Here is a 114175-nt window from a genome sequence, read left to right as displayed (position 1 = left end):
GAGCGAGTTGACCGCGACGCCGTCCTTCTTGAGTTCGGCGGCGAGGCCGACGGTCACGAGGCTCATCGAGTACTTCGCGATGCTGTACGCGAGGTGCCCGGCGGTGAACCACTTCTCGTCGAGGCTGATCGGCGGCGACAGCGTCAGGATGTGCGCGTTGGCCGACTTCTTCAGATGCGGAATGGCCAGTTTGGACAGCAGGAACGTGCCGCGCGCGTTGATGTCCTGCATCAGGTCGTAGCGCTTCATGCTGACCTGCTCGGTCGGCGTCAGGTCGATCGCGCTGGCGTTGTTCACGACGATGTCGATGCCGCCGAACTGTTCGACGGTCTTCGCCACGGCCGCCGCGACCCCGTCGTCGTCGCGGACGTCGCCGAGGATCGGTAGCGCGTGCCCGCCCGCCTTCTCGATGGCCTCAGCGGCGGTGTAGATCGTGCCGGGCAGCTTCGGGTGCGGCTCGGCGGTCTTGGCCAGCAGCGCGACGTTCGCGCCGTCTTTCGCGGCCCGGAGTGCGATCGCTTCGCCGATGCCGCGGCTGCCGCCGGACATGATGATCGTCTTGCCGTCCAATGTAGACATAGCGACCCTCCTAGTAGGACTTCGGGAGGCCGAGGCTGTGCTGGCCGACGAAGTTGAGCACCATCTCGCGGCTGACCGGGGCGATCCGGCCGAGCCGCACCGCCGTGACCAGCGTCCCGAGGCCGTACTCGGTGGCGAGACCGTTGCCGCCGTGGGTCTGCACGGCCTGGTCGGTCGCGCGGATGGCCACCTCGGCGGCGGCGTACTTGGCCATGTTGGCCGACTCCCCCGCCCCGAAGTCGTCGCCGGAGTCGTAGAGCGACGCCGCCTTCTGGGTCATCAGCTTCGCCAGCTCGAGCTCGATCTTGATCTCCGACAGCGGGTGCGCGAGGCCCTGGTGGGCGCCGATCGGGGTGCCCCAGACCTGCCGCTGGTTGGCGTAGGAGACGGCCTTGGCCAGCGCGTACCGGGCGATGCCGAGGGAGAACGACGCGCCCATGATGCGTTCCGGGTTGAGGCCGGCGAACAGCTGCGCGATCGCCGCGTCCTCCTCGCCGACCAGCGCCTCGGCCGGCAGCTTGACGTCGTCGAGGAACAGCGAGTACTGGTTCTCCGGCGCGACGATGTCCATCGGGATCTTCGTGTACTCGAAGCCCTCCGTGCCGGTCGGCAGGATGAACAGCGCCGGCTTGAGGCGGCCGGTCTTCGAGTCCTCCATGCGCCCGACGACGAGCACCGCGTCGGCCTCGTCGACGCCGGAGATGTAGACCTTGCGTCCACTGAGGACCCAGCCGTCGCCGTCGCGCTTGGCGGTGGTGGTGATCTTGTGCGAGTTCGACCCGGCGTCCGGCTCGGTGATGGCGAAGACCATCCGCTTGGTGCCGTCGGCGATGCCGGGCAGCCACTGCTTCTTCTGCTCTTCGGTGCCGAAGCGGGAGATCACCGTGCCGCAGATCGCCGGTGAGACGACCATCAGCAGCAGCGGCGAGCCCGCGGCGGCGAGCTCTTCGAGCACCGCGGCGAGGTCGGCGATGCCCGCGCCCCCGCCGCCGTACTCCTCGGGGATGTTGACGCCGAGGTAGCCCAGCCGGCCGGCCTCGTCCCACAGCTCGTGGGTCTTCTCGTCGGCGCGGGCCTTCTTGGCGTAGTACTCGTGCCCGTACTTGGCGCCGAGCTCGGCGACGGCCTTGCGGAGCGCGATCCGCTCCTCCGGCTCGATGAAGTTCATGGCGTTCATTCTTCTTCTCCCACCACAGCCAGAATTGTGCCGACTTCGACCTGCTGCCCGACGGTCACCGGCAGCTCGGTCACCACGCCGTCCGCGGGTGCCGCGATCCGGTGTTCCATCTTCATCGCCTCGAGCCACAGCAACGGATCACCCGCCTTGACCGGGTCCCCGGCCTGCACGGCCAGCCGGACGACGGTGCCCGGCATCGGCGCGACCAGCGACCCGGCGGCCAGCGCCGCGTCCGGGTCGGCGAACCGCGGCTCGGCCTTGAGCGCCACCGAGCCGAGCGCGGAGTCCACGTAGGACACCCCGTCGTGGCGGGCGACGTCGAAGGTGCGCCGCACGCCGGCGACGTCGAGGACGACCCGGCCGGGTTCGGCGGTGACCAGTTCGGCCTCGTACCCGTCGGCCTTCAGCCCGTCACGCGTCAGCGAATAGCCGACCTCGTACTCGCGGTCGGCGACGGTGAAGACCTTGCGCTGCCCGGCCGAGCGGACGTTGCGCCAGCCACTGGGCAGCCGGCGTTGCGTGGTCGCCGACGCGCGGTTGCCCGCCGCGTCCGCGAGTGCGGCGGCCAGCGCCGAGAGCCGCTCGGTGTCCACAGTGGCCAGCGGCGCGGCCAGGGTGTCGAGGCCGTGCCGGTCGAAGAACGCCGTGTCGGTCTCCCCCGCGAGGAAAGCGTCGTGGCGGAGGATGTTCACCAGGAGGTCGCGGTTGGTGACGACGCCGTGGATCTTCGACGCCGCCAGTGCCTTCGCGAGCCGGCGGGCGGCCTCGGCGCGGGTCGGGGCCCAGGTGATCACCTTGGCGAGCATCGGGTCGTAGTGGACGCCTACCACGGATCCGCTCTCGAACCCGGAGTCGAGCCGCAGCCCGGCGCCGTGGGTGAACGCACGGTCCACATCGGGCACGTCGAAGGTGTGCAGGGTGCCGCTCTGCGGCTGCCAGTTCTCCGCCGGGTCTTCGGCGTAGAGCCGGACCTCGATGGAGTGCCCGACCGTCGGCGGCGGGTCGGCGGGCAGCCGTTCGCCGTCGGCGACGCGCAGCTGCAGCGCGACCAGGTCGAGCCCCGTGACGTTCTCGGTCACCGGGTGCTCGACCTGCAGCCGGGTGTTCATCTCGAGGAAGTAGAACCGGCCGTCGGGCCCGGCGAGGAACTCGACCGTGCCCGCGCCGACGTAGTCGATCGCCTGGGCGGCCTTGCGCGCGGCGTCGAACAGCTCCTCGCGCATCGCTTCGTCGACAAACGGCGACGGCGCCTCCTCGACGACCTTCTGGTGCCGGCGCTGGATCGAGCACTCCCGCTCCCCCACCGCCCACACCGTGCCGTGCCGGTCGGCGAGCACCTGGACCTCGATGTGCCGCCCGGTCTCCAGGTACCGCTCGCAGAACACGGTCGGGTCGCCGAACGCCGACCCGGCCTCCGCACTGGCACCTTCCACGGCCTCGGCCAGCTCGTCGAGGGCGCGGACGACGCGCATCCCGCGCCCACCACCACCCGCGGAGGCCTTGACCAGCAACGGAAGATCGTCTTCGGTCACCGACGCGGGGTCCAGTTCGGACAGCACCGGGACTCCGGCGGCGGCCATCAGCCGTTTGGACTCCACTTTGGAGCCCATGGTCTCGATGGCCTCCGGCGGCGGCCCGACCCACGTCAGCCCGGCGTCGAGGACGGCGCGCGCGAACGCGGCGTTCTCGGACAGGAAGCCGTAGCCGGGGTGGACGGCGTCGGCGCCGGTGTCGGCCGCGGCCTTCACCAGCAGTTCGGCGCGCAGGTACGTCTCCGACGGCGCGTTGCCGGGCAACCGGACGGCCGCGTCGGCTTCGAGCGTGTGGGGCGCGGCGGCATCGGCGTCGGAGAACACGGCGACCGTGCCGATCCCGGCGTCGCGGCAGCTGCGGAAGACGCGGCGGGCGATCTCGCCGCGGTTGGCGACCAGCAGGTTCTGGATCATCGCTCACTCACATCCGGAAGACGCCGAAGCCCTCGGCGCCCTTCACTGGTCCATTGTGGATCGCCGACAGGCTCAGCCCGAGCGCGGTGCGGGTATCGCGCGGGTCGATGATGCCGTCGTCGTAGAGCATGCCGGAGAGGAACATCGGCATCGACTCGGCCTCGATCTGGCCTTCCACCATGGCGCGCATGGCCTTGTCGTGGTCTTCGTTGTAGTCCTGGCCGCGGCTTTCGGCCGCCGCGCGGGCCACGATGGACAGCACGCCGGCCAGCTGCGCCGGGCCCATCACCGCGGACTTCGCGCTCGGCCACGCGAACAGGAAGCGCGGATCGTAGGCGCGGCCGCACATCCCGTAGTGCCCGGCGCCGTAGGACGCTCCCATGAGGACGGACAGGTGCGGCACCTTCGAGTTCGACACGGCGTTGATCATCATCGCGCCGTGCTTGATGATGCCGCTCTGCTCGTACTCCTTGCCGACCATGTAGCCGGTCGTGTTGTGCAGGAAGACGAGCGGCGTGTGGATCTGGTTGGCCAGCTGGATGAACTGCGCGGCCTTCTGCGACTCCTCGCCGAACAGCACGCCCTGGGCGTTGGCAAGCACGCCGACCGGGTAGCCGTGGATGCTCGCCCACCCCGTCACGAGCGAAGACCCGTAGAGCGGCTTGAACTCGTCGAAGTCGGAGCCGTCGACGACGCGGGCGATCACCTCGCGCGGGTCGAACGGCACCTTGAGGTCGGGGGGCACGATGCCGAGCAGGTCCTCGGTGTCGTACAGCGGCTCGTCGTACTCCGGCTTCGGGGAAGGCCCCTGCTTCGTCCAGTTGAGCCGCTTGATGATGTTGCGGCCCAGGCGGATCGCGTCCTGCTCGTCGACGGCCAGGTAGTCGGCCAGGCCGGACGTGCGCGCGTGCATCTCGGCGCCGCCGAGCGACTCGTCGTCGGACTCCTCCCCGGTCGCCATCTTGACCAGCGGCGGCCCGCCGAGGAACACCTTGGCGCGTTCCTTGACCATCACGACGTAGTCCGACATGCCCGGCAGGTAGGCCCCACCGGCGGTCGAGTTGCCGAAGACCAGTGCGACCGTCGGGCAGCCCGCGGCCGAGGCGCGCGTGATGTCCCGGAAAATCCGGCCACCCGGGATGAAGATCTCCTTCTGCGTCGGCAGGTCCGCGCCGCCCGACTCGACGAGGTTGATCGACGGCAGCCGGTTCTGCGCGGCGATGTCCGCCGCCCGGAAGCTCTTCTTCGTCGTCCACGGGTTGCTCGCGCCGCCCTTGACCGTCGGGTCGCTGGCCGAGATCAGGCACTCGACGCCTTCGACGACCCCGATGCCGGTCACGAGGCTCGCGCCGACGCGGTAGTCGGTGCCCCACGCGGCCAGCGGCGAGAGCTCCAGGAACGGCGAGTCCTCGTCGAGCAGCAGCTCGACCCGTTCGCGGGCCAGGAGCTTGCCGCGCTTGCGGTGGCGTTCGACGTACTTCTCGCCACCGCCGGCCACGGCCTTGGCCTGCTCGGTGTCGATCTCGGCGAGCTTCTCCAGCATCGCCTCGCGGTTGGCGCCGAACTCGGCGGTTCGTGTGTCCACTGTGGACCTCAGAGTAGTCACGAGGTGTATCCCAATCGCTTCGCGGCCAGGCCGGTGAGGATCTCGGTGGTGCCGCCGCCGATGCCGAGGATCCGGACGTCGCGGTAGTGGCGCTCCACTTCGGACTCGCGCATGTAGCCGAGCCCGCCGTGCAGCTGGACGGCCTCGTTGACCACCCACTCGGCGGCCTCGACGGCGGTGTTCTTGGCGAAACAGGCCTCGGCGATGACCTCCTCGCCCGAGACGTGCCGGACCGCGGCCTGCCGGGCGTAGGTGCGGGCGACGTCGACCTTGCGGGCCATCTCGGTGAGCTTGTGCTGCACGACCTGCCGCGAGATGAGCGGCCGGCCGAAAGTCTCGCGCAGCCGGCACCAGTCCAGCGTCAGGTCGAGCGCGCGCTGGGCGTGGGAATACGCCTGCACGGCCAGCGAAAGCCGTTCGGTGACGAACTGGGTGGCCACCTGCGCGAACCCGCTGTTCTCCGCGCCGACGAGGTTCTCCGCCGGCACCCGGACGTCCACGTAGGACAGTTCGGCGGTGTCGGAGCAGAGCCAGCCCATCTTCTCGAGCTTGCGGGAGACGGTGAAGCCGGGCGTCCCGCGTTCGACGACGATCAGCGAGAGCCCGTGCGCGCCGTCGCCGCCGGTGCGCACGACCGTCGTGACGAAGTCCGCGCGGCAGCCCGAGGTGATGAACGTCTTGGCGCCGTTGATGACGTACTCGTCGCCTTCGCGCACGGCGGTGGTGCGGATCCCGGCGACGTCCGAACCGCCGTCCGGCTCGGTGACGGCCAGCGAGCCGATCTTGTCCCCGGCGAGGGTCGGGCGGACCCAGCGCTCGATCTGCACCGGGTCGTTCGCCTCGGCGATGTGCGGGACGGCGATGCCGCAGGTGAACAGCGACGCGAACAGCCCGCCGGACCCGCCGGCGTAGTGCATCTCCTCGGCGATCACCAGTGCGTCGAGGTAGTTGCCGTCTCCGCCGCCGACCTCTTCGGGGAAGCCGACGCCGAGCAGGCCGAGGTCGCCGGCCTTGCGGTGCAGGTCGCGCGGCAGTTCGCCGGCACGCTCCCAGTCGTCGAGGTGCGGCAGGACCTCCTGCTCGACGAACTTCCGCACGGTCTCGCGCAGCTCGGCCCGTTCGGGCGTCCGGAACGGATCGGTCACAGGAGCACCTCGGGGATGTCGATCTCACGGGACCGCAGCCATTCGCCGAGGGCCTTGGCCTGCGGGTCGAACCGCGCCTGCGACGCGACGCCCTCGCCGAGGATCCCTTCGACGACGAAGTTCATCGCCCGCAGGTTCGGCAGCAGGTAGCGCGTCACCGGCAGGCCGGCGGTTTCGGGCAGCAGCAGCTTGAACTCGGCGACGGTCAGCCGGTGCACCAGCCACCGCCAGGCCTCTTCGGACCGGACCCAGACGCCGAGGTTGGCGTTGCCGCCCTTGTCACCACTGCGGGCGCCCGCGATCGTGCCCAGCGGCACCCGGCGCACCGGGCCGTGGTCGAGGGGCTCGGGCAGCGCGGGCTCGTCCACATCGGACAGGTCCAGAGTGGACGTCGAAGGCGCTATGTCGACCCGCATGCCGTCCGGCAGCACGGCCACGTGCGGGACCTGCCCGGCGTCCACATAGGCCGCGGTGTAGACGCCGTAAGGCGAGGCGTCGGACGGCGGCGCGGTGACGTGGAACCCGGGGTAGCTGGCCAGCGCCAGCTCGACGGCCGCACCGGTGAACGCGCGCCCGGCGACCTTCGGGTCGGCGTCCTTGACGGCGACGTGCAGCAGGGCGCTCGCGGTCTGCTCGGTGTCGGCGTCCGCGTGGTCGGTGCGGGCCAGTGTCCACTTGACATCGGCGGGCGGGCGCTCCTTGAGCGCGCCTTCGAGCTGTTCCTTCACCAGCGCGGCTTTCGCCTCGATGTCGAGTCCGGTGAGGACGAACGTCGTCTCGTTGCGGAACCCGCCGAGCGTGTTCAGCGCGACCTTCAGCGTCGGCGGCGGGGCTTCCCCTCGGACACCCGAGATGCGGACGCGGTCGGGCCCGTCCTCGGCCAGCGACAGCGTGTCGAACCGGGTCGTGACGTCCGGCCCGGCGTAGCGCGCGCCGGTGATCTCGTACAGCAGCTGCGCGGTGACCGTGCCGGCGTTGACCACTCCCCCGGTGCCCGGGTGCTTGGTGATGACGCTGGAGCCGTCGGCCTCGATCTCGGCGATCGGGAAGCCCGGCACACCCAGCGAGTGCTCGGTGAAGAAGGCGTAGTTGCCGCCGGTGGCCTGGGCACCGCACTCGATGACGTGCCCGGCCGCGACCGCGCCGGCCAGGGCGTCGAAGTCGTCGCGGGCCCAGCCGTAGTGGGCGGCGGCCGGGCCGACGATCACCGAGGCGTCGGTGACGCGGCCGGTGACGACGACGTCCGCACCGGCGTTGAGGCACTCGACGATGCCCCAGGCGCCGAGGTAGGCGTTGGCGGTCAACGGTTTCCCGAGGCTCAGCTCGTCGGCGCGGGCGACCAGGTCGTCGCCTTCGACGTGCGCGATCTTGACGTCGAGGCCGAGCTTGGCCGCCAGTTCGCGCAGGGCGTCGGCGAGCCCGGCGGGGTTGAGCCCACCCGCGTTGGCGACGATCTTGACGCCCTTTTCCCTTGCCAGTCCGAGGTTTTCCTCCATCTGGCGCAGGAACGTCTTGGCGTAGCCGCGGTTCGCGTCCTTCATCCGGTCGCGGCCGAGGATGAGCATGGTCAGCTCGGCCAGGTAGTCGCCGGTCAGGACGTCGAGGGGGCCGCCGGTGAGCATCTCGCGGACGACGGAGAAGCGGTCACCATAGAAGCCCGATGCGTTGCCGATGCGGTACGTCATGAGAACTGCCCCGGCTTGCGGCCTTCTCCCGGCGGACCGGCGAAGGCCTGCGCGATGGTCAGCCATTCTTCGACTTCTGCGCCGTGCGCGACCAGGTCCGTGTCGGCCGGGTGCCGCCGCTGGGTGACGACGAGACAGAAGTCGACGGCGCTGCCGGTGAGCTTCTGCTCGGCGTCCTCGGGGCCGAACGCCCAGGTGGAGCCGTCGGGCGCGGTCAGCTCGACGCGGAACTCCGCGGCCGGCGGCGCGAGGGAGTTGAGCAGGTAGGCGAAGTCGCGGGTGCGGGTGCCGAAGCGGGCGATGTGCCACAGCCGCGCGGTCGGCTCGCGCGTCAGGCCGAGGGCGTCGAAGATGTCCTGGCCGTGGGCCCAGGTCTCCATCAGCCGCGCGGTGACCATGGAGGCCGCGCTCATCGGCGGGCCGTACCAGGGCAGCTTCTGCCCGTCCGGCACGGCGGCGAGCGCCGCGGCGAGCTGAGCGCGGCCGTCTCGCCAGTCTTCGAGGATCTCCCGCGGCGGGCGCTCGGCCCCGGCCGCGGCACCGTCGTCGACGTAGGTCTCCCCCACCTTGAGGAGCTCTTCGACCTCGGCCTGCCAGTCCTCCGGGTGGGCCGCGGCGATGAAGGCCTTGCGGTCGGTCCAGGCCAGGTGGGCGATCTGGTGCGCGATAGTCCACCCCTCGGCGGGCGTGGCCCGCGCCCAGTCCGACGCGGGCAGGTCCGCCACCACGTCGTCGATCGCCCGAGATTCCGCGTCGAGATCCCCGAGGATCACGCCGAGATCCGCCATCCGCCGCCTCCTTGCGTCCTGGGGGCCCAGGGTGGCACCGGCCGCCGGAAAAATCAAGCACGCCTGATTGTTTCGCCCCGGACGCTGCGGACCCACTATTGACATCTTGCCAGTAGTGGCGGACTGCAATACGTTCCTCACCATGGCCGAGACCACCTACGCCGTCGCGGAGCGGATCGCCACGGTGACGTTGAACCGCCCCGAGGCGCGCAACGGCTACACGATCCGGATGGCCGACGAGCTCGGCGAGGCGATGGACCGGGCGGACCGCGACGAGGACGTCCGTGTGGTTGTGCTGACCGGCGCGGGCAAGGACTTCTGCGTCGGCGCCGACCTGTCGCAGGGTGGCTTCGACTTCGACCCCGCGACGGGCCCGGACGCGGCGTGGCAGGAGCCCGCCGGGCGGTGCTCGAAGCGGATCTTCACGATGAACAAGCCGGTGATCGCGGCCCTGCAGGGCGCGGCCGTCGGCGCGGGCAGCACCATCACGCTCCCCTGCGACTACCGCCTCGCCTCCGAGGACTCCCGGTTCGGCTTCGTCTTCACCCGGCGCGGGATCTACCCCGAAGGCGCGTCGGCGTGGTTCCTCCCCCGGCTCGTCGGGATGGGCACCGCACTGGACTGGATGATCAGCGGCCGGGTCTTCCCCGCCGCCGAGGCCCTCGCAAAAGGCCTGGTGCACAAGGTGGTCCCGACCGGGACCGTGCTCGACGAGGCGTACGCGCTGGCCCGCGAGATCATCGCGAACACCGCGCCGGTGTCGGTCGCGGTCACCCGCCAGCTGCTCTACCGGATGGCGAGCGCCGATTCGCCGTTCCCGGTGCACGAGCTCGACTCCCGCCTGATCGGCGGCCTCGGCGCGAACCCGGACGCCGTCGAAGGAGTCATGTCCTTCCTGCAGAAGCGGCCGCCGTCGTGGAGCCAGCGCGTCGACAAGGACCTGCCTTCCTATCTCCCCTGGTTGGACGCATGAGCCTCTACCCGCCGCAGCCCTGGAACCTGACCGCCGACGCGCGGGTGTCGATCTGGCGCGTGCCGGTGGCGGATCTGCCGCCGGTCCCCGCGGAGCCCCTGGTGGTGGCCGGCCACGCCTCGGTGTTCACGGCGTGGATCGACTACACCCCGCCCGGACAGCTGGCGTACCACGAGCTACTGGCCGCCGTGTCGATCAAGGCCCGGCGCGTGTCCTGCTCGATCACGGAGATCTGGGTCGACAGCGAAGCGTCCCTGGCGGGCGGCCGCGAGCTGTGGGCGATCCCGAAGGACCTGGCCACGCTGAACTTCACCGGCGGCCGCACCTTCACGGCGACGGCGGCGACCTCCGACGACTGGATCGCCACGGCGGCCTTCAAGCGCCGCCCGGCCCTCCCCCTGCGGCTGCCGACGTCGTTCGAGGTGGTCCAGGAGCGCGACGGCCTGCTGCGCACCCCGGTCGGCGCGAAGATCCGCCCGCGCCCGGCGTCGGCCGACTGGAGCTTCAACCCCCGCGGGCCCTTGGCCTACCTGGACGGCCGACGGCCCGTGACGAGCCTCGAACTGCCCGCGTCGGAGCTTCGCTTCGGCGCCTGAAGACACCGCGAAACGGCCCGTTTCGCGGCCTGAGCAGCACCTCTCGGTGATCGCGTAACCCGCGAGGGTGAGACCGCGACACGCCACCCATTGGGGCACGTGCAGCCTCCAACCCCTACATGTAGTCTCTGGTGACCGGCAGGGCCCAGCGACGGGGAGACCGCTGCAGAGTACTGCCGGGCAGCTTTCACGAAACCGCAGCGCACGGCCTCATGACGCCGTGTGGCGATCGAACGCGCCCGAAAACTTGGAGACACGCATGTCAGTCGAAACCGGTCAGCGGCCGTCCGCTGCCGATACCCCCACCGCGATCCGGGTCATCCGGCGGGACGGCAGCGTGTCGCCGTTCGACGCCGGGAAGATCTCGGTCGCGCTCACCAAGGCGTTCCTCGCGGTCGAGGGCGGCGACGCCGCTGCGTCCTCCCGCGTGCACCACGTCGTCGCGGAGCTGACCCAGCAGGTCGAGACCACCCTGCTGCGCCACGCCGGCCCCGAGACCGCCCTGCACATCGAGCAGATCCAGGACATCGTCGAGCTCGCGCTGATGCGCGGCGAGCACCACAAGGTCGCCCGCGCGTACGTCCTCTACCGCGACGAGCGCACCAAGGCCCGCGAGGCCGTCAAGCCGGCCACCACCGAGGTCGCGCTGAACGTCAAGGGCACCGACGGCGTCCTGCGCCCGCTCGACTGGGCCCGCGTTTCCCACGTCGTGGGCGAGGCCGTCGCCGGCCTCGAGGACGTCACGGCCGAGCCGGTGCTCGCCGAGGCCAAGCGCAACCTCTACGACGGCATCAGCGCCGACGAGCTGGCGCTGGCCCAGGTCCTGGCCGCCCGCGTGCTGGTCGAGCAGGAGCCCAACTACTCCTACGTCTCCGCCCGGCTGCTGCTGGACAAGCTGCGCGGCGAGGCGCTGAGCTACCTCGCGAAGAAGCCGCGGCTGGCCAGCCAGGACGAGATGGCGGCCGAGTACCCCGCCTACTTCCGCGCCTACCTGCGCCGCGCGGTCGAGCTGGAGCTGGTCGACGGCGAGCTGCTGTCCTTCGACCTGGACAAGATCACCGCCGCGATCCACGCCGAGCGCGACCTCGACTTCGGCTTCCTCGGCCTGCAGACCCTGTACGACCGGTACTTCCAGCACCACGACGGCACCCGCTTCGAGCTGCCGCAGGCGTTCTTCATGCGCGTCGCCATGGGTCTCGCGATCCGCGAGGACGACCGCGAAGCCCGCGCCATCGAGTTCTACGAGCTGCTCTCGACGTTCCACTTCATGGCCTCGACGCCGACGCTGTTCAACTCGGGCACCACCCGCGCGCAGCTGTCGTCCTGCTTCCTGACCACGGTGGACGACGACCTGGACTCGATCTTCCAGGCCTACAAGAACAACGCCCTGCTGGCCAAGTACTCCGGCGGCCTCGGCAACGACTGGACCCCGGTCCGCGGCCTCGGCGCGCACATCAAGGGCACCAACGGCCAGTCGCAGGGCGTCGTGCCGTTCCTCAAGATCGCCAACGACACCGCCGTCGCGGTCAACCAGGGCGGCAAGCGCAAGGGCGCGGCCTGCGCGTATCTCGAGACGTGGCACGTGGACATCGAGGAGTTCCTCGACCTGCGCAAGAACACCGGTGACGACCGCCGCCGCACCCACGACATGAACACCGCGAACTGGGTGCCGGACGAGTTCCTCCGCCGCGTCGAGGCCAACGCCGAGTGGACGCTGTTCTCGCCGAACGAGACGCCGGACCTGCACGACCTCTACGGCAACGAGTTCGCCGCCCGCTACCGCGAGTACGAGGCGATGGCCGACCGCGGCGAGATCAAGGTGTTCCGCCGGCTCCGCGCCGTCGACCTGTGGCGCCGCATGCTGACCATGCTGTTCGAGACCGGCCACCCGTGGATCACGTTCAAGGACCCGTGCAACCTGCGCTCGCCGCAGCAGCACGTCGGCGTCGTGCACTCGTCCAACCTGTGCACCGAGATCACGCTGAACACCACCACCGACGAGGTCGCGGTCTGCAACCTCGGCTCGGTGAACCTGCTCAAGCACGTCACCCCCGAGGGCCTGGACACGAAGCGCCTCGAGAAGACCGTGCGCACGGCCGTCCGCATGCTGGACAACGTGATCGACATCAACTTCTACACGATCCCGGAGGCGCGCCGCTCCAACCTGCGCCACCGCCCGATCGGCCTGGGCATCATGGGCTTCCAGGACGCGCTGTTCGAGATCGGCGTCCCGTTCGCCTCCGACGACGCCGTGAAGTTCGCCGACGTCTCCATGGAGCACGTCTCCTACTACGCGATCTCGGCGTCGACCGACCTCGCCGAGGAGCGCGGCCAGTACCAGACGTTCGAGGGATCGCTCTGGAGCAAGGGCATCCTGCCGATCGACTCGATGCAGCTGCTCATCGACGCCCGCCGCGGTGACGGCCTCGACGTCGACACCTCGTCCACTTTGGACTGGGCGCCGCTGCGCGAGCGCGTCAAGACCGTCGGCATGCGCAACTCCAACGTGATGGCGATCGCGCCGACCGCGACGATCTCCAACATCTCCGGCGTCGGGCAGTCGATCGAGCCGCTGTTCCAGAACCTGTTCGTCAAGTCGAACATGTCCGGCGACTTCACCGTCGTCAACCCGCACCTGGTCAAGAGCCTCAAGGCCCGCGGCCTGTGGGACGAGGTCATGGTCAGCGACCTCAAGTACTTCGACGGCAGCCTCGGCCAGATCGACCGCGTCCCGGACGACCTGAAGGCGCTGTACGCGACCGCGTTCGAGATCGAGTCGAAGTGGATCGTCGACGCCGGTTCGGTGCGCCAGAAGTGGATCGACCAGGCGCAGTCGCTGAACCTGTACATCGCGGCGCCGAGCGGGCGCAAGCTCGACGAGCTGTACCGCTACGCGTGGCACAAGGGCCTCAAGACCACGTACTACCTGCGGGCGCAGTCCGCGACGCACGTGGAGAAGAGCACCCTGCGCGGCACCGACGGCAAGCTGAACGCCGTCTCGGCCACCCCGGCCCCGGCCGCTCCGGCCGCGGCTCCGGCCCCGGCTCCCGTGCCGACGCCCGCCCCGGCGCCGTCGCCGGCCCCCGCGCCCGACGTCGACTTCGTCGCCACCGACGGCGCCGCCTGCCGCATCGACGACCCCGACTGCGAAGCCTGCCAGTAAGGAACCCTGGAACATGACCAACGTGGAGACGACCGGCGCCACCGGCCTCGGTGAGATCGAGGTCGGGGCCGCCCGGATCAACGTCGACGACAAGCGCATGATCAACGCGCGCGCCGACGTCAACCAGCTGCTGCCGATGAAGTACACCTGGGCCTGGGAGAAGTACCTGGCTGGGTGCAACAACCACTGGATGCCGACCGAGGTCGCCATGCAGGCCGACATCGCGCTGTGGAAGTCGAAGGACGGCCTCACCGAGGACGAGCGCCAGATGTTGAAGCGCAACCTGGGCTTCTTCGCGACCGCGGAGTCCTTGGTGGCCAACAACATCGTGCTCGCGGTGTACCGGCAGATCACCAACCCCGAGTGCCGCCAGTACCTGCTGCGCCAGGCGTTCGAGGAGGCCGTGCACACGCACACCTTCCAGTACATCTGCGAGAGCCTCGGCCTGGTCGAGGGCGAGCTGTTCAACATGTACCGCGAAGTTCCGTCCATTTCGGACAAGGACGCGTGGGCGCTGAAGTACACGCAGCACCTGGAGGACCCGGACTTCGAGACCGGGACGCCGGAGGCCGACACGGCGTTCCTGCGTGACCTCGTCGCGTTCTACGTGATCTTCGAAGGCATGTGGTTCTACACCGGTTTCGCGCAGATCCTGTCGCTGGGCCGCCGGAACAAGATGGTCGGCATCGCCGAGCAGTACCAGTACATCCTGCGCGACGAGTCGATCCACCTGAACTTCGGCATCGACTGCATCAACCAGATCAAGATCGAGAACCCGCACCTGTGGACCCCCGAGTTCCAGGAAGAGGTCCGCGGGATGCTGAAGGAGGCGTGCGAGCTCGAGGTCAAGTACGCGCGCGACACCATGCCGCGCGGCATGCTCGGCCTGTCGGCGCAGCTGTGCGAGCAGTACATGCACTTCATCACCGACCGGCGCGCGCAGCAGATCGGCCTCCAGCCGATCTTCGGCGAGACCGAGAACCCGTTCCCGTGGATGTCCGAGGCGATGGACCTGAAGAAGGAGAAGAACTTCTTCGAGACCCGCGTCATCGAATACCAGTCGGGCGGCGCGCTCGACTGGGACTGATCTCCCGAACGCGGGTTCCTGCCTGGGAAGGATCCTTCCCAGGCAGGAACCCGCGGCTTTTCCCTGCTTCCTCCCGGGGCGAGGGTGGAGGCATGACCACCACCACCGTCACCTTCCCCAGCGCCGGCCTCGACATCGCCGCGCACCTCTACGTTCCCGACGGCGCCGACGCGCTGCTTCCGGCGCTCGTCGTCGGTCACCCCGGCACCGGCGTCAAGGAACAGACCTCCGGCACCTACACGCGGCTGATGGCCGAGCGGGGCTTCGTCACCCTCGCTTTCGACGCCGCCCACCAGGGCGAGTCCGGCGGCCTGCCACGGGGGCTGGAGGACCCCGCCCAGCGGATCGAAGACTTCAAGGCCGCCGTCTCGTATCTGACCACCCGGCCCGAGGTCGACGCCGGCCGCATCGGCCTGCTGGGCATCTGCGCCTCCGGCGGCTACTCGCTGGCCGCCGCCGCGGGCGATCATCGCGTCAAGGCCGTGGCGACCGTGAGCACCGCCGAACCGGCCCGCCAGTTCCGCTACGGCGCCGACGGCACCCAGGACCCGGCCGTCTTCCAGGGCCTGCTGGACGCCGCCGCCCAAGCCCGCACGGCCGCCGCCCGCGGTGACGACCCCGGCGTGCTCACCATGTTCCCTGAGACCGCCGAAGAAGCCGGTGCGCTCGGCGGTCAGCACGGCCGTGAGGGCTGGGAGTACTACTGCGGCGCCCGCGGCCGCCACGAGCGGTCGGCGAAGTTCCTCACCTGGGACAGCGTCGACAAGATGGCCGCGAGCGACGTCTTCCACGCCGTCCCGCTGATCGGTCCGCGCCCGATGCTGCAGGTCCTCGGCGAGCACGCCGTCACCGCGTGGATGGGCCTGGAAGCCCACCGGCGCGCCACCGGCCCCGCGGAGGTCCACTGGATCCCGGGCGCCAGCCACGTCGACCTCTACGACAAGCGGGAGTACATCGATCCCGCTGTCGGGAAGCTCACCGACTTCTTCGCCGTCACCCTCGACAAGTGACCTAGACTCGGGCTCGCCACTGGTTCCCCGGGACTCCGGTCCCGGGGAGGCAACAGGGAACCCGGTGCGAATCCGGGACTGCCCCGCAGCGGTGAGTGGGAACGAAAGCCGTCAAGAAGCACTGAGCGCGAGCTTGGGAAGCGACGGCCGGTAGGTCTGCGCAGTGCGCCCACGAGTCCGAAGACCTGCCCGTGGTGCGCGCGCCGACGGCGTGCGCGAGTCCGGGCCTCGCGGGATGGGCACGACCGAAACGCTCGCCTTCGCGCGCGTCCGGACTCTTCGGACCAGCTCGCGAGGAGAGAGCTTGTGACCATCGGCACCACTGTGCTGGGCTACCCCCGGATCGGCCCGGACCGCGAACTGAAGCGCGCGCTCGAGCGCTACTGGGCGGGCAAGATCGACGAAGCGGCGTTGCTGGCCGTCGGCCGTGAACTGCGCCGGCGGACCTGGCTCGAACTGCGGGACGCGGGGCTGGATTCGATCCCGTCGAACACGTTCTCGCACTACGACCAGGTGCTCGACACCGCCGAGCTGTTCGGCGCGCTGCCGTCCCGGCCGGGTCTTTCGCCGCTCGACACGTACTTCGCCGCCGCGCGGGGCGTGCAGGACGCGCCGGCGCTGGAGATGACGAAGTGGTTCGACACGAACTACCACTACATCGTCCCCGAACTGGGGCCGGACACCGAGTTCACGCTCGCCGGGACCAAACCCCTCGACGAGTACCGGGAAGCCCGCGCGCTGGGCATCGAGACGCGGCCGGTACTCGTCGGACCGGTGACGTTCCTGCTGCTGAGCAAGGCCGCCGGCGGCTTCGACCCGCTGGACCTGCTCGACACGCTCCTCCCCCGCTACGCCGACCTGCTGGCGCGGCTGCACGACGAGGGTGTCGAGTGGGTGCAGCTCGACGAACCCGCGTTCGCCGCCGACCGCACCGAGGCCGAGCTGAACGCGCTGATCCGCGCGTACCACCGGCTCGGCAAGGCGACCGCGCGACCGAAGCTGCTGGTCGCCGGGTACTTCGGCGGGCTGGGGCGCGGCCTCGGCGTGCTGGCGCGGTCGCCGATCGACGCGCTGGCCGTCGACCTGGTCACCGATGAGTCCTTTGTGGACGCGGTGGCGGCCGAGCCGGCGTTGCGGGACAAGGAGGTGCTGGCCGGGGTCGTCGACGGGCGCAACGTCTGGCGGACCGACCCGCGGCGCGCGCTGAGCAAGGCCGCGACCCTGCTCGGCGTCGCGAAGTCCGTCAGCGTGTCGACGTCGTGCTCGCTGCTGCACGTTCCTTACGACGTCACACGCGAAGACCTGCCGCTCACCGGCCGGCTCGCCTTCGCGCGGCAGAAGGTCGACGAGGTCGTCGCGCTCGGCCGTGCGCTGCGAGGCGAGGACGTCACCTGGCCCGCGATCCCGGACCCGGCGCCGGCGGACGAGGTCCTCCGCGCCCGGCTCGCGGCGCTCCCGGACGTCGCGCGGGCGCCTTACGAACAGCGGGCGGCGGCCCAGGCCGCGCTCGGGCTGCCGCCGCTGCCGACCACGACGATCGGGTCGTTCCCGCAGACCCTGGAGGTGCGTCGCGCCCGGGCCGCGCACCGCGCCGGCACGCTCGACGACGCCGGTTACGACGCCGCGATGCGCGCGGAGGTCGAGCGGGTCATCCGGCTGCAGGAGGACCTCGGGCTCGACGTCCTCGTGCACGGCGAGCCGGAGCGCAACGACATGGTGCAGTACTTCGCCGAGCAGCTGACCGGCTTCGCGGCGACGGCGCACGGCTGGGTGCAGTCGTACGGCTCCCGCTGCGTCCGCCCGCCGATCCTCTACGGCGACGTCTCGCGGCCGGCGCCGATGACCGTGTCGTGGGCGCGGTACGCCCAGAGCCTGACCGCGAAACCGGTGAAGGGGATGCTGACCGGCCCGGTGACGATCCTGGCGTGGTCGTTCGTCCGCGACGACCAGCCCCTCGGCGAGACGGCGCGGCAGGTGGCGCTGGCGATCCGCGACGAGGTGCACGACCTGGAGGCGGCGGGCATCCGCGTCGTCCAGGTCGACGAGCCGGCGCTGCGGGAACTGCTGCCGCTGCGGCGTTCCCGGCACCAGGAGTACTTCGGCTGGGCGGTGTCGGCGTTCCGGCTGGCGACGTCCGGGATCGCCGACGCGACGCAGATCCACACGCACATGTGCTACTCGGAGTTCGGCGAGGTGCTGCCGGCGATCGACGCGCTGGACGCGGACGTCACGTCGATCGAGGCGGCGCGCTCGAAGATGGAGGTGCTGACGGACCTCGACGCGGGCGGTTTCGGCCGCGGCGTCGGGCCGGGCGTGTACGACATCCACTCGCCTCGGGTGCCGTCGCCGGCCGAGGTGGCTTCGCTGCTGCGGACGGCGGTGGGGGCGGTGCCGGCGTCGCGGGTGTGGGTGAACCCGGACTGCGGGTTGAAGACGCGCGGGTACGCGGAGGTGGAGCCGGCGCTGCGCAACCTGGTGGCGGCGGCCCGGGAGGTGCGCGCGGAGCTGGCCTGACGGACGCTGCCGTGGAGGGCTCCGGGAGCCCTCCACGGCAGTTCAGTAGGCGTAGCGGTGCACGGTTTCCGGGTGGAGGACCAGGCGGACCTGGTCCGTGGCCAGGATGGCCGCGAGGTCGGCGGCGCGGACCGGGTCGTCGAGGTCCCAGTAGCGCGCGGCCAAGCGGGACGCGAGGTCGTGTGCGCCATCGGGTTCCACCGTGACGCGGCCCGCGACCGCAACCCACCGTTCGCGCTCCCCCACCGGCGCGGCGACCACGAGGGACGCGCGGGGGTCGCGGCGCAGGCGTCGCACCTTGGGCGCGTCCGGTTCCGTGAAGAGCTCGATGCCGTCGGCCGTGGCCTCGAACCACACCGGGCGCGGCTGGCCGCCGGCCACGGTCAGGAACCCGTGCAGCGGGCGTCCGAGGAACTCGGCGTCGTCGGGGGTGAGTGCGTTCATGGCGTCCAGTGAACTCGGTCCGCTCGGACGATCCCATGGGTGAGAAGCCGGAATGCCTGCGTGATCGTCTAATCTCGGGGACGTGGACGCCTTCGGTGACCTGCGGGCGCACGGCTCGCTCTTCGGCAGCTCGGCGCTGTCCGCGCCGTGGTCCCTGCGCTTCGTGGACGGCGCGCCGCTGACCCTGTGCACGGTCCTCGCCGGGGGCGGCTGGATCGTGCCCGAAACCGGGGAACCCGAGCCGCTGAACGCCTACGACACGGTCGTCGTGCGCGGGCCCGCGACCTTCAGCTTCGTCGACGAAGTCGGCACGCCGGCCGAACCGGTCGCGTGCGGCGAGGACTGCGCGGCGCCCGAGCAGGGCGGAACGCGCCACCGGCGCGGCTGGCACGACCCCGGCGACGGCGCGACGACGCTGATCGTCGGCGCCTACCCGGTGCGCGGCGAGATCGGGGCCCGCCTGCTGGACGCGCTGCCCGCCGTCCTGCGCGTCGCCGGCGGAGGTACCGGTGACGCGGTGCTGGACCACCTCGCCGCCGAGGTCGCCGTGGACGCGCCAGGTCAGCAGGTGGTGCTCGACCGGCTGCTGGACTGGATGCTGGTGTGCACGCTGCGCGAGTGGTTCGAGCGACCCGGCGGCGAGCCCCCGGCGTGGTGGACCGCCCAGCGCGACCCGGTGGTCGGCCAGGCGCTGCGCCTCCTGCACGCCGAACCGGCGGCGCCGTGGACGGTCGGGACGCTGGCCGGTCGCACGGGCGTGTCGCGCTCGACGCTGGCCAAGCGGTTCGCCGAGCTGGTCGGCGAACCGCCGTTGACGTACCTGACCCACCGCCGGATGGCGCTGGCCGCCGACCTGCTGGCCGAGCGGGCGGACAAGACGGTCGCGGAGGTGGCCCGCGCGGTGGGGTACTCGGACGCTTTCGGCTTCAGCGCGGCGTTCAAGCGGGTCCGGGGCACGAACCCGACCGAGTTCCGCCGCACTGCGGCCCGCTGAGGGAAGCCGCTCGGTCGGCCGCCGCCGGCCCAGTGCACGGCCGCCAGGTCGGGCACGCCGGCCGAGCGCACGGCCGCCCGTTCGCGCACGCCGACCCGTTCGGCACCCGCGCGGCGTTCGGCACCCGCGCGGCGTTCGCCGCAACCACTCCCGCCGGTCCGCCGCGCATCGGATACGCCGACCCGCACCCCCACCTTCCGCCGAGCGCCGGCGTCGGGTACGCCGACCGTTCGGCTCCAACGCGGCATGCACCCGCCTCCGCGCCCCCACGTTCGGCCGCACTGCAGTGCGCCGAGAAGCACCCGAAAGGACGGCCGCCCAGGTGTTGTCACATCGTCAACAAGGGTGCATCGTGGGGGGACAGCCGATCTCAGTGGGGAGATGGTCACTTTGCCGGGCACCGTGAGCCGAGCCGCCGAGGCACTGCGTGAACGCGTGCCGCCCCTGACCGCGCTTCCCCTCCCCCACCGGGTCGATGAACGGTGGCTGCAGTCGCGGTGGCCCGTCAAGGAGCTCGCCACTCCTCCCGCCGGCAGCGGGCTCAAGCCCGTGCTCGGCGATGAAGGCCCGCCCGTCGTCGGGCACATGCTCGAGATGATGCGCTTCGGCCCCGCCTTCGGGCTGCGCCGCTTCGAGCTCTACGGCCCCGTGTCGTGGACCGGTGGCTTCGGCCGGCGGATCGTCGCGCTGTCCGGGCCGGAGGCGACGCAGATCGCGCTCGTCAACAAGGACAAGGCCTTCTCGCAGGAAGGCTGGAAGTTCTTCATCGAGAAGTTCTTCGAGCGCGGCCTGATGCTGATGGACTTCGGCGAGCACCACCTGCACCGCCGGATCATGCAGGAGGCCTTCACCCGCCCGCGGCTCACCGGCTACGTCGGCGAAATGGGCCCGGCGCTGCGCGAAGGCGTCGCGAGCTGGGGTTCGGCCGAACGCCCGCGGCTGTACTGGGCGCTCAAGCAGCTGACCCTCGACGTCGCGACGCGCGTGTTCATGGGCATGCGCAGCGGCGCCGACTCCCACCGGATCAACCGCGCGTTCGTCAGCTCCGTGCGCGCCGGCACCGCGCTGGTGCGCTTCCCGGTGCCCGGCGGGCGCTGGTCGGCCGGGTTGCACGGGCGGAAGGTCCTCGAGCGCTACTTCAGCGAAAACCTGCCCGCGAAACGGAAGTCCGACGGTGACGACCTCTTCACCGCGCTCTGCCACGCCACCACCGAGGACGGCGACCGCTTCACCGACACCGACATCGTCAACCACATGATCTTCCTGATGATGGCCGCGCACGACACGACCACCATCACCAGCAGCGCGATGGCGTACTACCTCGCCAAGCACCCGGAATGGCAGGAACGCGCCCGCGAGGAGTCCCTCGCCCTCGGCGACGACATCCTCGACATCGACGCCATCGACGAGCTGAAGACCCTCGACCTCGTCATGAAGGAGGCGCTGCGGCTGGTCGCGCCGGTGCCGTCGCTGACCCGGCAGACCGTCAAGGACACCGAGGTGCTCGGCCACTACATCCCCGCGGGCACCCTGTGCGGCGTTTCGCCGACGGTGAACCACTTCTCGCCGGAGCACTGGACGAACCCCTTCGAGTTCGACCCCGAGCGGTTCGCCGAGCCGCGCCGCGAGGACAAGTCCCACCGGATGGCGTGGATGCCGTTCGGCGGCGGCGCGCACAAGTGCATCGGGCTCCACTTCGGCGGTCTCGAGGTGAAGTTGCTGATGCACGAAATGCTGCGGGCCCACCGCTGGTCGGTTCCGGAGAGTTACACGGCGAAGTGGGATTACGTGTCCCTGCCGGTGCCCGCGGACGGTCTTCCGGTGCGTCTGAGCCGTCGCTGACCCTCTCGCAGCCCAGGTCTGTCCACCACTGCATACGCCGTGTGACAAAAAGTTACCGCATGTGGAGATTCGTTCACTCGTTCAGCCGGTAGACACCCCGTTACGCGCATGATGGCGTGGCATCGGTCGCGGGCGAGGGGTACCTAGTGTGGCTTCATGATCCCCGGCACCGTGCCTGAACTGGCCTGACCTGTGCGTGAAGAGGTGGAGTGTGCCTGAGTCCGGTGCCGCGCCAGGACTGCTGGACGTGGCGCGCCGGTGGGCGGCGACGTTGGCCGACACCAAAGGAGTAACACTCCCGCTGGAGGAGCTGGAACCACTGCTGCTGGAGATCGCGCACGACGCGGTCGACCACGCCGGCTCGAGTCACGGCGGCGCCCTGCACCGGTTCACGGCGCTCTACGCCGCGTCGCCGATGGGGATCGCGCTGGCCGACCCGGACGGCGAGATCGTGGAGGCCAACCTCGCGCTCGGCCAGCTGCTCGGCTGCTCGCCGAACCGGTTGCGGGGCCGCCACATCACCGACCTCGGCTCGACCGACCACGACGTCTCGCGGCTCAAGGCCGGGCTCGAGCAGGTGCGCAACGGACGTGAGCGCTACCAGGAGCGGATGCTGCTCGACCACACCGAGGACGGGCAGCTCTGGACCGACGTCGCCCTCGCCCGGCTGCCCGGCGACCGGCCGGGCTCGGTCTACCCGGTGCTGATGGTCTCCGACGCGAACGAGCTGCACCTGCTGCAGGAACGGCTGCTGCACCAGAACGTGCACGACCCCCTGACCGGGCTGCCGAACGCGTCGTCGTTCGCCACCAAGCTCGAAGCGACCCTGGGGGCCGGCGCGCGCGACGACATCGCGCTGATCTACCTCGACGTCGACGGCTTCAAGGTCGTCAACGACGGTCTCGGCGCCGGCGTCGGCGACCAGGTGCTGCGCGGGGTCGCCAGCAAGCTGTCGGCGGTGTTCACCGGCCACCACGACGGGTTCGTCGCCCGGCTGTCCGGCGACGGCTTCGCGGTGCTGCTGCGGGGCCGGCTGACGGCCACCGAGGTCGTCGGGCTCGTCGAACGGGCGCTGGAGGACCTCAACGAGCCGATCTACCTCGGCGGGCACGGCATCGGCGTGAGCGCGAGCGCCGGCATCGTCGTGCGCGCGGCGGTCGAAGACGGCGGCGCGGAGCTGCTGCGGGCGGCGGAGATCGCGCTGCACCGGGCCAAGGAGGCCGGCAAGGCGCAGTGGATGCTGTTCGACCCCGAGCTGGACGCCCGCGACCGCGGCCGCTACCAGCTGGGCGCGGTGATCGCCGGGGCGCTGGAGAACGGCGAGTTCTCGCTCGTCTACCAGCCGACGGTGAAGCTCACCGACCCCGACCGCCTCGCCGCGGTCAACGCCGGCCTGCGCTGGAACCACCCGGAGAAGGGCGAGCTCGGCTCGGACGAGTTCTACCCGCTGGCCCAGACGACCGGCATGACGGTGCCGCTGGGCCGCTGGCTCCTGGCGGAGTCCCTGGCGGCGACGGCCCGCTGGCGGTCGCGCTTCGGCGCGGCGGCCCCGGACGTGTGCGTCCAGCTGCCGACGCGCCTGGCGATCGACCCGGACCTGGTGATGCTGGTGAAGGAGCAGCTCGACAAGCACGAGCTGCCGCCGAACGCGCTCCGGCTGTGCACGGACCGCGAATCGGTCCTCGACCCGCGCGGTGAGGTGCTGGACTCGTTCGCGGTGCTGTCCGACCTGGGCACCCAGCTGGTCCTGACGATCACGGGCTCGGCCGACCTGGAGCTGATCCCCCAGCGCCGGCTGCCGGTGCACCACGTGATTCTGTCGGGCGCGGTGGTCGACGCACTGGACTCGGACTCGCCGCCGGAGCCGGCCCTGCGGCACCTGACGCAGCTGGTGACGCGCGCCCGCGAGCTGAAGCTGCGGGTGGGCGCGGAGGGCGTCCGGACGCACGAGCAGGCGGCCCGGCTGCGCCAGCTGGGCGTCCTGGCGGCCCGTGGCCCGTTCGTGAGCGACTCGGCCACGGGAGACGAGGTCGACGAGCTGATCGCCCGGCACCCCACCCGCTGATCCGGAGGGTGACCAAGCCGGGTGCGCGGCGGCTCCGAAGACCCGGCAGGATGGGTTCTGCCGCCGACGAGAAGGGACCTCCATGGAAGCCGGAGACCTCGCCCCCGATTTCACGCTGCCCGATGACCAGGGCGCCGACCGCACGCTGTCGGACTTCCTGGCCACCGGCCCGGTGGTGCTGTTCTTCTACCCGGCCGCGATGACCGGCGGCTGCACCGCGGAGAGCTGCCACTTCCGCGACCTCGCCGCCGAGTTCGCCGAGGTCGGCGCGCACCGGATCGGCATCAGCCCGGACGGCGTCACCAAGCAGCGGCAGTTCTCGGAAGCCAACGGCTTCGACTACCCGCTGCTGTCCGATGTGGAGGGTGAGGTCGCCAAGCAGTTCGGCGTCTGGCGGAAGCTGCTGCCGCTGCACGCCAAGCGCGCCACGTTCGTGATCGGCGAGGACCGGAAGGTGCTCGAGAAGATCAAGAGCGAGCTGAACTTCACGGTCCACGCCGACCAGGCGCTCAAGGTCCTGCGGGAGCGGAACAAGGTTTCCTGAGCGGTCAGCGGCGGGGCGGCCAAGGCCGGGGCCGGCGCAGCTGCGCGCCGGCCACCCGCCAGCCTCTCGGCCGGTCGTGCCGGCGTCGCGGCCGGACCCCGTACTCGTGCGCTTCGGCGCGGTGCCCGCGCCGCTCGGCCCGATTGGTGCTCGATTTTCCCAAAGCGGACCGCGTGCACGGCCACGGATGACTTCCGACGTACCCCAGTATCACGGCTTCTCCTTACGCCACACGTGGTTCATCCCAGCGCACGCTGGGGCTAGCGGCTTCTCCGCCGGCTCCTCGCGCACCTTCGTGAAGCCGAGGCGCGCGGGCACCGCTCCACTTCGGACGTTTCGTTCGTCGTGCTTGATCTCGACGTACCCCGCGCCGAGCCGGAATGCTTCCGCGGTCAGCAGCTCGACGGCCCGGGTGATCAGGCCGCGGCCGGTGAAGTCCCGCGCGAGCCAGTAGCCGATCTCGACACCGCCCTCGCGCGCCATCGTGCCGACGCCGCCCGCGATCGCCCCGCCGGCCCGGATGGCGAAGTCGTGCGTCTCGCCGGTCTCCCAGTTCTTCCGGGTCCGTTCCAGGAACTCGGCGCTGTCTTCGGCGGTGTAGCCATCGGCGGCCCAGATCAGCCAGGCCCCGATGTGGTCGAGAGTCCCGGCGATCGTCGCGGTGAGGTCCACGGCGTCGGTGAGCTGCCAGCGAGTCAGCGTGAAGCCGTCCCCGGTGTACGTCTCTTTCACGGCTTCTCCTTCCGCCACACCTGCTTGACGCCGACGCACGCCGGTGGCCCGTCGTCGCCGGGTTCCTTGCGCACCACCGAAAACCCGAGCCGGGCCGGAACCGCTCCGCTGCGGACGTTCGCCTCGTCGTGCCGGATCTCGACGTACCCCGCGCCGCGGTGGAAGGCGTCCGAAACCAGCAGCGCGACCGCGCGGGTTACCACGCCGCGGCCGGTGAAGTCCCGCGCTAGCCAATAGCCGATCTCGACGCCGCCCTCGCGGGTCATCACGCCGACGGCGCCCGCGAGCACGCCGTCCACGCGGATCGCCCACTCGAACGCCCGGCCGGTTTCCCAGTTTTCGTGCGTCAGGAGCAAGAACGCCGCCGCGTCCTCGTCCGTGTAGCCGCCGGTCGCCCAGGGCACCCAGTCGGCCAGGTGCGCGCCGGATTCCGTGACCACCGTCGGCAGCCAGGCGCGATCGGAGAAGGACCAGCGACTCAGCGAAAACTCGTCGCGGGAAAAAGTCTCGGCCGGGGTCTCCATGGCTTCCATGGTGCCCCGGCCGAGTGCTGAAGCGCTCCCGATTTAATTCGTGATGGCGCTGTCGGGGATCTCCGTGTCGTTCTTCAGCGCGTCGAACAGCTGCTTCGACTTGGTCTTGTCCCAGTTCTCCGCGGACCCGCTGGTGACCGGGACCGTCGTCGTCACGACGCCGCCCGAGGAGATCCCGCGCATCGCGATCGCCAGGCCGGCCAGGTTGTGCACGTGGTCGCCGGAGTCCATCGTCAGCGCGTCCGGCCCGGAGCCCAGCAGCGGGAAGAAGTGGAACGGGTTGAGCAGCGTGCCGGGGCTGGCGATCTGGCTGACCAGCGCGCCGATGAACTTGCGCTGGTTGGCGACGCGGTCGAGGTCCGAGCGCGGCGTCGCGTCACTGTGGCGCATCCGGACGAAGCCGAGCGCGCCGCGGCCGTCGAGCGACTGGCAGCCCGCCTTGATGCTGATGCCGGTGACCGTGTCGTTCATGTCCTTGTCGATGCACATGTCGACGCCGCCGATCGCGTCGACGATCTTCGCGAACCCGCCGAAGCCGATCTCGGCGTAGTGGTCGATGTGCAGCCCGGTGGCGCCTTCGACGGTCTGCGCGAGCAGCTTCGGCCCGCCCAGCGAGAACGCCGCGTTGATCTTGTTCTTGCCGTGGCCGGGGATCGCCACCTGCGAGTCGCGCGGCAGCGACAGCAGCGTCGGCTTGGTGGAGTTGTCGGGGATGTGCGCGACCATGATCGTGTCGGTGCGCTGCCCGCCGCCCGCCGCCGCGACGTCGCCGGTGGCCAGGCGTTCCTCGTCCTCCGCGGTGAGGCCTTCGCGGCTGTCCGAGCCGACGATCAGCCAGTTGGTGCCGGACGCGGCGACCGGGCGGCCCGAGTAGTCGGCGAGCGCGTCGACGCGCTTGATGGAGAACTCCAGGTAGACCCAGATGCCGGCGACGAAGACGACGAACACCAGCAGCAGCGTCAGCAGGACCTTGCCGAAGCTCCAGCGGCGCCGGCGCGGCGGCCGGGACGGCGGGTAGTCGTCGTCCACCGGACGCCGGGGCGGGTCCTGCCGCGGGGCCGGCGCGTACTGCCGCTCGTCCTCGCGGGTGCCCATCGGGCGGGTGCGCTCGTCGTACGGGCTCTGGCCGCGCCCGGGCAGCGGCATCATCTGCGCGCGCTGGTGGTCCCGGGATCGGCCGTCGGGCCGGGGCGGCGGCATCCGGCGCCCGCCGTCGTCGCCACGGTACGTCATCACCATCACCCAATCCCGATCCGGACAAACGTGTCGCCGTCAGTACACCGCACGTCCTCGTAAGAGGGACGTCCGGCACCGGGGTCGGGTTGTCCGGCGGGGTTACTTGCCGGTCGCCTCGTAGCCGAACTGGTGGACCTTGAGGTATCCGGAGCGGAACCCGGCCTCGGAATAGGCCAGGTAGAACTCCCACATCCGGCGGAAGACGTCGTCGAACCCGAACCCGGCGATGTCGGCCCAGCGGTGCAGGAACCGTTCGCGCCACAACCGTAGCGTGTGCGCGTAGTCCTGGCCGAACTCGCGCATCCCGGCCAGCTTGAGGCGGGTGTTCGCCGCGAGGCCGTCCTCCACGGAACGCACCGACGGGATGATGCCGCCGGGGAAGATGTACTTGTGGATCCAGGTGTAGGCCCGCGAGGCCGCCATCATCCGGTCGTGGTCCATGGTGATGGCCTGCAGCCCGAACCGCCCGCCCGGGCGCAGCCGCTCGCCGATCGTCGCGTAGAACGTCGGCCAGTAGGACGCGCCGACGGCCTCGATCATCTCGACGCTGACCACGGCGTCGAACTGCCCGCTCGACTCGCGGTAGTCGCACAGCTTCACCTCGACGCGGTCGCTGAACCCGGCCGCGGCGATCCGCTCGGTGGCCAGCGCGCGCTGTTCCTCCGAAATGGTCAGTGACGTCACGTGGGCGCCGCGGGCCGCGGCGCGGATGGCGAGTTCACCCCATCCGGTGCCGATTTCGAGGACTTCGCTGCCTTCGCGGACGCCGGCGTAGTCGAGCACGCTGTCGATCTTGCGGTGCTGGGCGGCGGTGAGGTCCTCGCCGGGGCCGAACAGCGCCGAGGAGTACATCATCGACTCGTCGAGGAACGCCCCGAACAGGTCGTTGGACAGATCGTAGTGCCGGTGGATGTTGGCCCGCGCGCCCTCGAGGGTGTTCTCCTCGGCCGGCGGCTGCGTGCGCTCGGCGATCTTCCGGAACTTCTGCAGCACCGGCGGCACGAGGGTGGCCATCCGCGCGGCGAACGGCGTCAGCACCTCGGCCAGGTCGGACGCGGTCCAGTCGCCGGCCATGTAGGACTCGCCGAAGCCGATCTTGGCGTCCGCACCGAGGCGGTGGAAGAAGGACTCGGGGCGCAAAATACGCATTTCGGGTGATTCCGGACCACCGGCGCCGAGCACGGTGCCGTCGGGGAACGTCACCCGCAGGTCGAGCGGGCGGACCGCGCGGCGGAACAGCGCGGCGGCGATCCGGGCGCGCAGCGGAGAACGCGGCGGGCTGGCCAAGCCCGGCCAGCGGGACTCGTCGGGGATGTTCTGAGCGCGGTCAACACTCGAGGTGGTCACGGTTCTCCCTCCGCCCGGCCTGGTGCGCCGGTGATCGATCGTAGTCGCCGCACCCCCGCGGCGCGCTTCGCAAGATGCCCTGTCCGGGGCGGTCCTACACGGGTATTCGGAGCCGTTCGGGCCCCGGCGCGGCCCACGCGCCGCGCAGTTCGTCGGCAGTGTCCCCAGCGAGCACTTCCAGTGTGAAAGCAATCGTCAGCCGGGTCCAGACGGACGACCGGCGGAGCATCGCGTGACCCTCGTTGGCGATCTCGAAGCGGGCGACACGGGCGGCGACGCCCTCGGCGCGTTCGGCGAACGCGTGCGACTCCGCGGGGCTGGTCATCCGGTCGCGGGTGCCGTGCACGATGAGCACCGAGCGTCCGGCGACGGCGTCGACCGGCTCACCCCGCGGCGTCCACGGCGCGAGCGCGCAGACCCCGCGCACGGCCGCGTCGTCGGCCACGCGCAGCGCCACCCGGCCGCCCATCGAGTGCCCGACCAGTACGACCGGGAGACCCGGGTGGTCGGCGTGGATGCGGTCGAGGGCCCAGCGGGCGTCGTCGAGGGGGTCCATGGCGGGGGCGTTCCAGCCGTACCGGCGGTTGCGCAGCAGCCGCACCTCGACGCCGTCCTTGCGGCAGGCCCGGTGCAGGGCGCGCGCGATCGGGACCATCCGGAGGTAGGCCAGCTTCCAGGGCGGCACACTGCCCGTGCCGTGCTCGGCGCCGCCGTGGAGCACGAGCACGACCGCCTCGGTCCGCCCGCGTGCCGGCCACACCGACATCGCCGGTTCCGCCTCGCTCACCCGTGTCCTCCTGTCGCCCTGCATTCGGGTCAACCGCACCCGTCCACCAGGCTATTCCACCGTGCAGCACCATCTTCGCGGTAGATTCGGCGCCCGGTCCCCTACGGAAGGGTGGGTGTGGTGAGCGCCACGGACATCTCGGGCAGCGTCGCGAAGCAACTGGCGGACGTCGAACAGGCCAACGCCGAGGCGGTGCGCGAAGCGGCGGATCTGGTGCTGGGGGTGATCCGGGCCGACGCACTGGTCTATACCGCCGGCGCCGGGCACTCGCTGGCGGCCGTCGCCGAGACGTTCTACCGGGCGGGCGGCCTGGCGTGCGTCTACCCGCTGTACCACCCGGACCTGCTCCCGCTGCACGGCGCGGTGAGCAGCACGAAGACCGAGCGGCGCACCGGCCTGGCCGCCGAGGTGCTGGCCGAGCGCGCGCCGGGGGCGGACGACGTGCTGGTCGTGTTCTCCACGTCCGGGTCGAACCCGTACCCGGTCGAGCTGTGCATCGAGGCCCGCGAGCGCGGGGCGGCGGTCATCGCGATCACGTCGCGGGCGTGCGTGGCGGCGGCGCCGAAGCGGTCGTCGAGCACGCTGGTCGAGCAGGGCACCGTCGTGCTCGACTCGCTGGTCATCCCCGGCGACGCGAGCTACCCGCCGGACGCGCCGCACACCGCGCCGCTGTCCACTGTGGTCAACGCGTTCCTGTGGAACCTGGTCCTCGCGCAGGTGTACGACCGCGGGACGGCCGAGGGTCTCGACGTCCCGCTGTGGCGCAGCTCCAATGTGGAGGGCGGCGACCAGGCGAACGAGGCGCTGCTGGCTAAGTACGGCGCGATCGTGCCGCGGCTGAAGTAGCCGCCTTTTCCGTGAATAAGCACCGGCCGGGCATGCCTTGACGGGCGTGCCCGGCCCGCTTTAGCGTCTCCATACCGACTGGTCGGTGTGCTCAACGACGAGCTGAGGAGATCCCATGGACGGTGCCACGGCGACGGTGCACGGCGAGTGCGCTCCCGGGTTCGAGCCGGTGCGCGAGGCCTTCGAAGAGAACTTCCGCGAGCGCGGCGAGCTGGGTGCCGCGTTCACGGCCATCCGGCACGGCGAGGTCGTCGTGGACCTGTGGGGCGGCTGGTCCGGGCCGGACCGCGTGCGGGAGTGGCGGCCGGACACCCTCGCCAACGTCTGGTCGACGACCAAGGGCATGACCGCGATCTGCGCGCACAGGCTCGCCGACGCCGGCGAGCTGGACGTCGACGCGCCGGTCGCGAAGTACTGGCCCGAGTTCGCCGCCGCGGGCAAGGGCGAGATCCCGGTGCGGTGGCTGCTCACGCACCGCTCCGGCGTCCCCGGCATCGGCCTCGAGCGGCCGGTGGCCGTCGAGGAGCTGTACGACTGGGACCTGATGACGTCGCTGTTCGCGGCGCAGGAACCGTTGTACGAGCCCGGTTCCGCGGGCGGGTACCACGCGCTGGCGTACGGCTGGCTCGTCGGCGAGGTCGTCCGGCGGATCGCCGGGCAGGGCATCCGCGAGTTCTTCGCCGAGCAGGTCGCCGGGCCGCTCGGCGCGGACTTCTCGATCGGGCTGGGTCCCGACGCCGACCTGGACCGCTGCGCGACCCTCGTCGACCCGGTGATGACCGAGGAGATGGCGAACGCGCTGGCCACGGCGTTCGCGAGCGCCGGCCCGGTCGCGCAGGCGGCGTTGACCAACCCGCAGCTCGCCGGCCACCACGCGAACGAACCGGCCTTCCGCCACGCCGTCATGCCGGCGTTGAACGGCCACGGCACGGCCCGCGCGATCGCCACGATCTACAACGGGCTCGTCGACGGCACCCTGCTGTCGTCCTCGGCTTTGGCCCGGGCGCGCGAGAGCCAGGGCAAGGAGATCGACGCGGTGCTCGGCCTCCCGAACGAGTGGGGCCTGGGCTTCTACCTCGGCAGCGACGCCCGCGGCTTCGGCCCCAACCCCCAGGCCTTCGGCCACGACGGCCTGGGCGGCTCCACCGGCGCCGCCGACCCGGAGAACGGCCTCGCCTTCGGCTACACCCTCAACCAGCTGGGCCCCCTGATCCGCGACGACCCCCGCAAGATGGCCCTCGTCCAAGCCCTCTACAAGTCCCTCCCGAACACATAACCCCCGTACCTGGCCGGACGACACGCGTACCCAGCTGGACGACACGCGTACCCAGGCGGACGACACGGCGCAGGCCGGGCGGCTGAGCCGTGTCGTCCATCCAGGTACGCGTGTCGTCCGTGCAGGTACGCGTGTCGTCCGCCTGGGTCACGCGACGGCGGGTTCTTGTTCTGCGAACTGGGTTGCGTGGAGGGTTGCGTAGCGGCCGTTGGCGGCCAGGAGCTCTTCGTGCGTTCCGCGCTCGACGATTTCGCCGTGTTCCAGGACCAGGATCTGGTCGGCGGCGCGGACCGTCGAGAGGCGGTGGGCGATGACCAGGGCCGTGCGGCCGGCCAGTGCGTGGGTCAGTGCCTCGCCGACCGCCGCCTCGGACTCGGAGTCCAGGTGCGCGGTCGCCTCGTCCAGGATGACGACCTTGGGCTGCGCCAGCAGCAACCGCGCGATCGTCAGCCGCTGACGCTCGCCGCCGGAGAGGCGGTAGCCGCGCTCCCCCACCGTCGTGTCGAGGCCATCCGGCAGGGAGTGCACCAGCTCGCCGAGCCGGGCCCGCTCCAGGGCCGCCCAGATCTCGTCGTCGGTGACGCCCGGACGCGCGTACGCCAGGTTCGCGCGGATCGTCTCGTGGAACAGGTGCCCGTCCTGCGTCACGACGCCGACGGTCTCCCGCAGCGAAGCGAAAGTCAGGTCCCGGACGTCCACATCGGACAGTCGCACCGAGCCGGAGTCGACGTCGTAGAGCCGCGGCAGCAGCGACGCGATCGTCGACTTCCCCGCCCCCGACGACCCGACCAGCGCGACCATCTGCCCCGGCTCGGCGCGGAACGAGATCCCGTGCAGGACTTCGTCGCCGCCACGGTGGTCGAGCGTCGCGACGTCCTCCAGCGACGCCAGCGAGTACCGATCCGCCGCGGGGTAACCGAAGCGGACGTCGGAGAACTCGACGGCGACCCCGGAAGAAGCGGGCAGCGCACGCGCGGCCGGCTTCTCCTCGATCATCGGCTTCAGGTCGAGGACCTCGAAGACCCGCTCGAACGACACCAGCGCCGTCATGACGTCGACGCGGACGTTGGCCAGCGCGGTCAGCGGCGCGTAGAGCCGGGTCAGCAGCAGCGCCAGCGCGACGACGGTACCCGGCGCGAGCTTGCCGGTCAGCGCGAGGTACCCGCCGAGGCCGTAGACGAGTGCCTGCGCCAGCGCCGAAACCAGGGTCAGGCTCGTCATGAACCAGCGGGTCAGCATCGCGGTCCGCACGCCGATGTCGCGCACGCGCCCCGCGCGCACGCCGAAGTCGTCCGCCTCCTGGACCGGCCGGCCGAAGAGCTTCACCAGAGTGGCGCCCGGCGCGGAGAACCGCTCGGTCATCTGCGTGGTCATGCCGGCGTTGAGGTTCGCGGCTTCCCGCTGCAGCCCGGCCATCCGGCGGCCGAGCCGGCGCGCGGGCAGCACGAAGATCGGCAGCAGCACCAGCGCGAGCAGCGTGACCTGCCACGACAGCGTCAGCATCACCGCCAGCGAGAGCGCCAGCTGGATCGTGTTGGTCACCAGGCCGGACAGCGTCGCGGTGAACGTCCGCTGCGCGCCGATGACGTCGTTGTTCAGCCGCGAGACCAGCGCACCGGTGCGGGTGCGCGTGAAGAACGCGATCGGCATCCGCTGCACGTGCTCGAACACCGCGCGGCGCAGGTCGTAGATGATGCCTTCGCCGATGCGCGCGGACTGCCAGCGCTCGATGAGGCCGAACCCGGCGTCGGCGACCGCGAGCAGCGCGATGACGACCGCGAGCCAGACGACCAGCGGCAGGTCACGGCCGCCGACGATCGCGTCGACCACCTTGCCCGCCAGGACCGGCGTCGACACCGCGAGGACCGCCGAGATCACGGTCAGCACGAGGAAGGCCAGCAGCCGCCGCCAGTGCGGCCGGGCGAACCGCGCGACGCGTTTCAGCGTGCCGCGGGTCAGCCCCTTCGGTACGTCGTTGGCGCGCATCGCCGAGCTCAGCAGCGCCCAGGTGTTGTCCATGAGGAACCCCCAGTGCGTCAAAACCTCTACTATAGCTGAGGTTTTCTCCGGATATGACCTGGACAACGCCACCGTCGTCCATTTGCTTCCCGCCGCCGTTCACTCCGCGCGAACAACGCGGTGCAGCGCGGCGCGCAGCCGTTCCGCATCTCCTTCGCCGAGCGGCGCCAGCAGCGCGGCCTCCGCCTGCCGGGTGACTTCCTCGCCCGCCACCCGAACGCGCTCGCCCTCGGCGGTCAGCGTAACCAGGCGCTTGCGGCGGTCGCCCGGCGCGACCTCGCGCCGGACCAGTCCCTTGTCCTCCAGCTCGTCGACCAGGGCGACCATCGTCGTCCGGTCGATGCCGAGGCGCGCCGCACCCTCCTGCTGCGACAGCGCCTGCCCGTCGCCGAACAGCGTGAGCAAGGCGAGCTGACGGCCGGTGATCCCGAGCGGGGCGTACCGCGGCTCGGCCAGCTCGGCGAGCCGCAGCTGGGCGTGCTTGAGCAGATAGCCGAGCCGGCGGTGGACGGCGAGATCGCTGGACATGCGAGAACTCTACCCTTACGCTGATCGTCAGTTTTACTGATGATTTGTCACACTGATAATCAGGAGTGCATCATGGTCACCGTCGGACTCAAGCCACCCCAGCAGCACATCGGCATCGCCGCACTCCGCGAGATCTGGGCCATCGCCGACGACGCCGGCTTCGACGGCTGCTGGGTCTTCGACCACCTCGCCCCGATGGGCCCGGACCGCACCGGCGACGTCTTCGACGGCTGGTCACTCCTCGCAGCGATGGCCGAGGCGACGCAGCGGGTGCGCATCGGATGTCTGGTGTCCGGAAACACGAACCGCCACCCGGGCACGTTCGCGAAGATCGCCGCGACGGTCGACCACCTCTCCGGCGGCCGGCTCGACGTCGGCCTCGGCGCGGGCGGCGACGCCTTCACCGACGCGATGATGGGTACGCCGACGCCGCCACCGGTCGAACGCGTCGAAAGACTCGCCGAGACCTGCGAAATCCTCAGTCTGCTGTGGACTCGGGAAGAAACCGATTACCGCGGCCGCCACCACACCTTGACCGCCGCGCGCAGCGACCCGAAGCCCCGGCAGCCGAAACCGCCGCTGTGGCTGGGCAGCAGCGGCGAGAAGCGCGGCCTGCGGGTCGTCGCCGAGCACGCCGACGTCTGGCTGAACGCGGCGCTGCCGGGCACGGAAATCACCGAGCTGCAACGGCTTTCGCGCGTGCTGGACGAGCACTGCGAGGCGGTCGGCCGCGACCCGGCGACGGTCCGCCGCGCCGCGCAGTTCCGGCTGCCGTCCGATGCGGACAGTGCCATTCGGCTCGCGCGGAGCCACATCGAGGCCGGCTTCACCGAGCTGGTCCTGATGCCGACCGGTCACGACGACGTTGTCAAAGCCACCGAAGCCGCCGCCGACCTGCTCCCCCACCTGCGAGAGCTCGACTGAACCCTCGGTAGCCTGGCCGGGTGGGAACGGAGGTGGGCCGGGCGCCCGCATGGCGGCGCGCGGCACGGCTCTTCACGGCCCCCGCGGCCACGCTCGAGCGCGCCCCGCTGCGCTGGGACCTCGGCTTTTACCTCGCCTGCCTGGCCTTCGCCCTGCCCACCGCGCTCAAGTCCGAGTTCTACGGCTACCGCGTCTGGGGCAACTTCGCGACGGTCGCCTACGCCCTCGGCGCGCTGCACAGCGGCTGGCTGCTGCTGTCCGCGCGCACCGGGCGGACGCCACGCGGCGTGCTCGGCTCGCGCTGGTGCGGGATCGCCGCGGTCGCCCTGTTGGCAATGATCCTTCCGTTGCTGCTTCTGGTGATCCGGCGACTGACCGGTGTGGACTGGCTGATCACGCCGTTCTCGTGGGCCGCGCAGCCCGAGGTCTGGGTGATCGAGCGGTCCGCGGATCTGCTGCTGCACCACGGAACCCCGTACGTCGACGTCACCGCGCTCGGCCGGGCGCCGGTGGTCAACGACTACACGCCGTACGGCCCGGTGATGGCGATCTTCGGCTTGCCGCGCGCGGTGTTCGGCGGCACCCCGCTGGGCGACGCGCTCACCGACGCCCGCTGGATGTTCGCGCTGGCCGCCTGCGCGTGCGTGCTGGGCACGCTGAAACTGCTGAAGTGGCCGAAGGTCCCGGTCGGCGCCGCCCAGCTCGCGCTGGCCTGCCCGCTCACCGCGCTCACCTGGGCCGTCGCCGGGCCGGACCTGGCGATCGTCGGGCTGCTGGTGCTCGCGTGCGCACTCGCCGCCACCGGGCGGGCCGCCTGGTCGGGCCTGGTGCTGGCACTGGTCGTCAGCGCGAAGCTCATCGTCGCGCCCGCGGCCGCGGTCCTGGTGGTGTTCGTGCTGGTACGCCGGGGGAAGGGGCTCGACTGGCCCGCCGTGGGGCGGTTCGCGTCAGCGCTGGTGGCCGCCACGGCCGCGCTGCACCTGCCCGTGTACCTCGTGGACCCGGCGGCGTTCGTGGAGCACGTCTTCCGCTTTCCCCTCGGGATGGGCGCTGTGCGGTCGCCCGCGGCGAGCCCGTTGCCGGGTCACCTCATCGCCGAAACCGGTCCGGTGGGCCAGGTGGCGGCGTTCGCGCTCGTCGGCGCCGCGGCCGTGGCCATGGTGCTCTGGCTGGTGCGCCGGCCCCCCGCGAACGGCTCCGGCGCAGTCCTGCGCATCGCCGTCGGACTCGGCGCGTTGATCCTGCTCACCCCGGCCACTCGATACGGTTATCTGGTGTACCCGCTGGTCCTGCTCGGGGCGTACCTGACGTTCCGTGCGGCCGAAGCTTCCACTGCGCGCCCCCCGCGCAGCAGTTCCTGACTACTTCTTCTTGACCCGCGTGGCCCCGCCGCGCCCCCGCAGCTGGACCCCGGACTCCGACAGCACCCGGTGGACGAACCCGTAGGAACGCCCCGTCGACTCCGCGAGCGCCCGGATGCTCGAGCCCTTCTCGTATTTCTTCTTGAGGTCAGCGGCCAGCTTGTCGCGCGTGTTGCCGGTGATCCGCGCGCCTTTCTTGAGATCAGCCACGTCGATCGCCTTCCCGCCGAGAGTGTTCTGGGCCACATATCGACCCCTGCCGGGGCAATGATCGAACACTGAGCGCCGGAATGCCAGACGACAGACGTAAAACAGCCGAAACTGCGATCACATTGGGCCATTCCAGTGCCCGGCCGTAGCGATCTTGCACCCGAATGGACGCATAGAGTCACGCAAGCTGGACAAGTTCCAGATAGTCGGCCGACCAGTGATCCTCGGTGCCGTCGGGCAGCAGGATGACTCGCTCGGGCTCCAGCGCCTCGACCGCGCCGGGGTCGTGCGTGACCAGGACGACGGCACCGGCGAAGCTGCGCAATGCGTCCAGGACCTGGGCACGGCTGGCCGGGTCCAGGTTGTTCGTCGGCTCGTCGAGGAGCAAGACGTTGGCAGCACTGGAGACCAGGCTCGCGAGGGCGAGCCGGGTCTTCTCGCCACCGGAAAGCGTGCCGGCGGGCTGGTCGAGTTGTTCGCCGGTGAAGAGGAACGAGCCGAGCAGGTTCCGCAACTCCTGAGCACCGGTGTCCGGTGAGAGATGTCGGATGTTTTCCCACACCGACGCATCATGATCAAGAGTTTCGTGTTCCTGTGCGTAATAGCCCAAACGCATTCCGTGACCCGGCACGATCTCACCGGTGTCCGGAGTTTCCATTCCGCCGAGGAGCCGGAGCAAAGTAGTCTTTCCCGCACCGTTCAGCCCGAGTACGACCACCTTCGAACCGCGGTCGATCGCGAGATCGACGCCGGTGAAGATTTCCAGTGAGCCGTACGACTTCGAGAGGCCTTCGGCGGTGAGCGGGGTCCGGCCGCACGGGGCGGGCTCGGGGAACTTGATCCGGGCGACCTTGTCGGCCACCCGGGTCTCGTCGAGCGCGGACAGCATCTGCTCGGCGCGGCGCGCCATGTTCTTGGCCGCCACGGCCTTCGTCGCCTTCGCGCCGAGCTTCGCGGCCTGCTGCTGCAGTGCCGACGCCTTCTTCTCGGCGTTGGCGCGCTCACGGCGGCGGCGCTTCTCGTCGGTCGCGCGCGCGTCGAGGTAGCGCTGCCAGCCCATGTTGTACAGGTCGAGCTCGCCGCGGGTGGCGTCGAGGAACCACACCTTGTTGACGACGTCGGCCAGCAGCTCGACGTCGTGGCTGATCACGACCAGGCCACCGTCGTGCTGCTTGAGGAACCCGCGCAGCCAGTTGATGGAGTCGGCGTCGAGGTGGTTGGTCGGCTCGTCGAGCAGCAGGATCGTCTCGGACTTGCCGCCCGCGCCCGCTTCGGCCGCGGCGAACAGGATCCGCGCCAGCTCGACGCGGCGGCGCTGCCCACCGGACAGCGTCTGCAGCGTCTGCGCCAGGACCCGGTCGGCCAGGCCGAGGTTCGAGCAGATGCGCGCGGCTTCGCTCTCCGCGGCGTACCCGCCGAGCGAGGAGAACCGCTCTTCGAGCCGGGCGTAGCGGTTGATGGCCTTGTCGCGCGCGGCGTCGTCGACGAGCTCGGCCATCGAGGCCTGCGCCTTCTCCATGTCGCGCATCAGCTTGTCGAGGCCGCGCGCGGAGAGCACGCGGTCCTTCGCGGTGACCGAAAGATCACCTTCGCGCGGGTCCTGCGGCAGGTAGCCGAGCTCGCCGGTGCGGCGGACCTCGCCCGCGTGCGGCTCACCTTCGCCGGCGAGGACCTTCAGCGAGGTGGTCTTGCCCGCGCCGTTGCGGCCGACGAGGCCGATGCGGTCGCCGGACTGGATGCGGACGGTGACGCCGTTGAGCAGGATGCGCGAACCCGCGCGCAGCTCAAGGCCGGTGGCCGTGATCAAGGGAAACTCCCGTGGAAGGGGGGTGAACGGAGGACAGCGTCGAGCGGCCCGGGGGCCGCGGCGTCACTCCAGCTGGATATCCACGGAACCCAGTGTACGGGCCGCGGTCCACCGGATTTTCCGGACGTGTGCGGTCTCACCCGTCGCGCAGCGTGACCTGCACGGACAGCGCGCGCACGGCGGCTTCCTCGAGGACGGCCCGGCTCGGCTCGCCGACCTCCAGCACGCGCGGCTCCGCACGGGCGAACAGCCGGGCCAGCCGGCGGTCCTCGCGCAACGCGTCGAGTGCCCGGCGGTCGCCGCCGAGCACCACGGCGTCCACTTCGGACAGCCGCGGGACGAGCACCTCGAAGACGTCCTTGGCCGCGTCCTGGAGCGCGTGGCGCGCCTGCCCCGCGCGACGCCGGGCGAAGCGCTGCTGCGACCAGCCGCCCGCGGCCGAGCGGCCCTGCACGAGGTTCCGGCCGGTGCGCGAGACCTCGACCCGGCCCGCGCGCGCGATGCCGACGCTGTGCCCGCCCAGCCGCACCAGCACCAGCGCGATCCGGCGCGGCACCAGCGCGTGCGCCAGGAGCGCGTCGACGACCAGGCCGTCGAACGTCCCGGACGGCGCCGGCAGCGGTCCGAAAGGGACGGTCGCGGTCGCCGTCGCGCCGTCGGCGGCCAGCACCCGCACCGCGCGCGCCGCGACCTCCGTCGTCACGGTCCCTTCGTGGCGGGCGGAGAAGCGGTCGAACCAGCCGGCGAGACGATCGGGCGGCACCTCGACCGCGCGGCCGCCCCCGGCGACCTGCCGTGGCTTGGCCATGGGGGAAACGGTACGGGGCCGCCGCGTCGCCGCGACGGCCCCGTTCGGGTTGTTCAGTTCACGCGCTTCGTCACAGCGGGTGCACCGGCCCGTTGTTCGTGTATCCCCGCACGTTCGACGGCGCGCCGGCCGCCGGGGGCTGCACGAACCCGTTGATGTGCAGGGCGACCGAGCGGATCGAGCCGACGTCGCCGCCCGCCGCGTCGACCACGGCGAACGTCCACGTGCCGTCGACCGCCGCGGCGGTCAGGCCGCCGGTCAGCGACTGCGTCGGCCGCCACGTGCCGGTGAACGGCGCGTTGGCCGAAGTCACCGTGCTGAACGCGGTCGCGGCGGTGTCGGCGAAGACGACCTTGCACAGGTTCTTGCCGGAGCCGCCGTTGCGCTGGAACACCGTCGCCTTCGCCCCGGAGGGCGCGGTCAGCGTGCCGACCAGGTCACCGACGTAGGTGTGGTCCAGTCCGACGGTGGTCGAGGCGGTGTCGGTGTTGCAGGTGCTGCCGTCGATCGAGAAGCCCACCTTGGACGCGCGGCCGACCCCGGTGACCGGGATGGTCACCGACGCGCCGACCGGGCTGTTGTCCGGGATCGCCACCGGCGCGCCGGTGTAGGCGAAGTCCTGCGCGACCGGCGACGGGGTGCCGACCGGGAGCGAGAACGTCTGCGTCGTCGGCGAGTGCGCACCGGCGAAGCTGACGCGGGCGTTCAGGACGACCGGCGCGCCGAGCTGCTGCGTCGCCGGGACGGTGATGGTGAAGTCGTTGACGCCGGTCTGTCCCGGGCTGATGGTGCCGTAGGACTTGGACCGCGGCGCCACCGTGACACCCGGGGTCGGGCTGGTGAGCACGACGCTGGTGGACACGGCGGTGCCGTCACCGTCGTTGGTCACCGGCAGCGTCACCTTGGCCGTGTCGCCCGGGTCGAGCGCGGAGCCGCCGTCGGCCGGGGTGACCGTCGGCTGCTTCGCGACCGCGAGCGGCTGCGGGCTGGCACCGGTGTAGGCGAGCACCTTGTCCGCGAGGATGACGCCGGCACCGGTGAAGTTGTCGTTGCCCGGCTTTTCGATGTCGATCGCGGTGTTGATCAGTGCCTCGCGGACGTCCGACGGCGGCAGGCCGGGGTTGCCCGAAAGGACCAGCGCCGCGATGGCTCCGGCGTGCGGGGCGGCGGCCGAGGTGCCGAAGAACGGGCTGAAGCCGGTGACGCTGGTCTTCACGCCGTCGGCCGCGGTGATCTCCGGCTTGTTCCGGACCTCACCACCGGTCGAAGACACGTTGCCCGGGGTGATCGGGGTGCCGTCGGCTTCGTAGAACATGCGCCGCGGGCCGTCCGAGGTGAACCGCTCCGCCTTGGACGCGCCGCTGAACGCACCCGGGAACGGGCCGGTCGGGTTGGCCGGGTCGCCCGGCTCGAGGGGACGGCCGAACGCGGCGGCCGCCGGGGTCGCCGCGACGCTGAAGGCGTCCCGCGCGGCCGAGTGGCCGACCGTCACACCCGGGGTGTTGTAGGCCTTCAGGCCGTCCGCCGAGTCCTTGAACCGGCCGCGCAGCGCGGACAGCGACAGGTAGCGGGCCTGCCCGGAGAACTTCACGACGGCCAGGCGCAGCCCGGTGCCGCCGAAGATCGGCGTCTGCAGGATCTCGAACGGGTCCTGCGTGCCGTCCTGGACGTTCTGGCTGAAGCTGACCACGGCCCCCGCGGAGTTGAGCAGGTAGAGGTCGTAGTCGTTCGCCGACGCGCCGAGCGGGTCGGACCAGTGCAGCGTCACCGGGACCTGAGCCGACGAGGCGTCCGAAATGGGCTCGTAGATCTGGTTGCCCGCGGCGCCGGCGAAGTTGTGCGCGACGCCGGCGAACTTGCCGACCGACTTGCCGGAGTCGACGAAGTCGCCTTCCCAGTGCCCGGCGGTGCCGTCGGCGACGTTGCCCTCGTTGCCCGCCGACGAGAAGTACAGCGCGCCGTCCGCGGTCACGTCGTTCACGGCCTGGGCGATGATCCAGTCCTGGAACGGGGATTCCTTGAAGTAGATGACGTCGTCGACGATGACGTCGCAGTGCGACTCGAAGCGCAGCTTGCGGATGTTGTCCGCGAAGCTGGCGTCGGAGTTGAACGCCGAGGCGAAGCCGAGCGCGGCGTTGGGCGCGAGGTCGTGGATGATCTCGAGCATCGCGGTGCCCTCGTCGCCGTCGCCCTCCTGCCCGGCGATGACGTCGACGTTCGGCGGGAGCTCGCCCTTGGCCTGCGAGGCGGCCAGGGAGTCGACGCCGTCCGACAGCGCGCACGCCTTGACGCCGACGCCGGTGACGCCGAACTGCTGGCGGGCGATGTCGGCGTTGTGGGCGCGGTCGCCTTCACTGGTCAGCGTGGCGGCCGCGGCGGCGCTGCGCTGGGACTTGGCGGAGACGGCCTTCTGCAGCTCGCCGGCGATCCGGTCGGCCTTCTGCTGCTTGGTCTCGGTCTTGACCGGCGTCGTCGCCGGGGTGGCCAGTTCGCGGGCGGTCATGGCCTGGTCGGCCTGCTCGACGCGCTTGACGTCGCCGCGGGCGGCGATCTCGCCGACCTTGGCCAGCGGGACCTCGGCGCGGACGCTGCCGTACCGGTCGGACACCGCGCGGATGCCCGCGCCGGCCTTGGTCAGCGAGGAGATGAGGTCCGGGGAGACCTTGCTCGCGCGGATGTCGACCAGGACGGTCCCGGTCGAAGAAACCTGAGCCCCCGACTGCAGTGCATTGAGCTGCTTGGTGACGCCCTTCTCGGCGGCGAGCAGATTGCTGTCCACTTTGGACTCGGTGGCGGTGCGGCCCGCCTTGACCGCCTGCAGGGCGGCGATCTGCTGCTGTGCGACTTCGCTGAAGGTGTCCGGTGTGGATGCGGTGGCGGCGCCCGCGGCGGGCGGCGACACGAGGCCGAGGGCGGCGAGCAGCGCCGCGGCCCCGGCTGTGAGCACAGTGGATCTCGATCTCGTGGAACGGGTACGACGCACGTGCGCCCTCCGATTATCTCCAGGCGCGTGCCCCGACTCACGCTGACCGATCGCCGGTGATCACCGGCAGGATCAAGCTAAGTACTGTGAGTTCCCTGTGAGCAGCGGCCGTTCGAGTGACATCGGATGGAGAATTTCCTGAATGGACCGTAAGTCGTAGGCCGTTCAGCGGAACCGCACAACCGTTACAGGACGAACGAAACGGACCAGCGCGTCAAGCGGTACCACTGCACGGGATCGCCGGATCGGACAAGAACCGGACAACTCCTCGATCAGAGGACGAAGGAGTCCGACCACGGCTGGGCGGCCCGCCCGGACAGGGCGTCCAAGAGGGTCACCGCCTGCTTGTCCGTCAGCGAAGCCACGAAGTCCACCACCGCCCGGCCGCGCGCCAGCCCGCGCACGGCGTCCGGCCCGGATACCGGCTCCCCCGTCGCGCCGACGAGCAGCTCCGGTGCCGAGCGCGCCAGGCCCGTGTACTCCGCGTGCGCCAGCTCCACCAGGTCGTGCAACCGCCGCGGCAGCCGGGAAACCTCGTCGCGGTCGAGCAGCCACGCGTCGAGCGCGTCGACCAGGCTCGACACCACCCCGGCCTGCCCGCGCTGGTGCAGCGCCAAGTCGGGGCGCAGCAGCACGAACCGGCGGTGCACGAACTTCAGCACCTGGACCTCGTGCCACTGGGCGGGGCGCAGCGAGACGTGGCCGGTGCGGGTGGACGGGGACGCCAGCACGAAGACGCCGTCGACCAGGCGTGCCGTCCAGTTCGCCGAGAACGCCGCCGTCGCCTGCTCGGCCTCGATCGAGCCGTCGAACTCCGCGGCCAGCAGGCCGTCGACCAGCTCGGCGCGGACCCGGGCGACCGCCGCGGCGAACGCGTCGTCGTCGACGATCCACGCGTCCTTGACGTGCATCCGGCGGCGGACGCGCTCGAGCGACCGGCCCGGCCGGCGCAGCTCCGCGTGCAGCGTCTCGTCGTCCAGCGCGGCCAGTTCCGCCGCGTGCTCGAGCCACTCCCCCAGCTCCGCGGCGACCGGCGCGTGCTGCAGGACGCCGATGCGGTGGAAGTCCTGCAGGTCGTGGATGGCGTAGGCGATGTCGTCGGCGGTGTCCATCACGGACGCTTCGACGGTCTGCTGCCAGCCTTCGACGCGCCCCGCGAACGCCGCGCGCGCCTGCTCGAAGTCGTCGAGTTCGGTGGCGTAGGCGGAGAACTTGGCCGCGCCGGTGCCGGGCGACTGGTCGGGCTCGCCGGCCCCGCGCGGCGGCACGGCCATCGCGGACGGGTGCGGCGCCGGGTGGTGCAGCCGCAGCCACGGGTACTTCAGGACGGCCGCGCGCACCGCCGTGGTCAGGTCGAGCCCGATCGCCGACGGCCCGCGCACGTCGGTCGTGGTGATGATGCGGAAGGTCTGCGCGTTGCCCTCGAAGCCGTCGGCCAGGCCGAAGCGGTGGCGGGCGATGCGGTCGAGGGTCTGCTCGCCGAGGTGCCCGAACGGCGGGTGCCCGAGATCGTGGGCGAGCGCGGCGGCCTCGGCGACGTCGAGGTCACAGCCGCCCAGCTTGTCGACGAGGCCGGCGTCGTCCCCGGCGGTGATCCGCTCGGCGATGGCCCGCGCGACCTGCGCGACCTTCAGGCTGTGGGTGAGCCGGTTGTGCAGCAGCCCGGCGCCGCCGGCGCTGACCACCTGCGTGACCCCGCCGAGGCGGGCGAAGAACGGCGAGGCGGCGATGCGGTCGCGGTCGATCCGGAACGGGCTGGTCGCCAGGTCGGTGAACCCGCCGGCGCTCGCGGCGGGATCCCGCCGCACCGCCCGCGGGTCGGTCTGCTCGCTGCCCTGATCCATGCGCCCGACCCTATCCGGCGGGTTCCGGTTCACCCGATCGATGGGCAACATCGCGAGTTCACGGATCGATTGAGGGGGTATCCATCAACGGAGGAGCCGCCATGAACCGCCCGATTCGCCTCGCCGCCGCCCTGGTGCTCGGTGCCGGGCTCACCGCCTGTGGCGCCGGGCCGGCCGGCAGCCCCGCGTCGACCGGCACCTCGGCCACGACCGCCGCCGGAACGACTGCCGCGCCGTCCGCCACGACCGCCGCCGCGCTGATCAAGGTCCCGGACGTCTCGGGCATGAACCACCAGGACGCCCAGGACGCGATGCAGAAAGCCGGCCTCTACAACCTGCGCGAGGTCGACGGCACGGGCCAGGGCCGGATGCTGGTCCTCGACCGCAACTGGGTCCAGACGGGCCAGGACCCGGCCCCCGGCACCGAAGTCCCGGCCGACGCGGTGATCACCCTGACGGCGGTCAAGAAAACCGATCGCTGACCCGTGTCGTCCATTCCGGTACGCGTGTCGTCCATCGGCGTACGCGTGTCGGCTATCCCGGTACGCCCCGGGAACGGGACCCGGACGGACGACACGCGTACCCAGGCGGACGACACGCGTACCTGGACGGACGACACGGCGGGTCAGGCCTCCGGCGGGGTCGTGTACGCCTTCAGCGTGCGGTCCGCCGCCGCCCGTGCCTTCGCCGGGTCCGCGCCCGCGGCGACGTCGGCCTCGTACCAGGCCTCGTTCGACGCCGTCATGAACCGGATGCCCTCGGGCGACATCATCCAGGCCATCGCCGCCTCCGGGTCGACCGCCTCGCCCGAGGCCAGGTGCAGGACCAGGCCAACCAGGGCGCCGTCCCAGCCGATGCCGACCGCGCCCGGGCCGAACTCGTCCCAGCGCTCGTCGACGTGCGCGACGTGCTCCAGCTCGAAGCGGGTGCCGTCACCCTCGGGCGTGAGGCGGACCTCGACCCAGCTGACGTTGCCGCCGTACTCCCACGTCGCCGCGAAGCTCTTCGGCGGGTCGCAGCGCTCGACCGTGCCGCCCGCGTTGCCCTCGAACTGGTACTTCCCGCCGAGCTTCAGCTCGCCGCTGATCGGCAGGAACCAGCGCGGGATGCGCTCCGGGTTCGTGCAGGCGTCCCACAGGTCGTCGACGTCGGTGTCGTAGACCTGGCCGATGGTCAGGACGCGGGCCTCCTTGCCTTCGAGCACCCGGTCGCCGAGCGTCCTGCGGACGGCGCTGATCTGGTGGCTGACGTCGATCACGAACCTTCTCCTTCGGTGAGGCGCCGCGCGCGCTTGCCGCGGGCGATTTCGGTGGCCAGTGCGTCCAGCGGCGGGGTCCAGTACCGGCGGAACCGGTCGAGCCAGTCATCGATGTCCCGCAGCGGTGCGTGACCGACCGCGTACAGCCGCCGCGTCCCGTCCTGGCGGACGACGGCGAAACCGTTCTCGCGCAGCACTTTCAGGTGCTGGGACACCGCGGGCTGCGAGATGCCGAACTCGGTCCGGATCACCTCGGTCACCGCGCCGGCCGCCCGCTCGCCGTCGGCCAGCAGCTCGAGGATCCGGCGGCGGACCGGATCACCCAGGACGTCGAACGCGTGCACCCTGCCAAACTACAAGTAGCGACTTATATAAGTCAACTCTGAACTAGTGGCAGATGTCACCCTGCGTTACTCCGATTCGGGCATCGGTGGTGAACATCAGTCGACATCGGTTTCGTTTCGCGGCCCGACCGGCGACGATCGGGGCGTGAAGTCGCCACGCGCGGTCCGCTTCGCTTTCCAGCCGCTGTACAGCCTCCACACCGGAGGCGTCGTGGCTCACGAAGCGCTGGCCAGGCCGGGCCAGGGCACCGTCCCCGAACTGCTCACCCAGGCGCGCCGCGACGGCCGCCTCGCCGAGGTCGACCTCGGGCTCGCGATCGCCGCCGTCCGGCAGGACGAGTCGTCCCTCCCCCTGCACCTCAACCTCTCCGCCCGCACCCTCGCCGCGCCGCTGGCCATGTACGACGACCTCCTCAAGGAGCTCGTCGACGCGGGCCGCCGCACTCGCGACGTCGTCCTCGAGATCGGCCCGCCGTTCGCGCCGCTGCCCGCCGACCGCGCCCTCGCCGGGATGCGGACGCTCACCGAGCTCGGCTTCCGGCTCGCGCTCGACGGCCTCGGCCGCGGCGACCTGCCGCTCGGCCTGCTCGTCGAGGCCCCGGTCGACCTGGTCAAGCTCGACCGCACGGTGCTGCGCGGGCTGCCGGACGACCCCGCGTCGGCCGCCATCGTCGAGGCGCTGCTGCACTACACCAACCGGACCGACACCCGGCTCGTCGCGACCGGCGTGGAGACCGACGCCCAGCTCGACGCGGTCCGCGGCCTCGGCGTCCGGATCGCGCAGGGCAACCTGCTGGCCCCGCCCACCGCCGCGGGCCCCGCCCCGGCGCTGCTGACGCGGGACCGGACGACGCGCGCGGCGGGTCCGGCGCAGTGCGTCGGCGACTTCCTCCGCCCGGCCACGACGCTGCCGGAAACCGCGACCTGCGACGAGGTCCGCGAAGTGCTGGCGGCGGCGGACGCGCCGAGCGGCGTCATCGGGATCGACGAGCTGAACCGGCCGCGCTGGTCGGTCGACCGGACGCGGTTCCTGGTCGCGGTCACCGGCCCGTACGGGCACGCGCTGCACGCGAAGCGCCCGGCGGCCCGGCTCGCGGACACGCCGCACACGATCGAGGCCCGCGCGGGCGCGATGGAGTTCCTCGAGCTGGTCACCGACGCCGACTGGGGCCGCACCGGCGACGACGTCGTCGTGGTCGACGACGTCGGCCGCTGCCTGGGCGTGGTGCTCGTGACCGAGGTGGTGCGCGGGGTGGCCGAGGCGAAGGTCGAGGCCGCGGCGGCGTTGAACCCGCTCACGCGGCTGCCGGGCAGCGACACGGTGGCCCGCGACGTCGCCCGCCGGATCACGATCGGCGAGCCGTTCGTGGCCGCGTGGCTGGACATCGACGCGTTCAAGGCGGTCAACGACACGGCCGGGTTCGCCGCGGGCGACGACCTGATCCGCGAGCTGGGCGGCGCGCTCACCGGGCTGACCGGGCAGCTGCGCCGGATGCGGGTCAGCCACGTCGGCGGCGACGACTTCCTGGTGGTCTGCGACGTCGACGAGATCGCGACGGTGGCGGGCGCCCTGCTGGACCGTCATTGGACGGCCGACGGCATGCCGGTGACGGTTTCGCTGGCGACGCTGGTCTGCGCGAGCGGCTCGATCCGGTCGTACCAGGAGGTTTCCCGGTTGCTGGCGCCGTTGAAGAAGCGCGCGAAGGCGGTGCCCGGGTCGAGCTGGGTCCTCAGCCGGCCGGGTTCGGACCGGATCGAGGTGCTGCGCGGCATCGGCACGCGCGGTTTGCAGGCGGCCGCGGGTTAGTTCCGACCCTGTTTCCCACTCACGACCAGCTGAGCCTGGATCGACGCCGCGGCCCATGCGACGTAGTCCTCGTGCGGCCAGCCGCACACGGTCGTCAGGTGGTCGTACGCCTCGTGGGAGGTGAGCAGGCCGATCGCGTCCGCCAGCCGGCCGGAAGCCGGCATTCCCGCCGCCGCCAGCCGAGCGGTGATCTCTTCGCGGCGGGCCGCCGCCAGCTCCGCGCGAACCGCGGCCACCGCAGGGTCGGCCATCGCCGCCGTCGTGAAGGCACGCCAGATCGGCAGTGATCCGCGCACACCGGCGGCGACCCGCGCGACCACCGCCGGCAGGTCCGCCGGGTCGGGCGGGCCGGCTGGATCGGGCAGGCCGGCCGGGTCAGGCAGGTCGGCTGGATCGGGCAGGCCAGCTGGCTCGGCTGGGTCGGGCCGGCCGGCCGGGTCGGCTGGGCCGGCCAGGTCGGCTGGGTCGGGCGGGCCCGCCGGCGCGTCCAAGGCCGCCGCGTCCGGCGCGTCAGCCGAGCCCGCCGGACCGGCCAGCGCGGCCATGTCCGCCGCATCCGGCAGGTCTACCTGGCCGGCCGGACCGGCCAGCGCGTCCGGGTTCGCCGCGTCCGGCAGGTCAGCCGGGCCCGCCAGCGCGTCCGCCGCGTCAGCCGGGCCGGGCGGGCCAACCAGCGCGTCCAGGTTCACCGCGTCCGGGTTGCCCGCGAAGCCGTCGCGGAACGCCGCGAGCAGCAGGTCCGCCTTGCGCCCGGCCTGCGTCACGGTCTCCAGGCTCACGCCGGCCGCGGCGGCGATCTGTCGCACGCTCGTGCCCGCGTAGCCGCGTTCGGCGAACAGCCGCCCGGCCGTCTTCACCACGTGCTCCCGGGTGCGACGGGCGCGGGCCTCGCGCACCGGGGACTCGTAGCGGCGCCGCGCGCCCTCGGATTCCGGTATCGTCATCAATTGGATAGTACAGCGTATCGGTCAATCAAGGGGGACCCATGACCCGCGTGCTCGTCTGCGTGCACCCCGCTCGCGGCCACGTCGGCCCGACCAAGCCGATCGTCGAAGCCCTGCTCGCGGCCGGGCACGAGGTCACCGTCGTCACCGGCGCGCGCTACCGGGAAACCTTCGAAAAGCTCGGCGCCACAATCAAAGTCCTCCCGCCGGAGGCCGACTTCGACGAGACCGACCTCGACGGCTCCATCCCGGGCCGCGCCGGCCTGAAGGGACTCAAGCTCGCCCGCTTCGAGCTGACGAACTTCGTCCGCGCGATGCCGGCCCAGCTGAGCGTCCTGGACCTCGACGTCGACGTCGTCCTGTGCGACCCGCTCTTCATGGCGGGCCTTGCCCTGGTACGCCGCGAACACCGGCCACGCGTGCTCGTGCTGGGGTTCCTGCCGTTCCTGCCCCCGGTGCCGAGCGGCCCGAACAGCGCGATCCTGAAGATCCTCGCCCCCTGGGTCCTCCGGCCGGCGCAAAACCAGGCCCGCACCGCACTGGGCGAAGACCCCGGCATGCTGTTCACGGACTGGCCGCTGCACAGCGACGGCGTCCTGCAGATGACCTGCCCCGGCTTCGAATACCCGCGCCCCAACGCCCCGCTGCACTTCATCGGGCCGACGACCGTCAGCGCGGCGAGCGAGCACCCGCTGCCGCCGTGGTGGGCCGACCTCGACGGCTCGCGCCCGATCGTCCACGTCACCCAGGGAACCGTCGCCAACGACGACCTCGGCCGGCTCGTCGAACCCACGATCGCCGCCCTCGCCGGCGAGGACGTGCTGGTCGTCGCGACGACGTGCGGCGGCGAGCTGAGCCCGGGTCCGCTGCCGGCCAACGTCCGCGTCGCCGACTTCCTGCCCTACGACGACCTGCTCCCCCGCTGCGCCGCGATGGTCGGCAACGGCGGGTACGGCGGCGTCAACCACGCCCTCCGCCACGGCGTCCCGCTGGTCGTGATCGGGGCCAGCGAGGACAAGCGCGAGGTGGCCGCCCGCGTCAAGTGGTCCGGCGCCGGGATCGGCCGCGCCCGCGCCTCGGCGTCGCCGCGGACCATCCGGCGGGACGTCCGCGCCGTCCTGGACCAGCCGCGCTACCGGGACCGGGCGCGGGAGTTGGCCGCCGAGATGGCCGCCGGCCCTTCGATGGACGACGTCGTCAAGCTGATCACGGCGTAGGGTTCCGGCATGGACGCCGAGATCCGCGCCGCGATCGTCGAGCACTGGACCGCTTCGGAACAAGGCGACGTCGAACGCGAGCACGCGATCTACGCCGACGACGCGATCCTCGACTACCCACAGTCCGGAGAGCGCTTCCGCGGCCGCGCGAAGATCCAGGCCCAGCGCGGCGGGCACCCGGCCGAACGGCACTTCACGATCGGCCGCATCCAGGGCAGCGGTGCCCTCTGGGTCAGCGAGTGCGTGATCACCTACGACGGCGCGCCGACCCGCACCGTGAGCATCATGGAGTTCGCCGGCGGGCTCGTGACGCACGAGACGCAGTACTTCGCCGACCCGTTCCCGGCGGCACCCTCGCGGGCGGAGCTGGCCGAGCCGATGCCCGGCACTCAGGAGCCGTAGCCCGCGAAGCGCTCGTCGACCTCCTCGGGCGTCAGGCCGAAGTCCGCCAGGCTGTACTTGTGCACCGGCTTCGCCGACCCCGTGCGGCTTTCCTTGTGCACGGCGGTCATCGCCGCCCGCGCGTCCGGGGTGAGCGTCAGTCCGAAGTGGTCGTACACAGTGGACACCGTGCCGATCGGGTCGGCGACGAAGTCCTCGTACCGCACGTCGCAGAACTGCGCCGGGTCGTAGCGCGTCCGGGCCGTGCGGAACTCGTCGGCGCCGCGGGCCCACAGGTCCAGCTGGGACTTGCCGATCACCTCGCCGCGGAACTTCGTCGACCAGCCGTCCGCGGCCTTCTCGGCGAGGCTGCACATCGAGCCCATGATCGTGCGCGGCGCGCGGTGGGTCTGGATGACCAGCGCGTCCGGGTACGCCGCCATCAGCGCGTCCAGGGCGAAGAGGTGGCTCGGGTTCTTGAGCACCCACCGCTTGCCCGCGTCCGGCAGCCCGATCAGCTGCAGGTTGCGCCGGTGGCGGGCGTACGCGTCGGTCCAGTCCTGCTTCGCGAGCCACCGCGAGTAGCGCGGCACGTGCGCGAGGCATTCGAACGACAGCGAGCGCATCGACTGGCGCAGCAGCTGCCAGCACTCCTCCACCTGGTCCGCGGACATGTGGTGCACGCCCATGAACTCCGGGTGCTCGACGTGGTGCCGCTCGTAGCCCGCCTGGATCCCTTGGTACACGGGGTTGTCCGCCCACGTGTCCCGCGGCGGCCGCGGCTGCGGGACCTCGGCGAGCCAGACTTCGAGACCCTGGTGCCCCGGGTCCTCGGCGAGCAGCCGGTGCAGCGCGGTGGTGCCGGTGCGCGGCAGGCCGGTCACGAAGATCGGCCGCTCGATCGGCACCGAAGCCGACGCCGGGTGCTGCTTCCAGCCCGCTTCGCTGAGCAACCGGGCGACGAGCGCGCCGCGCAGCATCGCCCGGTGCACCTTGTTGCCGAACGGCGTCAGGTCCTCGTCGGCCTCGTACGACTCCAGCAGCACGCGCAGGCCTTCGACGTACTCGTCGCCGCCGAAGTCGTCGAGCCCGGTGAGCTTGGTGGCCGACGCGTGCAGGTCCTCGACGGTGCCGACGTCTTCGCGGCCGGGGAGCATGGATCCTCCTAGTGGTGGTACTCGCCGCCGTTGACGTCGAGGCACTGCCCGGTGATCGCGCGCGCCATCGGCGAGGCGAGGAACACCACGGCGTCGGCGATCTCGTCGGGTTCCGGCAGCTTCCGCAGGTCTATTGTGGACGCCGTTTCGGCGTAGACCTCTTCCGGCGTGATGCCGCGTTCCTTGGCCAGGTAGTTGAAGTACCACTTGAGGTTCGGCGCCCAGATGTACCCCGGCGCCACGGTGTTGACGCGGATCCCGTCCGGCCCGAGCTCGCTCGCGAGGCTCTGCGAGAGCGACAGCAGCGCCGACTTCGCCATCTTGTACGCGCCGAACGTGCGCCGCGAGTGCCGCAGCACCGCGGAGTTGATCATCACCAGCGAGCCCTTGCTCTCCTTGAGCGCGGGCAGGAACAGCCGCGTCAGCCGCAGCACCGAGATGCCGGCCGTTTCGAACCCGGCCCGGACGGCGTCGAGGTCCACAGTGGCCAGATCGGTGAGCGGCGGGACGGCGAAGGCGTTGTGCACCAACGCGTCCACCCGGCCGAACGCCTCGACCGCCTCGCGCACGAGGTTCGCGGCGGAGTCCTCGTCGTCGATGTCGGTGCGGACCGCGACGGCGCGCCGGCCGAGGTCGGTGACCTCCTTGGCGACCTCGGTGAGGCGCGACTCGGTGCGTGCGGCGAGCACGACGTCGGCGCCCGCCTCCGCGCTCCGGACGGCGATCGACCGGCCGAGCCCCGGCCCGATGCCGGAGACGACGACCACCTTGCCCCGCAACAGATCCGACACGCTCACCCCAGCATCCTGGCGGCGACGGCGTCCTGCCGGGCCGCGATCCGCGCCGACCACTCGGCCGGCGTCACGCGCGCTTCCGCGTAGTGGGGCAGCCGGTCCGGCAGCTCGTCCACCTTGACGACCTCGACGACCGGGCCGTCGTCCGGGCCGAGGTCCCGCGCGAGCCGCTGCCAGCGGATCTGCACGTACCCGCGCTCGTGCCCGGTGCGCTCCAGCCAGTTCGCGACGCCGGGGTCGCGCTCGCTGATGACGAACCGGATCTTGCCGTCCGGGTCGACGCGGGCCTGGTCGGCGGTGAGGCTCGTCTGGTGGTTGATGTAGTCGAGCGAGACGTACCAGAGGCTGCCCAGCTGGATGCCCTGGTACGGCGCGTCCGCGCAGCGCGGCACGGTGACGATCATCGCCTCTTCGTCGCCCAGCTCGTAGTGCCCGGCCGAGGAGAACTGCGTGGTCAGGCCGCCCGGCGTCGAGCGTGGCTCGGTCATCGTGTTCACCGGCAGGTTGTCGTAGAACCACTTCGGGAACGCGAGGAACGTCTTGAGCCGGCTCAGCAGCATCTTGCCGACGACGCCGTAGCGCTTGGCCATCACCGAGCGGTCGGGCACCGGGGGCGCCTGGCCCGCCGTGTCGACGCACCGGATGCGGATCTCACCGCGCTTCTCGGTCGCCCAGTCGCTGTGGACCTCGCGCACCACGAGCATCGACGAGCCCTCGCCGAGGACGAAGTAGTTCGGCCCCTGGTTCTCGCGAGCCGGGCCGAAGCGCAGCTCGAACCGGCCGTCTTCGCCGATTTCGATCGCACGGTCGTCGAACGCGGCGAGGCTGTCGGGCACCACGACCGGCGAGTAGTCGCCGTTGAGGATCTGGAAGCTCAGGTCGGCGGTGGTCCCGCGGACGCCGGTGACGACGTACTCGCGGTCGGCGCGGATGTTCGCGTTGAAGTACAGCGTGTCCGGGTTGTCCAGGCCCATCTTCGTGTACGGCCCGGTGGACGCGGTGAAGTACGGGAAGTCGCGCTGGTAGGCCCAGGCCATCTGCAGCGACGCGCGGATGCTCCCGGCGAGGTAGTCGTAGCCCTCCAGGAGACCCTGCTCGGTCTGCGCGGGCGGGGCTCCGGCGATCAGCTTCTCGGCTTCGGCGATCGCGTCGGCGAGCGACCCGGTCAACGAGAACTCGTTCTCGATCATGCCGGCACGGCCCAGCGGTTCGCGAGCAGCCGGAAGCCCGGGTTGTCCGCCCAGGAGAGCATCGACTCGTACGTCCTGACGTACCCGATGTGCGTCATCCGCCAGGCGCCGTCGGCCTCCCGGCGGTAGGTGTCCTCGTAGAACGCGGCCCCTTCGATGATCACCTTGTGCTCGGGCACGATGACCTTGTCGGTGAACGACCACCGCCCGGTCGCGGTGTCGCCGTCGATCTCGATCTCCGGCTGACCTGCGTGGTGCACGGTGATGATGCCGTTGCCGAGGCTCTCGGTGAGGAACGCGACGATGGCGTCACGGCCTTCGAAATGCTTGCCGTCCTCACCGGTCGCGCGGGTCCCGTAGTCGGCCGTGGCGTCGGCGGTGAAGGTGTCGGCCACCTCGTCCCACTGCTTCAGGTCGACCGCGCGGAGGTAGCGGTACTTCAGCCGGCGGATCTCTTCGAGTACGACCAGGTCCATCGTCCCAGGATCGCGCACCGCTTGACCGATGACAAGAACATGTTCTACTTTTTTCCGGTGTCCGTGACCTCGTACGAGCTCTCGCACCTGGCCGCGCTCGAAGCGGAGGCCGTGCACGTCTTCCGCGAGGTCGCGGCGACGTTCGAGCGTCCCGTCCTGCTCTTCTCCGGTGGCAAGGACTCGGTGGTGATGCTCCACGCCGCCGCGAAGGCGTTCTGGCCGGCGCCGCTGCCCTTCCCCGTGCTGCACGTCGACACCGGCCACAACTTCGACGAGGTGCTGCGGTTCCGCGACGAGACCGTCGCCGCGTTGAACCTGCGGCTGGAGGTGGCGAGCGTGCAGGACGACCTCGACGCCGGCCGCGTCGTCGAGGAGACCGGTCCGGGAGCCAGCCGCAACCGGCTGCAGACGGTCACGCTGCTGCGGGCGATCCGCGAAGGCGGCTTCGACGCCGTGTTCGGCGGCGCCCGCCGCGACGAGGAGAAGGCCCGCGCGAAGGAGCGCGTGTTCAGCTTCCGCGACGAGCACGGCCAGTGGGACCCGCGGGCGCAGCGCCCGGAGCTGTGGAACCTCTACAACGGGCGGCACCGGCGCGGCGAGCACATCCGCGTCTTCCCGCTGTCGAACTGGACCGAGCTCGACATCTGGCAGTACATCCGCGACGAGCGGATCGCGCTGCCGCCGCTGTACTACGCGCATCGCCGCGAAGTCGTCCAGCGCGACGGCATGCTGCTGGCGGCGACCCGTTTTCTGTCCCTTGTGGACGGCGAGACGCCCTACGAGGCGACCGTGCGCTTCCGGACCGTCGGCGACGCGACGTGCACCGGCTGCGTCGAATCGTCGGCGGCGACACCGTCCGAAGTGGTCACCGAGGTGGCCGCCACCCGCGTCACCGAACGCGGGGCGACGCGCGCCGACGACCGGATTTCCGAGGCAGGCATGGAAGACCGCAAGAGGGAAGGCTACTTCTGATGCAGCTGCTGCGGATCGCCACGGCGGGCAGCGTGGACGACGGCAAGTCCACGCTGATCGGGCGGCTGCTGTTCGACTCGAAGGCGATCTTCACCGACCAGCTCGCCGCCGTCGAGCGTGCCAGCCGGGAGCGCGGCGAGGACTACCCGGACCTCGCGCTGCTCACCGACGGCCTGCGCGCCGAGCGCGAGCAGGGCATCACCATCGACGTCGCGCACCGCTACTTCGCCACGCCCAAGCGGAAGTTCATCATCGCGGACACGCCGGGGCACCTGCAGTACACGCGGAACATGGTGACCGGCGCGTCGACGGCCGACCTGGCGCTGGTCCTCGTCGACGCGCGCAAGGGCGTGCTCGAACAGTCGCGGCGGCACGCGTTCCTCGCGTCGCTGCTCGGGATCGGGCACCTCGTGGTGTGCGTCAACAAGATGGACCTCGTCGGGTGGTCGCAGGAGCGGTTCGAGGAGATCCGCGAGGAGTTCCGGCGGTTCGCGATGAAGCTGGACGTCGCCGACCTGACGTTCGTGCCGGTGTCGGCGCTGCACGGCGACAACGTCGTCCACCGCAGTGCCAGCATGCCTTGGTACGAAGGGACTTCGCTGCTGCACCAGCTGGAGGAGGTGCACGTCGCGTCCGACCGCAACCTGATCGACGCGCGGTTCCCGGTGCAGTACGTGATCCGCCGGCCGGACTTCCGCGGTTACGCGGGCACCATCGCCGGCGGCGTGTTCAAGCCGGGTGACGAGGTCGTGGCGCTGCCGTCGGGGTTCACCTCCCGGGTGCGCGCGGTGTGGGGCCCGGGCGGGAAACCGCTTTCGGAAGCCTTCACCGGCCAGGCGGTCACCATCGAGCTGGCCGACGACCTCGATCTGGGCCGCGGCGCGATGCTGTGCCGCCCGGGCAACCGCGCCGAGTCGGCCCGCGAGGTCGACGCGCTGGTGTGCTGGTTCTCCCCCCGGTCGTCCTTGACGCCGGGCAGCTCGTTCGTCGTCCGGCACACGACGACCGAGACGCGCGGCTCGGTGGAGAAGCTGGAGTACCGCCTCGACGTGACGACGCTGCACCGGGACGCCGCGGAGTCGTTGTCCCTGAACGACATCGGCCGCATCCGGCTGCGCACGCGCGCGCCGCTGCTGTTCGACCCGTACCGCCGCAACCGCGCCACGGGCGGGTTCCTGCTGGTGGACGAGCACACGGGTGACACGGTCGCGGCGGGCATGATCACCGGCGCTCCGCTGTCCCCGGTCGTCTGGCACACGGCGGCGGTCCGCCGCGAGGACCGCCCGACCCGCGGCGCGACGGTGTGGCTGACCGGGCTGTCGGCGTCGGGCAAGTCGTCGGTGGCGGTGGAGCTGGAGCGCCGTCTCGTGGCGGCGGGCCGCCCGGCCTACCTCCTGGACGGCGACAACCTGCGCCACGGGCTGAACAAGGGTCTCGGCTTCAGCCCTTCGGACCGCGCCGAGAACGTGCGGCGGGTGGCGGAGGTGGCCCGCCTGTTCGCGGACGCGGGCGTGGTGGCGATCGCGTCGCTGATCAGCCCGTATGCGTCGGATCGCGCTTCGGCCCGGGAGATTTCCGGGGATCTGCCGTTCGTGGAGGTCTTCGTGGACACGCCGCTGGAGGTGTGCGAGGCCCGCGACCCGAAGGGGATGTACGCGAAGGCGCGGGCGGGTGAGATCCGGGGGTTCACGGGGATCGACGCGCCTTACGAGCGGCCGGAGTCGCCGGACCTGGTGCTGCGCCCCGGAGACGGCGACCCGGCCGCGATGGCGGCGGCGATCCAGGCGCTCCTGGACAACGTCACTTAGAGCGCGCCCTTTTTGGCCACGGAGTTACGCCGGAAGCGTGTGCGTCACAGATCGTTTTGTGGTCTGATACCCCCGTTAGCCCGTTTGGCGTAGAGGGGGATTCAGTGAGAAGCGTGGTCTGGTGGTCCGTCGGCCTGCTGATCGGACTGGGGTTCATGGCGCTCGGCCTGTTCGGTTCCGGGGAGCCGAGCGGCAAGGTGCTGTGCGGCAGCGAAGAGATGCGACCGGGGCAGACCTGCGACCGGACCCAGTACGGCCAGACGACCAGCGAGACCTACGAAGAGAAGCGCCAGGAGTCGATCGACGACGCGGCCACCTTCAAGAACGGCGGCCGCTGGGTCACGTTCGGGATCGGCGCGGCCATCGCGGGCGCGTGCGGCTGGCGACTGGTCATCGCGATCCGGCGGCGCGCCGGCCAGGGATCCGGCCCGGCTGGGCCCGTCCCGGCCGGGTCCGTCCCGGCTGGGTTCGTCGCCGGGCAGCAGGTCGGCTTCGCGCCGCAGCAGGGGTTTCCGCAGCAAGGGTTTCCCGCGCCACAGGGATTCCAGCAGCAGTCGGGATTCCAGCCGCCGCAGGGCTTTCCGCCGCCGCCGGGCGTTCAGCAACCGCAGGGCTTTCCCCCGCCGCCTGGCATTCAGCAACCGCAGGGATTCCAGCAGCCGCAAGGCTTTCAGCAGCATCCAGGATTCCAGCCGCCGCAGGGCTTTTCCCCGCCGCAGGGATTTCAGCAACCGCCGCCGGGGTACCAGCCGCGTCAGCAGTAGCTCAGCCGGCCGGGGTGACGAAGCCCGAGTCGTACGCCCGGATCACCGCCTGGGTCCGGTCCCGCGCCCCCAGTTTCGCCAGCACGTTGCCCACGTGCGTCTTCACCGTCTGGATCCCCAGGTACAGCTCGCCCGCTATCTCCACATTGGACAGTCCGCCCGCCATCAGCCGCAGGACCTCGCGCTCCCGCTCGGTCAGGCTCGCGCTCGCCAACCCGTCGCCGGTCGGGGCGTGGTGGGCCGCAAGGCGGCGGATCGCCGCCGGGAACAGCAGGGACTCGCCCGTCACCACCGTCCGGATCGCCGCCACGATCTCCTCCGGCCGCGCCCGCTTGAGCAAGAAGCCGCTGGCGCCCGCGAGCAGCGCGTCGTACACATAGTCGTCGTTCTCGAACGTCGTCACCACGATCACCTTCGGCGGACTGTCCATCGTGGACATCAGGTGCGTGGTGGCCCGGATCCCGTCCACCGCGGGCATCCGGACGTCCATCAGCACGACGTCCGGGCGCAGCCGGGCCACCAGCCCGGGCACCTCGGCGCCGTCCGCGGCCTCGCCGAGCACAGTCAGGTCCGGCTCGCTGTCGATGATCGCCCGCAGCCCGGCGCGGATCAGCGGCTCGTCGTCGACCAGCAGCACGCCCGCGCTCATCGCCCGCTCCCCCACGGCACCCGCACCACGACCTCCCACCGCTCGTCCACCCGTCCGGCCGACAGCGCGCCGCCGAGCACCCCGACCCGCTCGGTCATCCCGCGCAGGCCGCGGCCACCGCCGGTGCCGGAGCCCGTCCCCAGCGGGTTGGCGACCCGGGCGACCAGGCCGTGCGCGGCGACGTCGACGACCACCGTCACCGGGACCCTACCGGCGTGGCGCACCGCGTTGGTCAGGCATTCCTGCAGGATCCGGTACACCTCGCGCGACACCACCGCGGGCACCGCGGCCAGGTCGCCACCGATCTCGGCGACGACCTCGGTGCCGGCCAGCCGCGTCGTTTCGAGCAGGGTCGCTAGCTCGGTGAGCGCCGGCTGCGGCGTCCGGCCGGCCGCCTCGTCGCGCAGCAGCCCGAGGACGTGGTCGAGGTCGTCGAGGGCCGTGCGGGCGGACTCCTCGATCGCGCCGAGCGCGCGTTCGGTGAAGTCCGGGTCGGTGCGCAGGGTCCGCCGGGCGGCACCGGCCTGGATGGTGACGACGCTCAGCGCGTGCCCGACCGAGTCGTGCAGCTCCCGGGCCAGGCGGTTGCGCTCGGCGAGCTGCCCGGTCCGCCGCTCCAGCTGGGCGATCCGGTCGGCGGCGGTCATCCCGAGCAGCCGCCCCGCGACCCGGCGCAGCACGGCGCCGGTCGCCCAGACGGCGTAGATCAGCACGACCACGCCCACGGTGAACACGACCGGCAGCCACACCGACGGCCAGCCGGTCGGCACGGTGACCTCGTCGCCCCCGGCGGTCTGGACGAGATGCCCGGTGAACACGGCGCTGATCGAGACACCGATGGCGACGGGCGCGGCGAGGCTGAAGAAGCTGACGACGAACCCGGCGACGACGTGCAGCACGAACATCCCCGCGGCCCGCCGCCGGCCGGGCCGGGTCCGGGGTTTCGCGGGGGCGTCGGGCACGGGGTCGTCGAGCAGTTCGCGCACGGCGGTGGACTCGAGAACGTGCACGGCGGGCAGGAAGGCGGTCGCGGCGAGCACGAGCAGGGTGAGCAGGCCGCCGACGAGGGTCGCGCGCTCGACGGTGGTGACGAACGGCAGCAGCGACGGCACGGCGACGGCGGAGAAGAGCAGGTAGGGCACGCTGATGGCCCCGCCGAGCACGAGGTACACCCAGCGGCGGTAGGTCGCCTTGCTCAGCAGCGGGCGGAGTACGCGCACCGGTCGATCTTCGCAGGCGGCTCCGGTGCGCGCCTCCCCCTCGCGATGGAGCGCGGGTCGTGAGTGGGAAACAGTGTTCTAACCCTGTTTCCCACTCACGACCGGCACCGGGCGGCTAGGCGACGTTCCGGGACGCAGCCTCCGAAGCAGCGAAGCCGTTCACCCACAAGGACTGCACCTTCGCCGCCTCCGCCGCGGACGGCTTCGCGTTCTTGCACGCCGTCCCCGGGCCGTGGCCGGACATCAGCTCCGTGCACGGGCCCGTGTAGTGGTCCGGCAGGCCCAGGTTGTGGCCCAGCTCGTGCGCCGCGATGCGGGTCGGGTCGAAGCCCTCCGCCACCTGGCTCGTGTCCAGGTAGATGTCGCCGCGGCCGTGGCCGTTCGTGTTCGTGTACGACCCGCCGCTGTGGATCTCGTGGAACTTGATCGTCGCGCCCGAAGTGCGCTTGACCAGCTTCACGTCGGTGACCGCGGCGTTCCAGTTGGCCGCGCCCTGGTCGATCTGGGCGAGGTAGTCCGGCGCGCCCGACGAGCTGTAGTACAACGTCGTGACCGCGGCCGCCGAGGCGGCGGGAGCGACCGCGAGCCCCAGGCCCAGCGGGGCCGCGAGTGCCGTGGCCACCGCCACGATCCGGCCGATCGCGCGTCCGTTCATCGTGTCTCCTTCGTCCGGTTTAGAGAACACTTCACCGTGGTTCGCGCGGTCAGGTTAGAAGTCCACGGACGAACGGGGCCACGGCCGAAAGTAGTTCCCTCGCGGGAGGGAGCCGCATCCCGCCGCCGCAGGAGCCGTCCGGCCCGGCCCGCGTGGTCTGCTCGGCGGCATGGACGTCTTGCTGGGCCTGCTGACCCTCCCCCTGTACGCGCTCGTGTTGTGGCCGCTGGTGGTCGCGTCGCGGCGGGTGCTCGGCGTCCGGATCGGCGTCGTCCGCGCGCTGTGCGGCGCCGGGTTCGGCTGGCTCGTCGCGGGCGGCATCGGCCAGGCGTTCCCGGTTTCCCTGCTGCACCACGGCGGCGCGGCCATCGGCTTGCTGATCCCGTTGGCGGGCAGCGCTTTCCTCGCGACGCTGATCTTCCTCCTGGTCGCCGAAATGGCCTTCCCGGGCGGGTTCCGGCCGCGCTCGCTGCTCACCAAGGTCCGGCGCGCCCGCCGGTACTCGCGGATCAGCCGGATCGCCATCAAGCACGGCCTCGGCCGCTACCTCGCCGGCCGCCGCGACCCCGATCTCGCGCCCGGGCGCCACGCCAAGCTCGCCCGCTCGCTGCGCCAGGCGCTCGAAGAGGGCGGCGTGACGTTCGTGAAGCTCGGCCAGCTGCTTTCGACGCGCGCGGACCTGCTGCCTCCGGTGTTCGTCGACGAGCTCGGCAAGCTGCAGGACCGGGTCGCGCCCGCGAAAGCCGACGCCGTGTGGGCCGTGCTGACCGAGGAGCTCGGCGGCTCGCCCGACGACGTCTTCGCCGAGTTCGACCCGGAACCCCTGGCCACCGCGTCGGTCGCGCAGGTCTACCGGGCGAAGCTGCGCGGCGGCGAGGACGTCGTCGTCAAGGTCCAGCGCCCGGGCGTGCGGGAGCAGGCCGAACGCGACATCGACATCGTCCGGCGCGTCGCCGCGGCACTGGAGGAACGCGCAGACTGGGCCCGCTCGCTCGGGGTCGCCGAGCTCGCCGACGGGTTCGCCGAAGCGCTCACCGAGGAGCTCGACTTCACCATCGAAGCCCGCAACATCACCGCCGTGACCGCGACTTCGTGCCCGGACGTCGTCCTGCCCACCGTCCACAAAGCACTGTCCACGGAGCGCGTCCTCGTCATGTCCCGGTTGGACGGCAAGCCGCTGGAGACCGCACCGGCGGCCGACCGCAAGCGGCTCGCGCGGTCACTCCTGCGCTGCCTGCTCGACCAGGTGATGATCGGCGGTGTCTTCCACGCCGACCCGCACCCGGGCAACCTCATGGTGCTCGCCGACGGCCGCCTGGGGCTGCTGGACTTCGGCTCGGTCGGCCGGCTCGACGCCGGACTGCGCGGCGGCCTGCAGAACCTGGTCCTGGCACTGGACCGCGGCGACCCGGCCGCCCTGCGCGACGGCCTCCTGGAGATCGTCGACCGCACAGCCGACATCGACGAGCAGCGCCTCGAACGCGCCCTCGGCGCCCTGGTCGCCCGGCACTTCGGACCCGGCCGCGCCGCCGGCCTCGACCTGTTCACCGGGCTGTTCCGGGTGGTCGCGGACTTCCGGCTGAGCGTGCCGCCGCCGGTCGCCGCGGTGTTCCGGGCGCTCGCGACGGTGGAGGGCACCCTGGCCGCGCTGGATCCCGCGTTCGACGTCGTGGCCGAGTCGCGCGCGTTCACCGTCGAGCAGGTCGGCGCCCGGCTGCGGCCGGACTCACTGCGCCACACCGCGCTCACCGAGGTCGTGGCGCTGCTGCCGGTGCTGCGCCGCATCCCCCGCCGCGTCGACCGCATCGGCGCGGCCCTGGAGGAGGGCCGGCTGTCGGTGAACGTCCGGCTGTTCTCCGACGAGCGCGACCGCGACGTCGTCACGAGCCTGGTGCACGAGGTCCTGCTGGCCTTCGTCGGCGCGGCGACCGGGCTCATGGCCGTGCTCCTGCTGACCGGCACGGGCGGCCCGCGCATCGCCGCGGACCTGACCCTGCACCAGGTGTTCGGCTACAACCTGCTGGTGGTCAGCGCACTGGTGGGGCTGCGGCTGCTCTTCGTCGTCTTCCGGCGCTCCGGACGACGGTCACGAACAGCCCGATGACCCCGGCGATGAAGAGCACCACGCCGCCGGCGATCCACCACCGCAGCGTGCCCAGCGTCGAGTCGCCCAGGGGCGCGCCCGGCAGGCCCGCGTCGGTGAACGCCGTGACGGCCGGCAGCGGCTTCGGCGTGACCAAGGTGCCGGTCGCGACCACGAACCCGCTGACCCCGGACAGCTGGACGACGCCGCGGAACCGGGAGTCGTCGGCGTTGCCCCGGTTGTCCCCGGAGACGAAGACCGCGCCCGGCGGCACCCGCACGGAGAAGGTGGTCGTCGCCACCGGGTCCTGCGCGTCCGGGCCGGTGCTGAGGTAGGTCTCCGCGATCGCCTTGTCGTTGACGGTCAGCTTGCCGTCGGTGCAGCACGCGACCGCGTCGCCGGCCACCCCGACGACCCGGAAGACGCTCCCGCCCGGCTCGTCGCCCCGCTCGAAAGCCAGCCGGTCGAACAGGATCACGTCCCCGCGGTGCACCTCCTCGCCGTCCCGGTCGCGGACCACGACGCGGCCACCGGACTGCAGCGTGGGACTCATCGCCCCACCCGGCGTCACGTACGACCGGTAGCCGAGCAGCATCGTGCCCACGCCGTAGGCGCCGGCCCCGATGCCGAGCAGCATGACGGCCGCCATCGCCAGGACCAGCGGCAGCGCCCGGCGCCGGGACGCGGCGGGCGGCGCGGACACCTCGGTCACGACGACGAACCTTCCTTCACGAAGAACGAGTAGGAGCGCTGGGTGTTGTACCCGCCGTCGCGGTAGCGGTGGGAGACGGTCAGCGAGTAGTAGCCCGGCTGCTTCGGCGTCCACGTCAGCGTCGCCCGGCCGTCCGGACCCGCCGCGACCGTCCCGCTCTCGTTCTCGGAGTGGCCCGAGAAGGTGTAGCTGTAGCTCGACACCGTGTCCGACGCCGACGAGAACCGGAACGTCCCCGGCACCCCCGGCCCCCCGCTGAACTTCCCTTCGGGGTAGTCGTCGGAGGCGATGACCGCTTGGCTGAACACCGAGAACGAGTAGCTCGACTCCGTCGAAAGCGTCCCCGCGGCATCCCGGGTCCGGACGGAGAGCTGGTAGCTGTCGTAGCCCGGCGGGGTCCAGTCGAAGGACGCCCGGCCGTCCGGGCCGACCGGGACGGTCACCTCCTGGCCCGCCAGGTAGTAGACGAAGTCGACCGCACCCGGCTGGTGGGCCACCAGGGCGAACCGGCCGGGGTGACCGGCGGTGGTGCCGTCCCGCGGGAAGTCCGCCGAGGTGATCTCCGGCTCGTCGTGGACGAAGACGGAGCCGTAGCCCGGGTCGGTGGTGATCCCGCTCGCCGTGACCGCCTGGGCCCGGACGGTCTGCCAGCCGCCGGTGGCCGGCACCCAGGTGATCGCGGCGGTGCCGTCGGCGCGAGCCGCGATGGTGCGCGGAAGTTCGGATCCGATCGAATACTCGTACTTCGCGACGCCCGGCACCTTGCTGCTGAACACCGCCTCGGCGGCCTCGCCCGGGTGCGCGCCTCCGGTGATCGTCACCTTCGGCGCGGCGCCGTCGACGGTCAGGTACACGGACCGTTCGAGGGTCTGCGCGGCCGGCCCGCTGTGGCTGCGGATCCGCAGCAGGATGTAGTCGGTGCGATCGGGCGTCCACGTGATGGTGGCCGTGCCGTCCGGACCGGCGGGCACCGACCGGTACTCCCCCGGCGAACCGCCGTTGAGGATGAACGCGTAGTCGTACGACGTGACGCCGGCCGCGCGCGGCGCGAAGGTCATGGTCCGCGGCGCGCCGAGCGGGATCACGCCGTCCGCGCCGGTGACCGTCGGCATGTCGTCGACCTGGAACCGGTAACCCCGCTCCGCCGACACGCGCCCCGACGCGCCCTTGCTCCGCACGAACACGTCGTGGAACCCGCCGCTCGGCGGGGTGATGGTCGCGGCGCCCTTGCCGTCGGCACCCGCGGGCACGGTCAGGGTCGGGCCGTCGTCGAGCCGGTACTGGTACTCGACGACGTTTTCCAGCTGCATCGGCGAGAACGTGAAGACACCCGGGATCCCTACGCCGCCGTCGAGGGTGGTCCAGCCCTGCGGGTACCGCACCGACCAGACGTCGGGCCGCGACTCGCGGACGTAGAAGCCCGTCGACAGCGTCTGCGAGCGGTTGCCCGCACGGTCGATCGCGTAGGCGTAGATGTAGGTCCAGCCCGAGTCCGTGGGGGCCCAGGTGACCGTCACCGGGCCGCCCGGGTGCTCCGGCGCGACGGTCTTCGGGTCGGTCCAGCCGCCGGTCGCGATCGAGTACTCGTAGCCGACGACGTCGTCGGAACCGCTGGTGCTGAAGGTGAAGTGCCCCGGCACGCCGACGTCACCCTGCGCGCCGGACACGTCGGTGCGGTAGACGTCGGAGGTGACGGTGGGCGCGTTCGGCACGACGCGGTCGACGGTGAAGTAGCAGGTGGTGCTCCACGGCGAGACGTCCGTGCCGTCGTCACCCCGGACGCGCCAGCCGTACGTGGTGCCTTCGGTGAGCTCCTCGCTCTTCACCAGCACCGAGCCCGATCCGCCTTCGTAGACCGGAGCTTCGAGCTCTCGCCGCGCCGACGGCTGGTCGACCGGCCACAGCTCGTAACGCGCGGTCAGCCCGTCGCCCTCGTCGGGGTCGGTGAAGTGCCCGCTCATGACGACCGACGGGGTGAAGTCGCGGTAGTTCGGGTTGAGGTAGCGGCCGGGCGCCTCGGGAGTGCAGGCCGCGTCGTTGTTCTCGAGTGCCGTGGGCGCGGCAGGCGCGCCGTTGTAGCCGACCTGCAGCGCGACGTCGCCGGCGAAGTCCCGGGCGTAGCGCGGGTCGAACTCCTGCACGGCCGGGACCCGCAGCTCGAGCGTCAGCGTCGAGTCGCCCCGCGCGGTCGCCGCCGAGAGGGCGGCGGTGACGTCGAACCGGGCGTCCGCGACGACACAGCCCGATGCCGGTTTCCCCGCGGTGGCAAGACGTTCCAGCTCCGCGGGCGGCTTCAGCCACGACGAGCGCGAGGTGAAGGGCGCGGTGCGCCACAGCTCGAGCGAGCGCTTACCGCAGTCCGCGGCACGCGTCTCCTTCGCCGCGACCGCGGCCGAGACGACGTGCGTTCCCTTGAACCGGGCGACGTCGAAGGTGAAGAACGACCGGGCGGCCGTCGCTCCGCGCAGCGTGGTGCCGACCGGGGCGGCGCCCGTGCCACCCGGGTGCGAGACGGTCGGCGTCGCGGCTTCGACGTACCCCCAGGAAGCCCGCGCGACGGTGGCGGACGGCACGAACCCGTCCGCGGCCGAAGCCGCCGGAGCCGCGAGGACGGAGATGGACCCGGCTATCAGGACAGCCGGAAGCAGGACAAGCTGGCGCATACGTTCCCCCCATGACGAGTGCACCGGTGTATCGACCGCGGCGGGAGAACGTTACGGATCACCCGGAGCGGGGTGCGTACATGATCACCGCGACACCGCCCAGGCACAGCACCGCGCCGAGCACGTCGTAGCGGTCCGGGCGGTAACCGTCCGCGACCACGCCCCAGGCCAGCGAGCCCGCCACGAACACGCCGCCGTACGCGGCGAGGATGCGGCCGAAGTGGGCGTCCGGCTGGAGCGTCGCCACGAAGCCGTACAGGCCCAGCGCCACCAGGCCACCGCCGATCCAGAGCCAGCCGCGGTTTTCGCGGACGCCCTGCCAGATCAGCCACGCGCCGCCGATCTCGCAGACGGCCGCGGCCAGGAACAGGAGGATCGACCGCAGGACCACCCCGGGATACTAGCCCGGTGCCGTTCACGCTGAGTCATCCCGCCGCCGTGCTGCCGCTGGCGAGACGACCGCTGGTGCCGTCCGCGCTCGTCGCCGGTTCGGTGGCTCCGGACGTCTTCTGGTTCGTGCCGCGGCTGCCCGGCGTCGGCCTGACCAAGACCCACGAACTCGTCTCGGTGCTCTGGCTCGACCCGCTGATCGCCCTGGTCCTGCTGGCCGTCTTCCACGTCGTGCTGAAGCGGCCGCTCCTGGCACTCGCGCCCCGGCCACTGGCCGAACGGCTCCCCCGCGCCTTCGGCTGGAAGCGGCCGGGCTGGATCGCGCTGTCGCTGGTCATCGGCGCCGCCACGCACGTCGGCTGGGACGCCTTCACCCACGAGAACGACGGGTTCGCGTTCCTGCGGACCCCGCTCGTCACCGGCGTCGACGTCGGACGCCTGATCCAGCTGGTCAGCACGATCGCCGGGGCCGCGGTCCTCGTCTGGTGGCTCGTGCGCTGGTACCGCACCGCGCCCACCCGCCCGGCGCCGGAAGCCAGCCGCCACCGCAAGTCCGTGGTCACGGTCCTGGCCGCGGGCGCCCTGGCCGGCGTCCTGGCGGAAGTGCTGCCGTTCCTCGCCCACCACGACGCGATGACGCGCGCGGGGGTGGCCGGCAACGCGACCTACCTGGCGGTCACCGGCGCCGGCAGCGGTTTCCTCACCGCGCTCGTCCTGTACGCGCTGGCCTGGCACGCGCCGTATAGGTCGTTATACACAAAGCGGGCCACCCCGGAGGGTGACCCGCTCGATGAAAGAAACGTCAGACGGTGAAGCCGAGGGCGCGCAGCTGCTCGCGGCCGTCCTCGGTGATCTTCTCCGGGCCCCACGGCGGCATCCAGACCCAGTTGATCCGGAAGTCCTTGACCAGCCCCCCGGACGTCAGCGCGGCCGACGTCTGGTCCTCGATGACGTCGGTCAGCGGGCAGGCCGCCGACGTGAGCGTCATGTCGATCGTGGCCGTGTTGTCCTGCTCGACGCGGATGTCGTAGACCAGCCCGAGGTCGACGACGTTGATGCCGAGCTCCGGGTCGACGACGTCGCGCATGGCTTCCTCGACGTCCTCGAGCTTGGCGAGGTCGAGGTCCTGCGTGGCCGTGGTCTCGGCGTCGAGGTCGGCGGCGGTCCGGCCCTCACGAGCGTCGGTGGCGGTGTCTTCGGTCATGCTTTCTCAGCTCCACTGGTGGTCCGGGCGACGGCGTCCTTGAAAGCCATCCAGCCGAGGAGGGCGCACTTGACGCGGGCCGGGTACTTGGCAACGCCCGCGAAGGCGATCCCGTCCTCCAGCACGTCCTCGTCCGGCTCGATCTTTCCCTTGCCCTGCATCAGTTCCACGAAGGCGTCCATGGTGGTGAACGCCTCCTCAAGGGTGTGGCCGACGACGAGATCCGTCAAGACCGACGTCGAGGCCTGGCTGATGGAGCAGCCCTGGCCGTCGTAGGAGACGTCGGCGACCTTCCCGTCGTCCACCTTGACCCGCAGCGTCACCTCGTCGCCGCAGGTCGGGTTGACCTGGAACGACTCGGCGTCGAACGGGTCGCGCAGGCCGCGCCCGTGCGGGTTCTTGTAGTGGTCCAGGATGATCTCCTGGTACATGCTCTCCAGGTTCACTGGGCCACCCCGAAGAACTTCTGGGCCTCACGGACCCCCGCGACCAGGGCGTCGACTTCGGACAGCGTGTTGTAGAGGTAGAACGACGCGCGCACGGTCGCCTGGGCGCCGCACGCGCGGTGCAGCGGCCACGCGCAGTGGTGGCCGACGCGGACGGCGATGCCGAGGCTGTCGAGCACCTGGCCGGCGTCGTGCGGGTGCACGCCGTCGATCACGAACGACACCGTGGCGCCGCGGTCCTTGAGGTCCGTCGGCCCGACGATCCGGACGCCCGGGATGGCGCCGACGCCTTCGAGCGCGGCCGCGGCCAGCTCGTGTTCGTGGGCCGCGATGCGGTCCATGCCGATGGCCGAGAGGTAGTCGACGGCCGCGCCGAGGCCGATGGCCTGCGACGTCATCGGCACGCCGGCCTCGAACCGCTGCGGCGGCGGCGCGAAAGTCGAGCCCTCCATGCGGACCATCTCGATCATCGACCCGCCGGTGAGGAACGGCGGCATGGCCGACAGCAGCTCGGTGCGTCCGTAGAGGACACCGATGCCGGACGGGCCGAGCATCTTGTGGCCGGAGAACACCGCGAAGTCGACGCCGAGAGCGTGGAAGTCGACCGGGAAGTGCGGCACCGACTGGCAGGCGTCGAGCACGGTCAGCGCGCCGACGGCCTTGGCTTTCTCGACGAGCAGCGACACGGGGTTGACCGTGCCGAGCACGTTCGACTGGTGCGCGAACGCCACGACCTTGGTGCGCTCGGTGATGAGCTCGTCCACATCGGACAGATCGAGACGACCGTCGGACGTCACCTTGAACCACTTCAGCGTCGCCCCGGTGCGCTGGCACAACTGCTGCCACGGCACGAGGTTCGCGTGGTGCTCCATCTCGGTGATGACGATCTCGTCGCCCGGGCCCACGACGAAGCGCGCGGCTTCTGGACCGGCGGTCGCGGCGTTGCTCATCGAGTACGCGACGAGGTTGATGCCCTCGGTCGCGTTCTTGGTGAACACCAGCTCTTCGGGGTCGGCGCCGACGAACTCCGCGATCTTCGCGCGTGCGGACTCGTAGGCGTCGGTGGCCTCTTCGGACAGCTGGTGCGCGCCGCGGTGGACGGCGGCGTTCGACGTGAAGACGTAGTCACGTTCGGCGTCGAACACCTGCTGCGGACGTTGGGACGTCGCCCCGGAGTCCAGGTACACCAAGGGTTTCCCGTCGCGGACGGTGCGCGACAGGATGGGGAAGTCGGCCCTCAGGGCCGCCACGTCCAGTGGCAAAGAGCTGGCCGAGGTGGTGGTCATCGGGCCGACTCCTCTCATTCTCGGTGTGTACTGGCGGAAGTCAGAGCGCGGCGGGCTCGGGCTTGCCGACGTACTTGACGTAGCCGTTCTCCTCCAGCTCGTCGGCCAGCTCCTTGCCGCCCGACTCGACGATCTTGCCGCCGGCGAAGACGTGCACGAAGTCCGGCGTGATGTGCCGCAGGATCCGGGTGTAGTGCGTGATCAGCATGACGCCGACCTCGCTCGAAGCCTTGTACGCGTTCACGCCGTCGGACACGACGCGCAGGGCGTCGACGTCGAGGCCGGAGTCGGTCTCGTCGAGGATGGCGAACTTCGGCTTGAGCAGCGCCAGCTGCAGGATCTCGTGGCGCTTCTTCTCGCCGCCGGAGAAGCCCTCGTTGACCGAGCGCTCGGCGAACTCCTGCGAGATCTCGAGCTTGCCCATCTCCTCCTTGACCTCCTTGACCCAGTGGCGCAGCTTGGGGGCCTCGCCACGGACCGCGGTGGCCGCGGTGCGGAGGAAGTTGGACATGGAGACGCCGGGGACCTCGACCGGGTACTGCATGGCCAGGAACAGGCCGGCGCGGGCGCGCTCGTCGACGCTCATCTCGAGCACGTTCTCGCCGTCGAGGAGCACCTCGCCGGAGGTCACCTGGTACTTCGGGTGGCCGGCGATCGCGTAGGACAGGGTGGACTTGCCGGAGCCGTTCGGGCCCATGATCGCGTGGGTCTCGCCCGACTTGATCGTCAGGTTCACGCCCTTGAGGATCTCCTTGGCGCCTTCGTCGGTGTCGACCGAGGCGTGCAGGTCCTTGATTTCCAGGGTAGCCATTCTTCGTTTCCTAAAGTCTGCGGTGGACGGCGTCAGGCGCCAACGGCTTCGAGCTCGGCCTCGATCGCGGCTTCGAGGCGCTCGCGCACCTCGGGGACGTCGATCTTCACCAGGATCTCGTGGAAGAACCCGCGCACGACCAAGCGTCGAGCGGCTTCTTCGGCGATCCCGCGCGACTGGAGGTAGAACAACTGCTCGTCGTCGAACCTTCCCGTCGCGCTCGCGTGGCCGGCGCCTTCGATCTCACCGGTCTCGATCTCGAGGTTCGGCACGGAGTCCGCGCGGGCCCCGGGCGTGAGCACGAGGTTGCGGTTGAACTCGTAGGTGTCGGTCGACTCGGCCGCGGCGCGGATCAGCACGTCGCCGATCCAGACCGTGTGCGCGCCCTCGCCCTGCAGCGCGCCCTTGTAGCCCACGCGGGACTTGCAGTTGGGCACCGCGTGGTCGACGAAGAGGCGGTGCTCCTGGTGCTGGCCGCCGTCGGCGAAGTAGACGCCGAGCATGTCGACGTCGCCGCCCTTGTCGGTGAAGGTCGCCGTCGGCGAGACGCGGACCAGGTCACCGCCCAGGGTGATCACGGTGTGCCGCAGCGCGGCGTCGCGGCCCAGCTTCAGGTGCTGCTCGGAGACGTGCACCGCGTCGTCGGCCCAGTCCTGGACGCTGACCACGGTGACCTTGGCGCCGTCGCCGATGACGAACTCGACGTTGTCGGCGTAGGTGCCGGAGCCGACGTGGTCGAGCACGACCACGGCTTCGGCGAACGCCTCGGCGCGGACCTGCAGGTGCCCGTAGGCGACCTTGTCGACACCGGGGCCGTGGATGCGCAGGACCGACGGCTTGGACGCCTTCGTCTCCTTGGGCACCGTCACGACGGTGGCCTGGGTGAACGAGGAGTACGCCTGGGCGGCGATCCGGTCGCTCGGGACACCGGCCTGGCCGAGGCGCGAGTCGTCGCGGCCGACGGTCTCGATGGTGAGTTCGGGGGCGGCGTCGGCTTCCAGCGTGATCTCGCCGGTGGCGGGCGCGCTGCCGTCGTGCAGGCCGCGCAGCCGCTTCATCGGCGTGAAGCGCCAGTTCTCCTCACGGCCGCCCGGGACCTCGAAGGCCTCGACGTCGTAGGAGGTGAAGCGCTCCGCGCGGGAGGCCGCCGGGATGACGGCCCCCTCGCGGATGGCTTCCGAAACGTTGTTCTCGGTAACCGACATGACTAGCCGACGGACCCTTCCATCTGGAGCTCGATCAGGCGGTTCAGCTCGAGCGCGTACTCCATCGGCAGCTCACGCGCGATGGGCTCGACGAACCCGCGCACGATCATCGCCATCGCCTCGGCCTCGTCGAGACCGCGCGACATCAGGTAGAACAGCTGCTCTTCACTGACCTTCGACACCGTGGCCTCGTGGCCCATGGACACCTCGTCGTTGCGGATGTCCACGTACGGGTACGTGTCCGAGCGCGAGATCGTGTCCACCAGCAGCGCGTCGCAGACGACGCTGGAGCGCGAGTGGTGCGCGCGCTTCGCCACGCGGACCAGGCCGCGGTACGAGGTGCGGCCGCCGCCGCGCGCCACCGACTTCGACACGATCGTCGAGGAGGTGTACGGCGCGAGGTGCTCCATCTTGGCGCCCGCGTCCTGGTGCTGGCCCTCGCCCGCGAACGCGACCGAGAGGACCTCACCCTTGGCGTGCTCGCCCATGAGGAAGACCGACGGGTACTTCATGGTCACCTTGGAACCGATGTTGCCGTCGATCCATTCCATGGTCGCGCCCTCTTCGCACTTGGCGCGCTTGGTGACCAGGTTGTAGACGTTGTTCGACCAGTTCTGGATGGTCGTGTAGCGGCAGCGGGCGCCCTTCTTGACGATGATCTCCACGACCGCCGAGTGCAGCGAGTCGGACTGGTAGATCGGCGCCGTGCAGCCCTCGACGTAGTGCACGTAAGCACCTTCGTCGACGATGATCAGGGTGCGCTCGAACTGGCCCATGTTCTCGGTGTTGATCCGGAAGTAGGCCTGCAGCGGGATGTCCACGTGCACGCCCTTCGGCACGTAGATGAACGAGCCGCCGGACCAGACCGCCGTGTTCAGCGCGGAGAACTTGTTGTCGCCGGCCGGGATGACCGAGCCGAAGTACTCCTCGAACAGCTCCGGCTGCTCCTTGAGCGCCGTGTCGGTGTCCAGGAAGAGCACGCCCTGGGCCTCGAGGTCCTCGCGGATCGAGTGGTAGACGACCTCGGACTCGTACTGCGCCGCGACACCGGCGACGAGGCGCTGCTTCTCCGCCTCGGGGATGCCGAGCTTGTCGTACGTGTTCTTGATGTCTTCGGGAAGGTCTTCCCAGCTCGCAGCCTGCTTCTCGCTGGAGCGGACGAAGTACTTGATGTTGTCGAAGTCGATCCCGGAGAGGTCGGCCCCCCAGTTGGGCATGGGCTTCTTCTCGAAGAGCTTGAGCGCCTTCAGTCGCGCTTCGCGCATCCACTCCGGCTCGGACTTCTTCCCGGAGATGTCGGTGACGACATCTTCGTTCAGCCCGCGACGGGCGCTGGCGCCCGCTTCGTCGGAGTCGGCCCAGCCGAACGCGTACTTGCCAAGGGACTCGATGGTCTCTTCCTGGCTCAGTGGCGCGGTGGTGGGAGTGCGCTGCTCGGCAGCGGCAGTCATGCGGGTTTCCCTCCATTCGGGATCCGTGCTGTGCGCCCTGAGGGCACCGTTCTGACCGGCTCGGGATGGGCCGGCGGACCCGCCGTGGCGGGTACGTGGGTGGTGCACGCGGAGTCACCGCGTGCGATGGTCGCCAGCCGCTGGACGTGGGTGCCCAGCAGCGCGGCGAACGCCTCCGTCTCGGCCTCGCAGAGCTGCGGGAACTCCGCGGCCACGTGGGCGACCGGACAGTGGTGCTGGCAGAGCTGCGCGCCGACGTTCTGGCCCGGTGCCGGGGCTCCGACCTGACGGGTCGACGCAGCGTAGCCCTCCCTGGTCAGCGCGGTCGCCAAGGCCTCCGCGCGCGCCGCCGGATCACTCGATCCGGTGATCGCGGAGCGGTGCGGCCCGACGAGCTTCTCGATGCGCTGCTCGGCGAAGGCGCGTACGGCGTCCTCACCCGCGTGCTCGGCGAGGAAGCGGATGGCGGAGACGGCCAGGTCGTCGTAGGCGTGCCCGAACCGGGCGCGGCCGGCCTCGGTCAGCAGGAAGAGCTTGGCCGGACGGCCCCGGCCCCGGGGTCCGCGCCGCGACGCGTCCCGGGTCTCGGCTTCGCCGTCCGCGAGAAGCGCGTCCAGGTGCCGGCGGACGGCCGTCGGGCTGATCCCGAGCTGCTCGGCGACCACGACGGCGGTCATGGGACCCTGTTCCAGGAGCACCCGGGCGACCTCGTGCCGGGTCTTGCCCTCGGCGCTGACCTGCGACGGGACGACGGGGAGCCCGGCGCGCGCCAGGTCGCCGCCCGCCTCGTCACCCGCCTCCGTCTTTTTCACAACACAAGTGTGTCTTATTTCCGGATGACCCGCAAAGGCGGGGTGTCCGGCAGTGACCCGACTCACTCGCCGGTGGCCCCGATACCCTGCACCCGTGGCAGTGGGTGAACAGGACCAGCAGGCGACGGTGCTCGCGACCGAGGACGCCCACCCCGTGACGCTCTCACCCGTCCGGCCCCTCGAACCCCTCCCCCTCGAAGCCGACGAGCAGCGCGGGCTCAACGTCGTGCGCCGCTTCGGCACGATCGGGTCGCTCTTCCTCGCCCTCGGCTCCCTCGGCGCCGGCGCCGCCCCGGTGATCAACCCGGTGCAGGAGATCCCGGTGCTGCGGCTGTTCACCCGGATCCCGACGGTGTCGCTGGCCATCGCGATCTCCGGGATGGGCATCCTCGTGCTCAGCTGGCTGATGCTCGGGAAGTTCGCCCGGCCCGACCGCGCCCGGCTCGCGTCGCAGGGCCAGCTCGCGCGCACGATCGCGCTGTGGGTGCTGCCGCTGCTGGTCATCCCGCCGCTGTTCTCCCGCGACGTCTACAGCTACCTCGCGCAGAGCGAGATCGTGCACCGCGGCATGGACCCCTACGTCCTCGGCCCGGCGCAGGCCCTCGGCGTCGCCGACCCGTTCACCGCGGGCGTGTCGAACATGTGGCGCGAGACGCCGGCCCCGTACGGGCCGCTGGTGCTGCGCCTCGGCGGCTGGCTCGCGCCGCTGTCCGGCAACAGCATCGCCATGGGCGTGCTCCTGCAGCGCGTGCTCGCCCTGGCCGGCGTGGTCCTCATCGTCTGGGCGCTGCCCCGGCTGGCCCGCCGCTTCGGCGTCCAGCCCGCGACCGCGCTGTGGCTCGGCGCCCTGAACCCGCTGCTGATCTTCCACTTCGTCGCCGGCGCCCACAACGACGCGCTCGCCATCGGCCTGATGCTGGCCGGGCTGGAGGTCGGCATCCGCAAGCTGCCGATCCGGGTGAAGGGCGACACGCCACCACCGCTGGCCCGCGGCGAGCTGCTCTACATCGGGCTCGGCGTGGCGATCATCACGCTCGGCGTCGCGGTGAAGGTCCCCGCGGTGTTCGCGCTGCCGTTCTTCGCGGTGATGGTCGCGCGCCGCTGGCACGGCCGGCTGAAGGACCTGTTCCTGGCCGGGGCGCCGATGGCGGCGTGGTTCGGCGTGGTGCTGACCGCCGTGTGCTTCGGCAGCGGGCTCGGGTTCGGCTGGGTGGGTGCGACGTTCAACACGCCGGGTCTCGTCCGGTCGTGGATCTCCCCCACCGCCGAGCTGGCCAACCTCTCCGGTGTCCTCGGCATCGCCCTCGGCCTGGGCAACCACACCAACGGGCTGGTGCCGATCCTCGGCGCGCTCGGCTACCTGGTCGCGGTCGCCATCACGGTCAAGTTCCTGTGGGACAGCTTCAAGTGGCGCTACCGGCCGATCATCGGCCTCGGCGTCTCCCTCGGCGCGGTGATGATCCTGCAGATCAACCTGCAGCCCTGGTACCTGCTGTGGGCGGTGATCCCGCTGGCGGCCGCGGCCGGGACGTCCCGGTTCCGGGTGGCCGCGGCGGTCGTGTCCGCCGCCCTGCCGTTCCTGCTGCCGCCCACCGGCAGCACGTTCGACGGCCGCCCGTACGTGCTCCCGTTCGCCTACGTCGCGGCGATCGTGGTGTGCGGCGGCGGGATGCTGATCGTGCGGCGGCTCGCGCCCGTCCTGCTCTCCAGGCCGTCCCCGCGGGTGCCCGCGCGGGCCGACGCCGTATCGTGACCCGATGTGAGTGCCCCCGCCGTCGAGATCACCGGGCTGGTCAAAAGCTACGGCTCCACCCGCGCGGTCGACGGTCTCGACCTGCGGATGGAGCGCGGCAGCCTGCTCGCCCTGCTCGGCCCGAACGGGGCCGGCAAGACCACCACCGTCGAGGTCTGCGAAGGCTTCATCAAGCCTGACGCGGGTTCTGTCCGGGTTTTGGGACTCGATCCGGTCCGTGAATCGGCCGCGCTGCGCCCCCGCGTCGGGATCATGCCCCAGGGCGGCGGCGCCTACCCCGGCGTCCGCGCCGACGAGATGCTCGGGCTCGTGGCGTCCTGCGCGGCCTCCCCGCTGGACCCGGCCTGGCTGCTGGACATCCTCGGGCTGACGACGGTCCGGCGGACGCCGTTCAAGCGCCTGTCCGGCGGGCAGCAGCAGCGGCTTTCCCTGGCGTGCGCGCTGGTCGGGCGCCCGGAGCTGGTGTTCCTCGACGAGCCGACCGCGGGCATGGATCCCCAGGCCCGGCGCCTGGTGTGGGACCTCCTGGGCGCGTTGCGCCGCGACGGCGTCTCGGTGCTGCTGACCACGCACCTGATGGAGGAGGCCGAGGCACTGGCCGACACGGTGGTGATCGTGGACCACGGCAAGGTGGTCGTCTCCGGAGCGCCCCAGTCCTTGACGATCGACGAGAGCGGCAACGCGGGCCTCCGGTTCAAGGCCCGCACGCGGTTGGACACGGCGTTGCTGACGGCGGCGCTCCCGGAGGGGTACGCGGTGCGCGAGTCGGCACCGGGCACGTATGTCGTGGTGGGGTCGGTCGACCCGCAGGTCGTGTCGACGGTCACGGCGTGGTGCGCACAGCAGGGCGTGCTGCCGGAGGAGCTGCAGGTCGGCAAGCGAACGCTCGAGGAAGTCTTCCTGGAGCTGACCGGGCGGGAGCTGCGGGCATGAGCGTGTTCGAGCCCGGTGTGTTCGTCCCGGCACCCGGACGGGGGTCGCTGGGCCGGATGCTGCGCACGCACGCGCGGGTCGAGGCGAGCCTGACGTTGCGCCACGGCGAGCAGGTGCTGTTGACGCTGCTCATCCCGCTGGCGTTGCTGATCGGGTTGTCACTGCTGGACATCCTGCCGGCCTCCCAGCTCGGCTCGACGTCCAAAGTGGACTGGATCACGCCCCGCATCCTGGCACTGGCGGTGATGTCCTCGGCATTCACCGGCCAGGCGATCGCCCTGGGGTTTGATCGGCGTTACGGGGTACTGAAGCGCCTGTCGGCGACGGCGTTGCCGCGGTGGCTGCTGGTGGCCGGGCGTCTGATGGCCGCGCTGGTGGTGGTCGTGCTGCAGTCGGTGATCATCGGTGTGGTGGCGGCGTTCCTGGGGTGGTCGCCATCTCCTGCCGGACTCGCTTCGGCGGTGCTGCTGCTGGTGTTGGGGACGCTGGCGTTCGGGGCGCTGGGCGTGCTTTTGGGCGGGGCTTTGCGCGCCGAGGCCGTGCTGGCGCTGGCGAACATCGTGTGGTTCGTGTTGTTGCTGGCGGGCGGGATCCTGCTGGCGCCGTCCGCGTTGCCGTCGGGGCTGGCTCGCGTGGTGGAGCTGCTGCCGTCGGGTGCGTTGGCGGAGGGGATGCGTGCGGCGCTGGTGGACGGGGCTTTCGCTCCCGGGCCGATGGCGGTGCTGGCGGTGTGGGCGGTGCTCGCGGGGGCACTGGCTTCCCGCACGACCAAGCTCACCTGAGTCCGATCAAGACGGGTAGAAGTGACCTCACGGACCGCGCGCCGTCCTGAAAAGGTCATCCGGATTCGCATCCGGACCCCAGGGGGCTGCTTCACATGGTTTCGAAAACCCGCGTCTTCTTGATCATGCTGCTCCTGCTCGTGGTGGCGATCGGTGCAATCATCCTCCTGGTGAAGGTGGACGCGGGAGCGTTCTGGATCCGGACGGTTCCCCTGGCCGTGCTGGGCTTCGGGGCGGTCATCGCACAGTCGATGGGCCTCTTCCAGAAGAAGGCGAAGAAAACCGAGTGACCTAGGTCCCTTGCGCACTTCCGGTCACTCTGGGCGCCGGGACCTGCCGAAAGCCGTATTTCCGCGCGCTCTACCATCGATGGGTGCCGTTCACCAGCCTTGTCGCCCGCCTGCCGTACCCCTCCGCCGCCGTGCAGCGGGCCGTCGGGATCGCCGCGGTCCTCGCGCAGGCGCTGATCGGCGTCACCGGCTCCATCGTGCGCGTCACCGGCTCCGGCCTCGGCTGCCCGACCTGGCCGCAGTGCGTCGCCGGCAGCCTGGTCCCGGTCGACCACCCGGGCATCCACGCGCTCAACCAGTGGATCGAATTCAGCAACCGGATGCTCACCGGTGTCGTCATCGCCGTCGCCGCGGTCGCCGTCATCACGGCGTGGCGCGTGCAGATCGACCACCCGGGCCGCACCCGCCTGGTCAAGCTGGCCTGGACGATGCCCGGCGGCGTCGTGCTGCAGGCCGTCGTCGGCGGGATGACCGTGCTCGCCAAGCTCGAGTGGTGGACCGTCGCGATCCACTTCCTCGCCACCACTCCCCTCGTCTGGCTCGCGGTCCTGCTGCTGCGCGCGTTCCGCGAAGGCGACGAACCCGCGCGCTCGCTGGTCCCCCACCGTTCGATCCTGGTCGCGCTGGCCGTGGTGATGTGGCTGGTGCTCGCGGCGGGCACGACGGTCACCGGCGCCGGCCCGCACAGCGGCGACATCAACACGCACCGCCTGGCCGTCCCGGTCGAGACGCTCGCCCAGGTCCACGGCGGACTGCTGGTGCTCTACATGCTGCTGCTCGCGGTGTTCGGCCTCCAGCTGATGCGCATCGGCGCGCCGAAGGGGCTGTGGCAGCGCTACATCTGGGTCTGGGTGATCGCGCTGGCGCAGGGCGGGCTCGGCTCGCTGCAGTACGCGCTGGGCGTGCCGGAGGCGATGGTGTCGTTCCACGTCCTCGGCGCGATGGCGGTGATCATCGCGACGGCGTCCCTGTGGATCGGCAGCCGCGACCGCGGCCCGGTCGTCTCGCTGACGGCGGCCCCTAAGGAACTCGCCACCGCCTGAGCAACCGCCGGTCACACCGCCTTAACTCGCACCGCATAGGGTCTGCGCATGACGACGCGCTCCGCGCCCAAGCCGATCATCTCCCACCGCCGGGGGACCGGCGAGATGCTCGTGCTGAAGACGTTCCTGCTGGTGCCGTTCGCGGCACTCCTCGTCGCGGTCCCGCTGGTGTGGGGCTGGGGCATGAGCTGGATCGACCTGATCCTCGCGGCGGTGTTCTACGTGTTCGCGACCCTCGGCGTGACGGTCGGCTTCCACCGCTACTTCACGCACGGCGCGTTCAAGGCGTCGCGTCCCCTGCGGGTGGTGCTGGCGATCGCGGGCAGCATGGCGGTGCAGGGCTCGGTGATCTTCTGGGTGGCGAGCCACCGCAGGCACCACGCGTTCGCCGACCGCGAGGGCGACCCGCACTCGCCATGGCTGTTCGGCACATCACCATCGGCCCTGCTGCGCGGCTTCTGGCACGCGCACATGGGCTGGATGTTTTCCCGCGAGGTGACCAACGCGGACCGCTTCGCCCCGGACCTGGTGGCGGACGACGATCTGCGGGTGGTCAACCGGTACTTCTGGCTGTGGATCACGCTGAGCCTGGCCCTGCCGGCCGCGCTGGGCGGGCTGCTGTCGTGGTCGTGGTGGGGCGTCGTGACGGCGTTCTTCTGGGCCGGGCTGGTGCGGATCGCGTTCCTGCACCACGTGTCGTGGTCGGTGAACTCGATCTGCCACCTGATCGGGGAAAGGCCGTTCGCTTCACGCGACAAGGCGGCCAACTTTTGGCCGCTGGCGATCCTGTCGATGGGCGAGAGTTGGCACAACTCGCATCACGCTGATCCGACTTGCGCGCGTCACGGGGTGTTGCGGGGACAGGTCGACGTTTCGGCTCGGGTGATCCGGACCTTTGAGCAACTCGGCTGGGCGACTGATGTCAGGTGGCCGAGGGCCGAGCGGTTAGCCGCCAAGCGGGCGTAGCGGGTGCCGATGCGAGGCCACGCCGAAGCGTGGCGCTCTTCCTGCTTTGGAGCCGCGGGGCCGGCTAATTGCCCGTGTTCCCCCCGCCGTTGCCACTGCCGTTGCCGCCGCCACCGTTGTGCCTCACGCAGAACTTCCCTTCACTCATGGTGAAGAGAAACTACCTTTAGTAGCAGATGTTGCTGAGAGCATCCCCTCGTAAGCACTCCGGAGTCAGGCAGTACCCTAAGGTTTGGCCGGGCAGCTACGGCTGAGGCCACCGGAAAACGATCCCGTACTCCTCCCGTGGATGACACGGATCGACGAACGTGTGCTCTACGAAACCGTCTTCGATCGTCAACAAGCGCGGGTCACCCGCCGGCGGCCGGCGGAGGCGTTCGTGATCGGTTTGCTCCGCATACCACCAGCAAGCCTCCGGCAGGCACTGCTCGTCGAAACTGATCTGGATCATCAGCCCGGCGATCGGCTCGCCATAGCGATCGGTCTCCGCCGGCGCGACACCGTGGTGGTCGACATCGACGTTGACCCACTCGCGTTCCTGGTCGAGACGATTGTCGGTCGCTTCGGAAACGAAGCTGTAGCGCTGCCCACGACGCAGCTTCGTCCGGAAGCGCAGCCTGGCCAGGAGCGGGTCGCCGGGATGCACACCGGGCACGGTGACCAGCCGGCAGTTCCAGATCGCCCGGACGGGGATGTCGGCGAGGTCGCCGGTCCACCCGGTCAACGCGTGCACGTCGTAACCGTCAACACCGTCCGCACAAGCGGTGACGACACGCTTGGTGGTCCGGCTCAGCGCAGTTCTCCGGCGCATGACCACCCGGACGAGCATGCGTTCCATGAACACCGGTTGCGCACCCTGAGACGGAGCCCGCTGATGGGGAATCCGAGCCAGCCGACCGCCTGGCTGTTCCGGCAAACCGTCCTTTGCTGCCTTGCCGATCTCTACCCGCTCTTGCCAGTCCCGGCCGTCGAATCCGAGCAACACCAGCTGTTGCTCGAGCGAAGAGGCGAGACGCTCGATCGCGCGTTTCCAAGCTTTGTGCATCGGCGCTGTCGTCGTGGGCGAGGGATCGCCGAAGACCTTCGGAAGCGCCAGCAACTGCTTGAAGCGATCTTCGAGGGTAGCCTTCCATTCCGTGTCGGACCCGGGAGGCGGCGGCAGCCGGAACGCCGCTTTCAACGAGTTTCGCCGCCTCGAGTCGTTCCCGGACCCCACTTTTCCGAGTTCTTCGACAATGAGGCCCCAGACCGCCAGCGCCCGCGTTTCCGGCGTACCGGCGGGCAGCGAGGCGCTCGACTCGGTCAAGACGCCGAGCGCGACCGCGGACCCGCTCTCCGGGTCGTCGATCGCGTGACGCAGGAACTGCAGAGGCTCCCCCTTCGTCCGGGTGGCCAGCCACCGCAGAGCCGAAACCACCGCCGAGACGGCTTCCCCGTCCGCGACGGACACACAGTCCAGCTGCCCGGTCAAGACGGCCCTCCATCCGTTGCATGGTCCGGCAATGATCGAAAACCCGGGACAACGGCAAGGCGAGCGGAGAGCACCACCCGGCACCGAAAAACCACCACCGGAAACAAAAGATCATTCCCGGCCACCAGCGCCTGGGTCACCATTGACCTCAAGGTGTACTAGTACACGATACGGAGGGGTAGAACAATGGCGAAGAGGCCTGGTGGCAGACCAGACAACCCGGTCAGCCGAAACGACGCGCGAAGCCTCCAGGAATTGATCAAGGTCGGCTTGAGCGGAATCGGCGGGCTCTACCTGATCACGGGCTCGCTGGCCGTGACCACGATCGGCGCGATCGTCGCCTTGGCGCTGGCGGCCGTGCGAACGTCCCGGTGACTACGCCAGCTGCTGCCGCACCGCCGAGGCGAACCGCAGCGCCGCCGACGGATCCGTCTGGCGGAACCCCAACGACGGCTCCGTCAGCTCCAGCTCCAGCAACAACGGCTTCCCATCCGAACCCCGCACCACATCCACCCGCGCGTACAACAGCTCGGCCCGCAGGATCCCCAGCAACGCCGAAGCCGCGTCCAGCACGTCCTCCGCCAAAGCCACAGCATCAGCAGGCGGGGAGGCCGCGGCCAACGATTCGGAAAGGTACAGCCCCGACGAATCCATTTCGGACCCCAGCATCGCACCCTTGGTGAACGCGTGCGAGTAGAACCCGCCCAGGTAAACCAAAGCCAGCTCACCAGAAGTGTCCACACTGGACTGATACGGCTGGATCAGCGCCGTGTGGCCGTCGGCGTGCAAAGAAGCCACGTGCGCCGAAGCGTCCGCTCCGGCCGCGAACCGGGCCGCCCCACGGGAACCCGCGCCCACCGAGGGCTTCACCACGAAGTCCGACGATGGAAAACGAGCCGTGTCGCCCGGAGAAACCAGCGTTGTCGGGACCACCGCGACACCCGCGTCGAGCAGCTCCGCGAGGTACGACTTGTCCGTGTTCCACCGGACCACCGCCGCCGGGTTGTACAGCGATGGGACCGACTCGCACCACGCGAGGAACTCCGGACGCCGCGAAGGATAATCCCACGTCGCGCGGAGGATCACCGCGTCCGCCGAGGAGAAATCGGCCGGAGAGTCCCATGCCGCCCACGACACCGAGAATCCCAGTGACTCCAGGGCCGGCACCACCGCGTCGTCGTCGCCGTCGCCCGAGGGGAGCTCTGCGCAGCCGACCAGGATTGCTGTGCGCTTCACCGGCCCGCCATCTTGCGGCGGTGCTCCGGGCCGATCTTCGTGGCCTTCACCGTCTCCGCGTCCCACGTTGCCGGTGCGAGGTCCTCGACCGCCTCGATCAGGGCCGAGCCCGTCTCGACGCTGGGGACCACGACGTCACCGAGCGCGCCGTCGGCTCCGATCAGCACCACGCGGGCGCCCGCGCGGCCGATGTTCTCCACCACCGCGCGGGACGGCTTGCCGTGCGCCTTCACGAACTTGCGGGCCGCGCCCAGCTGCGCGCTGGTGGGCGAAACAGTCTCTTCCACGTCCCGAACCGTACCCAACCGGCCGCCGGAACGCGGAACAGCGTGGCGTCGGCCATAGTTGTGCCTGGGAGGAACCCGACCCCAGGAGGACGCATGCCCACCGCAGTGCAGGTGACGAAGACCGGCGGCCCGGAAGTGCTCGAAGCGGCCGAAGTGGACGTCCGCGCCCCGGAGGCCGGCGAACTGCTGGTCGACGTCGCCGCGGCCGGCGTCAACTACATCGACACCTACCAGCGCCAGGGCATCTACCCGATCGACCTGCCGTTCGTGCTCGGCCTCGAGGGCGCGGGCACGGTCGTCGAGGCCGCGCCCGGCACCGGGTTCGAGGCCGGTGACCGCGTCGCCTGGCAGGGCTCCCTCGGCAGCTACGCCGCGCGCAAGATCGTGCCGGCGGAGATCGCCGTGAAGGTACCCGAAGGTGTCTCTCTCGAGACGGCCGCCGCGACCATGCTGCAGGGCATGACGGCGCACTACCTGGTCGCCTCGACGTTCGAGGTCAAGGCGGGCCACGACGTGCTGGTGCACGCGGCCGCGGGTGGCGTCGGCCTGCTGCTGGTGCAGCTGGCGAAGGCGCGCGGCGCGCGCGTCATCGGCACGGTGTCGACCGAGGAGAAGGAGAAGCTCGCCCGCGAAGCCGGCGCCGACGAGGTGATCCGCTACGACCGCGACGACTTCGCGAAGATCACCCGCGAGCTGACCGGCGGCGACGGCGTCGACGTCGTGTACGACGGCGTCGGCAAGGACACGTTCGACGGCAGCCTGGCCAGCCTCAAGGTCCGCGGCCTGCTGGCGCTGTTCGGCGCGTCCAGCGGCCCGGTCCCGCCGATCGACCCGCAGCGCCTCAACTCCGGCGGCTCGCTGTACCTGACCCGCCCGACGTCGGCGCACTACACGCGCAGCCGCGAGGAGATCGACTGGCGGTCGAAGGAGCTGTTCGACGCGATCCTCGCGGGCGACCTCACCGTCCGCATCGGCGGAAAGTACCCCCTGGCCGACGCCCGGAAGGCGCACGAGGACCTTCAGGGCCGACGGACCACCGGCAAGCTGCTGCTCATTCCTTGACCCACACCGCGCGCCAGTGGAAGCCGTCCTGCTCGGCGCGCTCGGCGGTGAACTCGACGTCGGCGCCCACGGTCAGCTGCCGGAACGCGTGCGGCGGGGCCTCGACCATCGAGTAGTGCACCCAGACGGGGTCGTCGAAGCCCGGTGCTTCGACGACCCCCCAGCCGTCTTCGACGTGCCATTCGCGGACGCGGCCGCGGTGGGTGTCCAGGAGACTCAGCCCTGGTTGCCCGGCACCGTCACCGCGTCGGTGACGAAGACCAGCGTCTCGTTCGGCTTGATGCCGCGGCCGCCCTCGCCGTACGCGAGGTCCGGCGGGATGATCAGCAGGCGGCGGCCGCCCTGCTTGATGCCCTCCAGGCCCTTGTCCCAGCCCGGGATGACCTCGCCCGCGCCGAGGGTCAGGTCGAACGGCTTCTGGCCGAACGAGCTGTCCAGCACCTGCTTGTCCGACCACGTCACCAGGTGGTAGTTCATCTGGAGCTGCTGGCCGGCCTTCGCGCCGGTGCCGGTGCCCTCGGACAGGTCCTTGGTGATCAGCTTCTTCGGCGGGTCGCAGTCGTCCGGGATGGTGATCTCCGGCTTCTCGCCGAACTTCCCCGTCGTCTTGATGTCGTCCGCGGTGCACTCGCGGCCCTTGCTCTGGGTCGCCTGCGCGGCGTCCGACGACGGGACGGACGGGCCCGCCGGGGCCGCCGTCTGGGTCTTGGCGTCCTGGCCGCACGCGGCCAGCGACAGCGCCGCCGCGGCGGCGACCACGATCTTCCCGATCTTCTGCATGCCGGGCACCCTAGCCAAGCACGGAGAGTGCCGGGACGTCGTCACCCGTGGCGACCACGCCGAGCCGCCGGGTAGCGCGCGTCAGGGCCACGTACAGGTCGTTGAGCCCCCGCGGCGAGCCCGCCACGACCTCGTCGGGCGCGACCAGCACCACCGAGTCGAACTCCAGGCCCTTCGCCCGCTCGACCGTCAGCACGCTCAGCCGCTCGTCGTGCTCCGAAAGCCACGACGACACCTCGTCGAACCGGGCCGCGGGCACCAGGACCGCGACCGTGCCACCGTCCACTTCGGACAGTTCACGCTCGACCAGCCCGGGCAGCTCCGAGGCCAAGGACGAAGGCCGCACCGACCACGGCGCCACCCCGGTCTCCCGCACCGAAGACGGCGCCGACAACGCCGGGTCGACCTCCGCGAGCACGCGGGCCGCGACCGCCATGATCTCCGCGGGCGTGCGGTAGTTCACGGTCAGCTGCTCGAGCCGCCACCGGTCCGCGACGTACGGCGACAGCGCCTCGCCCCACGACCGCGCGCCGCCGGCCGCGCCGGTCTGCGCGACGTCGCCGACCAGCGTCATCGAGCGGTTCGGCGAGCGGCGCATGAGCAGCCGCCAGTCCATCGCCGAGAGCTCCTGGGCCTCGTCGACGATCACGTGCCCGAACGTCCAGGTCCGGTCCTGCGCGGCGCGCTGGGCGGCGGTCAGCTCGCTGCGCTCCACCTGGCGCTCGGCGAACAGCTCGGCGTCGAGGACGTCGGAGACGCGCAGCATCTCCTCGTCGATGATCTCCTCGTCCTGTTCGAGGATGTCGAGCACGCCCTCGGCGTAAGCGCGGTCCTCGCGCTCACGGCGTTTGCGCTCGACGCGGGCCTCGGTGTCGTCGACGCCGATCAGCTCGGCCAGCTCGTCGAGCAGCGGCACGTCGGCCGGCGTCCACTTTGCCTCCCGGCCGCTCTCCAGCAGCGCCCGGTCCTCGTCCGACAGCAGCTTCCGCGCCGCGCTGGAGAGGCGTTCGCGGTCGGCGAACAGGTCGTCGAGCACGCCTTCCGGAGACAGGACCGGCCAGAGGGAGTTCAGGGCCGCGGCGATGTTTTCGTCCGCGGCCAGCTCGGCGCGGATGTCCTGGAGGTCCTGCCCGTCGAGGAGGTCGTCCCCCAGCTTGCGGGCGGCCTGGCGGGTCAGCGCGTCGAGGACGTCGGAGACGAACAGGCGCCGCGCCGGGTTGTGCGGACGCCGCGAGCGGCGGGCGCGGGTGCGGGCGTCGGTGCAGGTCTTGCGGTCCAGCCGCAGCACGTCGTGCTCGTACTCGATCTCCATGACCGGTTCGGGCACGCGCTGGCGGTCGCGCACGGCGTTGGCGAGCACCTCGGCCATGACCAGCCGGCCCTTGACCTCGGTCGTTTCGCGCGCCTCGACGCCGTCGGCGTCCAGGCCCGGGTAGAGCTGCCCGACGGTGGCGAGCAGCACGCCGGTCTCGCCGAGCGACGGCAGCACCTGGCCGATGTAGCGCAGGAACGTGCTGTTCGGCCCGACGACGAGCACGCCGCGGGTGGTGAGCTGCTGGCGGTGCGTGTAGAGGAGGTAGGCCGCGCGGTGCAGCGCGACGGCGGTCTTGCCGGTGCCGGGGCCGCCCTGCACGACCATGACACCGCCCAGCGGGGCGCGGATGATGCGGTCCTGCTCGGCCTGGATGGTGGCGACGATGTCGCTCATCTCACCGGTGCGCCGCTGCTCGAGCGCGGCGAGCAGCGCGGCCTCGCCGGCCAGGCCGAGGTCCTGGCCCTGGTCGGCGGCGGTGAGGTCGAGGATCTCGTCGTCGAAGCCGGTGACCTTGCGGGTCAGCGACCGCAGGTGCCGGCGCCGCCGCACGCCGTCGGGCGACGCGGCGGTGGCGAGGTAGAAGGGCCGCGCGACGGGCGCCCGCCAGTCGACGAGCAGCGGCCGGTAGTCGTCGTCTTCGTCGAACAGCCCGAGCCGGCCGATGTAGGTGGTCTCCTCGGCGTTGCTGGGGACGAAGTCGAGCCGCCCGAAGGCCAGCCCCTGCTCGACGGAGCCGAGCTGGGCGAGCCGGTCGGTGTAGAGGGTGGTGGCGACGTCGCGTTCGGTGCGGGCCTGCGGGGTGCCGCCGGTCTGGCGGAGGGTCTCGTCGAGGCGCCGCTGGGCCTCGACGCGTTCGGCGTCGAGCTTCGCGTAGAGGGTGGTGACGTAGGCCTGCTCGCGGGCGAGCTCGGCGGTGAAGCCGTCCGAGGACACGGACAAGAGGATCCTGCTTTCGCCTCAAGGAAAAGAGCCGGTCAAGTCTAACGACCCCGGCGGCGCGATCATTCCGGCCCGAGGGCGCAGTACGGGTAGACCTCGCTGCCTGCAGCGACGACGACCGGCAGCACCTTCTCCCCCACCGCGCACGACACGCTCGCCGCCGGCAGTGACTCCGCTCCGGTGAGCCGGCCGGCCGGGTCGCGGTGGAGGACCGCCGCGCCTTGGCTGGTCAGCGCTCGGCAGTTCGCCGAGTGGTAGCGGACTCCGCCTGGGACGACCGTCGCCGTCACCGGGGTGAAGCCGCCGAGGGACTCCGGGGGCAGCCACGTCGCCGGGCCCGGCTCGGGCCGGTCCAGGGCGATGCCGATCCGCTCCCCCGGCAGCAGCAGCGGCACTTCCACCGTCCGGGAGCCCGACGTCACCGGGATCCGGTAAGCAGCCAAGGTGCTCGTGTTCTCCACCACAGCCGCGTCCGGTCCCTGTTCGGCGACCCGCACTACGCCGCCGTCCGGGGCCGGGCCGGGAACTGCCGTGATCCGCGACGGAATCGCGCAGGCGGTGCCCAGGAGCGAGTTCGTGTCGAGCGACACCTTCCCGCGGCCGAGGAACGCCAGGAGGCCGAGGACCACGACCGCCGCCAGCACGGCCACGACCCGGTCCTTGCCGAGGCGCGGCATCACGGCTTGCTCGAGCTCGAGACGCTGTAGAGGTCGCCGGCCTGCCCGTAGTACGAGCCCGCGACCACGAAGACCAGGATCCCCGCGTCCGGCTGCCGGTACGTGCGCAGCTCGTCCGGGTCCGACGGGTACGGCACCTCGTCCAGCCGCACGCCGCGCTCGGCGAGCAGCGCGCTGACTTCGGCGAACGGCACCGGGCCGGCGAACGGGCCGTAGCGATCGCGGACCAGGCGGTTGATCATCTCGGGGTCGCGGTACCGGAGCCGGTGGGCCTGGACCGAGAAGTGGGTCCCCACCCACGGGTGCCCGGGACCGGGACGCTGCCAGAAGAACTCGGCCAGGCCGTGGTCGCGCCCCAGCGTGTGCTTCGAAGGGTTGTCGCCGTAGTCGTCGCCCAGCAGCGAAGCCACCCGCTCGGGTGACCACGTGTGGTCGGCCCCGAGGACGGTGCCCGACTCGATGATGTCGGCGAAGAACTCCGCCGGGCTCAGAACGGCAGGCCGAGGGTGGGCAGGCCGATGGCCGAGTCGACCGCCAGCGCCACGAACACGATCATCAGGTACGTGTTCGACCGGTGGAACAGCGACATCGGCTTCGTCTCTTCACCACGCCGCACCGCGGCTTGCAGGCTGTGCGCGTAGAAGAGGAACCAGCCGCCCGCGAGGATCGCGAACGAGCCGTACAGCCACGACGTCACCGGGAGCAGCAGCAGCGTCCAGCCCACCATCACCCACGAATAGATGACGATCTGCTTGGCGACGTGCTCGGCCGTGGCCACGACCGGGAGCATCGGGACGCCCGCGCGCTCGTAGTCGTCGCGGTACTTCATGCCCAGCGCCCACGTGTGCGGCGGTGTCCAGAAGAAGATGACGCCGAACATCACGAACGCCGGCCACTGCACGGTGCCGGTGACGGCCGCCCAGCCGATGACGACCGGCATGCAGCCCGCCGCGCCGCCCCAGACCACGTTCTGCGACGTGCGCCGCTTCAGCCCGAGCGTGTAGACGAAGATGTAGAAGAGGATCGTCGCGACGGCGAGGATCGCCGACAGCATGTTGACCGTGAAGTAGAGCACCACGGCCGAGGCGACGCCCATGACCAGGCCGAAGATCAGCGCGCCGCGCCGCGGCACCGAGTCCTTCACCAGCGGACGGCGCTTCGTGCGGTTCATCACCTTGTCGATGTCCGCGTCGATCACGCAGTTGAGCGCGTTCGCGCTGCCCGCGGCCATCGTCCCGCCGACCAGCGTGGCCAGTACCAGCCACGGCGAGGGGATCTGACGGCCGGCGAGGAACATCGCCGGGATGGTGGTCACCAGGAGGAGCTCGATCACCCGCGGCTTCGCGAGCGCGGCGTAGGCGCCGACGACCTGGCGCACGCTTCGCCGGTCACCGTGCGGTCGCTCACCGGTCGGGTGCACGGCGCTGGTGTCGTCACTGCGTCCGTGCGCAGCGTTCACCAACGACATTTCACTCCCTGTGTCAGGTTCGGGGCGGGCCCGAGGACCGGAGGCGTGTGGTGCCGCTGAAAACCGCCGGTCTGAACCCTCGAACGATGTTAGACGTGGTGAATCCCGTGGGTGATCGCGGGTCTGGAACGGGTCCAAGCACTAGGCTGGCCGGGTCGGGCCGCGATTGCCCCTGCGCACGGCCGCGAGCAGGAATATCGTCCCTTCGGGATCGATTGAGATAGATGTCCGTGCGCACGGGTAACCGGAACGAGGAAGACCAGCCGCAACCATCATGACCGGGAGTTGGAGTTCAGTGTCCGAAACCGCCCCTACCAGCGAGAACAACCCACTCCTCCGGCGTAACGTCCCCGCCGACTGGACCGACACCGACACCCGCGCCGTGGACACCGTCCGGGTGCTCGCCGCGGACGCGGTCGAGAACTGTGGCAGCGGCCACCCCGGTACCGCGATGAGCCTGGCCCCGCTCGCCTACACGCTGTTCCAGCGCACGCTGCGGCACGACCCGAACGACCAGAACTGGCCGGGCCGCGACCGCTTCGTGCTGTCGGCCGGGCACTCGAGCCTGACGCTCTACATCCAGCTGTACCTCGCCGGCTACGGCCTCGAGCTCGAGGACCTCAAGCAGCTGCGCAAGTGGGGCTCGAAGACCCCGGGGCACCCGGAGTACCGCCACACCGACGGCGTCGAGACCACCACCGGCCCGCTCGGGCAGGGCCTGGCGAACGCCGTGGGCATGGCGATGGCCGCCCGCCGCGAGCGCGGCCTGCTGGACCCGGACACCGCGCCCGGCGAGAGCATCTTCGACCACTTCGTCTACGCCATCGCCTCCGACGGCGACATCGAAGAGGGCGTCACGGCCGAGGCGTCGTCGATCGCCGGCCGCCAGGAGCTGGGGAACCTGATCGTCTTCTGGGACGACAACAAGATCTCCATCGAGGACGACACGAACATCGCCCTTTCGGAGGACACGGTCGCGCGCTACGAGGCCTACGGGTGGCACACCCAGGTCGTCGAGGGTGGCGAGGACGTCGTCGCGATCGAAGAGGCCATCAAGAACGCGAAGGCCGAGACCGGCCGCCCGTCGTTCATCGCGGTGAAGACCGTGATCGGCTACCCGGCCCCGAAAAAGATGGGCACCGGCAAGGCGCACGGCGCCGCGCTGGGCGCCGAAGAGGTCGCCGCGGTCAAGAAGATCCTCGGCTTCGACCCGGAGCAGTCGTTCCAGGTCGAGGACGACGTGATCAAGCACACCCGCCAGGCGCTCGACCGCGGCAAGGCCGCGCACGCCGAGTGGGCCGAGAAGTTCGAGGCGTGGGGCAAGGCCAACCCGGAGCGCAAGAAGCTCGCGGACCGGATGTCCACCCGCACCCTGCCCGAGGGCTTCGCCGACAACCTCCCGAAGTGGGAGCCGGACGCCAAGGGCGTCGCCACCCGCAAGGCCTCCGGTGAGGTGCTCAACGCGCTCGCCGAGCCGCTGCCGGAGCTGTGGGGCGGCTCGGCCGACCTGGCCGAGAGCAACAACACCACGATGAAGGGCGCCGACTCGTTCGGCCCGGAGAAGGCTTCCACGGACATGTGGAAGACCAGCCCGTACGGCCGGACGCTGCACTTCGGCATCCGCGAGCACGCCATGGGCTCGATCCTCAACGGGATCGCGCTGCACGGCGGCACCCGCCCGTACGGCGCGACGTTCCTGATCTTCTCCGACTACATGCGCCCGCCGGTCCGGCTGGCCGCGCTGATGAAGGCGCCGGTCACCTACGTCTGGACGCACGACTCGATCGGCCTCGGCGAGGACGGGCCGACGCACCAGCCGATCGAGCAGCTCTCTGCGCTGCGCGCGATCCCGGGCCTCAACGTCGTCCGCCCGGCCGACGCCAACGAGACCGCGTACGCGTGGAAGGCCGTGCTGGAGGACATCCACCACCCGTCCGGCCTGGCGCTCACCCGCCAGAACGTGCCGGTGCTCGAGGGCACCAGCGCCGAAGGCGTCGCCAAGGGCGGGTACGTGCTCGCTGATTCGGACGGCACGCCGGACGTCGTGCTGATCGGCACCGGCTCCGAGGTCCAGCTCGCCGTCGAGGCGAAGAAGGTCCTCGAGGCCGACGGCGTCAAGGCGCGCGTCGTCTCGATGCCGTGCGTCGAGTGGTTCGACGCGCAGGACGCGGCCTACCGCGAATCCGTCATCCCGGCCGGTGTGAAGGCGCGCGTGTCCGTCGAGGCGGGCATCGCCCAGTCGTGGCACCGCTTCACCGGTGACGCCGGGGTGAACGTTTCGATCGAGCACTTCGGCGCCTCCGCCGATGCCGCCACACTGTTCCGTGAGTTCGGTTTCACCACGGAGGCAGTCGTCGACGCGGCCCGCCGCTCGATCGCCAACACCAAGAACTGAGAGGGACATAGATGAGCAACGACAAGCTCGCGCAGCTGTCCGCGGCCGGTGTTTCGATCTGGCTGGACGACCTCTCGCGCGAACGCCTGACCACCGGCAACCTCGCGAGCCTGATCCGCGACAAGCACGTCGTCGGCGTGACGACCAACCCGACGATCTTCGCCAACGCGATGTCCAAGGGTGACGCCTACGACGAGCGGACGAAGGAGCTCGCCGCCCAGGGCGCCGACGTCGAGGCGACCATCCGCGACCTGACCACGACCGACGTGCGCAACGCCGCGGACCTGTTCCGCGACGTCTACACCGCCACGAACGGCGTCGACGGCCGCGTGTCGATCGAGGTCGACCCGCGCCTGGCCAAGGACACCGACAAGACGGTGGCCGAGGCCCAGGACCTGTGGAAGACCGTCGACCGGCCGAACACGCTGATCAAGATCCCGGCCACCGAAGAGGGCCTGCCGGCGATCACCCGCACGCTCGCCGAGGGCATCAGCGTCAACGTCACGCTGATCTTCTCCGTCGAGCGCTACAAGAAGGTCATCGAGGCCTACTTCGCCGGTCTGGAGCAGGCGAAGGCCAACGGCCACGACCTGCGCGGCATCCACTCGGTGGCGTCGTTCTTCGTGTCCCGTGTGGACACCGAGATCGACAAGCGCCTGGAGGCCATCGGCTCGGACGAGGCGCTGGCCCTGCGCGGCAAGGCGGCCGTCGCCAATGCCCGGCTCGCCTACGCGGCCTTCGAGGAGCTGTCGGCCACGGACCGCTGGAAGGCCCTCGCGGCCGACGGCGCGAACGCGCAGCGCCCCCTCTGGGCCTCCACCGGCGTCAAGAACCCGGACTACTCCCCCACGCTCTACGTCGACCAGCTCGTGGTGAAGGACACCGTCAACACGATGCCGGAGAAGACCATGGACGCGGTCGCCGAGCACGCCGAGATCACCGGTGACCAGGTCTCCGGCCGCGGCGCCGAGGCGCAGGAGGTCTTCGACAAGCTCTCCGCCGTGGGCATCGACATCCCGGACGTGTTCGTCGTCCTGGAGAACGAGGGCGTCGAGAAGTTCGAGAAGTCCTGGACGGAACTGCTCGAGACCGTGAACGGCCAGCTCGAAAAGGCGAAGGGCTGAAGCACGAATGACGACAGGCGAAAAGACCGGCGTCGAGATCGTGGACGCCGAACTGGCGGAGCGCGCCGCGCCGCTGGCCGAGCGACTGGTCGCCGACCAGGCCGCGTCGAAGCTGGCGGCCAAGGACGCCACGCTGTGGGGGCCGGACGCCGAATCCGAGGCGTCGATCCGGCTGTCGTGGACGACGCTGCACAAGTCGTCCCGGCCGCTGATCGGCGAGATCGAGGCGCTGCGGACCGAACTGCGGTCCGAGGGCGTCGACCGCGTGGTGCTGGCCGGCATGGGCGGCTCGTCGCTGGCGCCGGAGGTGATCACCGCCACCGACGGCGTCGCGCTGACCGTGCTCGACACCACCGATCCCGGCCAGGTCGCCGACGCGCTGGCCGGTGACCTCGAGCGCACGGTGATCGTGGTGTCGTCGAAGTCGGGCGGCACCGTCGAGACCGACAGCCACCGGCGGATCTTCGCGAAGGCGTTCACCGACGCGGGGATCGACGCGGCCCGGCGGATCGTGGTCGTCACCGACCCGGGCTCGCCGTTCCAGGAACTGTCCGAAAAGGAGGGTTACCGCAAGACCTTCCTCGCCGACCCGCACGTCGGCGGCCGCTACTCGGCGCTGACCGCGTTCGGGCTCGTCCCGGCCGGCCTCGCCGGCGCGGACGTCGCCCGGCTGCTCGACCAGGCCGCTTCGGTGGCCGAAGAGCTCGGCGCCGACGACGCGGCCAACCCGGCGGTCAAGCTGGCCGCCGCGTGGGCCGCCGCGCACGAAGCGGGCGCGGAGAAGCTCGTGCTGGCCGACTCCGGCTCCGGCATCAAGGGCTTCCCCGACTGGGCCGAGCAGCTGATCGCGGAGTCCACCGGCAAGCAGGGCACCGGGTTGCTGCCGGTCGCCGTCGAAGGCACCGAGGCGCCCGGCTTCGCCGACGCGAAGTCCGACGCCACCCCGGTCGCCATCGGCAGCCCGAAGGGGGCGGCGAAGATCGCCGTCACCGGCTCGCTCGGCGCGCAGATGCTGCTCTGGGAGTTCGCGACGGCGCTCGCCGGCCGGCTGCTCGGGATCAACCCGTTCGACCAGCCCGACGTCGAAGCCGCGAAGAAGGCGGCGCGCGCGCTGCTGGACGACCCGGAGAAGCTGAAGGGCGGCGAAACGGCGTCCAATGTGGACGGACCGGTCGAGATCTTCGGCAGCGACGGGGTGTCCACCGACGGCAGCCTGACCGACGTGCTCCGCGCGTTCTTCGCTTCGGCGCCGGACAAGGGTTACATCGCGGTGCAGGCTTACCTGGACCGCCTCGAAGACGCGTCGACCGAGCTGCTGCGCGGGGAAATCGCGAAGCGGACCGGCCTGCAGACGACGTTCGGCTGGGGACCGCGGTTCCTGCACTCCACCGGCCAGTACCACAAGGGCGGGCACCAGAACGGCGTGTTCCTGCAGCTCACCGGCGCCGTCGAGCAGGACCTCGACGTGCCGGACCGGCCCTACACCCTGGGGCAGCTGCAGCACGCGCAGGCACTGGGCGACGGGCAGGTGCTCGCCGAGCACGGCCGCCCGGTGCTGCGCCTGCACCTGACCGACCGGGCCGCGGGCCTCGCGGCCGTCGTCCGCGCGGTACAGGAGGTCGGCGCATGACCTGGACCAATCCCCTTCGCGATCCGCGGGACAAGCGGCTCCCGCGCATCGCCGGGCCGTCCAGCCTGGTGATCTTCGGGGTCACCGGCGACCTGGCCCGCAAGAAGCTGATGCCCGCCATCTACGACCTGGCCAACCGCGGGCTGCTGCCCGCCGGCTTCTCGCTCGTCGGGTTCGCCCGGCGCGACTGGGAGCACCAGGACTTCGGCGAGCTCGTGCACGACTCGGTCAAGGCGCACGCACGGACGCCGTTCAAGGAGTCGGTGTGGAACCGGCTCGCCGAAGGCATCCGGTTCGTGCAGGGCACCTTCGACGACGACGACGCCTTCGACCGGCTCGCGCAGACGGTCAAGGACCTCGACAAGGAACGCGGCACCGGCGGCAACACGGCGTTCTACCTGTCGATCCCGCCCGGCGCGTTCCCGGTGGTGACCAAGCAGCTGGCCCGTTCCGGGCTGGCCAACGCGGACGAGAACACCTGGCGCCGCGTCGTCATCGAGAAGCCGTTCGGCCACGACCTCAAGAGCGCCGAAGAGCTGAACGCGATCGTCAACGACGTCTTCCCCGAGGAGTCGGTGTTCCGCATCGACCACTACCTCGGCAAGGAGACGGTGCAGAACATCCTGGCGCTGCGCTTCGCGAACCAGCTGTTCGAGCCGATCTGGAACGCCAACTACGTCGACCACGTGCAGATCACCATGGCCGAGGACATCGGCCTCGGCGGCCGCGCGGGGTACTACGACGGCATCGGCGCCGCTCGCGACGTCATCCAGAACCACCTGCTGCAGCTGCTGGCCTTCACCGCGATGGAGGAGCCGCTGTCGTTCGACCCGCGGGCCCTGCGCGCGGAGAAGATCAAGGTGCTCTCGGGCACCAAGCCCCTGGAGCCGCTGGACAAGACGACCGCGCGCGGCCAGTACGCGGGCGGCTGGCAGGGCGGTACGAAGGTGCCCGGCCTGCTGCAGGAAGAGGGCTTCGCGAAGGACTCGAAGACCGAAACCTACGCGGCCGTGACGCTCGAAGTGCAGAGCCGCCGCTGGGCCGGGGTGCCGTTCTACCTGCGCACCGGCAAGCGGCTCGGCCGCCGCGTCACCGAGATCGCCGTCGTGTTCAAGCGGGCGCCGCACTTGCCGTTCGACTCGACGTCGACCGAGGAGCTGGGGCAGAACGCCCTGGTCATCCGCGTGCAGCCGGACGAGGGCATCACGCTGCGGTTCGGCTCGAAGGTGCCGGGGACCACGATGGAGGTCCGCGACGTCACGATGGACTTCGGCTACGGGCACGCGTTCACCGAGTCCTCCCCCGAGGCCTACGAACGCCTGATCCTCGACGTCCTGCTCGGCGAGCCGTCGCTGTTCCCGGTGAACGAAGAGGTCGAGCTCTCCTGGAAGATCCTCGACCCGATCCTGGAGAACTGGGCCAAGGAAGGGTCGCCGGAGCAGTACCCGCCGGGCACCTGGGGCCCGCCGTCCGCCGACGAAATGCTGGAGCGCACCGGCCGCAAATGGAGGCGCCCGTGATCATCGACCTGCCGTCCACCACGACTTCGGCGTTGAACAAGAAGCTGGTGGAGATCCGCGAACAGGGCGGGCAAGTCGCGCTCGGCCGGGTACTGACGCTGGTGATCGTCGCCGACGACGACTCCAAGCTCGAGGAGGCGATCGAGGCGGCCAACGGCGCGAGCCGCGAGCACCCGTCGCGGGTGATCGTGGTCGCCAAGGGCGCCCGCACGGCGGCTCCGCGCATCGACGGCCAGATCCGGGTCGGCGGCGACGCCGGCGCGAGCGAGGTCATCGTGCTGCGCCTGTACGGCCCGCTGGCCGCGCAGGGCCAGAGCGCGGTCGTGCCGCTGCTGCTGCCGGACGCGCCGATCGTCACCTGGTGGCCCAGCGCCGGCCCGAAGGACCCGGACAAGGACCCGCTCGGTGAGCTGGCCCAGCGCCGGATCACCGACTCGGCCGCGGAGAAGAGCCCGGTCAAGGCGCTGACCACGCGGGCCAAGGCCTACACGGCCGGCGACACCGACCTGGCCTGGACGCGGCTGACGCACTGGCGAGCCCAGCTCGTCTCCGCGCTGGACCTGCCGCCGTACGAGAAGATCAGCGGCGCGACGGTGACCGGCGAGGCCGACTCGCCGTCGACCGAGCTGCTGGCCGCGTGGCTGGCCGAGTACCTGAAGGTGCCGGTCAAGCGGGTCAAGAGCTCGGGTGCGGCCGGGATCATCTCGGTGACGCTGGACCGGCGTTCGGGCGCGGTGGAGCTGCACCGGCCGGACGGCCGCGTCGGCACGCTGACCCAGCCGGGCCAGCCGACCCGGCGGATCGCCCTGCAGCGGCGCAGCACCCAGGACTGCCTGATCGAGGAGCTGCGGCGGCTCGACCCGGACGAGGTCTACGAGGCGGCGCTGCACGGCCTGGGCAAGATCACGTCCGGCACCAACGGCAAGACGGGGGCGCCGGCGAAGGCCGATGTCACGTCTCCGGCCGCGGCGGCCGCTTCGGCACCTTCGAAGGCGCCGGCTTCGGCGAAGGCCAAGAAATGAGCAAGACCGAGGTCGTCGTCTACGCGAACCAGGACCTGCTGGCGGCCGCGGCGGCCGCCCGGCTGGTCACGCGGCTGGTGGACGTCCAGGCGGCCAAGGGCTCGGCGTCGCTGGTGCTCACCGGCGGCGGCACCGGGATCGCGGTGCTGTCGGAGCTGCGGGCGTCGTCGGCCCGGGACGCGATCGACTGGTCCCGCTTGGACATCTACTGGGGCGACGAGCGGTTCGTCCCGGCGGACTCGGACGAGCGGAACGAGAAGCAGGCCCGCGAAGCGCTGCTGGACCACGTGCCGCTGGACCCGAAGCGGATCTACGCGATGGCGCCGTCGGACGGCGAGTTCGGCGACGACGTGGACGCGGCCGCCGCGGCGTACGCGGACGTGCTGGCGTCGAACGCGGGGCCGGAGGACCACGGCGACGTGCCGTCGTTCGACATCATGCTGCTGGGTCTCGGCGGCGAAGGGCACACCGCGTCGGTGTTCCCGGAGTCGCCGGCGGTGTACGAGACCGAGCGTTCGGTGGTGGCGGTGCGCAACTGCCCCAAGCCCCCGCCGACGCGGATTTCGCTGACACTGCCGGCGATCCGCCAGGCTCGCGACATCTGGCTGATGACCGCCGGCGAGGCGAAGGCGGACGCGGTGGCGCTGGCGTTGTCCGGCGCCGGCGAGGTCCAGCTGCCGGTGGCCGGAGCCCGCGGGCACCGGCGGACGTTGTGGCTGCTGGACCGCGCGGCCGCTGGGAAGCTGACGAAGGTGTACCAGCCGCCCACGGCTTGAGCCGGTTTTTGGAGGCCCCCTGCTCCGGCAGGGGGCCTCCGTCGTTTTCGGGCTACTTCACCCGCCAGCCGCGGCCCAGGTTGCCGAAGATCTCCTCCGCGGCCCTTCTCGGGTTCTCCGCGCCCACGATCAGCTCTCGCGACGCCAGCGCGAACCGCGCCAGGGACGCGCACGAGACGTCACCCTCGGGTGCGTTCATCTCCTCGGCGATCGCTCGGGCCAGCGCCGTCTCGTGGCGCATCCACATGCGGCGGCCGTAGTCGCGCAGCACCGGGGTGCTCTCGATCAGCCGGAAGAATTCGGGGCTCGGGCCGCCGTCGGCGCTGTCGCGCAGCATGTGCTCGCGCAGGGCGTCCACGATCGTGTGGCCCGGTGGGCGGCCGCGCACCGCTTCGACCAGGGCCGCCTCGATGTCGTCGTCCTGGTCGAACAGCAGCGCTTCCTTGCTGGGGAAGTACTTGAACAGCGTCGTCACCGAGACGTCGGCGGCGTCCGCGACGTCCTTGACCCCGACCTCGTCGTAACCGCGTTCGAGGAACAGCTCCAGCGCGGCGTCGGCCAGCGCCTGGCGGGTCTGCGCCTTCTTGCGCTCGCGGCGCCCGATCACTTCGGTCATGCCCGCAGCCTACGTGATGGTGGACTCACTTCAAAAGTTTAGTCGTTGCACTTTTTGTGTCACTGTGCTTTTCTGGCTTCAGGCCGCCGGACGAACCGGGGGCACCGAACTTCCAGGGGGAAGTCATGAACTCCATCGCCATCGTCGGCGCCGGCCTGGGCGGACTCGCCTGTGCCCGCGTCCTCCAGCTCCACGGCCTCGACGTCACCGTCTTCGAACAGGAGGCCTCGGCTGGCGCCCGGGCCCAGGGCGGCACGCTCGACCTGCACGGCGACACCGGCCAGGTCGCCCTCCGCACCGCCGGCCTGCACGACGGGTTCCGCCGGCTCGCCCGTCCCGAAGGCCAGCAGATGCGCGCGCTCGACCCGCTGAGCGCCGAAGTCGTCATGGACGAGGTCCCCGATGAGGGCGACGACTTCCGTCCCGAGATCGACCGCGGCCAGCTCCGCGGGCTCCTCCTCGAGTCACTCTCCCCCGGCACCGTCCGCTGGGGGCGCCCGATCACCGAGGTCGCCCCCGGCCGCATGACGTTCGGCGACGGCAGCGCGGCGGACTTCGACCTGGTCGTCGGCGCGGACGGCGCGTGGTCCCGCGTCCGCCGGACCCTCACCGGCGTCCGGCCCGAGTACAGCGGCGTGACGTTCGTCGAGCTCGGCCTCGACGACGCCGACCGCCGTCACCCGGCACTGGCGGCGCTGACCGGCCAGGGCACGATGATGACGAAGATCGACGGGAAGGCGCTCGTCGCCCAGCGCAACAGCAACGGCCACATCCGCTGCTACGCGATGTTCTACGCGCCCGAAGACTGGGCGGCCGGCCTCGACTTCGCCGACACCTCGGCGGTGCGCGCGCACCTGCTGGAGCGCTTCGCCGGTTGGCACCCGAGCCTGCTCCGGTTCCTGCACGACGTCGACGGCGGGTTCACGCACCGCCCGCTGCACGTCCTCCCGGTGCCGCACGCCTGGACCCACACGCCCGGGCTCACGCTGCTCGGCGACGCCGCGCACCTGATGCCACCGCTGGGCGTCGGCGCGAACCTGGCCCTGCTGGACGGCACCGAGCTCGCCACCGCGCTGGCGACCGCGGCGAGCGTCGACGAAGCCGTCCGGACGTACGAGGCCGGGATGCTGCCGCGGTCGATCGAGACGGCGAAGGCGTGCGCCACCGGCCTGCACGACCTGCTCAGCGACGACCTCAGGTCGATGGCGGCGTGACGGCCTACCGCCGGGCGGCCACACGTGGGTAACATGATTCCCACGATGTGGTCGTCCCGGTACACAATGGGGAGCAGGTCTCCCACTCTCGGTAGCGCCCCTCCGCGGCTTTCGCCCGGACGGAGCAGCCGACTGCGGAATTCGGACGCCGGAACTCCGGCAACGGGTGAAACTTACCGTCTTTCTACGCGACCTCGTTAGCATCCGCACATTTGTCCGTTGCTGCGCGTCCCGATCGGGCCCTGAGCGCCTCTCACCATCAAGTCCACAAGACGAATGGGGTCGCCAGCGATGAGTACAGAGGGACTCTCGATTCCAGGCATCTCGATCGCCGGCTCGGGGCCATCGGCCGCCGAGCGGGTGCGCAAGCGCGGACTGAGCCTGTTCGGCTCGGTGCCCCGGCCCGCCGTGGTCACGTTCGCCATCGAGGCGGCCGCGGTCATCCTGGCCGTGCTCGACGTCTGGCTGGTGATCCCCGAGAAGGCCCAGCCCTACTCGATCTGGCTGTCCGGCGCCGCGTGCCTCGCGGTGGTGTTCCGCCGGAAGTTCCCGTTCCTCGCCGTGCTCGTCGCGGTCCCCGGCTTCCTGGCCGGCTGGGCGCAGCTCGCGTCGATGATCACGCTCGGCATGCTCGCCACCCGCCGCCAGCTGCACTGGCAGGTGTGGGTCGGCGCGGCGCTGGTGTGGTGCTGCCGGTTCGTGCAGTGGCCGCTGGAGGACTTCGCCGAGCTCAGCTGGCGCGAGCACATCCTCGACGGCATCTACGGCGTGCTCGTCGCGGGCATGCCGATCGCGATCGGCCTGCTCATCGGAGCGCGGGCCGAGGTTTCGAACAAGCTCGCCGAGCTGGCCACGAGCCGCGACCGCGAGCGCCGCTTCCACGCCGACGCCGTCCGCGCCGAGGAGCGCGCGAGGCTGGCGCGCGAGATGCACGACGTCGTCTCGCACCAGATCACGCTGATCGCGATGCAGGCCGGAGCGCTGCAGGCCCAGACGGCCGACAACCACGCGCAGGAGACCGCGCAGGTCATCCGCACGCTGTCGAAGCGAACGCTGGAGGAGCTGCGGTCGTTGCTGAGCGTGCTGCGAGCGGGCGCGGACGACGACGGCCCCCGCCCCGGCATCAACGACCTCGACCGGCTGATCCGGACGTCGGAGGTCCCGGTGCACCTGTCGGTGGAGCACCTGCCGGAGGCCCTGCCGAACCAGGTGTCGGCGGCGGCGTACCGCACGGTCCAGGAGTGCCTGACGAACGTCCACAAACACGCCCCGGGCGCGACGGCGACGATCCGCATCCAGGGTGAGCACGGAGCACTCAAGATCGAGGTCCGCAACGAGCGCGCCCGCCGGGCGGGCGAGGTGCTGCCCTCGGGCGGGCACGGGCTGACGGGGCTGGCGGAGCGTGCTCGCCTGCTGGGCGGGAGCTTCGAGACGTCCGGCATGGAGGACGGCGGGTTCCGGGTGCGGGCCCGGTACCCGCTGGATCGCTGAGGGCGGCCTTCCGGCCCCCGGTATCCATTTTACCGGCGGGGGCTGACGATTTCGGATTTGTAGGAGCCGCGAACGGCGGTTTCCGGGCCGTAGCGGTCTGGAAACAGCCGTTCGCGGCTTTCTTGGCGCTGAATTGTCGGTGCCCGCCGGTAGCGTGGAAATCGGGGGCGGCCGCCGCCCGGGCGCGCGAAAAGCCACCCCGAGGGCTCCCGGGGTGGCTTTTGGCCTACTTCGCCTAGATGATCTCCCGGCGCTGGCGCAGGCGCTCGAGGGCTTCGGCCAGGATGGCCTCGCCGTCGGCGTCGCTGCGTCGCTCCTTCACGTACGCCAGGTGGGTCTTGTAGGGCTCGGTCCGCGGTGCGGCCGGCGGGTTCTTCTCGTCCTGCCCGCCCGGGAGTCCGCAGCGGGGGCAGTCCCACTCGTCGGGGATCTCCGCGTCGAGCGCGAACGACGGCCGGGCTTCGTGGCCGTTGGCGCACCAGTAGCCGACCCGGCGCCGCGGCGCCGATTCACCTCGCTCGGATTCGCCCGTAGGACCGGCACCCACCCGGGTGCCTCGAATCGCGTTACCGCCAACCATGAATCCTCACACCTAGGAATCGGCGGCGCGCCCCCCAATAGGCACGCCGAATCGCTGCGCCCTGCCGTCGTGACCCGGTCGCGATCGACGGCGAGGCGCCGGACGCCTCACACCTTGAGCAGCAGACCCAGGCCCACGATGCTGATCAGCCACACCGCGCCCAGGAGCAGGGTGATCCGGTCGAGGTTCTTCTCGGCCACGCTCGACCCGGCCAGGCTGGACTGCATCCCGCCGCCGAACAGCGACGACAGGCCACCGCCCCGGCCCCGGTGCAGCAGCACCGCGACCACCAGGAAGACGCTGGTGACGATCAACAGGATTTGCAGGAACAGCTTCATGTCATCCTCTGGGCTCTAGGAGAATGCAGGGGTACGGCATGGTCGTTTCCGACCTCCACCGTACCCCTGGACTCGTCCACTGCTGTGTGACGGACCGGATACACAGGTTACCCGGTCGTGGCCTCGATCAGGGCAGCGGCCCGCCTGCGGCGAGTGCACAGAGTTTCGTGAACTCCTCGCCGTCGAGGCTCGCTCCGCCGACCAGGGCACCGTCGATGTTCTCGCAGCCCACCAGCTCGCTGATGTTGCCCGACTTCACCGATCCCCCGTAGAGCACCCGGACGGACGAAGCGACGTCGTCGCCGTACTTCTCCAGGAGGGTGGCCCGGATGGCCTTGCAGACCTCTTCGGCGTCGGCCGAGGAGGCGACCTTGCCGGTGCCGATCGCCCAGACCGGCTCGTACGCGACCACCACGTCCTTGACCTGCTCGGCCTTGAGGCCCTTCAGGCCGTCGATCAGCTGCGTCGTGGTGTGGTGGATGTGCTCGCCGGCCTCGCGGACCTCGAGCTTCTCCCCGATGCAGAGGATCGGCGTGATGCCGTGCTTGAGCGCGGCCTTGACCTTCTTGTTGACCAGCTCGTCGGTCTCGGCGTGGTACTCGCGCCGCTCCGAGTGCCCGACGGCGACGAACTTGCAGCCCAGCTTCGCCAGCATCAGGCCCGAGATGTCCCCGGTGTAGGCGCCGGAGTCGTGCGGCGAGAGGTCTTGCGCGCCGTAGGTGAGCGACAGCTTGTCGCCGTCGACCAGAGTCTGCACGCTGCGGATGTCGGTGAACGGCGGCAGCACCGCCACGTCGACCTTCGCGTAGTACTTCTCCGGCAGCGCGAAGGCGATCTTCTGGACGAGCGCGATCGCCTCGAGGTGGTTCAGGTTCATCTTCCAGTTGCCGGCGATGAACGGCTTGCGTGCCACTAGTTCTTCTCCTCCAGGGCCACGACGCCCGGCAGTTCCTTGCCTTCGAGGTACTCCAGCGAGGCACCGCCGCCGGTGGAGATGTGCGAGAAGCCGTCTTCGGGCAGGCCGAGCTGACGAACGGCCGCCGCGGAGTCGCCGCCGCCGACGACGGTGAACGCGTCGCTCTTGACCAGGGCTTCGGCGACGGCACGGGTGCCACCGGAGAACGCCTCGAACTCGAACACGCCCATCGGGCCGTTCCAGAACACGGTCTTGGCGTCGGCCAGCTTGCTCGCGAACAGCTCGCGCGAGCGCGGGCCGATGTCGAGACCCTGGCGGTCGGCCGGGATGGCGGTGGCGTCGACGACCTCGTGCTCGGCGTCGGCCGCGAACTCGGTGGCGGCCAGGACGTCGACCGGCAGGACCAGTTCGACGCCGCGCTTCTCCGCCTCGGCGAGGAAGCCCTTCACCTGGTCGAGCTGGTCGGCCTGCAGCAGCGACTGGCCGACCTCGTGGCCCTGGGCCTTGAGGAAGGTGTACGCCATGCCGCCGCCGACGAGCAGCCGGTCGACCTTGGTCAGCAGGTTCGCGATGACGCCGAGCTTGTCGGACACCTTCGCGCCGCCGAGCACGACCACGTAGGGCCGCTGCACGTCGTCGGTCAGCTTCTTCAGCACGTCCAGCTCGGCCAGCACCAGGCCGCCCGCGTACGCCGGGAGCACCGAAGCCACTTCGTAGACCGAGGCCTGCTTGCGGTGGACGACGCCGAAGCCGTCGGAGACGAACGCGCCGCCCGGGACGAGCGCGCCCAGCTCGGCGGCCAGCTCGGAGCGGTCCACGGCGTCCTTGCTGGTCTCGCGCGCGTCGAAACGCACGTTCTCCAGCAGGACGACACCGCCGTCGGCGAGGCCGGCGGTCAGTGCCTTCGCGGACTCGCCGACCAGGTCACCGGCCAGCGCGACCTCGGCGCCGAGCAGCTCGGAAAGCCGCTTGGCGACGGGCGCGAGGCTGTACTTCGGGTCCGGCTCGCCCTTGGGGCGGCCGAGGTGCGCGGTGACGACGACCTTCGCGCCCGCGCCGGCGAGCTTCTTGATCGTCGGCAGCGCGGCGCGGACCCGGCCGTCGTCGGTGATGCGGTCCCCGTCGAGCGGGACGTTCAGGTCGGAACGCACGAGTACGTACCGGCCCTGAACGCCCTCGCCCAGCAGGTCGTCGAGGTTCTTGACGCTCATCGGGTCAGGAGAGCTTCGAACCGATGAGCTTGGCCAGGTCGGCGAGGCGGTTGGAGTAGCCCCACTCGTTGTCGTACCAGCCGACGACCTTGACCTGGTTGCCGATGACCTTGGTCAGCGGCGCGTCGTAGATGCAGGACGCCGGGTCGGTGACGATGTCCGAGGAGACGATCGGGTCGTCGCTGTAGCGCAGGATGCCGGCCAGCGGGCCGTCGGCGGCGGCCTTGTAGGCGGCGTTGATCTCCTCGACCGTGGCGGCCTTGGAGAGCGTCACGGTGAGGTCGGTGGCCGAGCCGGTCGGGATCGGGACCCGCAGCGCGTAGCCGTCCAGCTTGCCCTGCAGCTCCGGCAGGACGAGGCCGATGGCCTTGGCGGCGCCGGTCGAGGTCGGGACGACGTTCACGGCGGCGGCCCGGGCGCGGCGCAGGTCCTTGTGCGGGGCGTCCTGCAGGTTCTGGTCCTGCGTGTAGGCGTGGACCGTGGTCATCAGGCCCTGCTCGATGCCGAAGGCGTCGTGGAGGACCTTGGCCAGCGGGCCGAGGCAGTTGGTGGTGCAGGAGGCGTTCGAGATGATGACCTGCGAGCCGTCGTACTTGTCGTCGTTGACGCCGAGGACGACGGTCAGGTCCTCGCCCTTGGCGGGCGCGGAGATGATGACCTTCTTCGCCCCGCCGGCGATGTGCGCCTTGGCGGCGTCGGCGTTGGTGAAGAAGCCGGTCGACTCGAGGACGACGTCCACGCCCAGGTCGCCCCAGGGCAGGTTGGCCGGGTCGCGCTCGGCGAGGGCCTTGATGGTCTTGCCGTCCACGACGATGCCCTCGTCGCTGACGCTGACCTCACCCGGGAACCGGCCCAGGATGGAGTCGTACTTCAGCAGGTGGGCCATGGTGGCGACGTCGCCGAGGTCGTTGAAGGCGACGACCTCGATGTCGTGGCCGCTGGCCTGCACGGCGCGGAAGAAGTTGCGGCCGATGCGGCCGAAGCCGTTGACACCTACGCGAACGGTCACTGCTGCCACTCCTCTGAGGATCGGCCGGGAGTCCCGGCCGTGACTTGCGGGCTCGCGGCAACCCTAGCGTGCGGGCATGCGCGTCCCTGACTGCCCTGACGAGACTTCCACCACTTGGCGAACGGGTCAAGAATCGATTAAGAAGCCGGGGTGGGCGAGCTGGGGTTTCCGGGGCGGACCACGGCGGACCAGTCCGGGTCGGCGGTCCGGCGAGTGGAACCGGTTCCGGCTGGCCGCACGGGGTGCGAGGACTCGGGCCGGAGCATGGACCACAGGAGCCTTGACCGGTTCAGATGGCGACTCGCCGAAAGACGGGAAATGGCGAATCCGGAGCGGGCCCGGCCCGGCTCCGGGACGGGCGTGAGGTCGATGACTCGACCGATCCAGCTCTCGCCGCTTCACCCGGTCAGCTCCCGCTCCAGCGGCGTCCGGAACCGCGGCACCGCCCGGACCTCGCCGTACCACCCGGCGCAGCGGTCCGCCGCCGCCTCGACCAGGCCCGAAGCCTCGCTCCCCACGTCCTCCAGCAGCCGGAACGCGATCTCGCCCGACGCGCGCTGCGCCCAGCCGCCCACGACGCGACCGTCCAGCCAGACCGTCGGGCCGATGTTGCCGCTGCGGTCGAACAGCGCCGGCCGGTGCGGGCCGAGGAACCAGTCGCGGTCCTGCCAGCCCATCGGGGTCGGGTCGAGCGCCGGCAGGAACGCCACCCACGGCGGCGGCTCCGGCACCGGCTCGAGGTCGTCCGGCAACGCCACGCCCGCGACGCCGTCGAGGTCGACCTCCACCGGGTCCAGGACCGCCAGCGCCTTCTTCGTCTGGCCCGCGGTCCAGCCCGTCCACCAGCGCAGGTCCGTGACCGGCGCCGGGCCGTACGCGCGCAGCCAGCGCCGCGCCAGTTCCACCCGCGCCGCCTCCGCGTCCCAGACCGGCAGCCCCGGCACCCACTCGTCCAGGGGGTGCCAGACGTACTGGGTGCTGATCCAGCTCCCCCGCGGCCGACCGCGCGCGATCCGGCCGCCGGCCGCCAGCAGGAACAACACCCGGCTGGTGACGTTCCCGATCGCCTCGTACGGCTTCCCCGCCGCCATCAGCAGCTGCTGCCGCAACCGCGGCTCGTCCTCGCTGAGCTGTTGCGCCGTCGCCGAGCCGCGGGCCCGCAGCGCCGCCTCGACCGACGCTTCGACGTCCGCCAGCCACTTCCCCGGCTCCGGCACGTTCTCCGGGTGGCCCTGCCGCCCCAGGTGCTGCTCCAGCAGCTTCCGCTGCTTGACCTCGATGTCCGCGGAACAGCCGGCCTGCACGAGCGCCGCGGTGTCCAGTCCGGTGACGAATACCGTGCGGCGCATCCCGAGCAGCCGTAGCAGGGTGCGGTCTTCGTACAACGCCCGTTCCACGGCGGCGATCCCCGGTGACGCGAGCCGCGCGCACGCCGAAAGGTGGACCGTCGCCGGGTCGGTGGCGTGCAGGGCGACCACCCCCGCCACGACGTCGGAAACCGTGGCCGCGGGCGCGGCCAGGTGGTGCCGGACCGCGAGGCGGGCCCGGCGCTGCTGGGTGCTGATGTCGAGAGGCACCCGGCTTTGATACCACCGGGCACCGACAAAAACGCCTGGTCGCCAGGCCGGGGCCCGTTTACGCTCGCGGCATGGTCTCCGGTGCCCACTTCGCGGCCTTCGCCGCTCTGACGTTCCTCATGGTCGTCGTCCCCGGCCCGAGCGTGCTCTTCACCATCAGCCGCGCGCTCACAGTCGGCCGCCGCGACGCGCTGCTCACCGTCGCGGGCAACTCCGTGGGCGTCTACACGCAGGTCGTCGCGGTCGCGTTCGGCCTCGGCGCGCTCGTGACGACGTCGGCCGCGGTGTTCACCGCGATCAAGATCGCCGGCGCGATCTACCTCGTGTACCTGGGCATCCAGGCGTTCCGGCACCGGCGGAAGCTGTCCGACGCCATGGCCGCGAAGGTGCCGACCACGCCCGGTCGCGTCCTGACCGTGCTGCGCGACGGGTTCGTCGTCGGCTTCGCGAACCCGAAGTCGATCGTGTTCCTCGCCGCGCTGCTCCCCCAGTTCGTCGACCCGGCAGCCGGGTCCGTGCCGGTCCAGATGCTGCTGCTGGGCCTGTGCCTGCCGGCGATCGCGCTGGCCACCGACACCGCGTGGGCGCTGGTGGCGGGCACCGCCCGGGCGTGGTTCGCCCGCTCGCCGAAGCGCCTCGAAATGGTCGGCGGTACCGGCGGCCTGGTCATGATCGGCCTCGGCACCACGCTGGCCTTCACCGGCCGGGGTGACTGAACACCAGGTCCAGCAACCCCGGGAAGGCCGCGTCGAACTCCGGGCGCCGCAAGCGGTTCAGCCGCCGCGGGCCCGCGTCGCGCTGCTCGATCAGGCCCGCCGCGCGCAGCACCCCGAAGTGGTGGCTGAGCGTCGCCTTCGCCACCGGCAGGTCGAACGTGCCGCACGCCTTCGTCCACTCCGGCACCTCGGCGAGCTCACGCAGGATGCTGCGGCGCACGGGATCGGCGACCGCGGCGAGGGCGTCCTGCAGGGACACCTCCGCCGGGACGCCGTGCGTGAGCCCGCGCGCCCGCGCCGTGGTCACCGCAGGGCCTCCGCCAGCGCCGGCCACCACTCGCGGGGCAGGTCACCGGCCGGGACGACGACCTGGTCCGCGCCCGCCGCCCGGTACTCGCGCAGCCGGGCCACGACCGCGTCGAGGTCGCCGCGCACGGTGAGCCCGTCGACGAGCCGGTCGGAGAGCTCCGTGATGTCGGCGTCGGTGAAGCCCATCCGGCGGAAGTTGTTCGCGTAGCCCGGCATCCCGGCCAGGAACCGCAGCGAACCCTCGCGGGCGCGGTCGCGGGTCGCGGCGGCGTCGGTACCCGGGACGACGCTCAGCAGCACCACGAGCTGCTTGCCGGCGCCGAGGATCTCGCGCGCCGAAGCGACGTAGTCCGTCGTAACCAGGAACGGGTACGCCCCGGACGCGCGGTCCCGCGAGAGTTCCAGCATCTTCGGGCCCAGCGCCGAAAGGATGCGGTCGGCCGCGGGGACGGTGTCGTCCAGCTCGTCGAGGTAGTCGTTCAGCGTGGCCAGCGGACGCGGGCCGTGCGCGCCGCCGAGGCCGACGACGAACCGCCCGGCCGGCAGGTCCGCGTACGCACGGGCGACGTCGGCGGCGGGTACCCGGTCGACCGGCAGGATGCCGCTCGCGACCGGGATCTTCGCCGTCCCGTGGATCACGTCGGCGATCAGCGGCAGGTTGCTGCCCTGCCCGCCCGGCAGCCACAGCGTGGCGTACCCCAGCTCCTCCAGCTCGGCGGCGACCGTGACGGTCTCCGGCCCGGTCGTGCCCACCGTGGCGCCCAGCGCCCCCAGGTTCGTCATGCGCCCGGCAACCACGGAACCGCGGAAGTTGTTCCCGTCACGCCGTTTGTTCGTCCTCAGCGGAATCGTCCTCGGCCGGCTTGCTGAACATCCGCGTCGCCGACAGCCGCGCGACGCCGTCCGGGTCGCCCAGGTCGTCGAGGGAGTTGCGGATCGTCGAGTCCACCGAGAGGTACTTGCGGCCGGCCCGCAGGTCGGCGTCGTTGCGCAGCCGCACGATCAGCGGGAACTCCGACAGCGCGCCCGCGTCGAACAGGCCCGTCGTGTAGATGAGCTGCACGCCCAGCGCCTCGGCCACCGCCCGCTGCAGCTCCAGCAGGTACCCGGCGGACGCGCGGCCGATCGGGTTGTCCAGGAACAGCACGCCGGAGTGCCGGTTGCGGGCCTTGCCGCGGTTGTTGGCGCGCAGCGCGGCCAGCGTGCAGTAGAGGATGATCGCCGCGGTCAGCTGCTGGCCGCCGGAGAACACGTCCCGGATCTCCGAGACGCGCTGGCGTTCGGTCCGCAGCACCGAGTCCGGCTTGAGCATGTCGACGCGGAACCCCTTGGGCGCCGCGGCCCGGACTCCGCGCAGCACCAGGGAAAGCCCGTCGCGCTTGACGTCCCGGCCGTCGGCGGTCTTGCCGACGGCGGCCTCGTCGACGACCTCGCCGAGCTTCTCGACGAGCGCGTTGTCCTCCAGCTCGGTGAAGCGGATGCGGAGGAACTCCTGCCCGGACCAGTCGCCGAGGCCGTCGGGCAGCCGGGACACGCGCTGGGCCGAGCGCAACGTCCGGAGCGCGCCGTCGACCATGCCCTGCAGGCGCGTGATGATGCCGCCGCGGTGCCGGTCGATCTGCGCGAGGTCGTCGGTGAGCGACCGCAGCCGCGGCCGCAGCGCTTCGGCCCACTCGGCGGCGTGCGCGGGCAGCTGGTCGCGCTTGACCGAGATGACCTGCTGACGCACCGGCGTGCTCAGCTTCTCGAACCGCTTCTCCGTCGCGTACTGCGCGAGCTGGTCGGCGGCCGCGCGCACGCGCCGGTCCCCCACGTCGGCGGCCTCCTGGGCCTCGGCGAAGGTGGCGTTGAGGCGGCCGTGCTGGGCACGGGCGGTCTCGACGTCGCCGTCGTACGCCGCCGCGTTCGTGTCGGTGACCAGGTGGGCCATCGACTCCGCGAGCAGGGAGAAGCCCGACGCGGAACTGCGGGCCGACTCCAGCGTCGCTTCGGCCGCCGCCCGGCGTTCCTGCAGCTCTTCCCACTTCCGCGCGGCCACGGACACCTCCAGGCCGGCCGCGTCGATCAGCTCCAGGCCGTGCTCGATGTCGCGCGGCTTCTCGCCGGTGACGCCGTTCTGCAGCGGCAGCACGTCCAGCTCGGCTCGCCGCGTCGAGACGAGCCCGATGGCCTCGGTCCGCTCGTCCTCCAGCCCGTCGACGACGCGGCGGGCGCGGGCCAACGCGGCCGCGCGGGCCGAAGCGTCGGAGCCGTCCGGCGTCTCCAGCAGCTCGGCGGCACGGACGCGGACGGCCTCGTCGAGGGACTCGACGGCCGACCCCGCGGCGGCTTCGGCCGACTCGGCCTGCTCCAGCTCGGCCCGCAGGTCGCTGCCGACCTCGACCTTCGCGTACGACTCGGACGCCGACAGGTAGGTCCGGCGCAGGGCGTCGACCGGCTCGGCCGGCACCGGGCCGTCGGCCGCTTCGGCCGCGCCCGGGACCTCGGCCAGCTCAGCACGGGCGGTCGTCGCGGTGCGGCGGTGGCCGTCGGCGGTGCGCTGCTCCTCCCCCGCCTGCTCACGCAGCCGCGCGGCCTTGCCCGCGGCGTCGGCGGCCTGCAGGTCGGCGCGCTCGGCGACCTCGGTGGCGCGCTCGACGTCTTCGGACCATTCGGCGATCCGCGCGCTGCGGGTGCCCAGCTCCCCGAGCCGTCGCGCCTTCTCCTCGGCCTCGGCCGCGGCGGCCCGCAGCTCCGGGACGCGCTCCCGCAGCGACGCGGCTTTTTCGCTCAGCCGCGCGAACTCCGCGTCGGCCTGCTCGAGCGCGGTGCGCGCGGTCTCGCGGGCGGTCCGGGCCGCCTGGGCCTGCTCGGCCAGGGTCGCGACGGCGCCGGGCGGGTAGTCCTCGCGCCAGGTGGTGAGCTTCCACGTCAAGGCGCCGTCCGCCGACAGCTTGGCGGAGAGGGCTTCCAGGCGCCGTTGCCGCTCGGTGTGCCGCCGCGCCACGGCTTCCCGCTCGGCGTCGGCGGCTTCTTCGTCGTACATCGCGGGGTTCGGCGGCACGAGGAACTCGACGCCGGGCGCGGCGGGCACCTCGGCGAGCAGTGCCTCGGTGGTGCCGACGGCGATGATCGCGCTCGGCAGCAGCCGCCGCGTCGTCAGGACCTCACGGGCCCGGTCCGCGTGCGCGGCGTCGTTCAGGAGCACGCCGGACACCAGCTGCGGCAGGCTTTCCAGAACTTCGGAGCGCCGGGCAGCGTCCAGTTTGGACAGATAGCGCCAGCCGGACCACGCGGTGATCCCGGCTTCTTCCAGGGCGTCCAGGGCGGCCTGGACGTCCTCCGGCGGCGGCAGCAGCCCGCCGGACCCCAGCGCGGCGAGGGCCCGCTCGTCGGCGGACTCCTCCATCCGCAGCGCGGTCTGCTCCTTCTCGACGGACGCGCTCGCCTCGCGCAGCCGTTCCAGCAGCACCGGCAGATCGCTCTCCAACGCGACGTCGTCGGCGCCGAGCAGCTCGACCAGCCGGCCCTCGGCGGCGAGCGCGTCGGTGCGACGGTGGGCGCGGTCGAGGTCCTCGGTGGCGCGCTCGAAGCGATCCTGGGTGGTGCCGGCCAGCTGGTGCGCCTCGTTGACGGCCCGTTGCGCCGCTTGGAGATCCGTCGCGACGCGGTCCAGCTCCTGCTCGCGCCGGGTCAGCTCGGCGGACGTCGATTCGGCGGCGCTCCGGGCGGCTCGTGCGGCCTCGGCGACGTCGGCGCCCGACGGCAGCAGCCCGGCGCGGACGGCGTTCTGGACCTCTTCGCGCAGCTCGGTGATCCGCGCGGTCAGCCCGCGGGCCTCGGCCCGCCGTCCGGCCGCGAGGTTGGCGGCCTCGTCGCGTTCGGTCTGGGCCTTCTCCGCCTCGGCGCGCAACGCGCCCGCGTGCGCCTCGGCCTTGTCGGCCTGGCGCTGGGCGTCCTGCGCCAGCGAGTGCAACCCGCGAGCCAGTGCGGACGCCGCGTCGTTGCGCGCCTGCAGGGCCGGACGCGCCTTCTCTTCCCGGCTGCCGACGAGCTCACGCAGGTCCTTCGCCTTGCGCGCCGAGTTCAGCTGGTCGAGGACCCGCGCGGTCTCACGCCAGGCCTCCGCCTCGGTCTTCGCCGAAGCGAGTTCGGCGTCGACGCGCTTGCGGGCCTCCTGGGCCTCGTCCAGGCGCAGCACGGCGACGAGCCGGCGCAGCTCCGTGACGCCCGCGGCGAGCCGCCGGTGGTCGCCCTCGGCGAGCTTCTCCGCGGACTTGACCTCGGTGACGTGCTCCTCGAGCCCGGACAGCCGCGCGTTTTCCAGCTCGTTGCGCGCGACCACCCGGCCGGCGAGCGACGCCATGTCGGCCTTGGCGGACTCGGCGATCTTCCGCGACTCCGCGGCGACACCTTCTTCGGCGGCCAGCGGGCCCAGCAGGTCCAGGGCACCGGCGACGAAATCGCGCTCGGACAACAGATCCCCGCGCTGCGCCAGGTTGTGCGAGTACGTCGAGACGACTTCGGCGAGGTCCTTCGGCTCGTCCTCGGAGATCACCGCGCGCAGCAGGAAGTCGACGAACGCGTCGTCGGTGCCGAAGGCGAACGCGTCCGCCGCTTCCCCTTCGCCGGCGTTCATCGCACGCTGGTAGCGGAACAGCTCGGTGTCGAGACCGAGGCTGTCGAGCCGGCCGGTCCACTCGTGGTGGCGGCGCGTCCAGGACAGTTCCAGCTCGGGCTCGGCCAGCTGGGCGCCGGCGAGCTTGTCGTGGAAGCCGGACATGGTGAGCAGCCGGCCGTCCTGGGTCATCGGCAGGGAGTCGAGCCCCAGCGCGGCGGTCGGGCGGAAGCAGTACCAGGAGTCGGCGAGGTTCTCGGAGTCGGCGGACACGACGTGCCCGCGCCATTCGGAGACCTTGCCGGTGATGATCCGGTGACCGCTCTCGACGTGCAGCCACTCCAGCACGACGTGCGAGACGTCCTTGGCGGCGACGAACTTCTCGAGCACCTTGGTGCTGGTGGTGCCGACGACCTGGCGGCGGCCGGGCAGCATGACCGAGAAGATCAGCTTGATGAGGACGGACTTGCCGCCGCCGTTCTCGAGGAACAGCACGCTGGCCGGCGAGGGGCGGCGCAGCTCGGCCGGGCCGGTCGCGTGGATGCCGGCGCTGAACAGCGCGTCCTGCTGGGGCGCGGTGATCTTGGCGCCGACGCCGCTGAAGTCGAGGACGACGTCCTGGTAGCGGGCACCCGACGGGCCCACCGAGTGCAGGCGGACCCGCGAAAGCTCGTACATCGATTCCCCTCTAGAGCGTGTCGGAGGACGCCGCGCGCAGCGTGCCCCCGGCGTTCGCGACGGCCACGACGTCCAGGGACAGGAGGTCGTCGAAGGCGGCGTCGGCGGCGAGTTCGCGGACCTGGATCTGGTAGCGCGGGGTGGTCCGGTAGGTGCCGCCCTGTTCGTCGCTCACCGGGACCAGGAAGCCCTGCTCGGCCAGGAACCGCAGGGCGCGCGACACCATGCCGCGGGTGGTGTCGGCGGCGAGGCGGCCGTCCTTGGTGGCCGCCGCCGCGGGACGGCGGGTGTAGGCGCGCCAGGCCTGTTCGAGCTCGGGCGCGTCGGCCAGCGGGTCGTTGTTGGCCTCGGCCGCCGCGGCGCGTTCGTCGAGCATGCGGGCGGCTTCGCGGACCATCGCGTCGACCTGCTCGACGCTGACGCGGCCGATGTAGGTGTCGTTGGCGAGGTCGTCCGGGCGCGGGTAGCCGAGCGCGGCGGTGGCGAGGTGGATCAGGCCGTGCAGCACCTTCTCCGTCTCGCGGCGCTCGCGGATCTTGGCCTGGCGGGCGTAGGAGTCCATCTTGATCTCGAAGACGGACTCGTCGGTGGCCGCGAGGACCGCGCCGGCCTGCTGGTTGACCTCCAGGACCATCAGGCCGAGCCCGGCCGCGACGGCGTGGGTGAGCGCCTTGAACGCGTTGTCCTCGCCGTAGCGGCGCACGAGGTCGCCGTAGACGACGTCACGCGCGGGAAGCTGCTTCGGCCGCATGCCGAAGGCGACCAGCCGGGCCGCGGCCTCGGCGTCCACGCTGCTGTGGGACAGCGCCATTACGCGACTTCCTCTTCTTCGTCTGCACGCTCTACGGCGGCGGTGGACAGGAGCAGGTCGGCGCCGCCGAAGTCCGGGTCGTCGAGCAGGGTGCCGTCGTCGACGGCCAGCAGGACCTGCCGGTCGCCCTGGCGCCGGGCCGCGCCGACCCCGGGACTGTAGGCGTGCACCGCGCGCAGCGCGACCAGGGCGGCGAGCCCGGGCTGGCGGCTGCGGCGGGCCTCGTCGAGCAGGCCGGACAGGCGCCGCGGCACCTCGGGCAGGTCGAGCAGCTCGTCGGCCCGGCGCCAGACGTCGTCGCCGAACTTGTCGGTGATGTCGGCGGGCATGAGTTCGGGCTCGGGGATCTCGCCGACGAGCTGGTCGCGTTCGGGCGCGGGACGCAGGAGCAGCGAAACCAGGGACGACAGCGACGGCACGACCGGCGGGGAAATGCCCGCGACGGCGTGGAAGAAGTGCTCGACCGGCGCGACGGCGTCGGCCAGCGGCAGCCCGAGCGTCGGCACCAGGAGCTGGCCGAACAGGTCGAGCGTCGCGCGCTGGGGCGGGCCGGAGAACTGCTGGCGGTCCTGCTCGGCGCGGAACACCGCGCCCGCGTCGGCCAGCCGGGACTGCAGCCGGGTGTGCCGGCGGATGCAGTCGCCGACGATGTCGACGAGCTCGGCCGCGCGGCGCTTGCGGTCGAGGTCCTCGGTCTCGTCGCGGGCGGTGGTGATGTTCTTGAGGATGGCGTTCTCGGCGCGGAAGCGGGCCTCGATGTGCGACAGCGCGCTGTCGAGCAGCTCCGGGACCTCGCGCTCCCAGTCGACCGACCGGACGTCGCGGCGGGTCGCGTCGAGCTTCGCGCGCAGCGTCTCGCCGTACTGGACGGTCCGGTAGCGGGCCTGCTCGGCGGCCAGCTTGGCGTCGGCGAGGCGACCGCGCGCGATGAGGTTCTCGAGCTTGACCTCGGCGGCGATCTGCGCCGACTCGACGTCGGTGTCCAGCGCCCCGACCAGGACGTTGATGGCCTCGTCGGTGGCACGCAGGTAGACCTCGCCGTCGCGGGCGGCCAGCTCGACGAGCAGCTTGAAGTCGAACTGGCGCCGCTGGTAGCCGCCCGGGCCCATCGAGCCGTAGACGCGCCGGAAGCCGCGGTCGGTGGTGCCGACGTTGATCAGGTTGTCGAGGACCCACTTGGCCACGCGGACGTGCTCCTCGGGCATCCGCGACGGCGCCTGGGCCGCGATGAACGGCAGCAGCCGGTCGATGACCTCGTCGTGGCCGGCGCCGGTGTCGAAGTCCATCGCGATGGTGACCTGGTCGATCGTGTGCAGCGCGATCTCGGCCATCTGGTAGATCGTGGCGTCGGCCCAGTCGAGCTTCGCCTTCCGCGCGTCCAGGTCGTGCAACGGCGCGGTGCAGGCCAGCGCCTTGAGGCGGCGCGTCAGCCCCTCGTCGGCCAGACCCATCGCGGCCCTGTCGTCGTCTCGCACAGCAGGCCAGGCTAGTCGGCCACCCTCTGCACACGCGCGGGTGACGGGCTAACGTCCCTCTCATGCGTGAGATGAGCCGTTCAGAGTGGTGGAAGTTCGCGTCCGAAGGCACCCGGACGGGCAAGCTCGGCCTGGTCCGGGCCAACGGTGCCGCGATCGTCACCCCGATCTGGTTCCTGCTGGACGAGACCCCCGACGGCGACGAGCTGGTCTTCACCACCGGCACCGACACCCTCAAGGGCAAGGCGATCGCCCGCGACCCGCGGATCTCCCTGGTCGTCGACGACCAGGAACCGCCGTACTCCTACATCCAGTTCACCGCCGAGGCGCGCCTGACCCACGACTACGACGAGATGCTCGACTGGGCGACCAGGCTGGGTGGCCGGTACATGGGCGCCGAGCGGGCCGAGGAGTACGGCAAGCGCAACGCCGTTCCCGAGGAGTCGCTGGTCCGGGCGAAGATCACCAAGGTGATCGCGCGGGCCGAGATCGCCGGCTGACCTCGTTTTCGCGGTATCCTCGCCCGCGGGGGTGGGGGTCATGCTTTCGGGTGAGGACAGCAGACGCGACGCCGTCAAGGCGATCATGAGCTCCGGCCGGCGCGAGCTGGTCGCGGAGCTGGAACGCCTCGACGGCGGGGCGCGGTTCGGCCGGGGCCGGACGGGCCTGCTGGAAGACGGGGACGTCTTCGAGCGCGCCGGGATCTGCGTGACGACCGCCGACGACGGCGGGTTCTTCACCAGCGGGCTGTCGGTGGTGATCCACCCGCGCAACCCGTACGTCCCCGCGTTCCAGGCGCACTTCCGGTACTGCGAGTCCGGGGACACCTGGTGGTTCGGCGGCACCGTGGAGCTCCTTCCCTGCTACGGCTACGCCGAGGACGCGGCGCACTTCCACCGCGTGCTCCGGCAGCACTGCGACTCGCTCGACCCGGCGTTCCACGCGCAGGCGAAGCGCACCGCCGACGACCGGTTCCGGCTGCCGCACCGCGACGAGCCGCACGGGCTCGGCGGCATCGCGTTCGACCACCTGCGCCCGTCCGGCCCGCACGGCTGGCGGCGGGCGGCCGC

Annotated in this window: 102 protein-coding genes and 1 riboswitch (2 of these 103 cut by a window edge); of the genes, 41 read left to right on the top strand and 61 right to left on the bottom strand. The window is 71.2% G+C overall.

Annotated features, from left to right (window positions below; all coding sequences use genetic code 11):
* The 7 genes in view from ACZ7OU_RS21715 to ACZ7OU_RS21685 are tightly spaced (at most 10 nt apart) and all read right to left on the bottom strand, a layout consistent with a single transcriptional unit that may run on beyond the window.
* On the bottom strand, positions 1-579 hold the 5' portion of the coding sequence (locus tag ACZ7OU_RS21715; protein WP_470256400.1) for an SDR family oxidoreductase. Its footprint begins 255 nt before the window's first position; the window shows 579 of its 834 coding nt (coding positions 1-579); it begins with the start codon at positions 577-579; its stop codon lies off the left edge, out of view.
* Between the two features lie 10 nt (positions 580-589).
* A complete protein-coding gene (locus ACZ7OU_RS21710) occupies positions 590-1756 on the bottom strand; it encodes an acyl-CoA dehydrogenase family protein (protein ID WP_470256399.1) in 1167 nt (388 codons plus the stop codon).
* Positions 1753-3702, bottom strand: a complete 1950-nt coding sequence (locus tag ACZ7OU_RS21705; protein ID WP_470256398.1) for an acetyl/propionyl/methylcrotonyl-CoA carboxylase subunit alpha — start codon at positions 3700-3702, stop codon at positions 1753-1755. The genes ACZ7OU_RS21710 and ACZ7OU_RS21705 overlap by 4 nt, the downstream gene beginning before the upstream one ends.
* Before the next feature lie 7 nt (positions 3703-3709).
* Positions 3710-5308 (bottom strand): acyl-CoA carboxylase subunit beta, encoded by a 1599-nt coding sequence (locus ACZ7OU_RS21700; RefSeq protein ID WP_470256397.1) that lies wholly within the window; start codon positions 5306-5308, stop codon positions 3710-3712.
* On the bottom strand, positions 5305-6453 hold the full coding sequence (locus ACZ7OU_RS21695) for an acyl-CoA dehydrogenase family protein (RefSeq protein ID WP_470256396.1): 1149 nt from the start codon (positions 6451-6453) through the stop codon (positions 5305-5307). The genes ACZ7OU_RS21700 and ACZ7OU_RS21695 overlap by 4 nt, the downstream gene beginning before the upstream one ends.
* Positions 6450-8138, bottom strand: a complete 1689-nt coding sequence (locus ACZ7OU_RS21690) for an acyclic terpene utilization AtuA family protein (protein ID WP_470256395.1) — start codon at positions 8136-8138, stop codon at positions 6450-6452. The genes ACZ7OU_RS21695 and ACZ7OU_RS21690 overlap by 4 nt, the downstream gene beginning before the upstream one ends.
* The gene (locus ACZ7OU_RS21685) at positions 8135-8926 is read right to left on the bottom strand and encodes a TIGR03084 family metal-binding protein (RefSeq protein ID WP_470256394.1); all 792 of its coding nucleotides are present in this window, start codon (positions 8924-8926) and stop codon (positions 8135-8137) included. Before ACZ7OU_RS21685 ends, ACZ7OU_RS21690 begins: the two co-directional genes overlap by 4 nt.
* Positions 8927-9068: 142 nt before the next feature.
* On the opposite strand from ACZ7OU_RS21685, the gene ACZ7OU_RS21680 reads away from it, so the two are divergent.
* The 6 genes from ACZ7OU_RS21680 (at position 9069) to metE (ending at position 18269) form a co-directional block, all read left to right on the top strand.
* Positions 9069-9899 (top strand): enoyl-CoA hydratase-related protein, encoded by an 831-nt coding sequence (locus ACZ7OU_RS21680; RefSeq protein WP_470256393.1) that lies wholly within the window; start codon positions 9069-9071, stop codon positions 9897-9899.
* Positions 9896-10495: an acetoacetate decarboxylase family protein gene (locus tag ACZ7OU_RS21675; RefSeq protein WP_470256392.1), complete on the top strand. Its 600-nt coding sequence runs from the start codon at positions 9896-9898 to the stop codon at positions 10493-10495. The genes ACZ7OU_RS21680 and ACZ7OU_RS21675 overlap by 4 nt, the downstream gene beginning before the upstream one ends.
* Before the next feature lie 259 nt (positions 10496-10754).
* On the top strand, positions 10755-13658 hold the full coding sequence (locus ACZ7OU_RS21670) for a ribonucleoside-diphosphate reductase subunit alpha (RefSeq protein ID WP_470256391.1): 2904 nt from the start codon (positions 10755-10757) through the stop codon (positions 13656-13658).
* Positions 13659-13671: 13 nt separating this feature from the next.
* Positions 13672-14745 (top strand): ribonucleotide-diphosphate reductase subunit beta, encoded by a 1074-nt coding sequence (locus ACZ7OU_RS21665; protein ID WP_470238284.1) that lies wholly within the window; start codon positions 13672-13674, stop codon positions 14743-14745.
* 92 nt (positions 14746-14837) lie between these two features.
* Positions 14838-15755: an alpha/beta hydrolase gene (locus ACZ7OU_RS21660; protein WP_470256390.1), complete on the top strand. Its 918-nt coding sequence runs from the start codon at positions 14838-14840 to the stop codon at positions 15753-15755.
* Between the two features lie 3 nt (positions 15756-15758).
* A riboswitch (cobalamin riboswitch) is annotated at positions 15759-15962 on the top strand.
* Positions 15963-16061: 99 nt separating this feature from the next.
* Positions 16062-18269 carry a 5-methyltetrahydropteroyltriglutamate--homocysteine S-methyltransferase gene (metE, locus tag ACZ7OU_RS21655; protein WP_470256389.1) on the top strand — a complete coding sequence of 736 codons (2208 nt, stop codon included), beginning with the start codon at positions 16062-16064 and terminating at the stop codon, positions 18267-18269.
* A gap of 42 nt (positions 18270-18311) precedes the next feature.
* Here the strand turns inward: metE and ACZ7OU_RS21650 are convergent, their stop codons facing one another.
* The gene (locus tag ACZ7OU_RS21650; protein ID WP_470256388.1) at positions 18312-18713 is read right to left on the bottom strand and encodes a pyridoxamine 5'-phosphate oxidase family protein; all 402 of its coding nucleotides are present in this window, start codon (positions 18711-18713) and stop codon (positions 18312-18314) included.
* An 82-nt stretch (positions 18714-18795) separates the two neighbouring features.
* Between ACZ7OU_RS21650 and ACZ7OU_RS21645 the strand changes: the two genes are divergently transcribed.
* The 4 genes from ACZ7OU_RS21645 (at position 18796) to ACZ7OU_RS21630 (ending at position 24158) form a co-directional block, all read left to right on the top strand.
* Positions 18796-19707, top strand: coding sequence for an AraC family transcriptional regulator (locus ACZ7OU_RS21645; protein WP_470256387.1), 912 nt, complete (start codon positions 18796-18798; stop codon positions 19705-19707).
* 381 nt (positions 19708-20088) lie between these two features.
* Positions 20089-21549, top strand: a complete 1461-nt coding sequence (locus tag ACZ7OU_RS21640) for a cytochrome P450 (RefSeq protein ID WP_470256386.1) — start codon at positions 20089-20091, stop codon at positions 21547-21549.
* A gap of 247 nt (positions 21550-21796) precedes the next feature.
* Positions 21797-23614 carry a putative bifunctional diguanylate cyclase/phosphodiesterase gene (locus tag ACZ7OU_RS21635; RefSeq protein ID WP_470257642.1) on the top strand — a complete coding sequence of 606 codons (1818 nt, stop codon included), beginning with the start codon at positions 21797-21799 and terminating at the stop codon, positions 23612-23614.
* Between the two features lie 82 nt (positions 23615-23696).
* Positions 23697-24158, top strand: a complete 462-nt coding sequence (locus ACZ7OU_RS21630) for a peroxiredoxin (protein WP_155542548.1) — start codon at positions 23697-23699, stop codon at positions 24156-24158.
* Between the two features lie 210 nt (positions 24159-24368).
* Here the strand turns inward: ACZ7OU_RS21630 and ACZ7OU_RS21625 are convergent, their stop codons facing one another.
* The 5 genes from ACZ7OU_RS21625 to ACZ7OU_RS21605 form a co-directional block, all read right to left on the bottom strand.
* The gene (locus tag ACZ7OU_RS21625) at positions 24369-24890 is read right to left on the bottom strand and encodes a GNAT family N-acetyltransferase (RefSeq protein ID WP_470256385.1); all 522 of its coding nucleotides are present in this window, start codon (positions 24888-24890) and stop codon (positions 24369-24371) included.
* Positions 24887-25414, bottom strand: a complete 528-nt coding sequence (locus ACZ7OU_RS21620) for a GNAT family N-acetyltransferase (RefSeq protein ID WP_470256384.1) — start codon at positions 25412-25414, stop codon at positions 24887-24889. Before ACZ7OU_RS21620 ends, ACZ7OU_RS21625 begins: the two co-directional genes overlap by 4 nt.
* A 42-nt stretch (positions 25415-25456) precedes the next feature.
* Positions 25457-26662 carry an LCP family protein gene (locus ACZ7OU_RS21615; RefSeq protein ID WP_470256383.1) on the bottom strand — a complete coding sequence of 402 codons (1206 nt, stop codon included), beginning with the start codon at positions 26660-26662 and terminating at the stop codon, positions 25457-25459.
* 96 nt (positions 26663-26758) lie between these two features.
* Positions 26759-28006, bottom strand: coding sequence for a class I SAM-dependent methyltransferase (locus ACZ7OU_RS21610; RefSeq protein ID WP_470238294.1), 1248 nt, complete (start codon positions 28004-28006; stop codon positions 26759-26761).
* A gap of 94 nt (positions 28007-28100) precedes the next feature.
* A complete protein-coding gene (locus tag ACZ7OU_RS21605; RefSeq protein WP_470256382.1) occupies positions 28101-28793 on the bottom strand; it encodes an alpha/beta hydrolase in 693 nt (230 codons plus the stop codon).
* A gap of 117 nt (positions 28794-28910) precedes the next feature.
* Between ACZ7OU_RS21605 and ACZ7OU_RS21600 the strand changes: the two genes are divergently transcribed.
* Positions 28911-29639 carry an SIS domain-containing protein gene (locus tag ACZ7OU_RS21600; protein ID WP_470256381.1) on the top strand — a complete coding sequence of 243 codons (729 nt, stop codon included), beginning with the start codon at positions 28911-28913 and terminating at the stop codon, positions 29637-29639.
* Positions 29640-29754: 115 nt separating this feature from the next.
* The gene (locus ACZ7OU_RS21595; protein WP_470256380.1) at positions 29755-30915 is read left to right on the top strand and encodes a serine hydrolase domain-containing protein; all 1161 of its coding nucleotides are present in this window, start codon (positions 29755-29757) and stop codon (positions 30913-30915) included.
* 147 nt (positions 30916-31062) lie between these two features.
* Here ACZ7OU_RS21595 and ACZ7OU_RS21590 read toward each other — a convergent pair whose 3' ends face one another.
* Positions 31063-32934 carry an ABC transporter ATP-binding protein gene (locus ACZ7OU_RS21590; RefSeq protein ID WP_470257641.1) on the bottom strand — a complete coding sequence of 624 codons (1872 nt, stop codon included), beginning with the start codon at positions 32932-32934 and terminating at the stop codon, positions 31063-31065.
* 99 nt (positions 32935-33033) lie between these two features.
* Positions 33034-33462, bottom strand: a complete 429-nt coding sequence (locus tag ACZ7OU_RS21585; protein ID WP_470256379.1) for a MarR family winged helix-turn-helix transcriptional regulator — start codon at positions 33460-33462, stop codon at positions 33034-33036.
* Positions 33463-33534: 72 nt separating this feature from the next.
* Between ACZ7OU_RS21585 and ACZ7OU_RS21580 the strand changes: the two genes are divergently transcribed.
* Both ACZ7OU_RS21580 and ACZ7OU_RS21575 read left to right on the top strand, forming a co-directional pair.
* Positions 33535-34386, top strand: a complete 852-nt coding sequence (locus ACZ7OU_RS21580) for an LLM class flavin-dependent oxidoreductase (protein ID WP_470256378.1) — start codon at positions 33535-33537, stop codon at positions 34384-34386.
* A gap of 107 nt (positions 34387-34493) precedes the next feature.
* Positions 34494-35747 carry a glycosyltransferase 87 family protein gene (locus ACZ7OU_RS21575; protein WP_470239005.1) on the top strand — a complete coding sequence of 418 codons (1254 nt, stop codon included), beginning with the start codon at positions 34494-34496 and terminating at the stop codon, positions 35745-35747.
* Here ACZ7OU_RS21575 and ACZ7OU_RS21570 read toward each other — a convergent pair whose 3' ends face one another.
* The 5 genes from ACZ7OU_RS21570 to ACZ7OU_RS21550 form a co-directional block, all read right to left on the bottom strand.
* Positions 35748-35957, bottom strand: a complete 210-nt coding sequence (locus ACZ7OU_RS21570) for a helix-turn-helix domain-containing protein (RefSeq protein WP_003071237.1) — start codon at positions 35955-35957, stop codon at positions 35748-35750.
* Positions 35958-36135: 178 nt separating this feature from the next.
* Complete coding sequence (locus tag ACZ7OU_RS21565; RefSeq protein WP_470238300.1) at positions 36136-37764, bottom strand: ABC-F family ATP-binding cassette domain-containing protein; 1629 nt, start codon at positions 37762-37764, stop codon at positions 36136-36138.
* A 136-nt stretch (positions 37765-37900) separates the two neighbouring features.
* Complete coding sequence (locus tag ACZ7OU_RS21560) at positions 37901-38572, bottom strand: acVLRF1 family peptidyl-tRNA hydrolase (RefSeq protein ID WP_470256377.1); 672 nt, start codon at positions 38570-38572, stop codon at positions 37901-37903.
* A 70-nt stretch (positions 38573-38642) separates the two neighbouring features.
* Positions 38643-41519 carry a S8 family serine peptidase gene (locus tag ACZ7OU_RS21555; RefSeq protein ID WP_470256376.1) on the bottom strand — a complete coding sequence of 959 codons (2877 nt, stop codon included), beginning with the start codon at positions 41517-41519 and terminating at the stop codon, positions 38643-38645.
* A 308-nt stretch (positions 41520-41827) separates the two neighbouring features.
* The gene (locus ACZ7OU_RS21550) at positions 41828-43399 is read right to left on the bottom strand and encodes a deoxyguanosinetriphosphate triphosphohydrolase family protein (RefSeq protein ID WP_470238303.1); all 1572 of its coding nucleotides are present in this window, start codon (positions 43397-43399) and stop codon (positions 41828-41830) included.
* A gap of 101 nt (positions 43400-43500) precedes the next feature.
* Between ACZ7OU_RS21550 and ACZ7OU_RS21545 the strand changes: the two genes are divergently transcribed.
* Entirely contained in the window at positions 43501-43881 is a 381-nt protein-coding gene (locus ACZ7OU_RS21545) for a PASTA domain-containing protein (RefSeq protein ID WP_470256375.1), read from the top strand.
* Between the two features lie 143 nt (positions 43882-44024).
* Here ACZ7OU_RS21545 and ACZ7OU_RS21540 read toward each other — a convergent pair whose 3' ends face one another.
* Positions 44025-44657, bottom strand: coding sequence for an SRPBCC family protein (locus ACZ7OU_RS21540; RefSeq protein WP_470256374.1), 633 nt, complete (start codon positions 44655-44657; stop codon positions 44025-44027).
* A complete protein-coding gene (locus ACZ7OU_RS21535; RefSeq protein ID WP_470238306.1) occupies positions 44654-45001 on the bottom strand; it encodes an ArsR/SmtB family transcription factor in 348 nt (115 codons plus the stop codon). Before ACZ7OU_RS21535 ends, ACZ7OU_RS21540 begins: the two co-directional genes overlap by 4 nt.
* A gap of 145 nt (positions 45002-45146) precedes the next feature.
* Here ACZ7OU_RS21535 and ACZ7OU_RS21530 point away from each other — a divergent pair, with 145 nt between their 5' ends.
* A complete protein-coding gene (locus ACZ7OU_RS21530; protein ID WP_470238307.1) occupies positions 45147-46808 on the top strand; it encodes a GGDEF domain-containing protein in 1662 nt (553 codons plus the stop codon).
* Here the strand turns inward: ACZ7OU_RS21530 and ACZ7OU_RS21525 are convergent.
* Entirely contained in the window at positions 46805-47752 is a 948-nt protein-coding gene (locus ACZ7OU_RS21525) for a TetR/AcrR family transcriptional regulator (RefSeq protein ID WP_470256373.1), read from the bottom strand. The genes ACZ7OU_RS21530 and ACZ7OU_RS21525 overlap by 4 nt on opposite strands.
* Positions 47753-47793: 41 nt before the next feature.
* Between ACZ7OU_RS21525 and ACZ7OU_RS21520 the strand changes: the two genes are divergently transcribed.
* Together ACZ7OU_RS21520 and ACZ7OU_RS21515 are read left to right on the top strand one after the other, a co-directional pair.
* On the top strand, positions 47794-48969 hold the full coding sequence (locus ACZ7OU_RS21520) for a glycosyltransferase (RefSeq protein WP_470256372.1): 1176 nt from the start codon (positions 47794-47796) through the stop codon (positions 48967-48969).
* Between the two features lie 9 nt (positions 48970-48978).
* Positions 48979-49371: a nuclear transport factor 2 family protein gene (locus tag ACZ7OU_RS21515; protein ID WP_470256371.1), complete on the top strand. Its 393-nt coding sequence runs from the start codon at positions 48979-48981 to the stop codon at positions 49369-49371.
* On the opposite strand, the gene ACZ7OU_RS21510 is transcribed toward ACZ7OU_RS21515, so the two are convergent.
* The 4 genes from ACZ7OU_RS21510 to ACZ7OU_RS21495 are packed head-to-tail and all read right to left on the bottom strand — an operon-like array spanning position 49359 to position 52967.
* Complete coding sequence (locus ACZ7OU_RS21510) at positions 49359-50507, bottom strand: sulfotransferase family protein (protein ID WP_470256370.1); 1149 nt, start codon at positions 50505-50507, stop codon at positions 49359-49361. The genes ACZ7OU_RS21515 and ACZ7OU_RS21510 overlap by 13 nt on opposite strands.
* Positions 50508-50515: 8 nt before the next feature.
* Positions 50516-51304: an SDR family oxidoreductase gene (locus tag ACZ7OU_RS21505; protein ID WP_470256369.1), complete on the bottom strand. Its 789-nt coding sequence runs from the start codon at positions 51302-51304 to the stop codon at positions 50516-50518.
* Complete coding sequence (locus ACZ7OU_RS21500) at positions 51301-52491, bottom strand: hypothetical protein (RefSeq protein ID WP_470256368.1); 1191 nt, start codon at positions 52489-52491, stop codon at positions 51301-51303. The genes ACZ7OU_RS21505 and ACZ7OU_RS21500 overlap by 4 nt, the downstream gene beginning before the upstream one ends.
* Positions 52488-52967, bottom strand: a complete 480-nt coding sequence (locus ACZ7OU_RS21495; protein WP_470256367.1) for a nuclear transport factor 2 family protein — start codon at positions 52965-52967, stop codon at positions 52488-52490. Before ACZ7OU_RS21495 ends, ACZ7OU_RS21500 begins: the two co-directional genes overlap by 4 nt.
* A 39-nt stretch (positions 52968-53006) precedes the next feature.
* Between ACZ7OU_RS21495 and cysD the strand changes: the two genes are divergently transcribed.
* The 3 genes from cysD (at position 53007) to ACZ7OU_RS21480 (ending at position 56511) form a co-directional block, all read left to right on the top strand.
* The gene (cysD, locus tag ACZ7OU_RS21490; RefSeq protein WP_470257640.1) at positions 53007-53939 is read left to right on the top strand and encodes a sulfate adenylyltransferase subunit CysD; all 933 of its coding nucleotides are present in this window, start codon (positions 53007-53009) and stop codon (positions 53937-53939) included.
* A complete protein-coding gene (gene cysC / locus ACZ7OU_RS21485; protein ID WP_470256366.1) occupies positions 53939-55747 on the top strand; it encodes an adenylyl-sulfate kinase in 1809 nt (602 codons plus the stop codon). The genes cysD and cysC overlap by 1 nt, the downstream gene beginning before the upstream one ends.
* Positions 55748-55860: 113 nt before the next feature.
* A complete protein-coding gene (locus ACZ7OU_RS21480) occupies positions 55861-56511 on the top strand; it encodes a hypothetical protein (RefSeq protein WP_470256365.1) in 651 nt (216 codons plus the stop codon).
* A 1-nt stretch (position 56512) separates the two neighbouring features.
* On the opposite strand, the gene ACZ7OU_RS21475 is transcribed toward ACZ7OU_RS21480, so the two are convergent.
* The 3 genes from ACZ7OU_RS21475 to ACZ7OU_RS21465 form a co-directional block, all read right to left on the bottom strand.
* Positions 56513-57160, bottom strand: a complete 648-nt coding sequence (locus tag ACZ7OU_RS21475) for a response regulator (RefSeq protein ID WP_470238317.1) — start codon at positions 57158-57160, stop codon at positions 56513-56515.
* A complete protein-coding gene (locus ACZ7OU_RS21470; protein ID WP_470256364.1) occupies positions 57157-58380 on the bottom strand; it encodes a sensor histidine kinase in 1224 nt (407 codons plus the stop codon). The genes ACZ7OU_RS21475 and ACZ7OU_RS21470 overlap by 4 nt, the downstream gene beginning before the upstream one ends.
* A gap of 115 nt (positions 58381-58495) precedes the next feature.
* A complete protein-coding gene (locus ACZ7OU_RS21465) occupies positions 58496-59035 on the bottom strand; it encodes a snapalysin family zinc-dependent metalloprotease (RefSeq protein WP_470238319.1) in 540 nt (179 codons plus the stop codon).
* A 169-nt stretch (positions 59036-59204) separates the two neighbouring features.
* Between ACZ7OU_RS21465 and ACZ7OU_RS21460 the strand changes: the two genes are divergently transcribed.
* On the top strand, positions 59205-61139 hold the full coding sequence (locus ACZ7OU_RS21460; RefSeq protein WP_470256363.1) for an ABC1 kinase family protein: 1935 nt from the start codon (positions 59205-59207) through the stop codon (positions 61137-61139).
* On the opposite strand, the gene lepB is transcribed toward ACZ7OU_RS21460, so the two are convergent.
* Genes lepB through ACZ7OU_RS21445 form a run of 3 tightly spaced genes read right to left on the bottom strand, consistent with a single transcriptional unit; the run spans position 61063 to position 64884 of the window.
* A complete protein-coding gene (lepB, locus tag ACZ7OU_RS21455) occupies positions 61063-61830 on the bottom strand; it encodes a signal peptidase I (protein WP_470256362.1) in 768 nt (255 codons plus the stop codon). The genes ACZ7OU_RS21460 and lepB overlap by 77 nt on opposite strands.
* Positions 61827-64493 carry an RHS repeat domain-containing protein gene (locus ACZ7OU_RS21450; protein ID WP_470256361.1) on the bottom strand — a complete coding sequence of 889 codons (2667 nt, stop codon included), beginning with the start codon at positions 64491-64493 and terminating at the stop codon, positions 61827-61829. The genes lepB and ACZ7OU_RS21450 overlap by 4 nt, the downstream gene beginning before the upstream one ends.
* Positions 64494-64551: 58 nt before the next feature.
* Complete coding sequence (locus ACZ7OU_RS21445) at positions 64552-64884, bottom strand: YnfA family protein (RefSeq protein WP_470256360.1); 333 nt, start codon at positions 64882-64884, stop codon at positions 64552-64554.
* Between the two features lie 17 nt (positions 64885-64901).
* On the opposite strand from ACZ7OU_RS21445, the gene ACZ7OU_RS21440 reads away from it, so the two are divergent.
* A complete protein-coding gene (locus ACZ7OU_RS21440) occupies positions 64902-65696 on the top strand; it encodes a DUF4184 family protein (RefSeq protein WP_470256359.1) in 795 nt (264 codons plus the stop codon).
* Here the strand turns inward: ACZ7OU_RS21440 and ACZ7OU_RS21435 are convergent.
* From ACZ7OU_RS21435 to ACZ7OU_RS21405, 7 genes are read right to left on the bottom strand one after another with little or no spacing between them, the layout of a single operon-like run.
* Positions 65686-66087, bottom strand: a complete 402-nt coding sequence (locus ACZ7OU_RS21435) for a metal-sulfur cluster assembly factor (RefSeq protein ID WP_285483013.1) — start codon at positions 66085-66087, stop codon at positions 65686-65688. The genes ACZ7OU_RS21440 and ACZ7OU_RS21435 overlap by 11 nt on opposite strands.
* Positions 66084-66533, bottom strand: a complete 450-nt coding sequence (gene sufU, locus ACZ7OU_RS21430; RefSeq protein ID WP_285483014.1) for a Fe-S cluster assembly sulfur transfer protein SufU — start codon at positions 66531-66533, stop codon at positions 66084-66086. Before sufU ends, ACZ7OU_RS21435 begins: the two co-directional genes overlap by 4 nt.
* Positions 66530-67819, bottom strand: a complete 1290-nt coding sequence (locus ACZ7OU_RS21425) for a cysteine desulfurase (protein WP_470256357.1) — start codon at positions 67817-67819, stop codon at positions 66530-66532. Before ACZ7OU_RS21425 ends, sufU begins: the two co-directional genes overlap by 4 nt.
* Positions 67820-67859: 40 nt before the next feature.
* Positions 67860-68630: a Fe-S cluster assembly ATPase SufC gene (sufC, locus tag ACZ7OU_RS21420; protein ID WP_363997928.1), complete on the bottom strand. Its 771-nt coding sequence runs from the start codon at positions 68628-68630 to the stop codon at positions 67860-67862.
* 32 nt (positions 68631-68662) lie between these two features.
* The gene (gene sufD, locus ACZ7OU_RS21415) at positions 68663-69835 is read right to left on the bottom strand and encodes a Fe-S cluster assembly protein SufD (RefSeq protein WP_470256354.1); all 1173 of its coding nucleotides are present in this window, start codon (positions 69833-69835) and stop codon (positions 68663-68665) included.
* 2 nt (positions 69836-69837) lie between these two features.
* Entirely contained in the window at positions 69838-71286 is a 1449-nt protein-coding gene (sufB, locus tag ACZ7OU_RS21410) for a Fe-S cluster assembly protein SufB (RefSeq protein ID WP_470238327.1), read from the bottom strand.
* The gene (locus tag ACZ7OU_RS21405) at positions 71283-72098 is read right to left on the bottom strand and encodes a helix-turn-helix transcriptional regulator (RefSeq protein ID WP_470256353.1); all 816 of its coding nucleotides are present in this window, start codon (positions 72096-72098) and stop codon (positions 71283-71285) included. The genes sufB and ACZ7OU_RS21405 overlap by 4 nt, the downstream gene beginning before the upstream one ends.
* Before the next feature lie 127 nt (positions 72099-72225).
* Between ACZ7OU_RS21405 and mptB the strand changes: the two genes are divergently transcribed.
* The 6 genes from mptB (at position 72226) to ACZ7OU_RS21375 (ending at position 77865) form a co-directional block, all read left to right on the top strand.
* Entirely contained in the window at positions 72226-73851 is a 1626-nt protein-coding gene (gene mptB, locus ACZ7OU_RS21400; RefSeq protein ID WP_470257639.1) for a polyprenol phosphomannose-dependent alpha 1,6 mannosyltransferase MptB, read from the top strand.
* Positions 73852-73857: 6 nt separating this feature from the next.
* Positions 73858-74784: an ABC transporter ATP-binding protein gene (locus tag ACZ7OU_RS21395; RefSeq protein ID WP_470238329.1), complete on the top strand. Its 927-nt coding sequence runs from the start codon at positions 73858-73860 to the stop codon at positions 74782-74784.
* Positions 74781-75566: an ABC transporter permease gene (locus tag ACZ7OU_RS21390; protein ID WP_470256352.1), complete on the top strand. Its 786-nt coding sequence runs from the start codon at positions 74781-74783 to the stop codon at positions 75564-75566. The genes ACZ7OU_RS21395 and ACZ7OU_RS21390 overlap by 4 nt, the downstream gene beginning before the upstream one ends.
* A gap of 95 nt (positions 75567-75661) precedes the next feature.
* On the top strand, positions 75662-75856 hold the full coding sequence (locus ACZ7OU_RS21385) for a hypothetical protein (RefSeq protein ID WP_360471800.1): 195 nt from the start codon (positions 75662-75664) through the stop codon (positions 75854-75856).
* Between the two features lie 83 nt (positions 75857-75939).
* A complete protein-coding gene (locus tag ACZ7OU_RS21380) occupies positions 75940-76899 on the top strand; it encodes a COX15/CtaA family protein (RefSeq protein WP_470256351.1) in 960 nt (319 codons plus the stop codon).
* A gap of 48 nt (positions 76900-76947) precedes the next feature.
* Positions 76948-77865, top strand: a complete 918-nt coding sequence (locus ACZ7OU_RS21375; protein ID WP_470256350.1) for an acyl-CoA desaturase — start codon at positions 76948-76950, stop codon at positions 77863-77865.
* Positions 77866-78109: 244 nt separating this feature from the next.
* Here the strand turns inward: ACZ7OU_RS21375 and ACZ7OU_RS21370 are convergent, their stop codons facing one another.
* From ACZ7OU_RS21370 to ACZ7OU_RS21360, 3 genes are all read right to left on the bottom strand, one after another.
* Positions 78110-79336, bottom strand: a complete 1227-nt coding sequence (locus ACZ7OU_RS21370) for a hypothetical protein (RefSeq protein ID WP_470256349.1) — start codon at positions 79334-79336, stop codon at positions 78110-78112.
* A gap of 375 nt (positions 79337-79711) precedes the next feature.
* Positions 79712-80572, bottom strand: a complete 861-nt coding sequence (locus ACZ7OU_RS21365; protein WP_470256348.1) for an ATP-grasp domain-containing protein — start codon at positions 80570-80572, stop codon at positions 79712-79714.
* On the bottom strand, positions 80569-80859 hold the full coding sequence (locus ACZ7OU_RS21360) for a hypothetical protein (RefSeq protein ID WP_470256347.1): 291 nt from the start codon (positions 80857-80859) through the stop codon (positions 80569-80571). The genes ACZ7OU_RS21365 and ACZ7OU_RS21360 overlap by 4 nt, the downstream gene beginning before the upstream one ends.
* A gap of 93 nt (positions 80860-80952) precedes the next feature.
* Here ACZ7OU_RS21360 and ACZ7OU_RS21355 point away from each other — a divergent pair, with 93 nt between their 5' ends.
* Positions 80953-81921 carry a quinone oxidoreductase family protein gene (locus ACZ7OU_RS21355; RefSeq protein WP_470256346.1) on the top strand — a complete coding sequence of 323 codons (969 nt, stop codon included), beginning with the start codon at positions 80953-80955 and terminating at the stop codon, positions 81919-81921.
* On the opposite strand, the gene ACZ7OU_RS21350 is transcribed toward ACZ7OU_RS21355, so the two are convergent.
* The 6 genes from ACZ7OU_RS21350 to ACZ7OU_RS21325 form a co-directional block, all read right to left on the bottom strand.
* The gene (locus ACZ7OU_RS21350; RefSeq protein ID WP_470256345.1) at positions 81911-82042 is read right to left on the bottom strand and encodes a hypothetical protein; all 132 of its coding nucleotides are present in this window, start codon (positions 82040-82042) and stop codon (positions 81911-81913) included. The two genes, ACZ7OU_RS21355 and ACZ7OU_RS21350, sit on opposite strands and share 11 nt — an antisense overlap.
* A 95-nt stretch (positions 82043-82137) precedes the next feature.
* The gene (locus ACZ7OU_RS21345; protein WP_470256344.1) at positions 82138-82701 is read right to left on the bottom strand and encodes an FKBP-type peptidyl-prolyl cis-trans isomerase; all 564 of its coding nucleotides are present in this window, start codon (positions 82699-82701) and stop codon (positions 82138-82140) included.
* 10 nt (positions 82702-82711) lie between these two features.
* Positions 82712-84955, bottom strand: coding sequence for a HelD family protein (locus tag ACZ7OU_RS21340; RefSeq protein ID WP_470256343.1), 2244 nt, complete (start codon positions 84953-84955; stop codon positions 82712-82714).
* Between the two features lie 62 nt (positions 84956-85017).
* Positions 85018-85632, bottom strand: coding sequence for a hypothetical protein (locus ACZ7OU_RS21335; RefSeq protein WP_470256342.1), 615 nt, complete (start codon positions 85630-85632; stop codon positions 85018-85020).
* Positions 85632-86042: a hypothetical protein gene (locus tag ACZ7OU_RS21330; RefSeq protein ID WP_470256341.1), complete on the bottom strand. Its 411-nt coding sequence runs from the start codon at positions 86040-86042 to the stop codon at positions 85632-85634. Before ACZ7OU_RS21330 ends, ACZ7OU_RS21335 begins: the two co-directional genes overlap by 1 nt.
* A 77-nt stretch (positions 86043-86119) precedes the next feature.
* A complete protein-coding gene (locus ACZ7OU_RS21325; protein WP_470256340.1) occupies positions 86120-87100 on the bottom strand; it encodes a heme o synthase in 981 nt (326 codons plus the stop codon).
* A gap of 295 nt (positions 87101-87395) precedes the next feature.
* On the opposite strand from ACZ7OU_RS21325, the gene tkt reads away from it, so the two are divergent.
* From tkt to pgl, 6 genes are read left to right on the top strand one after another with little or no spacing between them, the layout of a single operon-like run.
* Positions 87396-89495 carry a transketolase gene (gene tkt, locus ACZ7OU_RS21320; protein WP_470256339.1) on the top strand — a complete coding sequence of 700 codons (2100 nt, stop codon included), beginning with the start codon at positions 87396-87398 and terminating at the stop codon, positions 89493-89495.
* An 11-nt stretch (positions 89496-89506) separates the two neighbouring features.
* A complete protein-coding gene (gene tal / locus ACZ7OU_RS21315; RefSeq protein WP_470238348.1) occupies positions 89507-90619 on the top strand; it encodes a transaldolase in 1113 nt (370 codons plus the stop codon).
* Positions 90620-90626: 7 nt separating this feature from the next.
* The gene (locus ACZ7OU_RS21310; protein WP_470256338.1) at positions 90627-92249 is read left to right on the top strand and encodes a glucose-6-phosphate isomerase; all 1623 of its coding nucleotides are present in this window, start codon (positions 90627-90629) and stop codon (positions 92247-92249) included.
* Positions 92246-93769: a glucose-6-phosphate dehydrogenase gene (zwf, locus tag ACZ7OU_RS21305; RefSeq protein WP_470238350.1), complete on the top strand. Its 1524-nt coding sequence runs from the start codon at positions 92246-92248 to the stop codon at positions 93767-93769. The genes ACZ7OU_RS21310 and zwf overlap by 4 nt, the downstream gene beginning before the upstream one ends.
* A complete protein-coding gene (opcA, locus tag ACZ7OU_RS21300; protein ID WP_470256337.1) occupies positions 93766-94791 on the top strand; it encodes a glucose-6-phosphate dehydrogenase assembly protein OpcA in 1026 nt (341 codons plus the stop codon). The genes zwf and opcA overlap by 4 nt, the downstream gene beginning before the upstream one ends.
* Positions 94788-95567 carry a 6-phosphogluconolactonase gene (gene pgl / locus ACZ7OU_RS21295; RefSeq protein ID WP_470238352.1) on the top strand — a complete coding sequence of 260 codons (780 nt, stop codon included), beginning with the start codon at positions 94788-94790 and terminating at the stop codon, positions 95565-95567. The genes opcA and pgl overlap by 4 nt, the downstream gene beginning before the upstream one ends.
* A 52-nt stretch (positions 95568-95619) precedes the next feature.
* Here pgl and ACZ7OU_RS21290 read toward each other — a convergent pair whose 3' ends face one another.
* The gene (locus ACZ7OU_RS21290; RefSeq protein ID WP_470256336.1) at positions 95620-96183 is read right to left on the bottom strand and encodes a TetR/AcrR family transcriptional regulator; all 564 of its coding nucleotides are present in this window, start codon (positions 96181-96183) and stop codon (positions 95620-95622) included.
* A gap of 125 nt (positions 96184-96308) precedes the next feature.
* On the opposite strand from ACZ7OU_RS21290, the gene ACZ7OU_RS21285 reads away from it, so the two are divergent.
* Complete coding sequence (locus tag ACZ7OU_RS21285; RefSeq protein WP_470256335.1) at positions 96309-97397, top strand: FAD-dependent oxidoreductase; 1089 nt, start codon at positions 96309-96311, stop codon at positions 97395-97397.
* A gap of 291 nt (positions 97398-97688) precedes the next feature.
* The gene (locus ACZ7OU_RS21280; RefSeq protein WP_470238355.1) at positions 97689-98888 is read left to right on the top strand and encodes a sensor histidine kinase; all 1200 of its coding nucleotides are present in this window, start codon (positions 97689-97691) and stop codon (positions 98886-98888) included.
* 235 nt (positions 98889-99123) lie between these two features.
* Here the strand turns inward: ACZ7OU_RS21280 and ACZ7OU_RS21275 are convergent, their stop codons facing one another.
* The 6 genes from ACZ7OU_RS21275 to ACZ7OU_RS21250 all read right to left on the bottom strand — a co-directional run bounded on the left by ACZ7OU_RS21275 (position 99124) and on the right by ACZ7OU_RS21250 (position 104519).
* Positions 99124-99468 carry an RNA polymerase-binding protein RbpA gene (locus tag ACZ7OU_RS21275; RefSeq protein ID WP_086671261.1) on the bottom strand — a complete coding sequence of 115 codons (345 nt, stop codon included), beginning with the start codon at positions 99466-99468 and terminating at the stop codon, positions 99124-99126.
* Positions 99469-99575: 107 nt separating this feature from the next.
* Positions 99576-99806 carry a preprotein translocase subunit SecG gene (gene secG, locus ACZ7OU_RS21270; RefSeq protein WP_086845181.1) on the bottom strand — a complete coding sequence of 77 codons (231 nt, stop codon included), beginning with the start codon at positions 99804-99806 and terminating at the stop codon, positions 99576-99578.
* Between the two features lie 127 nt (positions 99807-99933).
* Positions 99934-100719, bottom strand: coding sequence for a triose-phosphate isomerase (gene tpiA, locus ACZ7OU_RS21265; protein ID WP_470238356.1), 786 nt, complete (start codon positions 100717-100719; stop codon positions 99934-99936).
* Positions 100719-101933 (bottom strand): phosphoglycerate kinase, encoded by a 1215-nt coding sequence (locus ACZ7OU_RS21260; protein WP_470238357.1) that lies wholly within the window; start codon positions 101931-101933, stop codon positions 100719-100721. Before ACZ7OU_RS21260 ends, tpiA begins: the two co-directional genes overlap by 1 nt.
* A 4-nt stretch (positions 101934-101937) precedes the next feature.
* On the bottom strand, positions 101938-102942 hold the full coding sequence (gene gap / locus ACZ7OU_RS21255) for a type I glyceraldehyde-3-phosphate dehydrogenase (protein WP_155542488.1): 1005 nt from the start codon (positions 102940-102942) through the stop codon (positions 101938-101940).
* 398 nt (positions 102943-103340) lie between these two features.
* Entirely contained in the window at positions 103341-104519 is a 1179-nt protein-coding gene (locus tag ACZ7OU_RS21250; RefSeq protein ID WP_470238358.1) for a winged helix DNA-binding domain-containing protein, read from the bottom strand.
* Positions 104520-104590: 71 nt separating this feature from the next.
* Here ACZ7OU_RS21250 and ACZ7OU_RS21245 point away from each other — a divergent pair, with 71 nt between their 5' ends.
* Positions 104591-105235: a LysE family translocator gene (locus ACZ7OU_RS21245; RefSeq protein WP_470238359.1), complete on the top strand. Its 645-nt coding sequence runs from the start codon at positions 104591-104593 to the stop codon at positions 105233-105235.
* Here the strand turns inward: ACZ7OU_RS21245 and ACZ7OU_RS21240 are convergent.
* The 5 genes from ACZ7OU_RS21240 to ACZ7OU_RS21220 are packed head-to-tail and all read right to left on the bottom strand — an operon-like array spanning position 105216 to position 113081.
* A complete protein-coding gene (locus ACZ7OU_RS21240) occupies positions 105216-105542 on the bottom strand; it encodes an ArsR/SmtB family transcription factor (RefSeq protein WP_470238360.1) in 327 nt (108 codons plus the stop codon). The two genes, ACZ7OU_RS21245 and ACZ7OU_RS21240, sit on opposite strands and share 20 nt — an antisense overlap.
* Positions 105539-106327 (bottom strand): TIGR03620 family F420-dependent LLM class oxidoreductase, encoded by a 789-nt coding sequence (locus tag ACZ7OU_RS21235; protein ID WP_470256334.1) that lies wholly within the window; start codon positions 106325-106327, stop codon positions 105539-105541. Before ACZ7OU_RS21235 ends, ACZ7OU_RS21240 begins: the two co-directional genes overlap by 4 nt.
* 37 nt (positions 106328-106364) lie before the next feature.
* Entirely contained in the window at positions 106365-110819 is a 4455-nt protein-coding gene (locus tag ACZ7OU_RS21230; RefSeq protein ID WP_470256333.1) for a coiled-coil domain-containing protein, read from the bottom strand.
* A gap of 10 nt (positions 110820-110829) precedes the next feature.
* A complete protein-coding gene (locus tag ACZ7OU_RS21225) occupies positions 110830-111630 on the bottom strand; it encodes a hypothetical protein (RefSeq protein ID WP_470238363.1) in 801 nt (266 codons plus the stop codon).
* On the bottom strand, positions 111630-113081 hold the full coding sequence (locus ACZ7OU_RS21220; protein ID WP_470257638.1) for a hypothetical protein: 1452 nt from the start codon (positions 113079-113081) through the stop codon (positions 111630-111632). Before ACZ7OU_RS21220 ends, ACZ7OU_RS21225 begins: the two co-directional genes overlap by 1 nt.
* Positions 113082-113167: 86 nt before the next feature.
* Between ACZ7OU_RS21220 and ACZ7OU_RS21215 the strand changes: the two genes are divergently transcribed.
* Positions 113168-113605, top strand: coding sequence for a PPOX class F420-dependent oxidoreductase (locus tag ACZ7OU_RS21215; protein WP_470238364.1), 438 nt, complete (start codon positions 113168-113170; stop codon positions 113603-113605).
* Between the two features lie 40 nt (positions 113606-113645).
* Positions 113646-114175, top strand: partial view of a coproporphyrinogen III oxidase gene (locus tag ACZ7OU_RS21210; RefSeq protein WP_470238365.1) — the 5' portion only. The gene runs 310 nt beyond the window's last position; only the first 530 of its 840 coding nucleotides appear in the window; its start codon is at positions 113646-113648; its stop codon lies beyond the right edge, outside the window.

The sequence above is a fragment of the Amycolatopsis sp. NPDC114505 genome (assembly GCF_055633615.1).
Note: the sequence above shows the minus strand (reverse complement) of the source record. Positions and strands in the feature narration are given on the sequence as shown.

Coding starts and splice junctions, on each gene's coding strand:
- ACZ7OU_RS21280 (WP_470238355.1), top strand. CDS start 97,689: ATGAGTACAGAGGGACTCTCGATTCCAGGCATCTCGATCGCCGGCTCG.
- ACZ7OU_RS21260 (WP_470238357.1), bottom strand. CDS start 101,933: ATGAGCGTCAAGAACCTCGACGACCTGCTGGGCGAGGGCGTTCAGGGC.
- ACZ7OU_RS21520 (WP_470256372.1), top strand. CDS start 47,794: ATGACCCGCGTGCTCGTCTGCGTGCACCCCGCTCGCGGCCACGTCGGC.
- cysD (WP_470257640.1), top strand. CDS start 53,007: ATGTTCTACTTTTTTCCGGTGTCCGTGACCTCGTACGAGCTCTCGCAC.
- ACZ7OU_RS21525 (WP_470256373.1), bottom strand. CDS start 47,752: ATGACGATACCGGAATCCGAGGGCGCGCGGCGCCGCTACGAGTCCCCG.
- ACZ7OU_RS21650 (WP_470256388.1), bottom strand. CDS start 18,713: ATGAACGCACTCACCCCCGACGACGCCGAGTTCCTCGGACGCCCGCTG.
- ACZ7OU_RS21450 (WP_470256361.1), bottom strand. CDS start 64,493: ATGCGCCAGCTTGTCCTGCTTCCGGCTGTCCTGATAGCCGGGTCCATC.
- pgl (WP_470238352.1), top strand. CDS start 94,788: ATGAGCAAGACCGAGGTCGTCGTCTACGCGAACCAGGACCTGCTGGCG.
- ACZ7OU_RS21335 (WP_470256342.1), bottom strand. CDS start 85,632: ATGCCGCGCCTCGGCAAGGACCGGGTCGTGGCCGTGCTGGCGGCGGTC.
- ACZ7OU_RS21670 (WP_470256391.1), top strand. CDS start 10,755: ATGTCAGTCGAAACCGGTCAGCGGCCGTCCGCTGCCGATACCCCCACC.
- ACZ7OU_RS21560 (WP_470256377.1), bottom strand. CDS start 38,572: ATGGCCAAGCCACGGCAGGTCGCCGGGGGCGGCCGCGCGGTCGAGGTG.
- ACZ7OU_RS21225 (WP_470238363.1), bottom strand. CDS start 111,630: ATGGCGCTGTCCCACAGCAGCGTGGACGCCGAGGCCGCGGCCCGGCTG.
- ACZ7OU_RS21705 (WP_470256398.1), bottom strand. CDS start 3,702: ATGATCCAGAACCTGCTGGTCGCCAACCGCGGCGAGATCGCCCGCCGC.
- sufD (WP_470256354.1), bottom strand. CDS start 69,835: ATGTCGGTTACCGAGAACAACGTTTCGGAAGCCATCCGCGAGGGGGCC.
- ACZ7OU_RS21550 (WP_470238303.1), bottom strand. CDS start 43,399: ATGGATCAGGGCAGCGAGCAGACCGACCCGCGGGCGGTGCGGCGGGAT.
- ACZ7OU_RS21215 (WP_470238364.1), top strand. CDS start 113,168: ATGCGTGAGATGAGCCGTTCAGAGTGGTGGAAGTTCGCGTCCGAAGGC.
- ACZ7OU_RS21230 (WP_470256333.1), bottom strand. CDS start 110,819: ATGTACGAGCTTTCGCGGGTCCGCCTGCACTCGGTGGGCCCGTCGGGT.
- ACZ7OU_RS21585 (WP_470256379.1), bottom strand. CDS start 33,462: ATGTCCAGCGATCTCGCCGTCCACCGCCGGCTCGGCTATCTGCTCAAG.
- ACZ7OU_RS21615 (WP_470256383.1), bottom strand. CDS start 26,662: ATGGTGATGACGTACCGTGGCGACGACGGCGGGCGCCGGATGCCGCCG.
- ACZ7OU_RS21710 (WP_470256399.1), bottom strand. CDS start 1,756: ATGAACGCCATGAACTTCATCGAGCCGGAGGAGCGGATCGCGCTCCGC.
- ACZ7OU_RS21580 (WP_470256378.1), top strand. CDS start 33,535: ATGGTCACCGTCGGACTCAAGCCACCCCAGCAGCACATCGGCATCGCC.
- ACZ7OU_RS21680 (WP_470256393.1), top strand. CDS start 9,069: ATGGCCGAGACCACCTACGCCGTCGCGGAGCGGATCGCCACGGTGACG.
- ACZ7OU_RS21630 (WP_155542548.1), top strand. CDS start 23,697: ATGGAAGCCGGAGACCTCGCCCCCGATTTCACGCTGCCCGATGACCAG.
- ACZ7OU_RS21665 (WP_470238284.1), top strand. CDS start 13,672: ATGACCAACGTGGAGACGACCGGCGCCACCGGCCTCGGTGAGATCGAG.
- ACZ7OU_RS21425 (WP_470256357.1), bottom strand. CDS start 67,819: ATGACCACCACCTCGGCCAGCTCTTTGCCACTGGACGTGGCGGCCCTG.
- ACZ7OU_RS21515 (WP_470256371.1), top strand. CDS start 48,979: ATGGACGCCGAGATCCGCGCCGCGATCGTCGAGCACTGGACCGCTTCG.
- zwf (WP_470238350.1), top strand. CDS start 92,246: ATGACCTGGACCAATCCCCTTCGCGATCCGCGGGACAAGCGGCTCCCG.
- ACZ7OU_RS21390 (WP_470256352.1), top strand. CDS start 74,781: ATGAGCGTGTTCGAGCCCGGTGTGTTCGTCCCGGCACCCGGACGGGGG.
- ACZ7OU_RS21275 (WP_086671261.1), bottom strand. CDS start 99,468: ATGGTTGGCGGTAACGCGATTCGAGGCACCCGGGTGGGTGCCGGTCCT.
- ACZ7OU_RS21245 (WP_470238359.1), top strand. CDS start 104,591: ATGGTCTCCGGTGCCCACTTCGCGGCCTTCGCCGCTCTGACGTTCCTC.
- ACZ7OU_RS21345 (WP_470256344.1), bottom strand. CDS start 82,701: ATGCAGAAGATCGGGAAGATCGTGGTCGCCGCCGCGGCGGCGCTGTCG.
- ACZ7OU_RS21355 (WP_470256346.1), top strand. CDS start 80,953: ATGCCCACCGCAGTGCAGGTGACGAAGACCGGCGGCCCGGAAGTGCTC.
- ACZ7OU_RS21675 (WP_470256392.1), top strand. CDS start 9,896: ATGAGCCTCTACCCGCCGCAGCCCTGGAACCTGACCGCCGACGCGCGG.
- ACZ7OU_RS21590 (WP_470257641.1), bottom strand. CDS start 32,934: ATGGACAACACCTGGGCGCTGCTGAGCTCGGCGATGCGCGCCAACGAC.
- ACZ7OU_RS21435 (WP_285483013.1), bottom strand. CDS start 66,087: ATGACCGAAGACACCGCCACCGACGCTCGTGAGGGCCGGACCGCCGCC.
- ACZ7OU_RS21685 (WP_470256394.1), bottom strand. CDS start 8,926: ATGGCGGATCTCGGCGTGATCCTCGGGGATCTCGACGCGGAATCTCGG.
- ACZ7OU_RS21325 (WP_470256340.1), bottom strand. CDS start 87,100: ATGTCGTTGGTGAACGCTGCGCACGGACGCAGTGACGACACCAGCGCC.
- ACZ7OU_RS21690 (WP_470256395.1), bottom strand. CDS start 8,138: ATGACGTACCGCATCGGCAACGCATCGGGCTTCTATGGTGACCGCTTC.
- ACZ7OU_RS21285 (WP_470256335.1), top strand. CDS start 96,309: ATGAACTCCATCGCCATCGTCGGCGCCGGCCTGGGCGGACTCGCCTGT.
- tal (WP_470238348.1), top strand. CDS start 89,507: ATGAGCAACGACAAGCTCGCGCAGCTGTCCGCGGCCGGTGTTTCGATC.
- sufB (WP_470238327.1), bottom strand. CDS start 71,286: ATGACTGCCGCTGCCGAGCAGCGCACTCCCACCACCGCGCCACTGAGC.
- ACZ7OU_RS21235 (WP_470256334.1), bottom strand. CDS start 106,327: ATGACGAACCTGGGGGCGCTGGGCGCCACGGTGGGCACGACCGGGCCG.
- ACZ7OU_RS21660 (WP_470256390.1), top strand. CDS start 14,838: ATGACCACCACCACCGTCACCTTCCCCAGCGCCGGCCTCGACATCGCC.
- secG (WP_086845181.1), bottom strand. CDS start 99,806: ATGAAGCTGTTCCTGCAAATCCTGTTGATCGTCACCAGCGTCTTCCTG.
- ACZ7OU_RS21495 (WP_470256367.1), bottom strand. CDS start 52,967: ATGGACCTGGTCGTACTCGAAGAGATCCGCCGGCTGAAGTACCGCTAC.
- ACZ7OU_RS21290 (WP_470256336.1), bottom strand. CDS start 96,183: ATGACCGAAGTGATCGGGCGCCGCGAGCGCAAGAAGGCGCAGACCCGC.
- ACZ7OU_RS21460 (WP_470256363.1), top strand. CDS start 59,205: ATGGACGTCTTGCTGGGCCTGCTGACCCTCCCCCTGTACGCGCTCGTG.
- ACZ7OU_RS21640 (WP_470256386.1), top strand. CDS start 20,089: ATGGTCACTTTGCCGGGCACCGTGAGCCGAGCCGCCGAGGCACTGCGT.
- ACZ7OU_RS21310 (WP_470256338.1), top strand. CDS start 90,627: ATGACGACAGGCGAAAAGACCGGCGTCGAGATCGTGGACGCCGAACTG.
- ACZ7OU_RS21385 (WP_360471800.1), top strand. CDS start 75,662: ATGGTTTCGAAAACCCGCGTCTTCTTGATCATGCTGCTCCTGCTCGTG.
- cysC (WP_470256366.1), top strand. CDS start 53,939: ATGCAGCTGCTGCGGATCGCCACGGCGGGCAGCGTGGACGACGGCAAG.
- ACZ7OU_RS21475 (WP_470238317.1), bottom strand. CDS start 57,160: ATGAGCGCGGGCGTGCTGCTGGTCGACGACGAGCCGCTGATCCGCGCC.
- ACZ7OU_RS21220 (WP_470257638.1), bottom strand. CDS start 113,081: ATGGGTCTGGCCGACGAGGGGCTGACGCGCCGCCTCAAGGCGCTGGCC.
- ACZ7OU_RS21375 (WP_470256350.1), top strand. CDS start 76,948: ATGACGACGCGCTCCGCGCCCAAGCCGATCATCTCCCACCGCCGGGGG.
- ACZ7OU_RS21465 (WP_470238319.1), bottom strand. CDS start 59,035: ATGAACGGACGCGCGATCGGCCGGATCGTGGCGGTGGCCACGGCACTC.
- ACZ7OU_RS21510 (WP_470256370.1), bottom strand. CDS start 50,507: ATGCTCCCCGGCCGCGAAGACGTCGGCACCGTCGAGGACCTGCACGCG.
- ACZ7OU_RS21500 (WP_470256368.1), bottom strand. CDS start 52,491: ATGATCGAGAACGAGTTCTCGTTGACCGGGTCGCTCGCCGACGCGATC.
- ACZ7OU_RS21545 (WP_470256375.1), top strand. CDS start 43,501: ATGAACCGCCCGATTCGCCTCGCCGCCGCCCTGGTGCTCGGTGCCGGG.
- ACZ7OU_RS21595 (WP_470256380.1), top strand. CDS start 29,755: ATGGACGGTGCCACGGCGACGGTGCACGGCGAGTGCGCTCCCGGGTTC.
- ACZ7OU_RS21620 (WP_470256384.1), bottom strand. CDS start 25,414: ATGGAGACCCCGGCCGAGACTTTTTCCCGCGACGAGTTTTCGCTGAGT.
- sufC (WP_363997928.1), bottom strand. CDS start 68,630: ATGGCTACCCTGGAAATCAAGGACCTGCACGCCTCGGTCGACACCGAC.